The sequence below is a fragment of the Chitinophaga sp. W3I9 genome (assembly GCF_050434025.1).
Classification (GTDB): domain Bacteria; phylum Bacteroidota; class Bacteroidia; order Chitinophagales; family Chitinophagaceae; genus Chitinophaga.
In genome coordinates this window covers 6365834-6481176 of sequence record NZ_JBNPWC010000001.1, presented here as the reverse complement: position 1 = coordinate 6481176, position 115343 = coordinate 6365834, and the positions used below count along the sequence as shown (strand labels likewise).

The 115343-nt window shown below is 46.5% G+C and carries 104 protein-coding genes and 1 tRNA gene (2 of these 105 running past the window's edge); 59 read left to right on the top strand and 46 right to left on the bottom strand.

Annotated features, from left to right (window positions below):
* The 4 genes from QFZ51_RS26375 to QFZ51_RS26360 all read left to right on the top strand — a co-directional run.
* Window positions 1-405 carry the 3' portion of an acyl-CoA dehydrogenase gene (locus tag QFZ51_RS26375; protein WP_370907990.1) on the top strand. 735 nt of this gene lie to the left of the window's left edge, so 405 of the gene's 1140 nt are visible here — the last part of the coding sequence; its start codon lies beyond the left edge, outside the window; its stop codon occupies window positions 403-405.
* Window positions 406-624: 219 nt separating this feature from the next.
* The gene (locus tag QFZ51_RS26370; RefSeq protein WP_429050425.1) at window positions 625-1314 is read left to right on the top strand and encodes a YggS family pyridoxal phosphate-dependent enzyme; all 690 of its coding nucleotides are present in this window, start codon (window positions 625-627) and stop codon (window positions 1312-1314) included.
* A 4-nt stretch (window positions 1315-1318) separates the two neighbouring features.
* The gene (locus QFZ51_RS26365) at window positions 1319-2575 is read left to right on the top strand and encodes a TlpA disulfide reductase family protein (protein ID WP_429050424.1); all 1257 of its coding nucleotides are present in this window, start codon (window positions 1319-1321) and stop codon (window positions 2573-2575) included.
* 648 nt (window positions 2576-3223) lie between these two features.
* Entirely contained in the window at window positions 3224-3526 is a 303-nt protein-coding gene (locus QFZ51_RS26360) for a YtxH domain-containing protein (RefSeq protein WP_429050423.1), read from the top strand.
* A gap of 72 nt (window positions 3527-3598) precedes the next feature.
* On the opposite strand, the gene QFZ51_RS26355 is transcribed toward QFZ51_RS26360, so the two are convergent.
* Window positions 3599-4330: an SRPBCC family protein gene (locus QFZ51_RS26355; RefSeq protein ID WP_370907986.1), complete on the bottom strand. Its 732-nt coding sequence runs from the start codon at window positions 4328-4330 to the stop codon at window positions 3599-3601.
* A gap of 167 nt (window positions 4331-4497) precedes the next feature.
* On the bottom strand, window positions 4498-5136 hold the full coding sequence (locus QFZ51_RS26350) for a hypothetical protein (RefSeq protein ID WP_429050422.1): 639 nt from the start codon (window positions 5134-5136) through the stop codon (window positions 4498-4500).
* Between the two features lie 100 nt (window positions 5137-5236).
* On the opposite strand from QFZ51_RS26350, the gene QFZ51_RS26345 reads away from it, so the two are divergent.
* The gene (locus tag QFZ51_RS26345) at window positions 5237-6091 is read left to right on the top strand and encodes a 3-keto-disaccharide hydrolase (protein WP_370907984.1); all 855 of its coding nucleotides are present in this window, start codon (window positions 5237-5239) and stop codon (window positions 6089-6091) included.
* Between the two features lie 230 nt (window positions 6092-6321).
* Window positions 6322-7542 (top strand): DUF4272 domain-containing protein, encoded by a 1221-nt coding sequence (locus QFZ51_RS26340; protein ID WP_429050421.1) that lies wholly within the window; start codon window positions 6322-6324, stop codon window positions 7540-7542.
* 211 nt (window positions 7543-7753) lie between these two features.
* Here QFZ51_RS26340 and QFZ51_RS26335 read toward each other — a convergent pair whose 3' ends face one another.
* A complete protein-coding gene (locus QFZ51_RS26335; protein ID WP_429050420.1) occupies window positions 7754-9508 on the bottom strand; it encodes a DUF885 domain-containing protein in 1755 nt (584 codons plus the stop codon).
* A gap of 198 nt (window positions 9509-9706) precedes the next feature.
* On the opposite strand from QFZ51_RS26335, the gene QFZ51_RS26330 reads away from it, so the two are divergent.
* The gene (locus QFZ51_RS26330; protein WP_429050419.1) at window positions 9707-10417 is read left to right on the top strand and encodes an RNA ligase family protein; all 711 of its coding nucleotides are present in this window, start codon (window positions 9707-9709) and stop codon (window positions 10415-10417) included.
* Window positions 10386-11510 (top strand): AAA family ATPase, encoded by a 1125-nt coding sequence (locus QFZ51_RS26325; RefSeq protein WP_429050418.1) that lies wholly within the window; start codon window positions 10386-10388, stop codon window positions 11508-11510. The genes QFZ51_RS26330 and QFZ51_RS26325 overlap by 32 nt, the downstream gene beginning before the upstream one ends.
* Before the next feature lie 29 nt (window positions 11511-11539).
* Here QFZ51_RS26325 and dcd read toward each other — a convergent pair whose 3' ends face one another.
* Window positions 11540-12076, bottom strand: coding sequence for a dCTP deaminase (dcd, locus tag QFZ51_RS26320; protein WP_370907979.1), 537 nt, complete (start codon window positions 12074-12076; stop codon window positions 11540-11542).
* A gap of 124 nt (window positions 12077-12200) precedes the next feature.
* Between dcd and QFZ51_RS26315 the strand changes: the two genes are divergently transcribed.
* From QFZ51_RS26315 to lpdA, 7 genes are all read left to right on the top strand, one after another.
* On the top strand, window positions 12201-12821 hold the full coding sequence (locus tag QFZ51_RS26315) for a 4'-phosphopantetheinyl transferase family protein (protein WP_429050417.1): 621 nt from the start codon (window positions 12201-12203) through the stop codon (window positions 12819-12821).
* A gap of 33 nt (window positions 12822-12854) precedes the next feature.
* On the top strand, window positions 12855-13349 hold the full coding sequence (locus QFZ51_RS26310; RefSeq protein ID WP_370907977.1) for a shikimate kinase: 495 nt from the start codon (window positions 12855-12857) through the stop codon (window positions 13347-13349).
* Window position 13350: 1 nt separating this feature from the next.
* Window positions 13351-13743 carry a DUF423 domain-containing protein gene (locus tag QFZ51_RS26305; protein ID WP_429050416.1) on the top strand — a complete coding sequence of 131 codons (393 nt, stop codon included), beginning with the start codon at window positions 13351-13353 and terminating at the stop codon, window positions 13741-13743.
* A 13-nt stretch (window positions 13744-13756) separates the two neighbouring features.
* The gene (locus QFZ51_RS26300) at window positions 13757-15181 is read left to right on the top strand and encodes an alpha/beta hydrolase family protein (protein ID WP_429050415.1); all 1425 of its coding nucleotides are present in this window, start codon (window positions 13757-13759) and stop codon (window positions 15179-15181) included.
* A 21-nt stretch (window positions 15182-15202) separates the two neighbouring features.
* On the top strand, window positions 15203-17836 hold the full coding sequence (locus tag QFZ51_RS26295; RefSeq protein WP_429050414.1) for a DNA translocase FtsK: 2634 nt from the start codon (window positions 15203-15205) through the stop codon (window positions 17834-17836).
* A gap of 132 nt (window positions 17837-17968) precedes the next feature.
* Window positions 17969-18628, top strand: coding sequence for a LolA family protein (locus tag QFZ51_RS26290; RefSeq protein ID WP_429050413.1), 660 nt, complete (start codon window positions 17969-17971; stop codon window positions 18626-18628).
* Window positions 18629-18786: 158 nt separating this feature from the next.
* Window positions 18787-20193 (top strand): dihydrolipoyl dehydrogenase, encoded by a 1407-nt coding sequence (gene lpdA, locus QFZ51_RS26285; protein ID WP_370907972.1) that lies wholly within the window; start codon window positions 18787-18789, stop codon window positions 20191-20193.
* Between the two features lie 98 nt (window positions 20194-20291).
* Here lpdA and QFZ51_RS26280 read toward each other — a convergent pair whose 3' ends face one another.
* The gene (locus QFZ51_RS26280; RefSeq protein WP_429050412.1) at window positions 20292-23069 is read right to left on the bottom strand and encodes a S8 family serine peptidase; all 2778 of its coding nucleotides are present in this window, start codon (window positions 23067-23069) and stop codon (window positions 20292-20294) included.
* Between the two features lie 618 nt (window positions 23070-23687).
* Here QFZ51_RS26280 and QFZ51_RS26275 point away from each other — a divergent pair.
* Window positions 23688-24512, top strand: a complete 825-nt coding sequence (locus tag QFZ51_RS26275; RefSeq protein ID WP_429050411.1) for a M57 family metalloprotease — start codon at window positions 23688-23690, stop codon at window positions 24510-24512.
* A 156-nt stretch (window positions 24513-24668) separates the two neighbouring features.
* Complete coding sequence (locus tag QFZ51_RS26270) at window positions 24669-25136, top strand: hypothetical protein (RefSeq protein ID WP_429050410.1); 468 nt, start codon at window positions 24669-24671, stop codon at window positions 25134-25136.
* Between the two features lie 72 nt (window positions 25137-25208).
* On the opposite strand, the gene QFZ51_RS26265 is transcribed toward QFZ51_RS26270, so the two are convergent.
* Both QFZ51_RS26265 and QFZ51_RS26260 read right to left on the bottom strand, forming a co-directional pair.
* Window positions 25209-25352, bottom strand: a complete 144-nt coding sequence (locus QFZ51_RS26265; protein WP_429050409.1) for a hypothetical protein — start codon at window positions 25350-25352, stop codon at window positions 25209-25211.
* A 3-nt stretch (window positions 25353-25355) separates the two neighbouring features.
* Window positions 25356-26531, bottom strand: coding sequence for a sensor histidine kinase (locus tag QFZ51_RS26260; protein ID WP_429050408.1), 1176 nt, complete (start codon window positions 26529-26531; stop codon window positions 25356-25358).
* A 66-nt stretch (window positions 26532-26597) separates the two neighbouring features.
* Between QFZ51_RS26260 and QFZ51_RS26255 the strand changes: the two genes are divergently transcribed.
* Entirely contained in the window at window positions 26598-28760 is a 2163-nt protein-coding gene (locus tag QFZ51_RS26255) for a S46 family peptidase (protein ID WP_429050407.1), read from the top strand.
* A 196-nt stretch (window positions 28761-28956) separates the two neighbouring features.
* Here QFZ51_RS26255 and QFZ51_RS26250 read toward each other — a convergent pair whose 3' ends face one another.
* Together QFZ51_RS26250 and QFZ51_RS26245 are read right to left on the bottom strand one after the other, a co-directional pair.
* A complete protein-coding gene (locus tag QFZ51_RS26250; protein ID WP_429050406.1) occupies window positions 28957-29850 on the bottom strand; it encodes a class I SAM-dependent methyltransferase in 894 nt (297 codons plus the stop codon).
* Window positions 29851-29875: 25 nt separating this feature from the next.
* Window positions 29876-31423 (bottom strand): acyl-CoA mutase large subunit family protein, encoded by a 1548-nt coding sequence (locus QFZ51_RS26245; protein WP_429050405.1) that lies wholly within the window; start codon window positions 31421-31423, stop codon window positions 29876-29878.
* Between the two features lie 22 nt (window positions 31424-31445).
* On the opposite strand from QFZ51_RS26245, the gene QFZ51_RS26240 reads away from it, so the two are divergent.
* Window positions 31446-32429, top strand: a complete 984-nt coding sequence (locus QFZ51_RS26240) for a M23 family metallopeptidase (protein WP_429050404.1) — start codon at window positions 31446-31448, stop codon at window positions 32427-32429.
* Here the strand turns inward: QFZ51_RS26240 and QFZ51_RS26235 are convergent, their stop codons facing one another.
* The 4 genes from QFZ51_RS26235 to QFZ51_RS26220 all read right to left on the bottom strand — a co-directional run bounded on the left by QFZ51_RS26235 (window position 32430) and on the right by QFZ51_RS26220 (window position 36420).
* Window positions 32430-32963, bottom strand: coding sequence for a hypothetical protein (locus QFZ51_RS26235; protein WP_429050403.1), 534 nt, complete (start codon window positions 32961-32963; stop codon window positions 32430-32432).
* 141 nt (window positions 32964-33104) lie between these two features.
* Window positions 33105-34298, bottom strand: coding sequence for a pyridoxal phosphate-dependent aminotransferase (locus QFZ51_RS26230; protein WP_429050402.1), 1194 nt, complete (start codon window positions 34296-34298; stop codon window positions 33105-33107).
* A gap of 154 nt (window positions 34299-34452) precedes the next feature.
* Window positions 34453-35178 carry a DUF4397 domain-containing protein gene (locus tag QFZ51_RS26225; RefSeq protein ID WP_429050401.1) on the bottom strand — a complete coding sequence of 242 codons (726 nt, stop codon included), beginning with the start codon at window positions 35176-35178 and terminating at the stop codon, window positions 34453-34455.
* 24 nt (window positions 35179-35202) lie between these two features.
* Window positions 35203-36420: a serine hydrolase gene (locus tag QFZ51_RS26220; RefSeq protein ID WP_429050400.1), complete on the bottom strand. Its 1218-nt coding sequence runs from the start codon at window positions 36418-36420 to the stop codon at window positions 35203-35205.
* Between the two features lie 213 nt (window positions 36421-36633).
* On the opposite strand from QFZ51_RS26220, the gene secDF reads away from it, so the two are divergent.
* Window positions 36634-39783 (top strand): protein translocase subunit SecDF, encoded by a 3150-nt coding sequence (gene secDF / locus QFZ51_RS26215; RefSeq protein WP_429050399.1) that lies wholly within the window; start codon window positions 36634-36636, stop codon window positions 39781-39783.
* Between the two features lie 91 nt (window positions 39784-39874).
* Here the strand turns inward: secDF and QFZ51_RS26210 are convergent, their stop codons facing one another.
* The 5 genes from QFZ51_RS26210 to nusB form a co-directional block, all read right to left on the bottom strand.
* Window positions 39875-40177, bottom strand: coding sequence for a HesB/IscA family protein (locus tag QFZ51_RS26210; protein ID WP_429050398.1), 303 nt, complete (start codon window positions 40175-40177; stop codon window positions 39875-39877).
* Window positions 40178-40329: 152 nt separating this feature from the next.
* The gene (gene coaE, locus QFZ51_RS26205; protein ID WP_429050397.1) at window positions 40330-40926 is read right to left on the bottom strand and encodes a dephospho-CoA kinase; all 597 of its coding nucleotides are present in this window, start codon (window positions 40924-40926) and stop codon (window positions 40330-40332) included.
* A 131-nt stretch (window positions 40927-41057) separates the two neighbouring features.
* Window positions 41058-41402, bottom strand: a complete 345-nt coding sequence (gene yajC / locus QFZ51_RS26200) for a preprotein translocase subunit YajC (RefSeq protein WP_079473333.1) — start codon at window positions 41400-41402, stop codon at window positions 41058-41060.
* A gap of 31 nt (window positions 41403-41433) precedes the next feature.
* A complete protein-coding gene (locus tag QFZ51_RS26195) occupies window positions 41434-41877 on the bottom strand; it encodes a DUF1573 domain-containing protein (protein ID WP_429050396.1) in 444 nt (147 codons plus the stop codon).
* Window positions 41878-41914: 37 nt separating this feature from the next.
* Window positions 41915-42844, bottom strand: a complete 930-nt coding sequence (gene nusB, locus QFZ51_RS26190) for a transcription antitermination factor NusB (RefSeq protein WP_370907953.1) — start codon at window positions 42842-42844, stop codon at window positions 41915-41917.
* A gap of 469 nt (window positions 42845-43313) precedes the next feature.
* Here nusB and QFZ51_RS26185 point away from each other — a divergent pair, with 469 nt between their 5' ends.
* The 6 genes from QFZ51_RS26185 to QFZ51_RS26160 all read left to right on the top strand — a co-directional run bounded on the left by QFZ51_RS26185 (window position 43314) and on the right by QFZ51_RS26160 (window position 50905).
* A complete protein-coding gene (locus QFZ51_RS26185; RefSeq protein WP_079473337.1) occupies window positions 43314-43595 on the top strand; it encodes a co-chaperone GroES in 282 nt (93 codons plus the stop codon).
* A gap of 50 nt (window positions 43596-43645) precedes the next feature.
* Window positions 43646-45283, top strand: coding sequence for a chaperonin GroEL (gene groL / locus QFZ51_RS26180; protein ID WP_370907952.1), 1638 nt, complete (start codon window positions 43646-43648; stop codon window positions 45281-45283).
* 126 nt (window positions 45284-45409) lie between these two features.
* On the top strand, window positions 45410-45889 hold the full coding sequence (locus QFZ51_RS26175) for an FKBP-type peptidyl-prolyl cis-trans isomerase (protein ID WP_429050395.1): 480 nt from the start codon (window positions 45410-45412) through the stop codon (window positions 45887-45889).
* A gap of 65 nt (window positions 45890-45954) precedes the next feature.
* On the top strand, window positions 45955-46431 hold the full coding sequence (locus QFZ51_RS26170) for an FKBP-type peptidyl-prolyl cis-trans isomerase (RefSeq protein WP_370907950.1): 477 nt from the start codon (window positions 45955-45957) through the stop codon (window positions 46429-46431).
* A gap of 104 nt (window positions 46432-46535) precedes the next feature.
* On the top strand, window positions 46536-47963 hold the full coding sequence (locus tag QFZ51_RS26165) for an L-serine ammonia-lyase (RefSeq protein WP_429050394.1): 1428 nt from the start codon (window positions 46536-46538) through the stop codon (window positions 47961-47963).
* 131 nt (window positions 47964-48094) lie between these two features.
* Window positions 48095-50905, top strand: a complete 2811-nt coding sequence (locus tag QFZ51_RS26160; RefSeq protein ID WP_429050393.1) for a hypothetical protein — start codon at window positions 48095-48097, stop codon at window positions 50903-50905.
* Window positions 50906-50999: 94 nt separating this feature from the next.
* Here QFZ51_RS26160 and QFZ51_RS26155 read toward each other — a convergent pair whose 3' ends face one another.
* The 3 genes from QFZ51_RS26155 to QFZ51_RS26145 form a co-directional block, all read right to left on the bottom strand.
* Window positions 51000-51383, bottom strand: a complete 384-nt coding sequence (locus QFZ51_RS26155) for a hypothetical protein (RefSeq protein ID WP_429050392.1) — start codon at window positions 51381-51383, stop codon at window positions 51000-51002.
* A 59-nt stretch (window positions 51384-51442) separates the two neighbouring features.
* On the bottom strand, window positions 51443-54094 hold the full coding sequence (locus QFZ51_RS26150; RefSeq protein WP_429050391.1) for a valine--tRNA ligase: 2652 nt from the start codon (window positions 54092-54094) through the stop codon (window positions 51443-51445).
* Window positions 54095-54177: 83 nt separating this feature from the next.
* Window positions 54178-55194, bottom strand: coding sequence for a threonine aldolase family protein (locus QFZ51_RS26145; protein ID WP_429050390.1), 1017 nt, complete (start codon window positions 55192-55194; stop codon window positions 54178-54180).
* A gap of 328 nt (window positions 55195-55522) precedes the next feature.
* Here QFZ51_RS26145 and QFZ51_RS26140 point away from each other — a divergent pair, with 328 nt between their 5' ends.
* The 5 genes from QFZ51_RS26140 to QFZ51_RS26120 all read left to right on the top strand — a co-directional run bounded on the left by QFZ51_RS26140 (window position 55523) and on the right by QFZ51_RS26120 (window position 59635).
* Complete coding sequence (locus tag QFZ51_RS26140; protein WP_012793808.1) at window positions 55523-56380, top strand: sigma-70 family RNA polymerase sigma factor; 858 nt, start codon at window positions 55523-55525, stop codon at window positions 56378-56380.
* 135 nt (window positions 56381-56515) lie between these two features.
* Window positions 56516-57391 carry a DUF4249 domain-containing protein gene (locus QFZ51_RS26135; RefSeq protein ID WP_429050389.1) on the top strand — a complete coding sequence of 292 codons (876 nt, stop codon included), beginning with the start codon at window positions 56516-56518 and terminating at the stop codon, window positions 57389-57391.
* 20 nt (window positions 57392-57411) lie between these two features.
* Complete coding sequence (gene trxB, locus QFZ51_RS26130; RefSeq protein ID WP_370907943.1) at window positions 57412-58362, top strand: thioredoxin-disulfide reductase; 951 nt, start codon at window positions 57412-57414, stop codon at window positions 58360-58362.
* Window positions 58363-58440: 78 nt separating this feature from the next.
* Entirely contained in the window at window positions 58441-58791 is a 351-nt protein-coding gene (gene folB / locus QFZ51_RS26125; RefSeq protein WP_079473347.1) for a dihydroneopterin aldolase, read from the top strand.
* Window positions 58792-58879: 88 nt separating this feature from the next.
* Window positions 58880-59635 carry a hypothetical protein gene (locus QFZ51_RS26120; RefSeq protein WP_429050388.1) on the top strand — a complete coding sequence of 252 codons (756 nt, stop codon included), beginning with the start codon at window positions 58880-58882 and terminating at the stop codon, window positions 59633-59635.
* An 88-nt stretch (window positions 59636-59723) separates the two neighbouring features.
* On the opposite strand, the gene QFZ51_RS26115 is transcribed toward QFZ51_RS26120, so the two are convergent.
* On the bottom strand, window positions 59724-61055 hold the full coding sequence (locus QFZ51_RS26115) for an MATE family efflux transporter (protein ID WP_429050387.1): 1332 nt from the start codon (window positions 61053-61055) through the stop codon (window positions 59724-59726).
* A gap of 140 nt (window positions 61056-61195) precedes the next feature.
* On the opposite strand from QFZ51_RS26115, the gene QFZ51_RS26110 reads away from it, so the two are divergent.
* From QFZ51_RS26110 to QFZ51_RS26095, 4 genes are read left to right on the top strand one after another with little or no spacing between them, the layout of a single operon-like run.
* Window positions 61196-62065: a DUF3822 family protein gene (locus QFZ51_RS26110; RefSeq protein ID WP_429050386.1), complete on the top strand. Its 870-nt coding sequence runs from the start codon at window positions 61196-61198 to the stop codon at window positions 62063-62065.
* Complete coding sequence (locus QFZ51_RS26105) at window positions 62056-62610, top strand: RsmD family RNA methyltransferase (RefSeq protein ID WP_370907939.1); 555 nt, start codon at window positions 62056-62058, stop codon at window positions 62608-62610. The genes QFZ51_RS26110 and QFZ51_RS26105 overlap by 10 nt, the downstream gene beginning before the upstream one ends.
* 29 nt (window positions 62611-62639) lie before the next feature.
* Window positions 62640-63116: a pantetheine-phosphate adenylyltransferase gene (coaD, locus tag QFZ51_RS26100; protein WP_370907938.1), complete on the top strand. Its 477-nt coding sequence runs from the start codon at window positions 62640-62642 to the stop codon at window positions 63114-63116.
* Window positions 63117-63134: 18 nt separating this feature from the next.
* Entirely contained in the window at window positions 63135-63566 is a 432-nt protein-coding gene (locus QFZ51_RS26095) for a hotdog fold thioesterase (protein ID WP_370907937.1), read from the top strand.
* Window positions 63567-63599: 33 nt separating this feature from the next.
* On the opposite strand, the gene QFZ51_RS26090 is transcribed toward QFZ51_RS26095, so the two are convergent.
* On the bottom strand, window positions 63600-64220 hold the full coding sequence (locus QFZ51_RS26090; RefSeq protein ID WP_429050385.1) for an NUDIX hydrolase: 621 nt from the start codon (window positions 64218-64220) through the stop codon (window positions 63600-63602).
* 135 nt (window positions 64221-64355) lie between these two features.
* Here QFZ51_RS26090 and pyrE point away from each other — a divergent pair, with 135 nt between their 5' ends.
* Entirely contained in the window at window positions 64356-64991 is a 636-nt protein-coding gene (pyrE, locus tag QFZ51_RS26085; protein ID WP_429050384.1) for an orotate phosphoribosyltransferase, read from the top strand.
* A gap of 52 nt (window positions 64992-65043) precedes the next feature.
* On the top strand, window positions 65044-65418 hold the full coding sequence (locus tag QFZ51_RS26080; protein WP_429050383.1) for a heavy-metal-associated domain-containing protein: 375 nt from the start codon (window positions 65044-65046) through the stop codon (window positions 65416-65418).
* A gap of 328 nt (window positions 65419-65746) precedes the next feature.
* Here the strand turns inward: QFZ51_RS26080 and QFZ51_RS26075 are convergent, their stop codons facing one another.
* Window positions 65747-66202, bottom strand: a complete 456-nt coding sequence (locus QFZ51_RS26075; RefSeq protein WP_429050382.1) for an LEA type 2 family protein — start codon at window positions 66200-66202, stop codon at window positions 65747-65749.
* 398 nt (window positions 66203-66600) lie between these two features.
* Here QFZ51_RS26075 and QFZ51_RS26070 point away from each other — a divergent pair, with 398 nt between their 5' ends.
* Both QFZ51_RS26070 and QFZ51_RS26065 read left to right on the top strand, forming a co-directional pair.
* Window positions 66601-67245 carry a WbqC family protein gene (locus tag QFZ51_RS26070; RefSeq protein ID WP_429050381.1) on the top strand — a complete coding sequence of 215 codons (645 nt, stop codon included), beginning with the start codon at window positions 66601-66603 and terminating at the stop codon, window positions 67243-67245.
* Window positions 67246-67506: 261 nt separating this feature from the next.
* Window positions 67507-68907 carry an arginine decarboxylase gene (locus QFZ51_RS26065; RefSeq protein WP_370907932.1) on the top strand — a complete coding sequence of 467 codons (1401 nt, stop codon included), beginning with the start codon at window positions 67507-67509 and terminating at the stop codon, window positions 68905-68907.
* A 380-nt stretch (window positions 68908-69287) separates the two neighbouring features.
* On the opposite strand, the gene QFZ51_RS26060 is transcribed toward QFZ51_RS26065, so the two are convergent.
* Together QFZ51_RS26060 and QFZ51_RS26055 are read right to left on the bottom strand one after the other, a co-directional pair.
* On the bottom strand, window positions 69288-70121 hold the full coding sequence (locus QFZ51_RS26060; protein ID WP_429050380.1) for a hypothetical protein: 834 nt from the start codon (window positions 70119-70121) through the stop codon (window positions 69288-69290).
* A 158-nt stretch (window positions 70122-70279) separates the two neighbouring features.
* Window positions 70280-70732, bottom strand: coding sequence for an Hsp20/alpha crystallin family protein (locus QFZ51_RS26055; protein WP_370907930.1), 453 nt, complete (start codon window positions 70730-70732; stop codon window positions 70280-70282).
* 242 nt (window positions 70733-70974) lie between these two features.
* On the opposite strand from QFZ51_RS26055, the gene QFZ51_RS26050 reads away from it, so the two are divergent.
* The 15 genes from QFZ51_RS26050 (at window position 70975) to QFZ51_RS25980 (ending at window position 84943) form a co-directional block, all read left to right on the top strand.
* The gene (locus QFZ51_RS26050) at window positions 70975-71388 is read left to right on the top strand and encodes a BrxA/BrxB family bacilliredoxin (RefSeq protein WP_370907929.1); all 414 of its coding nucleotides are present in this window, start codon (window positions 70975-70977) and stop codon (window positions 71386-71388) included.
* A gap of 216 nt (window positions 71389-71604) precedes the next feature.
* On the top strand, window positions 71605-72819 hold the full coding sequence (locus tag QFZ51_RS26045) for a prolipoprotein diacylglyceryl transferase family protein (RefSeq protein WP_370907928.1): 1215 nt from the start codon (window positions 71605-71607) through the stop codon (window positions 72817-72819).
* Between the two features lie 9 nt (window positions 72820-72828).
* Entirely contained in the window at window positions 72829-73260 is a 432-nt protein-coding gene (locus QFZ51_RS26040) for a hemerythrin domain-containing protein (RefSeq protein ID WP_429050379.1), read from the top strand.
* Between the two features lie 171 nt (window positions 73261-73431).
* The gene (locus tag QFZ51_RS26035) at window positions 73432-74367 is read left to right on the top strand and encodes a DUF2167 domain-containing protein (protein WP_429050378.1); all 936 of its coding nucleotides are present in this window, start codon (window positions 73432-73434) and stop codon (window positions 74365-74367) included.
* 423 nt (window positions 74368-74790) lie between these two features.
* On the top strand, window positions 74791-77235 hold the full coding sequence (locus QFZ51_RS26030; protein WP_429050377.1) for a TonB-dependent receptor domain-containing protein: 2445 nt from the start codon (window positions 74791-74793) through the stop codon (window positions 77233-77235).
* A gap of 337 nt (window positions 77236-77572) precedes the next feature.
* Window positions 77573-78139, top strand: a complete 567-nt coding sequence (locus QFZ51_RS26025; RefSeq protein ID WP_429050376.1) for an RNA polymerase sigma factor — start codon at window positions 77573-77575, stop codon at window positions 78137-78139.
* Entirely contained in the window at window positions 78139-78696 is a 558-nt protein-coding gene (locus QFZ51_RS26020; RefSeq protein WP_370907923.1) for a hypothetical protein, read from the top strand. Before QFZ51_RS26025 ends, QFZ51_RS26020 begins: the two co-directional genes overlap by 1 nt.
* Complete coding sequence (locus QFZ51_RS26015; protein ID WP_429050375.1) at window positions 78680-79762, top strand: hypothetical protein; 1083 nt, start codon at window positions 78680-78682, stop codon at window positions 79760-79762. Before QFZ51_RS26020 ends, QFZ51_RS26015 begins: the two co-directional genes overlap by 17 nt.
* Before the next feature lie 47 nt (window positions 79763-79809).
* Entirely contained in the window at window positions 79810-80544 is a 735-nt protein-coding gene (locus QFZ51_RS26010; RefSeq protein WP_429050374.1) for a head GIN domain-containing protein, read from the top strand.
* Between the two features lie 93 nt (window positions 80545-80637).
* Window positions 80638-81129, top strand: a complete 492-nt coding sequence (locus tag QFZ51_RS26005) for a YajQ family cyclic di-GMP-binding protein (RefSeq protein WP_370907920.1) — start codon at window positions 80638-80640, stop codon at window positions 81127-81129.
* Between the two features lie 74 nt (window positions 81130-81203).
* Complete coding sequence (locus QFZ51_RS26000; RefSeq protein WP_079473370.1) at window positions 81204-81455, top strand: type B 50S ribosomal protein L31; 252 nt, start codon at window positions 81204-81206, stop codon at window positions 81453-81455.
* A gap of 70 nt (window positions 81456-81525) precedes the next feature.
* Window positions 81526-82704 (top strand): putative sugar nucleotidyl transferase, encoded by a 1179-nt coding sequence (locus tag QFZ51_RS25995; RefSeq protein ID WP_429050373.1) that lies wholly within the window; start codon window positions 81526-81528, stop codon window positions 82702-82704.
* A gap of 9 nt (window positions 82705-82713) precedes the next feature.
* Complete coding sequence (gene tpiA, locus QFZ51_RS25990; protein ID WP_370907918.1) at window positions 82714-83475, top strand: triose-phosphate isomerase; 762 nt, start codon at window positions 82714-82716, stop codon at window positions 83473-83475.
* 131 nt (window positions 83476-83606) lie between these two features.
* Window positions 83607-84206 carry a 2'-5' RNA ligase family protein gene (locus QFZ51_RS25985; RefSeq protein ID WP_079473373.1) on the top strand — a complete coding sequence of 200 codons (600 nt, stop codon included), beginning with the start codon at window positions 83607-83609 and terminating at the stop codon, window positions 84204-84206.
* 449 nt (window positions 84207-84655) lie between these two features.
* Complete coding sequence (locus tag QFZ51_RS25980) at window positions 84656-84943, top strand: acylphosphatase (protein WP_370907917.1); 288 nt, start codon at window positions 84656-84658, stop codon at window positions 84941-84943.
* 157 nt (window positions 84944-85100) lie between these two features.
* Here the strand turns inward: QFZ51_RS25980 and QFZ51_RS25975 are convergent, their stop codons facing one another.
* From QFZ51_RS25975 to QFZ51_RS25945, 7 genes are all read right to left on the bottom strand, one after another.
* Entirely contained in the window at window positions 85101-86231 is a 1131-nt protein-coding gene (locus QFZ51_RS25975; protein WP_429050372.1) for a C1 family peptidase, read from the bottom strand.
* 114 nt (window positions 86232-86345) lie between these two features.
* Window positions 86346-88586 (bottom strand): M56 family metallopeptidase, encoded by a 2241-nt coding sequence (locus QFZ51_RS25970; RefSeq protein ID WP_429050371.1) that lies wholly within the window; start codon window positions 88584-88586, stop codon window positions 86346-86348.
* Window positions 88587-88596: 10 nt separating this feature from the next.
* Window positions 88597-88986: a BlaI/MecI/CopY family transcriptional regulator gene (locus QFZ51_RS25965; RefSeq protein WP_370907914.1), complete on the bottom strand. Its 390-nt coding sequence runs from the start codon at window positions 88984-88986 to the stop codon at window positions 88597-88599.
* 309 nt (window positions 88987-89295) lie between these two features.
* On the bottom strand, window positions 89296-90159 hold the full coding sequence (locus tag QFZ51_RS25960) for a sterol desaturase family protein (RefSeq protein WP_429050370.1): 864 nt from the start codon (window positions 90157-90159) through the stop codon (window positions 89296-89298).
* Between the two features lie 119 nt (window positions 90160-90278).
* Entirely contained in the window at window positions 90279-91142 is an 864-nt protein-coding gene (locus tag QFZ51_RS25955; protein ID WP_429050369.1) for a DUF4249 domain-containing protein, read from the bottom strand.
* Between the two features lie 21 nt (window positions 91143-91163).
* Entirely contained in the window at window positions 91164-93545 is a 2382-nt protein-coding gene (locus QFZ51_RS25950) for a TonB-dependent receptor (RefSeq protein ID WP_370907911.1), read from the bottom strand.
* A gap of 183 nt (window positions 93546-93728) precedes the next feature.
* On the bottom strand, window positions 93729-93941 hold the full coding sequence (locus QFZ51_RS25945) for a hypothetical protein (RefSeq protein WP_429050368.1): 213 nt from the start codon (window positions 93939-93941) through the stop codon (window positions 93729-93731).
* A gap of 108 nt (window positions 93942-94049) precedes the next feature.
* Between QFZ51_RS25945 and QFZ51_RS25940 the strand changes: the two genes are divergently transcribed.
* Window positions 94050-95048 carry a helix-turn-helix transcriptional regulator gene (locus tag QFZ51_RS25940; protein WP_429050367.1) on the top strand — a complete coding sequence of 333 codons (999 nt, stop codon included), beginning with the start codon at window positions 94050-94052 and terminating at the stop codon, window positions 95046-95048.
* Between the two features lie 49 nt (window positions 95049-95097).
* Here the strand turns inward: QFZ51_RS25940 and QFZ51_RS25935 are convergent, their stop codons facing one another.
* From QFZ51_RS25935 to QFZ51_RS25900, 8 genes are all read right to left on the bottom strand, one after another.
* Window positions 95098-95727 (bottom strand): NAD(P)-dependent oxidoreductase, encoded by a 630-nt coding sequence (locus tag QFZ51_RS25935; protein ID WP_429050366.1) that lies wholly within the window; start codon window positions 95725-95727, stop codon window positions 95098-95100.
* A 526-nt stretch (window positions 95728-96253) separates the two neighbouring features.
* Window positions 96254-98467, bottom strand: coding sequence for a sodium-translocating pyrophosphatase (locus QFZ51_RS25930; RefSeq protein ID WP_429050365.1), 2214 nt, complete (start codon window positions 98465-98467; stop codon window positions 96254-96256).
* Between the two features lie 180 nt (window positions 98468-98647).
* Window positions 98648-100165, bottom strand: a complete 1518-nt coding sequence (locus QFZ51_RS25925) for an NAD(P)H-hydrate dehydratase (protein ID WP_429050364.1) — start codon at window positions 100163-100165, stop codon at window positions 98648-98650.
* A 99-nt stretch (window positions 100166-100264) separates the two neighbouring features.
* Complete coding sequence (locus tag QFZ51_RS25920; RefSeq protein ID WP_370907906.1) at window positions 100265-100792, bottom strand: hypothetical protein; 528 nt, start codon at window positions 100790-100792, stop codon at window positions 100265-100267.
* Between the two features lie 84 nt (window positions 100793-100876).
* A complete protein-coding gene (gene nhaA / locus QFZ51_RS25915) occupies window positions 100877-102088 on the bottom strand; it encodes a Na+/H+ antiporter NhaA (protein ID WP_429050363.1) in 1212 nt (403 codons plus the stop codon).
* Between the two features lie 96 nt (window positions 102089-102184).
* A complete protein-coding gene (locus tag QFZ51_RS25910; protein ID WP_429050362.1) occupies window positions 102185-104068 on the bottom strand; it encodes an OstA-like protein in 1884 nt (627 codons plus the stop codon).
* Window positions 104069-104077: 9 nt separating this feature from the next.
* Window positions 104078-105076, bottom strand: coding sequence for an MlaD family protein (locus QFZ51_RS25905; RefSeq protein ID WP_429050361.1), 999 nt, complete (start codon window positions 105074-105076; stop codon window positions 104078-104080).
* Window positions 105077-105201: 125 nt separating this feature from the next.
* The gene (locus QFZ51_RS25900) at window positions 105202-106434 is read right to left on the bottom strand and encodes an N-acetylmuramoyl-L-alanine amidase family protein (protein WP_429050360.1); all 1233 of its coding nucleotides are present in this window, start codon (window positions 106432-106434) and stop codon (window positions 105202-105204) included.
* Between the two features lie 248 nt (window positions 106435-106682).
* On the opposite strand from QFZ51_RS25900, the gene QFZ51_RS25895 reads away from it, so the two are divergent.
* A complete protein-coding gene (locus QFZ51_RS25895) occupies window positions 106683-109391 on the top strand; it encodes a putative LPS assembly protein LptD (RefSeq protein WP_370907901.1) in 2709 nt (902 codons plus the stop codon).
* A 42-nt stretch (window positions 109392-109433) separates the two neighbouring features.
* On the opposite strand, the gene QFZ51_RS25890 is transcribed toward QFZ51_RS25895, so the two are convergent.
* Both QFZ51_RS25890 and ung read right to left on the bottom strand, forming a co-directional pair.
* A complete protein-coding gene (locus tag QFZ51_RS25890) occupies window positions 109434-110177 on the bottom strand; it encodes a lysophospholipid acyltransferase family protein (protein ID WP_429050359.1) in 744 nt (247 codons plus the stop codon).
* A gap of 11 nt (window positions 110178-110188) precedes the next feature.
* Window positions 110189-110860 carry a uracil-DNA glycosylase gene (ung, locus tag QFZ51_RS25885; RefSeq protein ID WP_370907899.1) on the bottom strand — a complete coding sequence of 224 codons (672 nt, stop codon included), beginning with the start codon at window positions 110858-110860 and terminating at the stop codon, window positions 110189-110191.
* A gap of 135 nt (window positions 110861-110995) precedes the next feature.
* On the opposite strand from ung, the gene QFZ51_RS25880 reads away from it, so the two are divergent.
* Window positions 110996-111069, top strand: a tRNA-Arg gene (locus tag QFZ51_RS25880).
* 56 nt (window positions 111070-111125) lie between these two features.
* Here the strand turns inward: QFZ51_RS25880 and QFZ51_RS25875 are convergent.
* The 3 genes from QFZ51_RS25875 to QFZ51_RS25865 are packed head-to-tail and all read right to left on the bottom strand — an operon-like array spanning window position 111126 to window position 114395.
* The gene (locus QFZ51_RS25875) at window positions 111126-112199 is read right to left on the bottom strand and encodes a hypothetical protein (RefSeq protein ID WP_429050358.1); all 1074 of its coding nucleotides are present in this window, start codon (window positions 112197-112199) and stop codon (window positions 111126-111128) included.
* A gap of 4 nt (window positions 112200-112203) precedes the next feature.
* Window positions 112204-113301 (bottom strand): S8 family peptidase, encoded by a 1098-nt coding sequence (locus QFZ51_RS25870; RefSeq protein WP_429050357.1) that lies wholly within the window; start codon window positions 113299-113301, stop codon window positions 112204-112206.
* Window positions 113298-114395, bottom strand: a complete 1098-nt coding sequence (locus QFZ51_RS25865) for a hypothetical protein (RefSeq protein WP_429050356.1) — start codon at window positions 114393-114395, stop codon at window positions 113298-113300. Before QFZ51_RS25865 ends, QFZ51_RS25870 begins: the two co-directional genes overlap by 4 nt.
* A 326-nt stretch (window positions 114396-114721) precedes the next feature.
* Between QFZ51_RS25865 and QFZ51_RS25860 the strand changes: the two genes are divergently transcribed.
* Both QFZ51_RS25860 and QFZ51_RS25855 read left to right on the top strand, forming a co-directional pair.
* Window positions 114722-115114, top strand: a complete 393-nt coding sequence (locus tag QFZ51_RS25860; RefSeq protein WP_429050355.1) for a DUF4011 domain-containing protein — start codon at window positions 114722-114724, stop codon at window positions 115112-115114.
* On the top strand, window positions 115038-115343 hold the beginning of the coding sequence (locus QFZ51_RS25855) for a DUF3320 domain-containing protein (protein WP_429050353.1). The gene runs 4011 nt beyond the window's last position; the window shows 306 of its 4317 coding nt (coding positions 1-306); it begins with the start codon at window positions 115038-115040; its stop codon lies off the right edge, out of view. Before QFZ51_RS25860 ends, QFZ51_RS25855 begins: the two co-directional genes overlap by 77 nt.

Sequence of the window (115343 nt, the reverse complement as noted above, 5' to 3'; positions counted from 1 at the left end):
ATCGCCTCCCAGGCGCTCGGCATCGCCAGCGGCGCATATGAACTGGCCCTGAAATATTCCAAAGAAAGAAAAGCATTCGGTAAAGAAATATCCCAGCACCAGGCCATCCAGTTTAAGCTGGCAGACATGGCCACCCGCATAGAAGGCGCCCGCCTGTTATGCCTCAAAGCCGCCTGGGATAAAGACCAGGACCAGGACTATACCCTTAGCAGCTCTATGGCCAAAGTTTTTGCCTCTGAAACCGCCATGTGGGTAACCACCGAAGCCGTACAGGTTCACGGCGGTTACGGCTACGTGAAGGAATACCACGTAGAACGCCTCATGCGCGACGCCAAGATCACCCAGATCTATGAAGGCACCTCAGAAGTACAACGCATCGTTATCAGCCGGAGCATCTTAGCGTAGATTTTCGCGGAGGTTGTCTTTCTCAGGATTACGCTGATTTTACTGATTTTACTTTTTGGATTTTTTGGATTTTAAAAAGATCAGGGAGATATAAGCGGATATATTCGCTCATATCTCCCTAATATTTTAATCAGTTATAAAATCCAAAAAATCCAAAAAGTAAAATCAGTAAAATCAGCGTAATCCTGAGAAAGACAAAATTCGCACTATCTTTGCGCGATGGCAATCAATTTAGCAGCATACCACGAAGTACTCGACCGGCTCCATCCTCATCACGCCCGGCTGGTAGCCGTTTCCAAAACGAAGCCAGTGGAAGATATCGCTGCGTTTTATGCAGCAGGACAAAGGATCTTCGGCGAAAATTACGTACAGGAACTAACAGAAAAACAAACACTTTTACCGGCAGATATAGAATGGCATTTTATTGGTCACCTGCAATCCAATAAAGTGAAATTCATTGCGCCATTTGTGCATACGATTCATGCAGTGGATAGTCTTAAACTATTGCAGGAAATCAATAAACAGGCCGCTAAACATCAGCGTATCATACATTGCCTGTTACAGGTTCACATTGCAGCAGAAGAAACGAAATTTGGTATGGATACGCAGGAATTACAGCAACTGCTGCAAACATACCAGGCCAGTCCATCCGCTTTTTCACAGGTACGCATTGCCGGCATGATGGGCATGGCTACCAATACTTCCAATGAAACACAGATCCGGGAAGAGTTCCACCAGCTCCGCGAGTTATTCGGATCCGTTAAAACCACTTACTTTAACAACGAAGCGTCCTTTAAAGAATTGTCCATTGGCATGAGCGCCGACTATCACCTCGCCCTGCAGGAAGGGAGTACCCTGGTGCGTATTGGCAGCCTGCTCTTTGGCGAAAGGAACTATTCACAAACGTAGTCTTATGAAAAAATTAAGCATCTTCCTGGCAGGTATAAGCCTGGCTTTCACCGCCTGCAATACCGGTCAATCTACTAAAAACCCCGCCAATGGTGTGTGGCAGGCAAAACTGCACCGCACCGACGGGGCAGACATCGTTTTCAACTTTGAAGTAAAAGATACTACCGCTGGTAAAAAGGTGCTGTACGTGCTGAATGCGACAGATAAATTACTGGTAGATGAAGTGTCTGTAACCGGCGACTCCCTGCTGATTAAAATGCCCTTCTTCGACTCGGAATTTAAAGCGAAGCTCACCTCCGACAGCGCAGCAGAAGGACTTTGGATCAGGCACCTCGCCGATAAGGACGTAAGCATTCCTTTCTCTGCCGTCGCAGGCAAAGCAGAACGCTTCGCCGTAAATACACCGGCCACCGCCAATGTATCCGGCCGCTGGGTAACACAGTTCGTATCTGCAAAAGATAAGGACAAAGCCCCTTCCACCGCCATCGGTGAGTTTAAACAATCCGGTAACACCGTGCATGGCACGTTCCTCACCACCACCGGCGACTACCGCTTCCTGGACGGCGTGGTGGATGGCGATACCCTGCGCCTTTCTACCTTCGACGGCTCCCACGCCTACCTGTTTACCGCCCGCGTGGGGAAAGACAGCATCACAAACGGCCGCTTCTTCGCTGGTATCGGCGACGGGCTCGAGTACTGGTCTGCCGTGAAAAATGATACCGCCAAACTCCCCGACGAAAGAACCATCGCCACCATGAAACCTGGTCAGCAACAACTGGATTTCACCTTCCCCGATCTCAACGGCAACAAGGTGAGTATCAAAGACGACCGCTTCAAAAATAAAGTGGTGATCATCACCCTGATGGGTTCCTGGTGCCCTAATTGTATGGACGAAACCGGCTTCCTCAGCAAATGGTATGAGAAAAACAAAGACCGCGGCGTGGAAGTGATCGGGTTGGCCTACGAACGCACCACCGACTTCGAAAAGTCGAAACATGCGCTGGAAGGCTTCCTGAAACGTTTTGATGTGCACTACCCGGTACTGATCACCGGCGTAACGCCCGCTGATCCTGAGAAAGGAGAGAAAACGCTCCCGCAGCTCACCGGCATCAAAGGCTTCCCCACCACTATCTTTATCGATAAAAAAGGGAACGTGCAGGAGGTTCATACCGGCTTTTCCGGCCCCGGAACACGTGAGCATTATGAACAATTCCAGGCCGACTTTAACCGCCTGGTTTCCAATATGCTGGATGCAAAGTAGACCGGATCAAGTCCACCTCACCACCGCATCAAGTCCACATCAATTCAACCTCAAAGGCGTGGATGAAGCGTGTTTAAAGCGTAGTCAAAGTATAATGGAGGTATTCTTAAGGTATACGCAAGGGTTATTTTCCCGTTAACATTCCGTTTTCATACCTGGTGCTTTTCAGATATTCAGGCTAAAAAGGTATTATACCGAAGATATAAGACTATTGTATAATATTGTGCTGGAACACACAAATCCTCTCTGGTATTTACTTTCCGGGGAGGATTTACTTTTTAATAAAATTTATTATTTCATTTCTTTCAAAAAGGTTTGAAAAATACCAGAATGTAATTATTTTACTGCTCCGTTTGACTTTTATAAATTCCATTATCTAATACGCTTATCTTATCCACCTGCCGGGACAATGTCAACTCTGATGTTGTCCTGGATAGCGTTCCCTTCGAATTTTCACGATATTGATACTGGTACATTTACTCTCTCTTAGCAGGTGGTTTTTCTTCCCTTTATTTTACACAATAACATTTCTTTAAGATCGGATCTTCGCTCATTACTTTTACTGGCCTGATATTTGAAAATTTCTGGTTACCGTGTGAATGAACCATGCACACAAATCATTTGTTAAACCATAAAAATCCAGAAATTATGTCTACAACGAAATTTCTTGCAGGTGCTATAGCCGGCCTAACTACCGGTTTAGTAATTGGATTATTAACAGCCCCTGATAGCGGCGATAAAACCCGCAAAAAAATCAAAACAACAGCAGATGATTGGCGCCATAAGATCAATGGCCTGGTAGGAAAAGGCGGAGAAGATCTGTCGGATCTGAAAGAAGTATTCGAACACGAAATAAGCGGCCTGCAGGACGACGCCCGTCAAAGAGTGCTGAAACTGATTAATAAAAGCCAGGGCGTTTACAACAGGTTCAGAAGAGAAGCATTGTCGTAATGATAGTTCACATAAAAAAAGCGGAGATAACAAACAGATGGTTCATTATCTCCGCTTTTTTATTGGGTAAAACTACTTCAGTATCTCGCCGGTTTCCATATAATTTTTGAAACGTTTGATATCTTTTACCAGCATATTTTCAAACGCCGGATTCAGCAACCAGGCCAGCCCGGAGCCTACATATCCGGCCGGTGGCCGGTAGGTGATCATCACATCAATTTCGGTTCCCCCGTTAAAGGTTTCCCGGAAGGTAACCCTGCCCGCAGTAGCAATAGAGGACCCCGGCAAAGATCTCCAGCCAATCAGTTCTCCCGGTACCTCTTTCACAATTTCAGCATCCCACTCCAGCGTACCAATGCCACCAGGCCCCTTTACCACCCAATGCGAGTGGAATGGATCCGTTTCTTCTACCGACTGCAAATGCTTCATAAACACCGGAAGATTGTTCAGCTGCCGCCAGAAATAATACACCTCCTCCTTCGGATTATCAATAGAGATGGTAGTCCTGATATTTACAGACGCAGTATGCTTATCCGGTTTCCGTTTACCCAGAAATCCATTTACCAGGTCATTACCGCTGATACCTCTGTATAACAGGTAACCGGCTCCCAGGAGTTTTAAAAGACTGGATACAGGCGATTTATCTACTTTACTGATGGCGCTGCCGAGCAGCCATGCACCGGAAAAAATAGAGACAATCCGGCCTTCGGGTGTAACATTGATGATATTGGAGCTATCATATATGGACCCTGCTTTTGGTTGTTGTGGATCTTGAAAACTAAGTTGTTGTGTTAAGGAACTCATATATACAGTTTGGGGAACTTACAGCTAAAACCCTGCACTTTTGTGGTAAATGATCTAATTTGTTGATATTTAGCAAGATAAATATGATGGCTTCTCTTATGTTCCTGTGGCACATCCGATACGGTGCGTAATTTCTTACACACTACGCTCACAAGGGGAAAACATGCTTACTGGTAGGAAGCCATCAGCGCATCAAAGATCTGCTGACCCCAGTTAGGCGCCAGCGCATTATCCGGTCTGAATGCGGCGAACTTGGCCGCCACAATATCTACTGTCGGCTTAGCCCGCTGTTTACCGCCGCCAAAAATAGCGGGTGTATAGTAAATATTCAACGCTTTTACCAGCCATGCCCGCGGATTCGAAGAATCAGCCGCAATAGCCTTTTCTGCATAACTCCTGCTCTGGCCGCCCAGGGAAACCCCGCGGGAAGGAGTAGCATTGATCCTGGCAGACAGCCAATACCCCATCAATGTCAGCGTTTCCGTATTACCCGGTTGCATGGAAAGCGCCTTCTTCACAAAAGGTCCTGCCCTTTCACACAACGCGTCGGCAGCCGCTTTATCCGACTTAAACGATAACTGTGTAGCCGACCACCCCGCATAATACTGCAGCAACCATTCCTCCGGATGCGCCTCCGCCAATGCGGTAAGCGTGTCTATCCGCGGTGGCCAGTCCTCCGGCGCCGCAGTAGCCAATACCTGTAATTGCTGCTCCAGCACGTTTTGCCAGTTGCCGTTTTCCTGTCCGTAAGCAACGGAACTAATCAGTACTCCCAAAGGAAGAAGTATACATAACAGTGTTTTCATAAGAAAGTAAATATGATTGTGGCAGCACGAATTATATGCCAACCACATCTTGCATTTCTCTTAGCGATAGGCTATCTTAACCCGGTAAATAAAAGAACACATGAAAAAAGCACTCACCGCGCTATTACTGCTGGCCGGCCTCCATAGCTCAGCGCAGAAGGAAATTGCACCCAATAAATGGTTAAAACTCTTTAATGGCAAGGACCTGAAAGACTGGGACGTTAAAATAACCGGGCATGACCTGAACGATAATTTCGGGAATACCTTCCGGGTAGACAGCGGCATGCTGAAAGTGAGCTACGAAAATTATGACGAGTTCAGGGAACAATATGGACACATCTTCTATAAAAAGAACTTTTCTGCTTACCTGGTGGTAGTAGAATATAAATTTACCGGCGACCAGGTAAAAGGCGGCCCCGGATGGGCTTTCCGCAACAGTGGTATCATGCTGCACGGACAAACTGCCGCCAGCATGACCAAAGACCAGGACTTCCCCATTTCGCTGGAAGAACAATTACTGGGCGGTAATGGCACCGATCCCCGCTCTACGGCCAACCTGTGTACGCCGGGCACCAATGTGGTAATGAATGGAAAACTTATCAAAGACCATTGCATCAGTTCCACCTCCAAAACATACCAGGGCGATGTTTGGGTGCGCGCGGAAGCGCTGGTGCTGCGCGACTCCGTTATTAAACACATTGTAGAAGGCGATACTGTTATTGTATACAATAAACCGCAAATGGGCGGGGGCAATGTTTCCCATCCGCAACCAGGACTGTTAAAAGATGGTAAACTGTTATCCGAAGGCTCTATCTCCCTGCAAAGCGAAAGTCACCCGGTGGCATTCCGGAAAGTAGAACTGTTCGACCTGTCGCCTTACATCAACGACCCGGTTAAGCTGAATAAAATCCTCCACCTGCTGCAGAACCGGCCGGGAGCGAAAAAGGCAAAATAACCTGAACACGGGGGCGGGGTGGTTTAGGCGGCCGGGGACGTCTCGGCGGCACGCAGCTCGCAGCTATAAACAACAGGAAGGCAGCCAGTACAGGCAATGATCGCTTACTCATATGAAAATGTTTATGCTTGGAATAAATATGTGTATGTCGTCCGTTTTCCTGTAACAAGGCAAATCCGGTACCATCTTTAACCGCTTTAAGCTACCTTTGCCCCCTCGAAAGAAATAGCATGGAAAATTGTACGCTCTATACGCATGAGGTGGAAATGGAGAAAGTGTTGACCCGTATGAGGGCGCATTTTGGAGATCAGGCAGTGAAAGTAAACGGACCGGCGAACCGTTGGGAACAACTGACCATCACATCAGGGAAAAAACTGCTGCGAAAAGGTCATACCCTCACCATCAACTACCGGCAACGCGCCACGCCCGGTTACCAGCTGGTACGGAACGACGACCCGGTAACCACCAACCTGCTCGGCATGTACGGCTTTGTACAGCAGCTGCCGGCAGAAAACCCGGCCCTGAAAGAACTGCTGCTCGCAAAAGTAGCGACGCTCAATACGGAAATCGTTATCCTCGCCACACCTTCATTCAACGGCGACCTCCGGGCCGCCATCATGGACCTGGCCGACGAACTGGATGGCATCTTCTTCTGCGAAAATAACTTCATCTTCAACACCGAAGTACAAGGCTTCTGGGATAAAACCGGCGCACTGCTGCTCGATGTAAATGGTCATTCTACCGCTACCAATCTCACCGTAAATATCAACGCACGGTATTTCGATAACCAGGACACACCTTCCTCCTCCGCAACAGAAAGAAAACAACGGAACATACAGCTCCTGCAGGAAATGCAGGTGAAAACAACCGTCAACCTTCCTGTTATCCGCGATGAGCAGGAAGTCGTGCTGCGCTCCGCCGCAGAAACAGCCCAACGGGTAGCCGTACTCGCCGCCGTAAACACCGTGGCCTTCGGATACCTCGAAAGCCCCACCGTTATCAGCTACCTGCAACAACATCAGCTCTGGGATAAAACCACACCCGCCGAAAGAGCCTTCCTGGAAGATCCGCAGGAAGACGCCAAAACACGGGAAACCTGGAAGTGTGAAGACATCTGGGTATTGCTCTGGGCATTGAAAAAAGTACCGTCTCTCGGCGAAATGGACGCCCTCTGCAACCTCGATATGGTGCCGGAAGAAGCCTTTCCCTTCCGCGGCCCTGCCTCCGATCCCGCAGCATTCCTGGCCGGCGCCACAGAATTGCGCAGCGCCACAGAAATTCTCGACGCCAACGACCTCTACTACCGCGCCAACTGGGCCTGTGTAGACGCCCGCTTGAAAGGCGAAAAAGAACCGCTGCATCCCGGCATCGTATACGAACGGCACTACGCCCTCAACTGGCTCACCAACTACAGGAACCAGTTCTGGGACGATGTTACGTGCGACACCTGACGCGGAGGTTGTCTTTCTCACTGATTACGCTGATTATATTGATTTTCTGGATTTTAACTCTTGGGTTTTATAAAGGATTAAGGGAGATAAAAGCGGATATATTCGCTCTTATCTCCCTTAGTTATTATTAATCTAAAAATCAAAAAAAATCCAAAAGTAAAATCAAAGAAATCAGTATAATCAGCGTAATCAGTGAGAAAGACAAAATCCGCTAATGAGCCAGCATCAACTGGCGAATATACTTCACCGGCGCACTGCCATAGCTCAGGAATTTCTCATTAAATGCTTTCAGGCTGTAATCCTTGCCCTGCTGCTGTTTGTAAGCTTCGCGGAGATCAATGATTTCTTTGTAACCGGTGAAATAGCTGGTCAGCTGCACGCTGGATACACTCACCCGCTTCCATTTACCTGCTGCTTCTGCGGCCTGCTGGAACGCTTCTTTGGTCAGCAAATGAATTGCATCTTCCTTGCTCATATCTTTTACATGCACACTGTAATCCAAAATGGTATTACATACGGTGCGCAGGTTCCACTTATACCACATCAGCCACATTTCGGGTTCGTTATTACCATAGCCGTTTTCCAGCATCATCTGCTCAGTATATACGGCCCATCCTTCAATCATGGCGCCATTGCTCATGAGCGATTTAATGAGGCTGGGGGATTGGTTGGCATACACCAGCTGGGTATAATGCCCCGGTATAGCTTCATGAATATCCAGTATCTGGAGGATGTATTGATTGTATTCACGCAAATAACTTTCTGCTTTATCTTTTGGCCATCCTTCCAGGCTGCCAACATTGTAGTAGGTGTTGCCGCCTTTGTCGTAGGGACCGGGCGCACTGATGGAGGCGCCTGCCACGCCTGCCATGTAAGCCGGTTCTTTACGTACCACCAATGGTTTGGACGGATCAATATACAACAGGTCCTTTTCTTTGATAAACGCAATCAGCGAAGGGAGCTGCTTTTCTATGGCCGATTGGAACTCTTCCGGCTTCACATGCTTCACAGAAAGCGTATCGATCATACGGCCGATAAGTTCCAGCGAGTCGGATGGCATTGGTGTATTGCCAAAATATTTCGGCCACAACTGGTGGCTGATCTTTGTCATTTCACCATGCACAAAAGCTTTGCGTGCTATCGCGGAATCATAGATCTGCGCGGCAGTAAAGGACGACTGGATGTCAAATTTAAACTTCTGATCGTACAGCGTTTTGCCTAAACGGAAGCTGCGCGGATGCTCCGGCTTCAATACCTTCAGCCACGCGGCGTAATCACGGATCGCTTTGGTGGCAGTTTGGGCACTGGCCAGCATGGCGGTCTGCTCTGCTGCCGGGATACCCGTTTTCTTCAGCGAATCTGCAAAGTCTTTTTCAAATACCGATATGCCCCCGTTGTTCTGGTCTATTGCCAGCGAAGTAAGTTCCGGTACGGGATCTTTGATCTGTTTTTTAGCGGCTTCGTAATAAGCCGGGATATTTTTCAACCTGCTGCCAAAGCTGCGTAGCCTGGTTTCCAGCGGCGCGTAGTTTTCATTTAAGATAAAGGCAAACGTGTTACTAACGTTATAGGAAGATGGGTCCCATTCATTGCTTTTCTGCTCTTTAATACCCCATTGTACCGATTCCAGGTAGTTCTGTATCAGCTGGTAATCAATTTTATTGGCGTCATTCAACGCAGCGGGATCGTAGGATTTCAGGGAATCCAGTTGTTGCTGCGCAAATGCGAGTCGCGCTGCGGCAGCCGTGCTATCCGGCACTACCAGCACCGAGTCGTATTTATGATAGCCCACACTGGTAGCCCAGTCGGGGTTTTCTTTCCAGAGGGCATCAATAAAATGTGCCTGGTAGGCGCTGAAAGCGTTATTCAGCGTACTGTCGGTACCCTTGGTTTGATTGCTGCTGTTGCCGTTATTACAGGCTGCCAGGGCAGCTGCGGCGGTTGCGCAAAGAAGGAATTTTTTCATTGCAGAAGATGATTGTTGTTGTTTTCAAAAGCCTGTGTAATATACTATTTAATTATTTTCTTTACTTTTGCGGCGTACTAGATTAAAAACTGCAAACACTTGAGCCATGTAATTTCACAGGCATATTAAATCATTCCTTTCGCCGTTCCATCCCGGAACCGGCCTGTGAAACTATTGTTTAACTTAAACCCTGATGACATGGCAATTTCTCAGAAATATGGCCGTACCTGGCATTATCCGTTTTCGCCCGGCACTACGAGCGACGACCGTATCCAATATGAATACTGGCAATCGTTGCAGCAGATACCGGTGCTGATCCATACGGAAAAACTGGACGGAGAAAATAACTGCTTATCCCGGTACGGGGTATTTGCGCGCTCACATGCGGCGCCCACTACTTCGCCGTGGACGGAAAGCATCCGCCGCTACTGGCAAAGCATAAAGAACGACCTGGGTGACCTGGAGATCTTCCTCGAAAATCTTTACGCGGTACATTCTATTGAATACCGCAACCTGGATCATCACTTTTATATATTCGGCATCCGGGAAGGCCAGCAGTGGCTCAGTTGGGAGGAAACCCAATTCTACGCGGCAATGCTCGGCCTGCCGGTGGTGCCGGAAGTAAATCGTATAACGCCGCCGGCTACACGCCAGGAGTTTGAGCGTGATATACTAGGGCTGGTAAACGGTTCCGGCGCCTTTGATCCGCACGACGTGCATACCGGTAAACCCGTTACCATGGAAGGCATTGTATCCCGCAACGCCAACGGATATGCGGTGAGCGATTTTGCAGACAACGTGTTTAAGTATGTCCGCAAAGGACATGTAAAAACAGACCAGCACTGGACCCGCCATTGGCGCCGTGCCAGGTTAAATAATGAAGGAGGTAACTATGTGGCAGCTCAGTGAAAATAAAAACTGGTCGCACCTGGAACATACATTTGAATGGGTGCGCGTGATGCAGGAAGTTCCGCAGGACGCGCGGCACCACGCAGAAGGTAACGTGGCCGTACATACGCAGATGGTACTGGCAGCCTTGCAACAGTTGCCGGGCTACCGGCAATTGCCGGCGGCAGACCAGGAACTGCTGTGGGCAGCCGCACTGCTGCACGACGTGGAAAAATACAGCACTACGGTTATTGAACCGGATGGTCGCATCACTTCTGCGGGTCATGCCCGCAAAGGGGAAGCGCGGGCCCGGCAAATCCTTTACAGGGATGTGCCGGCGCCCTTCCTTGTCCGCGAGCAAATCGCCAAACTGGTGAGGTACCACGGCCTGCCGCTCTGGATCTTTGAAAAGCCGGATCCGCAGAAAGCGCTGATCACCGCCAGCCTGGAAGTGAATACACAGCTGCTGGCATTGCTGGCCCGCGCCGATGCGCTTGGGCGCAACTGTGCCGATCAGGCAGACCTGCTCTACCGGCTGGATTGCTTCGAAGAGTTGTGCCGGGAAAATAACTGCTGGGGACAACCACGCCCGTTTGCCACACCGCAGGCGCGCATGGAATACCTGTTTAAAACCGGCAGCTCACCGGACTATGTGCCCTTTGAAACGCTGCAAACACCGGTCATACTGATGAGCGGATTACCTGGCGCGGGGAAAGACACGTACATACAGCGGCATTATAAACACCTGCCGGTCATCTCCCTGGATCATATCCGGCAAACCATGAAAATAAGTCCTACTGATAAAAGCGGCAATGGTGTAGTGATCCAGGCTGCGAAGGAACAAGCCAGGATCTATCTCCGGGAAAAAAAATCCTTCGTATGGAACGCCACCAACATTACACGGCAGATGAGGGAACAGGTGATCAGTCTTTTTACAACGTATGAAGCAGCAGTAACAATTGTGTATGTGGAAGTGCCGGCAGCGAAGCTGTTACAGCAAAACCGGCAGCGGGAGGAAGTAGTGCCGGCGGCAGCAATGGAACGGTTGGTCAGGAAGCTGGAAGTGCCCACCATTACAGAAGCACATGAGTTGAAAATAGCAGTCAGCAGTTAGCCATTGGCGGCTGCTGACTGCTTCCTTATTTAAAATTCATTCCGCCACATCATGCTCTCCACCGGTTTTATGGTGCGACCATTATATTTGGCATTTCCTTTTTTGTTATAGAGCGTTTCTACTTCGCCTTCTACCATAAAGTAGATCAGCTGGCCAATGGGCATTCCTGCGTATATGCGTACAGGTTGTGCACAGGAAATTTCCAGGGTCCAGGTGTTGCAGAATCCTACATCGCCTTTACCGGCGGTGGCATGGATATCGATCCCGAGGCGGCCGGTGCTGGATTTGCCCTCCAGGAACGGCACATGTGCATGCGTTTCGGTATACTCTTCTGTTACGCCGAGGTAAAGGGTGCCGGGTTGTAACACAAACCCTTCCTCCGGAATTTCAAAATGATCAATTTCATTGTGTTTGCGCGCATCCAGTACACGGTCTTTGTAGGTAGCCAGGTATTTCCCCAGGTGCACGTCATAAGAATTGGTACCCAGAAATTTCCGGTCATAGGGAGCAATAACGATAGTGCCTTTTTCAATTTCCTCCAATATCCGTTTGTCTGACAGAATCATGCTTAGGTTCGTTTAGTTTTAGTGAGCTGTATTGTTAGCTTTTATTTTTCAGCTATTGGCATTTAGTGAAAGACCTGCTGCCAAAAGCTGTTTTTTCTGCTTTTTTGCTTTAATTTGGCAAGATATGCCATTAATACGAACGATACAAATTGATCCGGAAACGAAGCTGGGTGTATGGAAGATAACAGAAACGGAAAATTTTTTCCAGGAAAAGGTAAGCATCAGCCGGGCTATTCACCATCCGCATAAACGCTTACAGCATTTTGCGGGCAGGTATTTACTGGTAACGCTTTTCCCGGAATTCCCCATTCAGGAAATTATGTTTACACATACCCGTAAACCGGTGCTGGCAGGTGATAGCCACCACTTCTCCATTTCACATTGCGGCGATTATGCTGCCGCTATCGTTAGTACTAAAGCAGCGGTGGGCATAGACATTGAAGAGGTAAAACCTAAAATAGAACTGGTGTCTCACAAGTTCCTGTCGCCTTCAGAACGGTCGTTTATCGATCCCAAACAGGAGCTGTCGCATAAAACAATCTGCTGGAGCGCCAAAGAAGCGATGTTTAAATGGTATGGCCGGGGAAGCGTTGATTTTAAGGAGAATATGAAATTGCATCCCTTTGTTTTTCAACAGGCCGGTTTCATCACCGCCGATTTTAACAAACAGGATACAAATACCCGGTTATATTTGCAATATATTATGGAAAATGACCTATGCCTGGCATGGACTCATCCTGCGTGAGGAACGAATTTATTAAGCACTGTCGCGTTATTTATGAAGATTTATTTACTCGGTTTTATGGGTGCCGGAAAATCCTATTGGGGTAAACAACTGGCGGATCACTGGCAACTGCCTTACTACGATCTGGATGAAGTGATTGTGGAAGCGGAGGAGATGACCATTGCTGATATTTTTTCCAGCAAGGGCGAAGATTATTTCCGCGAAAAGGAAAGTCAGCTGCTCCGGGAGTTATCCCAACAGGAAAACTTCCTGATCTCCTGCGGCGGGGGCACGCCCTGTTTCCAGGAGAACATGGATTTTATGAACGAACATGGCACTACCATCTGGATCAACCCTTCTGTAGATGTAATGGTGGAACGCCTGCAACGTAAAAAATTCAAACGGCCGTTGATTGCCGGTCTGGAAGATGAAGACCTGACCGGGTTTGTAGAGAAGAAAATGGCAGAGCGTCTTCCTTTTTACCAGCAATCGAAGCATATAATTACATCTGATAATATTTCATTGGATACCTTTACGCAAAATTTCTAATATGCATAAGAGTTTTTTAGTTTGGGCGGCGGTATTAGGTGCATTGGCAGTAATTTTAGGCGCATTCGGCGCACATAAACTAAAAGAGCTGGTGCCTCCCGAAACCGTATCTACTTTTCAGACAGGGGTTACTTATCAGTTCTATCACGTATTTGCATTAATCGCTACCGGCATCTTATTTGCTCATGTGCCCGGTAACCAGATAATCTGGGCTGGCAGATGCTTCATTATCGGCATCATCCTGTTCTCCGGTTCACTGTATCTGATGACGCTGCTCAAAACTACCGGCAACGTAGGCCTGAAAGGCATCGGCATCATTACGCCTGTTGGCGGCGTGTTTTTTATTGCCGGCTGGATCTGCCTGCTGGCAGGAGTCTTAAAATTAAAAGCATAAAGCATTCTCGTATATGTACAGAGGTTTTTGGGTGTTGATCGTGAGTTTACTGACAGGGTCAGTGGGAATGGCGCAGGATAATGCAAATATTGCCGGTAAATGGTACGGCACCTTTAAACTATATTACGGGGATAAATACCGTATGATCGTAGACCTGGCAAAAGACGGCGAGGGCTATAAAGGAACACTCCAGCTGCCCGAAATGTCGGACGACGACCAGTTTGAGATTGAAACAGTCGTGTATCGCAAGGATACCCTGTTGCTGCGTATAGACGGGATGCGGTTTTCCTTTACCGGTGTATGGGACCCGGCTGCAAAGCAGTTCAGGGGCATTACCGGGTTGGGCGATGATCAAAGTCATGCCGACCTTAGCCGGAAAGAAATTACGGCCGCCGAGATGTACAAAAGACCACAGGAACCAAAGCCGCCTTTCCCGTATTACACGGAACAGGTGAGGTTTAATAACATAAAAGACAGTGTAACACTCGCCGGAACGTTCACCCGCCCGGCAGCTCAGGGCAAGTATCCTGTAGTGTTATTGCTCTCCGGCTCCGGTCCGCAGGACAGGAACGAGGAAATAGCAGGGCATAAACTTTTCCTGGTGCTGGCCGACTATTTTGCCCGTAACGGTATCGCTACCCTGCGATACGACGACAGGGGATTTGGCGCCTCCACCGGCGATTTTTATACATCCGATATCTACGATTTTTCGCACGATGCGCTCACCGCGCTGAAATACCTGAAAGCCAGGAAGGATGTGGATATTTCGCGGATGGGGGTACTCGGACACAGCGAAGGCGCTATTGTGGCGCAAATAGTGGCAGCAAACAATCCGGGAGTGGCCTTTGTAATATCCATGGCAGGAGTGGGCGTAAGCGGCCGGGAACTGATCGACCAGCAAGCTTTCGCCAAAGGGAAAGTGGCCGGCAAACCGGATAGCCTGATCCTGGCAGAACAGGCACGCATGAAGCCCTACTGGGACCTCCTGGCAAGCGACAGCGACATCGTAGCCATAACGCCAAGGGCACAGGAAATTCTCCGGGATATATACCGTAATTCAAGCGAAGACGTTAAGAAGGTACAAACAGAGGATGAATTAATACGGAGAGCCAATATGAGTCCGGAAACTATTTCGTTATTAAGATATAAGCCGCTGACCTACCTGAAACAGATCAAATGTCCGTTTATGGCAATCAACGGCACCGCAGATATACAGGTGGATGCTACCGCCAATCTGAAAGAAATTGAACGCGCATTGAACGAAAATGGTAATCTGCTCACAACAATCCGTAAGTTTGATGGATTAAACCATTTGTTTCAGCGCTGCAAAACATGTGAAGTGAACGAATACGGAGAGCTGGAGCAAACCATTGATCCCCTGGTTCCCGAGTTTATGGCACACTGGATCTTACAGTTGCCGCCGTCGGAGGACAGGTAGTCCCAAATCTGAAATTATAATATGTCCAAGAATAAACTGAAAACCGAAAAACCGGAAAGCAAGAAACCACCGAAAGGCCCCGCACCGAACCCGGATGTATTGAAGAAAGACAAGGAGCCCGAGGTGAAGGTAAAAGAGCTGGTAAAAGATGAGCGCACCCACAAGGTACTGGGCGTGTTCTTTCTTTTATTGTCTGTTTATTGCTTTATTGCTTTCACTTCCTATCTTTTTACCTGGGAAGATGACCAGGATAAAATTTTCCATTATTCTACCCGGGAATTATTTTTTGGAGATGTAAAAGTAGATAACCTGCTCGGCCGCCTGGGTGCTTATGTATCGCATAACTTCTTCTTTTATGGCGTAGGTATTGCCGCTTACCTGTTCTGCTACTTCTTTTTTATCATCGGTGTAAATTTCATCGTTGGCCGCCGGGTATTCCGTATCTGGCGCAGTATAAAATATATCCTGTTTGGTGTGCTCTTTATCAGCATGACAATGGCCTTTGCCATCGGCGGCGGCGATTTCCCCTGGGGCGGCGCCCTGGGCGATGCCCTGAATAAATGGACCACCGGCTTCGTAGGCAAAACAGGAACCGCCCTGCTGTTGCTGGTTGTTGGCTTCTCCTGGCTTATCTGGAAATTCAACTTCGACTTCAAATGGCCGGAGAAAAAAATAAAAGCACCTAAACCCATACCCGCCACAGCACCGGTGGCCCCTGTAATGCAAACCACTGCGGCAACATCCGCCGCCTCGGCGAAAGAAGACGCACGTAAAAACGGTCTCTGCGACGACGGTGGCGTAATGGTAATCCCGCCGCATGCGGAACCGGAAGAAGACGAGGAAGACCTGCCACCTATGCAGTTGGTGGAAAGGGAAGACATCACCGTGATCCCTTCTGCCCATGCAGCTTACCTGCCTGCCGAACCAGCTTACGAAAACGGGCAGCCTGCAGAGGAGGAGGAAGAAGAGGAAGAAGAAGATCCGGGACCATTATTGTATATAGAAGAAACGCCCGAACAACCGCTTGCCCCTGTCAGCAAAAAGAAAGGGGAACCGGTAGAAGTGGCCTTCGAAATAAAACCCACTTACCAGGACGAGGAAGACGAAGTGGAAGAGATTGCGCCTACACGGCCTGTGGAACCGGTAGATCCTTACGATCCGTCCCTGGATCTGAGAGATTATAAGTTCCCGACCCTGGACCTGCTGGAAAATCATAATGCGGATAAAGTGATTGTACAGGATACCGCTGAACTGGAAAAGAATAAGAACCAGATCATTGATACCCTCAAGAACTATGATATTTCCATTCAGAAGATCAGTGCCACAGTAGGACCCACCGTTACCCTGTACGAAATTGTGCCGGCTGCCGGCGTTCGTATCTCCCGTATTAAAAACCTGGAAGATGACATTGCGTTAAGCCTGTCGGCGCTCGGTATCCGTATCATTGCGCCTATTCCGGGAAAGGGTACCATTGGTATTGAAGTACCCAATGTGAAGAAAACCATTGTATCTCTTAAAAATATGCTGGCCTCGGAAAAATTCCAGACCAGCACCATGGATCTGCCCATTGCCATTGGTAAAAAGATCGACAACGAAAACTTTATTGCCGATCTGGCCAAGATGCCCCACCTGCTGATGGCAGGTGCTACGGGTCAGGGTAAATCCGTTGGTATCAACACTTTGCTGGTATCATTGCTGTATAAAAAGCATCCTTCCCAGCTGAAGTTCGTATTGGTAGATCCGAAAAAAGTGGAGTTGTCGTTATACAAGCTCATTGAGAAACACTTCCTGGCCAAATTACCCGGTGAAGATGATGCGATCATTACCGATACCAAAAAGGTGATCCACACGCTCAATGCCCTGTGTATTGAAATGGACCTGCGGTACGACCTGCTGAAAGAAGCCGGTACCCGCAATATCCGTGAGTACAATGGTAAATTTACGCAACGCCGTCTCAATCCGCTGAAAGGCCACCGCTACCTGCCGTTCATCGTGCTGGTGGTAGATGAGTTTGCGGATCTGATCATGACAGCCGGTAAGGAAGTGGAAATGCCGATTGCCCGTTTGGCCCAGCTGGCCCGTGCAGTAGGTATTCACCTGATCATTGCCACCCAGCGCCCTTCTGTAAACATCATTACCGGTACTATTAAAGCTAACTTCCCGGCCCGCGTGGCCTTTAAGGTATCTTCAAAAATAGATTCCCGTACCATCCTGGATATCGGCGGCGCCGAACAGCTGATAGGGCAGGGAGACATGCTGGTTTCCTTCAACGGGGAACTGGTACGCCTGCAATGTGCCTTCGTGGATACGCCGGAAGTGGAAAACGTGGCTGAATTCATTGGTAACCAGAAAGGCTACCCCGATGCTTTCCTGCTGCCTGAGTATGTGGATGACAAGGATCCGGATGGCCGCGAACTGAGTATCGCCGACCGGGATCCGCTGTTTGAAGAGGCCGCCCAGGTGATTGTTACCACCCAACAGGGATCCACCTCCCTCCTGCAACGCAGGATGAAGCTGGGCTACAACCGTGCAGGGCGCTTGATGGACCAGCTGGAAGCTGCCAACATCGTAGGCCCCAATATGGGAAGCAAAGCCAGGGATGTGCTGGTGAAAACAGAAAGCGAGCTGAATGAAATCCTTAATAATTTGTTATAATATGTTAAGGCGGTCGGAATTTATTACCCTTTTTCAGGAAATATAATGAATTTTGCACCCTGTAAAAACCTACACGGCTATACCGGCATGGCATTTGTCTTTGTTGGATAGCACAAACTAAAAAAAACTACGATGAAGAAATTTGTATTAACCGGAATGTTGTTGAGTGGTATCATTTTCAGCGGCATGGCACAATCTAAGGGCGCTTCCGACCCAAAGGCAAAAACCGTTCTGGATGGTGTTAGTAATAAATTTAAGTCATTAAAAACAGTAGTCGCTAATTTTATATTAAAAGTAGAAGGCGCTAATAACAGCGTGTCAGATTCTAAAAAAGGTACTGTTTATCTGAAGGGAGCTAAATATAAAGTAACGCTGCCAGGACAGGAAATCATCAGCGATAACAAAACTTCCTGGACATACGCGAAAGATGTGAATGAAGTAACTATTAATAACGTGGATCAGAGCAGTGGCGCCATGACACCGGCCAAACTGTTCACCAACTTCTACGATAAAGATTACCTGTACAAACTGGAAGCAGAAACGCAGGAAAAAGGTAAGGTGTTCCAGAATGTAGAACTGACGCCTACAGATAAATCTAAGACTATATTTAAGGTGATTGTTTCTGTAGATAAGAAAAACCAGAGCATTGCCAGGATGAAGGTGTTTGAGAAGAATGGTAACCATTATACTTACGAAATCACCAATTTTACACCAAATACCAACCTGAGCGATGCTACCTTTACTTTCGATGCCAAAAATTACCCTGGCGTGGAAGTAGTAGATCTGCGATAGTATAGGATTTTAGTATAACAGCCACCGGAGCGCGGATTACAGCGGTAAATGTTGCAAAACATCCCCGTAATCTCCGCTCCGGTGGCTTTTTGCAATAGGCTTTGTGCTTTCTGCTTATTTATTTACCTTTGGCAAGTTCAATTTAAAAATTAAACAATATGGCATACGACGTAATCGTAATTGGTAGTGGGCCCGGCGGATATGTGGCTGCTATCCGTGCTTCTCAGCTGGGATTTAAAACTGCAGTAGTGGAAAGAGAGAGTCTGGGTGGTATCTGTTTAAACTGGGGCTGTATTCCAACGAAGGCTTTGTTAAAAACTGCACAGGTTTTTGAATATACACAGCATTCAAAAGACTATGGTATCACGATCGGTGATGCAAAAGTGGATTTCGAGGCGGTGATCAAACGTAGTCGCGGTGTTGCTGATAAAATGAGCAGGGGCGTTCAGTTCCTCATGAAGAAAAATAAGATCGACGTGTTAATGGGCAATGGAAAGGTAAAATCCAAAGGCCAGGTGGAAGTAACCGATAAAGACGGTAAAGCCACTGTACACGACGCAAAACATATCATCCTGGCTACCGGCGCACGTGCACGTGAGTTGCCAAACCTGAAGATTGATGGTAAGAATGTAATCGGCTACCGTGAAGCAATGACCCTTCCTCAGCAGCCTAAATCCATGATTGTTGTGGGTTCCGGCGCTATCGGTGTTGAATTTGCCTACTTCTACGCAACCCTGGGTACTAAAGTAACCATCGTTGAGTTCCTCCCGCGCATTGTACCAGTGGAAGATGAAGATATCTCCAAAGAACTGGAAAAAATATACAAAAAGAAAGGCATCGAAATCATGACCAACGCTTCTGTAGAAGCTGTTGAAGCAAGTGGTAACGGTGTGAAAGCAAAAGTGAAAACCCAAACCGGCGAAATCACCCTGGAAGCAGATGTGGTACTGAGCGCGGTAGGTATTGCTGCTAATATCGAAAATCTCGGCCTGGAAGGAATGGGTATCAAAACCGATAAAGGCCGTGTACTGGTTGATAAATATTACCAGACAAATATCCCGGGCGTTTACGCTATCGGCGATATGGTGCCTGGTCAAGCCCTCGCACACGTTGCCTCTAAAGAAGGTATCATCTGCGTGGAAGCTATCGCATACAATGAAAAGAAATATGCGCACAAACCAGAACCAATTGACTACATGAACATCCCGGGCTGTACTTATTGCGCACCTGAAATTGCTTCTGTAGGTTATACTGAAAAGGCAGCAAAAGAAGCCGGTTACGAAGTGAAAGTGGGCAAATTCCCATTCTCTGCGTCCGGTAAAGCTTCTGCAGCCGGTGCCACTGAAGGTTTCGTAAAAGTGATCTTCGACGCCAAGTACGGCGAATGGTTAGGTACCCACATGATCGGCGCCAACGTTACTGAAATCATCGCAGAAACAGTGGTAGCACGTAAACTGGAAACTACTTACCAGGAAGTGCTGGATTCCATCCACCCGCATCCAACTATGAGCGAATCTGTAAAAGACGCCATAGAAGTAGCTTACGGCGAAGCAATTCACCTGTAGTCTTATCTTATTGTAAGTATAATAACAGCTGTTCCGGTTTACCGGAGCAGCTGTTTTGTTTAGCAGGAAGCTCATCATAACCCGGCATTGCGCAGCAATTATTGCTGCTTTACAAACTGTGCGGAGTAGATCCGTTTATTATCTGCATAAATACTACAGTTATAAATCCCATTTGCCAGTCGCTGCACTTCCACCGTTTCCTGGATATCTTCAAGATTCCGCTGCAATACTATCCGTCCGCTCATATCCGTAATTACCAGTTGGCGGCTGCGTGGGGTGCCATCCAAAACGGTGAACTGGCTGCTTACGGGGTTGGGGAAAAGTAAGATATGATTACCTGCAATGATGGTAACGGTAACCGGTTCGGCATAAATATATTGCCCGTTAGAGGTGAGCAACTTCACCCGGTAACGCAGCAGTCCTTCCGGTGCGCTGTCGTCGAGGTAGTTAAAGTTCATGGCATCGCCTACGGGTTGCTGTTGCAGCGTTATCCAGCCTTCCCGTGTAAACCGCTCCCAGTAAACCGTTTGGAGTTGCCAGGTGCTGCCCAGTGTGAGCGACAGTGCTACTTTATTATCGGTAGTAGGATCGGTCAGCAGGTTTTGTACATAGCAGCCTACACCCTGTTGCGTGTAATTAACGGCATAGCTGCGGATGCCCGTCCAGCCACCGGCAGCGACGGGGCTTACTGCAAAATACAACGACGACGCCGTTGCCTTGGGGATAAAAACAAAAGTATCATGGACCTGGCTACACGGAATCAGCGCCGTATTGCTCATGGTGTACAACTGGTATGCAGTGGCGCCCGGTTGTCCGTTCCAGTACAGCAATACCGTATCCGTGCAGTTGAATCCTGCGCGCATGGTGAGTGCCGGCGAAATGTAAAAAGGGTTGCTGATAAACGAGGTATCCGTTAACGTTAGTTTCAGGATCACCGGGCTGAAAATATCCGGTGCGTTCCAGTTATACAGCCTGTTTTCCACCGGGATGTTTTGTGCAATGGGCAGCCAGGTGCGGCCGCTGTCGCTGCTGTAGGAAAGCTCACTGTTACCACTATACGTAGTTTCCCATTGCAGCGGCAATGCCTGTCCTGCGGCTGCCGTAGTGCCTGTGGCGGGGTTTTGCCACTGGAAGGTTTTTACCGGCACCAGTTCATAAGCCAGGTAGAAAGGCTGTGTGCCGGCAGTAACCTGTGCGCCGGATACCTGCACCCGCATATTGCCGGGCACCGGATTTTCAATACTGATCTGTTCTGTATTGTTGAGGCTATCCCTGCCACGTTTTGCGGGTAGCAATAATGAATCAATTAACGGATAGGTGCTCAGCGTCCACGGCAGCCAGGTTTTGCCGTCGGCGGTGGTAGCTGTTATGTCGAGGTCGTTTATAAGCGCTTTAACGGCATTAACAGTGGCCGGAGGATCATTCCAGCACAGGGTTACTTTCACCTCATGTATGCCCTCCGGAACAGCGATGTTGAAGGACGTAGCCGTATGGTTGCCGGCACTGCCCTGGAGGAGGCGGTTGTCCTGTATGGTTTTGATAGCGCCATATGCGTGCAGGTTGCCATATCCGCTGCCAAATGATGGGTGTACGCCTGCGGGCCGGAAGGCGCTGTTAATGATAACGGCTTTGATGAGGGCGGCGGAAACGGGCGTGTTGTGCAGCATACGCCAGGCGTCCTGGAGTAATGCCACCACACCGCTGGTAAGCGCTGCTGCGCCGGAGGTGCCGTCTTCGCCATAAGCGGTTACATGTGGCATAATGCGGCCATCGTAGGCTGGGCCTTTGGAACTGAGTGCGATCAGTTGCGCGGCGCCATCTGTACCACCGCTGACAATAATATTTTTAGCCTGTTTAAAATTGCCGGATAAATTAGCGTACCCTGTAATGCCCTGGTAACGCCCGCCGGAGGCTGGTGATGTACCAATGTTCCCGGAAGAATATACATGCACTAAAGTATCTGCTTCATAAATCTGCTGATCATAGGCCACGGCTTCGGCGCCATAATAATTTTCGATGCCGGTACCATAGGAGTGATTTTGTACCGTGATGCCGGATTGACGATAATAGGCATCATCATCCGGAAGGAGACTGCTGTTGTAGTCTGCAGAACTCAGCTTTACTTCAGGCGCCACGCCTTTGCCACCTGCACCACTGTTGCCCGCGCCGCCAATCAGCGTAGCCATTATTAAAGCATGCGCGGTTTGGAGAGAGGAATTATAGGAAGAAGGAATATATCGTCCCTGTAAATCGATATCAGTGGTATCAAATAAATCTTCTTTAACGGAAACGGTTATACGTTTTCCTGTGATAAGTGGAAATTGCTGTTGGGCGAAAGGGATCCGGTTCACTGCCAGGTTGCCGGTATTGATAATAATTTCAGGGACCGGTCGCCGGATAAGGTCTGCGAACTGTATGGCCACCTGACTAATAAACAGGGGCCAGTCCTGCTTTTTAACCTTTGCCCTGGCTACGTGGTACTGCGTGGAGTACGACTGCACGCGGGCATACATTAATTGCTTTTCTGCCGGGTGGCATGACACCTGTATAGTGATGCTATCCCGCGCGGATGTTTGTTCCAGTTGTTGCAGCAGCGGAATGCTTGCTTTAAAATTATAACCTGCACTGTAACAATATACGAGCGTACTATCTTCCGGTACGTGTTGTAATATGTAATGATAGCGGGAGAGAGGCTGTACAAGTCCCCATTGCTGCAGCTTTGACTCATTTGGCAGTTTTGCAAACTTCACCAGGAAAGGACCACTTTTCCGTTGCAATGAAAACGTATCGGTAGCATACCGTTGCACCAGACTGTCGGGATAGTGTGATTGCTGTGCAGCAGCATAGTAAAAATAACAAAGCTGCAAAAACAGCAAGGGCCATATTTTAGAGGGTATTATCCGCATGCAGGTGTCGGCAACGGGTGAGTGATTTTGGTTTAGTGTTGCTACCTAAAGCTACTGTATTTAGATTTTCAACACAATTTTTTATCAATACTAAAACAAAATATTTTTTTTAAATTAAACGAATGTTGTAATATTGAAAGAGGAAAACCTAATATAAAATTCAACTAAATCTGAACAACGATCTGAATCTGTTACACAGTTTCTTAATTGATAGAGCAAATCTTAGTCACCGGAAATAACCGGCATTACTGAATCACTACCAACCCATTAAAAACTGATGCTATGCCATAGCAGGGCATATTAGCTGTTGTATGTATCCGAAAACGAGAGCACAGTATCACAACTGCAGTTTCCGGAAGATAATCAAAGCTGGGCGATCGCGTTTGCGGCAATAAGAAGAAAAAAACAATGTGCTTTTAGTACGTAATTGTTTTTATTCCACGTCTTATTCAGCCACAGATCAGCGCGGGCATTTAGTGTTGTTAACAGTGGCCTGTTTGAAAAAACAGGCGACAGGGATATCTTTTTTTAAAATCTAAACCAAAAATCTGAACTTTTTTTTCTAAACCAAAACCAAAAATCTGAATTATGAGAACACAATCAATTCCTGTGCTCTGCTGCATGGCAGCGGCTTTCCTCTTTGCGTCCTGTCAGAAGAACGGCGCACAAAAAGAAGCGCAGCCCGATCCCGTGTCAGCAGAAGTGTTAGCCCAGATTAAAGCAAATGGCTTTAGCACAGAGAACGTGGTAAAAACCGAAGATGGCTACCTTGTGGAAGGTGACATCCTGCTTACAGCTGCACAGTTGAAAGAAACCGTTACGAGCCCTGTTTTACGGGTGGCCAAAACAGAACAGTACCGCACTAATTACCTGGTTACAGCATTACCCCGCGTTATCAAAATTAAGGTGACCAGTTTAGGTACTGCCTTTATCGCTGGCACTGATACTGCCATTGCACGTTACAACAGGCTGGGGCTGCGCATGACCTTTCAGCGTGTAACCAGCGGCGCCGCTGACATTACCATCAGAGGATTTAACCAGGGACCAAGCGGTGGTTACATCACACTCGGTTCTTCCGGATTTCCTACCAGCGGTGGTAATCCGTATGGCACCATTAAGATGAACACCAACCAGTACGCCTACGGATCTAATCCCAACGTATTGTATGTAGGTTCTGTTATCCAGCATGAAATTGGTCACTGCATTGGTATGCGTCATACCGATTACATGGACCGTTCCTACAGCTGCGGCGGTACTGCCACCAACGAAGGCGCAAGCAATGTAGGCGCAGTATATATTCCGGGCACTCCTTCTGCACCGGATGCCAACTCCTGGATGCTGGCCTGCTCCAATGGCGGCAACCGTACATTTAATGCCAATGATATCATTGCGCTTAATTATCTGTATCACTAATCGTTGCATGAGCTAATCTGTTAAAACATTTCCGGAGCCGGGATTTTATTTCCGCTCCGGAAATGCTATTCTCCGGTACATAGGGCCGGTTCATCTATCTTTTTTTGTAAATCTGTTATATAATCAAAACCTTTATAGCAGATCAAAAATGATGAGATGGAAAACTCCCGTAAACAATTCCTGAAACAACTGTTTATCAGCGCTACCGCTGTGCCGGTGCTGATTGAAGCCTGTAAAAAAAGTGATGCTGCCGATCCCGGAACAGATAGCAGCAGCGGCGCCTGTACCGTTTCCCCGGAAGAAACAGATGGTCCCTATCCACTCTACAACAGCAGGGGCTCCTCCATTCAGCGCGTGGATATCACCGATGGCAAAACAGGTACCCCGTTGCAAATTACCATTAACATTCTGAACACCAACAACAGCTGCAAGCCGCTTGCCAACGCGAGGGTAGATATCTGGCATTGCGATAAGGATGGTTATTATTCCGGCTACAGCAACCGGGATACCTCGGTACGCAGGATAATACCGCGCTGGTTTTCTGCAGGGGATTGCAGTATTCGGATACAGCCGGGCAGGTTAAATTTACTTCCATTTACCCGGGCTGGTATGAAGGCAGGGTAACGCATATTCATGCACAGGTATACGTGAATGATAAACTGAAAGGAACTACGCAGATGGCATTCCCCGACGATATTAATACTGCCGCAGGTATTCCGCTGCGGAAATGGCATCTGTAAAAGTATGCTGTAATTTCAGCCAGGGAAATTCCTGTGCATAGGTTTTGGTCACCTGTAAGGCGGGCGGTTCGTCGTCTATCACAATAAATTTAATCTCCATCGCTTATACCTGTAATTGTAAGGAAATAGAATATGCGCCGTTATCTTCACTGATTTGCAGTTCGTATTTATCGGGATAGAGGTGTTCCAGTCTTTGCCGTGTGTTGGAAATGCCAATGCCCGTGCGGCTTGTGTCCGGCGCCATTCTGAATAATTTATTACTGCAGTAAAAGTGGATCCTGTTTTCGGACGTTTGCAGCAGGATGGTAATTTCAGACGGTTCGTGATTGCTGACGCCATACTTAAACGCGTTTTCAAGGAAGGGTAGCAGTACCAGCGGGGCAATGCACTTAATGCCCGGGCTGCCGGTAACTGCGAAATTGACTTTCGTTTTAGTGGTGAGCCGGAGTTTCTGGAGATCAATATAATCCCGGAGGCAATCAATTTCGCTTTCCAGCAGTACATAATCATCTCTCGTATCCTCGGTTACATAGCGCAGCATGTTAGAGAGCTTCATGATGCTCATGGCGGTGTTATCGCTGCGTGTGATAGCGAGGGAGTAAATATTGTTAAGGGTATTAAACAGGAAGTGCGGATTGATCTGGGCTTTCAGAAAGGACAATTCTGCCTGGGTTTTGCGGGTTTCTGCGTACAGTGCTCTTTTTTCGGTTTGCCGCCAGCGGCGTGTGGTTTCGATGGCGATACTCAGTGCAATGGTGAGCAGGAAAAGGAAGTCGCTCACAATATCGATGGGCCGGTGTGGTCTGCCGGGTGGCCGCGGGCCTGGTGCTGCCCCGGGCGGCATTTGCTGGCGCCATGGCATTTCTCCACGCGGATGCGACAACGAGAACAGGTGATCATAGGGCCGCATATAGTTGACCATGATCAGCAACAGTAAAACAGACAGGAAGTAAAGAACATATTGTTTCCGGAAGTACAGCCTGGGAAACAGGAAGGTGGTATGAAAATAGAACAGTGCTACATACGTTACCAGGAATACCAGGTAATCTGTTGAGAATAAGATAGAGAGCGCTTTGCGGTCGCCCGTTTGCCCACTGACAAACAGCAGGGGTAAACTCAGGCATATCAGCCACCCTGTAATGTGTGCTATTACTACCGAAGATTTTAACCGGAACATTTGCGACAGATAGATATAGGGCTGAAATTCTGACTTTCCAGCCGGATAATAGCTGTCTTCTCTGTAAATCGCGGGTTTATGTCGATGAATGATCGGAAACATGGGGTTATCTTTTCGCTGCTCCCCGAATTATAGTAAATTGCCTCTTTTATAAAAAGAATATCAGATATGTTGCAACGAATCGTGAAACCGGTGCTGTTATTGGTACTCCTGGTACTTGGCGGGCACACTTATGCCACCGAGGGAATGTGGCTGCCACAGCTGCTTTCCGGTCTTAATGAAAAAGAGATGAAGGGAATGGGCATGAAAATCACTGCCGCGGATATTTACAATATTAACAAAGGCAGCCTGAAAGATGCCATCGTGAGCTTTGGCGGTTTTTGTACGGCAGAAGTGATCTCTGAGCAGGGATTGCTGCTCACCAATCATCACTGCGGTTATGACGCCATTCAGAAGCACTCTTCCTTACAAAATAACTTCCTGGAAAACGGGTTCTGGGCAAAGTCGGCGGCAGAAGAACTGCCTAACCCCGGTTTGTTTGCCACCTTCATTGTACGCATTGATGACGTGACCAAAGCCGCCCTGCAGGATGTAACGCCCGGTATGAGCGAAAGAGAGCGGCAGTCGGCTATCGACAAACGTTTGAACGAAATCCGCCAGAATGCCCGCAGGGAAAGCTGGCAGGAAACCATGATAAAGCCTTTTTATGAGGGCAACCAGTATTTCCTGTTCGTAACGGAAACTTACCGCGACGTACGCCTGGTAGGCGCGCCGCCTTCTTCCATTGGTAAGTTCGGATCAGACACCGACAACTGGGTTTGGCCGCGTCATACAGGCGATTTTTCGATGTTTCGCATCTACGCTGGTAAGGATGGCCGCCCGGCGCCTTATTCAAAGGATAACGTGCCTTTAAAGCCTAAATACGCCCTTACCATTTCCCTGAAGGGAGTGAAACAAAATGATTTCACTATGGTGATGGGTTTTCCCGGCCGCACCACCGAATATCTGCCCTCCGAAGGAGTAAAGCAAACCGTAGAGGTGCTCGATGCCGCCAAAGTGGAAATGCGCGATGCCGCCCTCAAAATTATGGATAGCTACATGCGGAAAGACCCGCAGATAAAAATCCAGTATGCAGCTAAATTCGCCGGCACCGCCAACTACTGGAAGAAATGGATGGGAGAAATGCAGGGCGTAAAGCAAACCAACGGCGTAGGTAAAAAACTACAGTATGAAGATGTTTACCGGCAGCAGCTGGAAAGCAACCCGGTATGGAAGCAAAAGTACAACGGCGTACTGGATTCGCTCAACGGGTACTATCAGCAGGTGCAACCTTATGCACAGGCCCGCGACTATTACAGTGAGCTGGTAAAAAATGTGGAGCTGTTCACTGTCGGCGACCGCCTCATCACCTTCCTCAACGATGTGCATGAAAGGGGAGAAGCGCAGTATGAAACCATGCGGCAGCAGTTCCTCGCATCTATGCAGGGATTTTATCAGAATTACAATGCAAAGGTAGATCATGATGTGGCTGTGAGCCTGATTGCCTTGTATGCCAAAGGCGTTCCTGCGCAATTTGCAGGGGCGGAGTTTGCACAGATCTGGCAGGAAAACAACAAAGACAGCCGCGCATTGACTGACAAACTATATGCGATATCCGGCTTAACCTCTATCGATAAACTAACCGCTTTTGTACAACAACCCTATAATACGGTGGTGGCGCAGATGTGGAAAGATCCGGCTACCCGGCTGGTAATGGCTATGCGCAAAGGTTATGTGGATAATGTAAGCCGCCCGCTGGCGGATCTGCAGTCGAACATCAACAACCTGCAACGCACTTATATGCAGGCGCAAATGGATGTAATGGGCAGTAAAAAAAGCTTCTATCCCGACGCCAACAGCACGCTGCGGGTTACTTACGGAAAAGTAGATGGCTATAATCCCCGCGATGCTATCCACTACGATTTCTATACTTACCTGGATGGCGTGATGGAAAAATATGTTCCCGGAGATTATGAATTTGATGTGCCTGCCCGGTTAATAGAGCTTTATAAGAAGAAAGACTATGGCCGTTACGGTGCCAATGGCAAGATGCCGGTGTGTTTCATTGCCTCCAATCATACCACCGGTGGTAATTCCGGCAGTCCTGCGCTGGATGCATACGGCCACCTGGTGGGGCTGAACTTCGACCGCACCTGGGAAGGTACGATGAGCGATATCAACTTCGACCCTTCCATTTGCCGGAATATCATGGTGGATATCCGCTATGTGCTGTTTATCGTGGACAAATACGCGGGCTGTACGCGGTTGATTGACGAGATGAAATTATTGTAGCGGATTTTGTCTTTCTCGCTGATTACGCTGATTATACTGATTTTGCAGATTTGATCACTTTTGATTTAAATGATTTTGGGGAGATATAAGTGGATGTATCCGCTTATATCTCCCCAAATCTTTTTAAAATCAAAATAAAATCCCAAAAGTAAAATCTGCAAAATCAGCGTAATCAGCGAGAAAGACAAAATCCGCTCTAAACTTTGCATTCGTAAACAATAGAGCTGCACCGGTCCACGGTTTTCAGGCCTTTGCGATAGGAGCGGAAGCCATGGAAGAAGCCTTGCAGGAGCCGGCTTTTGCCGGTTTTGTATTTTTCGCTGAGCAGGCTTACGTAGAAGCCGTCGAATACCATCGGGTGTTTTTTGGCCAGTTTGATATGATGCTGTGCAAGTAATTTTTCCATGGAGCCCGGCGAGAAATGATAGAGATGCCGGGGCACATCGTAGGCGGCCCAGTATTCTTTATAATAGTCGGCGTCGGAGGAGGTGTAGTTGGGAACGGCGATCAGCAGCGCGCCTCCGGGTTTCAGCAGAGTGCGGATGTGATCCAGGTAGCCGTGCAGGTCGTGTACGTGTTCCAGTACATGCCACATGGTAATGGCATCAAATTGCTGCGCAGGTAAAGCATACAGCTGTTCAATGGGCAGTGCCTCCACTTTGTAAATTTCTTTGGCGTTGCGGCGTGCATTTTCATCGGGTTCGAGGCCGGTGACAGTCCAGCCGCCGGTTTGCATATAATGCAGGAATGCCCCGGTGCCGCTGCCTATATCCAGCAGGGTGCCTGTTTTTATACCGCAGGCATTGCGCACCCAGTTTTGTTTGGAGCGCAGCGTAATTTTCCTGACACTGTGATATAAACGGTTAATGAGTCCCTGCTTTGTTTCAGAGTGGGAAATATATTCCTGCGACTGATAGTAGCGGCCTATGTGGGCGCTATCGGGCACATTTTGTGTAAAGCGGCCGCCACAGCCTCCGCAATGGAAGATGTTGAATGTTTCTTTCGATACGGTGTAATCTTTGGCGGTAAGCGCTTCATGTATCTGTGACGAACCACAAAGCGGACAGTTGTTGTAATAGATTAAACTCATTGGACTATTGAATACGCTTATATAATTATTTATACTCTCCCCAAACTTCCCGCAGTACATCTGCAATTTCTCCGAGGGTACATAAGTGTTCCACTGCGGTTACTACAAGGGGCATCAGGTTTTCATCGGTACCGGCAGCCAGCCGGATCTGTGCCAGCGCGTTTTGCACGGCTGCATTATCGCGGCGTTCCCGTAAGGATTTCAGGCGTTCCGACTGTAAGGTACGGATGCTGTCGTCGATGCGGAATACTTCCGGTGTTACCTGGTCTGATGCTGTAAATTTATTGACACCGATGATTATTTTCTCATTATTTTCAATTTCCTGCTGGTACCTGTATGCGCTCTTTGCTATTTCATCCTGGATGAAACCCTGTTCTATGGCGCTTACAGCTCCACCCATTGCATCAATTTTATGAATCAGTTCCCAGGCTTTGGCTTCTACTTCGTTGGTAAGTGCTTCCACATAAAAAGAACCTGCCAGCGGATCTACGGTATCTGCCACGCCGCTTTCGTAGCCAACAATCTGTTGGGTGCGGAGCGCGATGCGTGCCGCTGCTTCGGTGGGTAACGACAGGGCCTCGTCGTAGCCGTTGGTGTGCAGCGACTGTGTACCGCCCATTGTAGCGGCCAGCGTTTGAATGGCTACACGTACAATATTATTCTGTGGCTGTTGTGCGGTGAGGGTGCTGCCGCCTGTTTGCGTATGGAACCGCAGCATCTGTGCTTTCGGATCGGTAGCGCCCAGCGATTGGGTGATATGCGCCCACATGCGGCGTGCTGCGCGGAATTTGGCTACTTCTTCAAAGAGGTGATTATGTGCATTAAAAAAGAAAGACAACCGCTTGGCAAATACATTGATATCCAGTCCTGTGTCCAGTGCTGCTTTCAGATAGGCCTTCCCGTTAGCCAGCGTGAAAGCCAGTTCCTGCACAGCATTGGCGCCGGCTTCCCGGATATGATAACCGGAAATAGAAATGGTATTCCACTTGGGCACTTCTTTGCTGCAATAGGCAAAAATATCGGTAATGAGCCGCATGGAGGGCTTTGGCGGATAAATGAAAGTGCCCCTGGCAGCGTATTCTTTCAGGATATCGTTCTGGATGGTGCCGGAAATCTTTTTCAGGTCGGCGCCCTGCCGCTTGGCGAGCGCGATATAAAAAGCCAGCAGGATAAATCCGGTGGCGTTGATGGTCATAGAGGTGGAGATCTGCTCCAGTGAAATATCTTTGAACAGTATTTCCATATCTTCCAGGGAATCTATGGCTACGCCTACTTTTCCCACTTCACCTTCCGACATCGGATGATCCGAATCGTAACCAATTTGTGTAGGCAGGTCGAAGGCCACGCTCAGTCCCATAACGCCCTGTCCCAGCAGGTAATGATACCTTTTATTCGATTCTTCCGCCGTGCTGAAGCCCGCGTATTGCCGCATGGTCCACAGTTTATCGCGGTACATGGTGGCGTGTATGCCACGGGTGTAAGGAAAATCGCCGGGCTGCTCGTCCATAGGCACCGGCTGTGTGTATACCGGTGCTATTACAATGCCTGAATCGGTTTGAATGGTTTTTTCCATAGTATCTAAAACTAGCGTTGCAATGTTACATAATTATTATGGTACTTCGCCGCTGAGAAAAATATTGATATTTTGTGTGAAAGTTTGGCAGGATACTATGATCATTTACTGTTTATTAGGCGCAACGATCGCGCTGGCGTTGTATAGTTTATATCTTGTCTGGAAAGCAGGAAGCCGCCGGCTGACAGCCACCTACAGCTATTTGCTGCTGGGGCTTTCACTGGGCTGGTTCCTGTATTTATATGGTACCTGGGTGTACCTTTCTATTTATGCCAAGTATTTTTTTGGCGGACTTTTATTGCTGAACATGGCCGCTTATGCAGTGCGTAAGCACGATCATGCGGCTAAACCTACGCCGCGGTGGAAACAGGTCAGCAATGGCATTCTTACCTTTATTTTTGTCGTAATGTCTGTGCTGTACTTTACCGGTACTACCGGTAAACCAGCGCGGGTAGCGCTGGCATTTCCGTTTAAGCCGGGTAAATACTTTGTGTTGCAGGGCGGTAAAGGGTTACCTACCAACGTGTTCCACTTTAGTCTGCGGGGGGCTGTTTATGCGATGGATATCGTGAAACTGAACAACTATGGCGGGCGCGCAGGGAAAATATTTTCCCGTAAGCTGGAAGACTATGTGATTTTCGGCGACACGGTGTATGCGCCTTGCGACGGGCTGGTGATGAGGGCGTACAGCAATAACCCGGATAATATACCACCCGCCATGAACCGCGGGCCTAAAAACACCAACCAGGTATTACTGGAAACGCCCGGGTATTACGTGTTTATGGCGCACCTGAAAATGGGAAGCGTGGTGGTACGGGAAGGGCAGTATGTAAAGCGGGGCGACCCGCTTGGCTGCGTCGGCAATTCAGGCTTTAGCTCAGAACCTCACCTGCATATCCAGGTGCATGCTAAAAAGGCCGGCATTCCCTGGTACCAGGGAATGCCGTTGTATATCTTATTTAATGGAAAAAGTTACCTGTTGAATGAGGTGATTAACGCGAAGTGATTACCGCATCAATCTTTTTGCTTCCGCATTAATGATCTGGGAAGTGAGTTCGGCAGGAGATTCGCCGGCCTGTAAAAATACCTCCAATATCTGTTTGTTCAGTTCCATAGCGGGTGCATCCGGTGGCAGTTGCACGGCTACCTGGTTGATCACGGAGATGGTTTGTTCCTTTAATGTTTTCACCGCTTCCCATGTCATGGCCGACACATAGATCTGCTGGGTAACGTTATGTTCGTATTCTGCCTTGATTTGCTGTACCATCGCGATCTGCATATCCATGGCGGTTAAGCCCGGCTGATAAGTGCGTCCTATCAGGCTTTGCGGCGTGATGCGGTCTACATAAAGCGCCATTCTCTCGTAGGCCTGCAGCTGTAAGGGAAGCACGGCAGCATTTACCGGCTGTTCTTTGCTGTCGGTTGTGGTATCTGCTGTTTTATTCTTCTTAAAAAGATCTCTTACCGTTGGGTATACGATTGCCACTGCTCCAACTGCGAGTGCGATGTATAATAGTGTATTCAAGTCAAGACTGCCCATCATATTACTTTATGTGCACAAATATATATAAAGATATTTATATATTGTAGGGTACCGGTTTAAAATAAAAAGGATTACCGGGAGATGTGTACTTTATAACATCCGCCGGTAATCATATTCATCACAAAGATGATCGTTTTGTTAAGCGAGTTTCCCCAGCCAGGTTTTCATTCTTTCCACTCCTTTCTCCAGTTTGTCCATGCCGGTGGCATAAGACAGGCGGATGCAGTTGGGTTGCTGGAAAGCGCCACCGGTAACAGTAGACACGTGGGCTTTATGCAGGAGGTACATGCAAAGGTCGTCTGCGTTTTTAATGTGCGAGTCTTCAAATGATTTGTTGAAGAATGCGCTTACATCCGGGAACATATAAAATGCGCCTTCCGGGTCATTTACCTTTAAACCGGGGATGGTTTTCAGGGCTTCATGAATGTAGGCGCGGCGTTTTTTGAATTCAGCAACCATTTCCACGGCGGTGGTCAGTTCGCCGGTGAGGGCTGTGATGGCGGCGCGCTGGGTGATAGAGCAGGTAGCCGAAGTGAACTGGCTCTGGATCTTATCACAGGCTTTGGCAATATCCAGCGGTGCGGCGAGGTAGCCCAAACGCCAGCCGGTCATGGCAAAGCCTTTACTCAGGCCGTTGATGATGACCGTGCGGTTGATCAGATCTCCGAACTGCGCAATGCTTTCATGTTTGCCTTCGTAGTTGATGTATTCATATATTTCATCGGAGATGATGAAGATCTGCGGGTGTTTGGCGAATACGGCAGCCAGTCCTTCCAGTTCTTTTTTGGAATATACGGAACCGGTAGGATTACAGGGAGAGGAGAACATGAACAGCTTTGTTTTTGGTGTGATAGCTGCTTCGAGTTGCTCCGGTGTAATTTTATAATTGCTTTCGATACTGCAGGGAACAAATACCACTTCACCCTGGCAAAGGCTCACCTGTTCTGAATAGGTAACCCAGTAAGGGGTGGGGATGATCACTTCATCGCCGGGGTTTACAATGCTGAGCACTGCATTGGCCAGGCATTGCTTGGCGCCTGTGGATACTACAATTTGCTCCGGCGTATAGTCAAGACCGTTATCTCTCTTTAATTTGTGTACTACTGCCTGTCTTACGTCTGCATAGCCAGCCACGGGTGTATAGTGTGTAAACCCTTCATCAATTGCTTTTTTGGCGGCTTCGCGGATGTGTGCCGGGGTGTCAAAGTCCGGTTCTCCGATGCTGAGGTCCACAATATCTATCCCCTGGGCTTTCAACTCGCGGCCGAGTTTAGCCATTTTAATTGTTTGCGGCTCGGAAATCCGTGACAGCCTGTCTGCTAGTTGATTCATATCATTACATTGAATTGACCGGAACAAACGTACAGAAAAAAACCAGATAATACATGGAAAGATCATTCCCGGCTGCTGTACAAACGCAGAACGGGCCGGATAACCGGCCCGTTCTGCGTTTTATGTTACTGCTTTTTACAGCAATGTAATATTGTTAGTATAAACTGAACATAGCGTTGGTAACCAGTTTGTCGGTACCGGTACTGCCTTTAACGCCTACGATGTAAATGGTATAGAAGTTACCTGCGTTGAAACTGCCGACACGAAGATCAGTGCTGCTTGCCGTGGCAAGTACGGTACCAGTGCCAGCTTCCTTGATGGTGATGGCATTGTTTACGCTGAAGCTGTTGAACAGTTTGAAAGCGCTGGCAGAAGATACATCGCCGTTAAAGTAAACGCGGTTGCTGTCGATTTTTTCAGTACCGATGAATACATCTACCGGGCCTGCGTTTGCGCTCAGGTTCAGGAAACGGATACCGATTTTATCGCGGCTGTAGTTGGATTGATCTGTTTTGATAATAGCAGATCTCATGGGGCTTTTATCCCAGATCAGGTAAGTATAGTACTGTGTGGAGTCGAAATTGTAAGTAGTGGTGACCAGCAAGCTGTCGCCTCCTTTCTTCTTCAGGTCAAATTTGTGCAGGCCTCCGTAAACGGCATACCGGGCGTAGAAATTATAAGTGAAATCAGTTTCAGTTACTTTCTGATCATTATCGAAGAAAGTACCTGCGATCATACTGGTGGAACTGTTCAGAATTGAAATCTGTGCCTGTGGCCTTGGTGGTGTGTAATTGTTATCGTTCTTCAGGCAGGAAGATAATCCGATGATTCCTGTCAACAGGGCCACAACTGCCCATACGCGATTTTTCTTGGTTAGCATTTTGCTCTCAGTTTTTAAATTGTGTTATTGATCGGTTGTTTTTTTATCGTTTGGTTCAAAACGGGACAGGTCCGGTAAAATGCTCTTTTTACGTTGGACTTCCGATTCATAAATTATTTCTCCCAGTGCTTTGAGAAAAGGTTTGCCTGTTTTTTCAAAAGCCGGTTGATCATCTCCCAATACACCAGTGGTATTTACAAAAACACTGGCAGACAGCAGAAATTCTGTTTTACTGGTAAAATCAACAATATATGCTGTATCGGTCAGAAATCCGTATGCCCATCCTGGTTTGTTGAAAATCCTGATGTGTTCAGGTATCCGGCTGTTCCGGTCACCTCCAAAAAGCAAAAACCTGGTATATGCCTGATAGTATTGTTCCGGATCATACACCGGATCTGTTGATTCTTCCGGGTGCTGGGACATACATCTGTACAAAAAAAGGTAATCTTTCCCTGTTAAACGGAAACGTTGACGATTTGTTACAGCTTCCGGAAAAATTATGCTGCGCAGGATATTATGCAGGTCGGAGAGGGGCAGTTTATTCCGGTGGGAGAAGTTCATGGGTTGGTGCTCGAGGTGGTCGAGGTGATTGTACCAGGCGTTCCCGGCAAAGTCTTCCCGCGGGGAAAACTCCAGGCTGCTGCAGCATGCGGGTTGCTGGTAAAGGATCCTGTTCCCTTCGCGGAAGCTGACGGCATTGGTACGCCTGTTGGCTTCCTCGTAGAGGGGAAGTCCCACCCGGTGGCGGATCTGGGCCTGGGAATATCCCATTTCCCATAACCGGCGGTTAAAAGGTTCCTGCCCTATAAACTCGTAAAGGCGGTTATAGGCGTCGTTGTCGCTGATAAGGAATATTTTTTTTATATAATGGGCTACAGACGGGAGGCCGGAAGCCGCGGAATGGTCGTGGCGCACGCCGGTATTCACATCCGGGAGCGGCGCTGTAAAAAAAGGCGTATCGCGATCGAGGCCGGGGACCTGCAGATCGTTCAGCTTTTCCAGTGCCAGTGCCACTGCCGGCAGTTTTACCGTGGAGGCGGGATAGAAGTAGGTATCCGGCGACACACCATAATAATAGTCTGTGAAGTGAGGCCGCTGCTGCCCGTCCCGGTCTATGCGGGTAAAAATCACCTGTAAACGGTAAGTGGAAGGATCGCTGAACACAGCGCCTAACCGGCTTTTTTGACTTTTCAGCAAAGCTTCCAGAAAATTATCTGTTGCCGGATAATGTTGGGTTTGCATATATTTGTCGTTGTTATGGATTGTAAAGCAAAGGAATATATTTAAAAAGACCAGAATCCGGGAGCTGCAGATTTAAAAAAAGTGTGCCAACCAACCTGCAAAGGCAAGCGCATATTGATTTTGCGTGTCTTTTAACAAGGACTTTAATATATCGATTTAAATTCTATCTTTGCAACTCTTAAAATTTTTTTTTATAAACCCGAAACAAACAGTATGCAACTTAAAGGACTGGTAAGATTTTTTGCCATCGCACTGATCCTTATCTCTTTGTACCAATTGTCCTTCACGTTTTTGGTGCGGAACTATGAGAAGAAGATAGAGCAGCAGGCCGAGAACGATGTGGCCAAGCAATACCCTACACCTGAAAAGAAATATCCAGGCAGTTCGGAACTGCAGGGCTTCTACTCAGATACCCTCAAAGGGTTTATTAAACAGAGGAGACAAGAGATTGTGGACAGTACCAGCAGCACAAAAATTGCAGGCTTTCCATGGAATGTCACCTATACCAAGGCCAAAGAGAAAGAACTGAATCTCGGTCTGGACCTGGTAGGTGGTATGAACGTAGTACTGGAAGTAAGCGTGGAAGATGTTATCCGCGCATTATCCGGTCAATCCAAGGATGCTGCTTTTAACAAAGCGCTGGAAAGGGCAAATGAGCTGAAGAAAACTAACCAGGCCGATTTTGTTACTTTATTCGGACAAGCATACGCCGAGGTAGCACCACAGGGTAAACTGGCTTCTATTTTTGCAAATGCCTACCAGAAGGACATCACCTTCAATTCCTCCAATCAGCAGGTGCTGGACATGATCCGCAAGGAATCACGTGTTGCCATTAAGAATACCTATATCGTACTGCAAAAACGTATTGATAAATTTGGTGTGGCACAACCTAATATCAGCCTGGATGAAAATAAAGGACTGATCTCCGTGGAACTCGCCGGTGTTGATAACGCCGCCCGTGTACACAAATACCTGCAGGCAACTGCCAACCTGGAATTCAGGGAAGTATACAAGAACTCTCCGGAGTTTATCCAGAATGTATTATCCCCGGTGAACGATGCTGTAAGAAATGCTAAGGCCGCAGTTACCGCTGCTCCTGCCGCTACACCGGATTCAGCTGCTGCTGCTACCACCGCTGCTGCGAAGGATACCGGTAAAGATGCCAGCCTGACAGATTATCTGTCTAAAAAAGATACCAGCAAAAATGCCAGCAAAGAACTGCAGCTGAAAGAACAACAGGCGCAGAACCCGCTGTTCATGGTATTATTCCCTAACGTAGATCCACAATCCGGCTCAGTTTATCCGGGTCCGTCTATTGGAAGGATTTTACCAAAAGATACCGCTACTTTCAACCGTTACATGGAACTGCCGGCTGTAAAGTCGATCCTGCCGAAAGACCTGGTATTTGCGTTTGGTGCTGAAAATAAAGAAGATAAACACGGACCTTTAGCGGTATATGCGCTGAAAGTGAACCCGGCCAGCCCTGAACCTCGTGTTGGTGGCGCAAGCATCGTTGATGCCCGTCAGGACATGGACCAGAACAACCAGCCGGAAATCAGCATGACCATGGATAATGAAGGCGCCCACCAGTGGAAAAAACTGACCGGTGAACTGGCTCCTACTAATCCAAAAGATCCCGCTACCTTTAATTATGTAGCAGTAGTGCTCGATAACATCGTTTACTCTGCCCCTTCTATACAGGGTGAAATTGCCGGTGGCCGTTCCTCTATCAGTGGTAGCTTTACCATTGAAGAAGCGAATGACCTCGCCAACATCCTGAAATCCGGTAAGATGCCGGCTCCTGCACAAATTGTACAGGAACAGATCGTAGGACCAACCCTTGGCGCTGAATCTATTGCCGCCGGTGCGAAATCCTTTATGATCTCCTTCGGAATCATCTTCGTACTCATGCTGGTGTACTACAACTCAGCCGGCTGGGTAGCTAACATTGCACTGGTACTGAACCTGCTGTTTACCTTTGGTATCCTGGCTTCTATGGGTGCTACGTTAACAATGGCCGGTATTGCCGGTATGGTACTCACCATCGGTATGGCGGTAGATACCAACGTAATCATCTTTGAAAGGATCAAGGACGAGCTGACGCATGGTAAATCTTACCACGATGCCGTGGCGGAGGGCTACAAACGCTCTTATGCACCTGTACTCGATGGTCACGTTACCTCCCTGCTCACCGCCTTCATCCTGTTCTACTTCGGTTTAGGTCCGGTACTGGGCTTCGCCACCACACAGATCATAGGTTTGTTCCTGTCCCTGTTCTGCGGTATCCTGGTTTCCCGTATGGTAACTGATTTCTGGATGAAGAGAAAAAGACATTTTGAATACTTCACACCTATTTCCCGTAAGGTATTCAAACATGCCGCTTTTGATTTCGTAGGCAAACGTAAATATGCTTATATCATCTCCGCCTTTGTAATGGTGGCAGGTGTTTCTTCCTTCTTCCATGGCTTCGACCACGGTATCGATTTCTCCGGCGGCCGCAGCTATACTGTTCGCTTTGAGCACCCGATGAACCGCGAAGAAGTGGCAGATGTGCTGAAGAAAGAATTTGACTCAGAAGTATTCGTTAAAACTATCGGCAGCACCAACCAGCTGAGCATCACTACTGCTTACAAAATTGAGCAGCAGAGCCTGGCGGTTGATAAAGAAGTGGCTGATAAGTTATATAATGGCCTGAAGAAGTTCTATGACGCTTCCGTAACGCCTGACGTATTTACCTCCCGTTACATTGTAGGTTCGCAAACAGTATCGCCTACCATTTCCGATGACCTGCGTGCAGGTGCGGTGAAGGCAACGATCCTGTCTATTGTGGTGATCTTCTTGTACATCCTGTTACGTTTCAGCAAGTGGCAGTACTCTATCGGTACTATCTTCTCTTTGCTGCACGACGTACTGGTTACGCTGGCAGTATTCTCCTGGTGCAGATCCTTTGTACCGTTTACACTGGAAATTGACCAGCACTTTATTGCTGCGATCCTGACGGTGATTGGTTTCTCCATGAACGATACCGTGATTGTGTTTGACCGTATCCGTGAGTACTTCAGGACCGGCGCTCATGGCCGCGACAGGGATACCGTGATCAATAAAGCGATCAACGATACCCTGAGCCGTACCATTATGACGTCGCTGACCGTATTCCTGACCATCCTGATCCTGTTTGTATTTGGTGGTGAAGTTACCCGTGGTTTCGCTTTCGCGATGCTGATTGGTGTGATCACCGGTACTTACTCTTCTATCTTCGTTGCGGCACCAGTACTGGTTGACTTCGACAAGAAGAATCAGCTGGCCAATGAAGGTGAGTCAGTGGAAGTGGTGGCCAAGAAAACGGCTCCTGCTGCCAAATAAGTAAGATCTAACTGAAATAATGTTTGATAAATAAAAACCTCCTGGCTTGCCAGGAGGTTTTTTTATGCAGTATCTTTTTGGGAGATATTTATCAGCTGGCCGGCTGCCTGAATACAAACCCGGCGGCTTCGCTTCCCTGCTGGTAGTCTATTTCCATGCCCATGAGGTACATGCCATGTGCTTTTTTCATGATCACAGGGATGCCGGATATCTCAAAGAGGTCGTCGTCTTCCATGCGGGCATCGAAGCCGAGCATATAGGCAACACCGGAACAACCTCCGCCTTTTACGCCTACCCGCAGGTAGGGGGCTTCTGTATTCCCCTGTAACAATTGTTTCACTACTTCAGCAGCACTGGCCGTAAGTTGAATGGGAGACCTGTTCACGTTATCCATTATCCGTATTTTTTTCAAAGTTAGGGAAAACCAGGGGCGGTTTTGCCTGCTGGTATACCCGAGGTAAGTGGTGGGTGTAGTTAACGCAAAGACGCTTTAAACATGGTATAAACCGGGGGTATGTACGCCTTTGAGGTGGACTTGAAGCGCAATTACTTTGCTGTGGCCAGTTCCAGGAACTTTTTATGAAGGTCGAGTACCTGCGGAATCACCATATGCTGCTCATCGTTATAGATCACGTGGTCGCTGAGGCGCATTTTGATGGTTTCGTCAATTTGCTTGTACATACGTGCCAGTACTTCATTGCGGGTTACGTTGTCGCGTTTCATGACGCGGTGTATGCGCAGTGGCTGGGGGGCGAAAACGGCGATTACCTGATCGAGGTGGTGAAAGGATTCTGTTTCAAAGAGGAGAGCGGCCTCTTTCAGTACGTAGGGGGTGTGTTGTTGTTGGGCCCAGTTGTCGGAATCCCGTATGGTGGCCGGGTGTACGAGGGAGTTGAGGAGAGCGAGCTTGTCTTTGTCGTTGAAAACGATATTTCCGAGGAGTTTGCGGTTTAAGGCGCCGCGGGCATCGTACATTTCTTCGCCGAAGTGGTGTTTTACCTGTGCAGCCAGTTCGGGGTCGCGGACCATAATATCTTTGGCCCGGTCGTCCGCGTAGTACACGGGAACGCCCAATAATTCGAATATTCTACTAACGGTGCTTTTGCCGGAGCCAATGCCTCCGGTGATTCCAATCTTTAACATAGCCCCCAATTTATAAAAAAATACGAATTACCCATATGAATTACGGAGTTACGGGCAGATGCCGTGGAATAGATCCGCGAAAATCATCTGCCTGTAACTCCGTAAACAGTAATTACTCTGATTCGTAATGCTTATTTAGTTTCAGCTGCTTTTTGCTGAGCAGTGGTGTATTCCATGCTGATAGCAGAGCGTTCGATAGTGAAGCTGGTGCCTGGGCTAACTTCCATCAGAACGGTGTTGTTGTCGTTCATTTTCTTCACTTTACCGTGGATACCGGCGATAGTGACGATTTTATCACCTTCTTTCAGGTTATCGATAAATTGTTTCTGCAGTTTTGCTTTTTTAGTTTGAGGCCTAATCATGAAAAGCCACATAACGACAATCATACCGCCAAAAAACAGGAAAGAAACCCAGGAGTTACCACCGCCTTGGGCACCGCCCTGAGGCGCCATTAATAAAATGTTCAGGATGTTCATCTCTATAATTGATTTAATAGTTTAGTCCGGACTACTTGGTAATGATATTGCATTGGATCTTAGGTCCTACCACATAACCGTCTTTATTGTTGATTTTAACAGAAATTTCTTTCTCGGTATAGCCTGATTTTCCGTGGCTGTCGAAAATAACCTTCATATAACCGGACTGACCGGGTTTGATGGGTTCTTTTGGCCATTCCGGTACGGTACAACCGCAGCTGGAGATGGCATCTTCGATGAGCAGCGGGCTGGTGCCTGTATTGGTGAATTTAAAGGAGTACTCTACTTTTTCACCTGCTACAATTTCTCCAAAGTTATGCACCTTTTCTTCAAAGGTGAGTGCGGAGGATTGACCAGTTTCGATTTTTTGTCCGTTACCGGCTGCCTCAGCAGCGGTATTATTATTTTTTGCACTATTGTTACAAGCCGCCATCAGCAGGCTTCCACAGGCGAGTAAACAGAACAGTTTTTTCATGGCATTGCTATTTTACGGTAAAAATAACTTTTCCCACTTACTTTTTCGGACGGTCCTGTTTCTGTACCAGCTGTTCTTTTTCCAGGTCTTTCAGAATGTTATCCAGGATACCGTTGATAAACTGGCCGCTCTGAGGTGTGCTATAGGCTTTCGCCAGGTCTATATATTCGTTGATAGTTACTTTGGTAGGAATGGTGGGGAAGTAGAGAAACTCGCATACACCCATTTCCATCAGTAACATATCTACTGCAGCGATACGTTCAGAATCCCAGTTTTGTAATTTGGGCTTGATCAGTTCGAGGCAGTATTCCTTTTTGTCGATTACTGTGAGCAGAAGTTCCTTTGCATAATCCAGTTTTTCTTTACTGATCAGCTGCAGGAAATTGAAGAGATGCGGCTTATTGAAATAGTTATTGATCAGAATGCCCATCATTTCTTCGTCGTCGCCCCAGTGGAGGAAGGTATCTTCCATGTGTTGAAGGAAGGGCTCGCTTTTCGCCAGTATTTCTTTATAGATGAATTCCAGTATTTCCTTTTCACCGGCTTTAGTGCGGCTACCTTCCGCCGCGTAGGCTTTGTAGGTATCTGTGGCTACCAATTGATTATAAAGCTTTCTGAGCAGATCATCATCTGTTTGCAGCTTCATTTTCCATTGGTCCAGGTTTACCTGGAAGCCTTTGTCGCTGGTTATCTGGTAAATAAACTCATTTCCTGCAATTTTGGTGTTCACCTGCAGGTCCTCGGCAGAGGGTAAGTGTTTGGAAGCACGGGCGTGCGCATCAATTTCGGCGTATTGTGCTACCTGTACCACTGAGTTAAGTAAGTAGGTAAAGATCTGACAGGTTTGGTCCAGCTTTTCGTTTAAAAGTCTGGTGGCCGTGCCTGGCTTAATACTGCTTTGCTCCATCGTTTCCAGGGCATAAAGTGTTTGCATTACTTTTACCCGGATATTTCTTCTACTGATCATCTTATAAAAAAGAACTGGTATAAGGGCGCAAAAGTAGAGAAAAATTTCCATATTCGAAGCGGAGTTTGTCGCGGAGCTTGTAGCGGAGGTTGTCTTTCTCACTGATTCCCCTGATTAATTGTTTTTTTGATTTTTTTTAATGATTTTTAGAAAGATGTATTTATGTGCCTTATTATTCCTGGAAAAATACCCTGGTTGGTTAATAATAAATCAAGAGAATCAGGGCAAAAGACAATCTTCGCAAAAAAATAATATCCTTTTAATCAGCATAATCAGGGGAATCAGTGAGAAAGACAAAATCCGCGAAATCCGCCTAGCTGTCATTTTTTCGGGTTGTTTGTCATGATTTGTCAGTATGGAAGCAAGTCGATACCTTCGTGACCTGTAAATTTGACCCGAAAACCGCCTTGGCACAATTCTCGTGGACGGAAGGAACAATCACAAACATCTTTTTTAAATAAAAACTACTATGGCTAAACAATTAAGTATTAAACCTTTAGCTGACAGGGTAATCGTGAAACCTGCAGCAGCAGAAGAGAAGACAGCTGGTGGTATCATTATCCCCGATACTGCAAAAGAAAAACCTGTGAGAGGCACCGTGGTGGCTGCCGGTCCTGGTAAAAAAGATGAACCGATCACTGTAAAGGTAGGTGATACTGTACTCTATGGTAAATACTCTGGTCAGGAACTCCCTATCGAAGGCGAAGATTACTTAATCATGCGTGAATCTGATATCCTGGCGATCGTTTAAGAGCTGTCTGCGATATGAATTAATTCCTAAAAGAAAAATCTCAAAGTATTATGGCAAAACAAATTTTCTTCAATATAGACGCCCGCAACAAGATGAAGAAAGGCGTTGACACCCTGGCTGATGCTGTTAAAGTAACCCTGGGCCCTAAAGGCCGTAACGTAGTGATCGAGAAAAAATTCGGCGCTCCGGGTGTAACTAAAGATGGTGTTACCGTTGCAAAAGAAATTGAACTCGAAGACGCAATCGAAAATATGGGTGCGCAGATGGTGAAGGAAGTAGCTTCCAAAACTGCTGATCTGGCAGGTGATGGTACTACTACTGCTACCGTTCTGGCACAGGCTATCATCGGCGACGGTTTGAAAAACGTAGCTGCCGGTGCTAACCCAATGGATCTGAAACGTGGTATCGACAAAGCTGTGAAAGCGGTTGTTGAAAACCTGAAAAAACAGTCCGAAAAAGTTGGTAACGATACACAGAAGATCGAGCAGGTTGCTTCCATCTCTGCCAACAACGACAGCGAAATTGGTAAACTGATTGCCCAGGCAATGCAGAAAGTAACCAAAGACGGTGTTATCACTGTAGAAGAAGCAAAAGGTACCGACACTACTGTTGAAGTAGTAGAAGGTATGCAGTTCGACCGTGGTTACCTGTCTCCTTACTTCATTACCAACAGCGAAAAAATGCAGGCTGAACTGGCTAACCCTTATATCCTGATCTACGATAAAAAGATCAGCACTATGAAGGATATCCTGCACATCCTGGAAAAAGTTGCTCAGCAGGGCGCTCCGCTGGTAATCATTTCCGAAGATCTGGAAGGTGAAGCACTGGCTACCCTGGTGGTAAACAAACTGCGTGGTACCCTGAAAGTTGCTGCTGTTAAAGCTCCTGGCTTTGGCGACAGAAGAAAGGATATGCTGCAGGACATCGCTACCCTCACCGGTGGTATCGTTATCAGCGAAGAACAAGGTTACAAACTGGAAAATGCTGACCTGACTTACCTCGGTAAAGCAGAATCTATCACTATCGATAAAGACAATACTACTGTTGTAGGTGGTAAAGGCGAAAAAGAAGCGATCCAGTCCCGTATCGGACAGATCAAAGCGCAGATCGAAGTAACTACTTCTGACTACGACCGCGAAAAATTACAGGAACGCTTGGCTAAATTAAGTGGTGGTGTGGCTGTACTGTACGTTGGTGCTGCTACTGAAGTAGAAATGAAAGAAAAGAAAGATCGCGTAGACGACGCATTACACGCTACCCGCGCTGCCGTTGAAGAAGGTATCGTTCCTGGTGGTGGTGTTGCTTACATCCGCGCTATCGAAGCCCTGGATTCACTGAAAGGTGCTAACAACGACGAGCAGACCGGTATTGCCATCGTTAAACGCGCTATCGAAGAACCATTACGTCAGATCACTGCCAACGCAGGTATCGAAGGTTCTATCGTAGTACAGAAAGTGAAAGAAGGTAAAGCTGATTTCGGTTTCAACGCACGTACAGAAGTTTTCGAAAACTTACTGGCTGCCGGTGTTATCGATCCAACTAAAGTTACCCGTATTGCACTGGAAAATGCTGCGTCTATCGCTTCTATGCTGCTGACTACCGAATGTGTAATCGCAGACAAACCGGAACCTAAATCTGCTGCTCCTGCTATGGGCGGTGGTGGCCACGGTATGGGCATGGACTACTAATATCAAGAATAATCATAAAAACTCCTGCAGGCAAGGTCTTGCAGGAGTTTTTTTATGCGGATCACCTTTCCGCTGTAACTTTATCATAAGATTTCCGTTTAATAACGAGATAGTAAACAGCAGCGGATGAATACAGTTGTAAAAATAATTTGCGCAAGCCTGCTTTTGATACTGGGCGCCTGTTCAAAGAACAGCAGCTCGGAGGAACTCAGGATGGGTGGAGTCACAGAAAATGCCATCCAGCAATACCTGCACGAGCATAATGAAACCGCGATCCGGGACGTTTCGGGACTTTATTACCGGGTAGACGCTCCGGGAGACAGTACCCATTTCGTGAAAGCAACCTCCATCCCCACCGTTATTTATACCAATTATTTAATTACGGGCGAAGTAGTAGGTACCTCTGTAGGGCCCACCGATTTCGATCACAGGATGCTTAAGAACCATATTCCTGGCTGGCAGATAGGGCTGCAGAAGATTTCCCAGGGAGGAAAGATCAGGTTGTATATCCCATCCGCCCTCGCCTATGGCTCTGTGGGCGTTAACGGTGTTATCCCGCCCAACGCCATTCTTATTTCTGACCTGGAACTGGTAAGTATCCGGTAGATGTATTATCTTATACCAATTGTATTTTCACCTTTTAATTATACTAAAACTGAAACCGTAACTGTATGAAGAAAGTTTTTCTGTTGGGAGGATTATTCCTGTTAGTGCTTGCCGCCTGTTCAAAAAAAGATGATGCACCTGCCTATAACGCTATTGCACAATATGATGCTGACTCCGCAAAAATTGTAGCGTATATCGCCGCCAATAATCTCACCAATGTGCAACATGATCCCCGTGGCCTTTTTTACCAGATTATAACAAAAGGAACCGGCGATTCTGTTAATGCCGCTGCAAATGTATGGGTATCCTACAAAGGCCAGTTGCTGGATAAAACGGTTTTTGACAGCAGCGACAGCGCCAGGTTTGACCTTGATAAAGTGATCACCGGATGGACGATCGGGATTCCTAAAATCCGGAAGGGTGGAGAAATCAACCTGATTATTCCTTCTATTTATGCTTACGGCCCGACGGCCTATTCTAAAATCCCGGCGAATTCAGTACTGGTATTCAACGTGAAGCTGAAAGATTATGTGAATAAATAATGGAGAAAGAAATAACGTGAAGCGGTACCGGTTCTGCCGGTACCGCTTTTGCATTTGTATTATTCCCCCGCTTTCCGTTAATTTTACAGATAAATAAAAAATTAGTGGCACACGAATGTATTTCCGTATTTGACATTTTTAAGATAGGCGTTGGCCCTTCCAGTTCCCATACCTTAGGCCCGTGGCGCGCAGCATTGCGTTTCCTGGATCAGTTGGAGCAGGCTGGCAAACTGGCGGCCGTTAATAAAGTACAGGTATTATTATATGGCTCTCTTGCCAAAACAGGTCACGGGCATGGCACCGACATTGCGGTACAGCTGGGCCTCTGCGGGGATGATCCGGTAACTTTTGACGTGAACCAGATCAATCCTAAAATGGATGATATCCGCCGCAGCCGCCGGATGAAGATAGCGGGTAAGTATGAAATAGATTTTGATCCCGTTGAAGATATTGACTTCCTCTTTGAAGAATCCCTGCCGTTTCACCCCAATGCCCTTACTTTCCTGGTTACCCTGATGGATGGTGAACAGCTGGCTTCCACCTGGTATTCCATTGGTGGCGGTTTTGTAGTGCAGGAGGGGGATGCAGGCGGTGGCGCCCAGCAGGTGGATCTGCCCTTCCCGATAGATACTGCCCGCCAGCTGCTGCAGTGGTGCATTAAAACCGGGTATAGCATTTCTGAACTGGTGATGGAAAATGAACACGCCTGGCGTTCGGAAGAACAAACCCGGCAAGGGCTGTTGAACATCTGGCGCGTGATGCAGGAATGTACCTTCCGTGGCTGTCATACCGGTGGGGAGTTACCCGGCGGACTGAAAGTTGGCCGCCGTGCGGCAGTACTCAACAAAAAATTATTAAAGGGCCGTACCTATACTGACTATGCCTCCTGGATTGACGCCATCAGGGCGGGTGGAGAGCATTTCAGCTATACGCTCGATTGGGTTAGCTGTTTTGCGCTGGCCGTAAACGAAGAAAATGCATCGTTCGGAAGAGTAGTAACGGCGCCTACCAATGGCGCTGCAGGCGTTATTCCGGCAGTTTTACAATACTTCATTGCTTTCTGTGATGGTTTCCAGGAAGAAAAGATCCAGCAGTTCCTGCTTACGGCTTCTGAAATAGGCAGCATCTTTAAAAAGCGCTCCACCATTTCGGCAGCCATGGGCGGATGCCAGGCAGAGATAGGTGTATCTTCTGCCATGGCGGCGGCAGCGCTTACCGAGTGCATGGGAGGTTCCCAGCGCCAGGTACTGATGGCGGCGGAGATAGCGATGGAACATCACCTGGGCCTCACCTGCGATCCTATTGGCGGATTGGTACAGATACCTTGTATAGAACGGAATACAATGGGCGCCATCAAAGCGATTACGGCATCTCAACTGGCGCTGCAAAGCAATCCTGAGCTGGCAAAGGTTTCCCTTGACGCGGTGGTAAAAACCATGTGGGAAACAGCACAGGATATGAATTCAAAATATAAGGAAACTTCCGACGGAGGACTGGCTGTAAATATTCCTATCAGCCTGCCGGAGTGTTAAAAGATACCAGGTAACGAATTACAGATTTAAAAGCAGATTACGGCGAATATCGGTTATAATATAAGGAAAGAACCATATTTTCGGTTTATACGTTATCATCATCTGCTTAGATCCGTAATTCGTTATTTTTTATGCGTGTTATCCTTGCCATTACTCTTCTTTCCTTTTCCCTTTCTTTATCGGCGCAGCAATTCGGAGGTAATCCGCCTTCGCTGAAATGGCAACAGATCAACACAGATACAGTGCGGGTGATTTTCCCTCATGGGATGACCGGGCAGGGTGAGCGGGTCGCCAACCTGGTTCACTATCTTAACCGTTATACCCGGTCTTCTATTGGCAGTCTTCAAAAAAAAGTAAGTATTGTATTGCAGAATCAAACGCTACAATCTAACGGATATGTACAACTCGGCCCTTTTCGCTCTGAATTTTACCTGACACCACCTCCTAGCTCGCTCGATCTGGGCTCTCTTAACTGGGTAGACCAGCTGGCTGTGCACGAGTACCGGCACGTATTGCAGAACATGAACTTCCGGCAGGGGGTATCCAAAGTGTTTTCTATTCTTGGCGGGCAGCTGGGGCAAGCAGCGGTAACCAATATCGCAGTACCCAACTGGTTCTGGGAAGGCGATGCCGTGGTAATGGAAACTGCGTTAACGCCGCAGGGCAGGGGACGGCTCCCGGGTTTCTTTGACGGCTTCCGTGGCCTTTCGCTGGCGGGTAACCATTACGCCTATATGAAAATCCGTAATGGTTCCTATGTAGATTATGTACCGGATCATTACCCGCTGGGATATATGATGACCAGTTATGGCCGGGAGCATTACGGACACACGTTCTGGAGAAACGTGACCAGTGATGCCGTTCGTTTCCGCGGTGTGTTTTACCCATTGTCGCACAGCCTGAAGAAGAGAACAGGTATGAATGTAACCGGCTTTTATAATGCCGTGCTGAAAGAATACCAGCCGCTGTGGAATAATTATGCCGCCCGGCCGGATACCACGCCGGCGCAGCCTTTGCTGCCGGTTGCCAAACCAGTTACCAACTATAACTATGTATACAGTGCAGGTAATAATGAATGGGTGATATTAAAAAATGCCTGGAATAAAGTGCCCGGTATTTACCGGTTGAATGCTTCCGGCGAAGAACGTTTGCTGGTACGTCCCGGTATTTTATACGATGACTTTTTCAGTTACCGCAATGGCCGCGTGGTATGGGCTGCTGCCCGTTTCGATGCGCGGTGGGGCTGGAAGGATTTTTCCGTGATCCGGGTGTGGGATAACGCTACCGGGCATACGAAAACTGTTTCCCCGAAGGGGAAATTCTTCTCCCCGGATATCAGTGAAAATGGAGAAAAGGTAATAGCAGTGGCTACCACCACTGAAATGAAATACAGCCTGCAGTTGATCAATGCGCGTACAGCATTGGTGGAGAAGCAGTTGCCCAACCCGGAAAACTGGTATTATACCTATCCGCGTTTTGCTGCCGGTGAACAGGCCGTGATCAGTGCGGTAAGAAATAATAAGGGAGAGATGGCGTTGGTTGAGCAGTCGCTCGCTACGGGCGAAAGCACCATGCTTACGCCGTTCAGTTATACTGTAATGGGTATACCGGTTGTGAGCGGGGATACGGTTTATTTCACCAGTGGCCTGAAAGATGTGAACAACGTATATGCGATTACGTTAGCAGATAGAAAAACGTATGAAGTCACCGACAGGGGGAACAGTGCGCTGCATATGGCAGTAGATCCGGCAGGCGACAGTCTCGTTTTTAGTGAATTCACCGTGAAAGGATACAAGCTGTATCACGCTGCGTTGAACAAAGCCGCCTGGGAACTCGCCGACGTAAGTAAAGACGGGCGCAGCGCCTGGCTGCAGCCTCATTTTAAAGAAGGTGGTAATATCCTGGAGCTGGCGCCGCATGATTCCCTGCCGGTGAAGAAGTATCCGCAGTTCACCCGTCCATTTAACTTCCACAGCTGGGTACCATCTTTTAATGACCCGGATTACAGTATTTCACTGATCGGTGAAAATATATTGAGCACTACGTCTACCAGTATCGGCTATACGTACAACCGGAATGAGGGTAGCTCGGATTTCGCGGCAGGCTTTACTTTCGGGGGCTGGTTCCCGGTATTATCAGTAGGAGCCGACTATACCATTAACCGTAATGGGCTGGATCAGAACCGGCAACGGGTGTACTGGAATGAGGCCACTGCGCATGTGGGCTTCAGTATCCCGTTGAACCTGTCGTCGGGACTTTACAGCCGCAGTGTATCTTTCGGCAGTAATTACAATATCCGTCACCGTTACCTGGACAGCAAGTACAAGGGAAACGATCTGCAGTTCCTGACCAACACCATCATCTTTAACAACCAACGGATCAAGGCAGTACAAAACATTTACACACATTTCGGGCAGTATCTCGCGGTGCAGTATAACAGTTCTGTGTCGGGCTTGTATGCCGAACAGCTGTATGCGCGGCTGGATCAGTATTTGCCGGGATTATGGCAGAATCATAACCTGGTATTGCAGGCCGCTTATCAGCAACGCGATAATGCGTTCAATTATACTTTCACGGATAATTTCGTATATGCGAGAGGGTATAATACGCCGTCGTATACGCGTATTTATAAACTGGGAGCAAACTATCATCTGCCGTTGGTATATCCCGACTGGGGCTTTGCGCAGATCCTGTATTTCAACCGTATCCGGGCTAATTTGTTTTACGATTACAGCATGGCTAATTTTTCCCGTAACAATGTGGATATCAATACCCGTTATACTTCTGCCGGTACCGAGTTATTCTTTGATACACGCATAGGTAATGCGCTGCCTTTTACGTTTGGCGTGCGTTTCAGTCACCTGTTTGACCAGGACCCCGTAGACAATGCGCAGAACCGGTTTGATTTTATTATACCGATCCAGCAGTTGTTTAATTATTAGGGAGATGGACTACTTAACGTTGATCTGAAGGGAAGGAGCTTTGTAGAATTTTTCTTCTGCATATTTGATGATGATGTCGTCGAAGTACAAGATATCACCGGTTTGCAGGGTTTCCTTCAGGTTTTTGCTCCACGCGACGGGGGAGGGAAGCTGCTTTGAAATTATCTCCTGTAAAATCTTTGTATATAGCGGGTTGCCCGGTAGTATCGTTCAGATAAGGCTCATGTTTTTCAAAAGTAAAAGCAAATGAGAGCACCGGGTATTTGATATTCTTTTCGTCCCGCACAATTAACGCGGAGTCCAGTAATTTAATGACTTCACTTTTTGGTAGCGTGTCGCTCAGGTAGATGCCCCAGCTGCTGCGGAGTTTCATGGGTCTTTTGCTGGTTACGGCAGTCGCCGGTTTTTTTGCGGATTGTGCAATGACCGGTGTAACAGCAGTGGCTAATAAGAAACTAAGTAACAGATGTTTTTGCATGATAGTACCGGGATATAAAAAAATCGCCCGGTATAGTAACGACCGGGCGATCCTAAAAATTATAAGGACTTTAAACTTTCCTCTATGACTGCAATTTTTGCTTCGGCATCTGCTTTCTTCTGACGTTCTGCGTCTACGGCTTCTGCTTTTGCGTTTTGTACGAAGCGCTCATTGCTGAGTTTCTTTTCAACAGATACCAGGAATCCTTTCAGGTATTCGAGGTCTTTTGTGAGCGCTGCTTTTTGTGCGGTGGTATCCAGTGCAGTTTCTGTACCGAGGTAGAATTTATCTTTCTGGATCACGAGGGTAATGCAGCCTGGCACGGGTTCCTGTACATAGTGAATGGCTTTTGCGTTCACCTGTTTGGCGAGCATGCCTTCAATTTGTTTGAATGCGTTATCGTGTTTGGTTTCTATGTGCAGTACGATCGGATCTTTTGGTTTTATCTGATGTTTGTTACGTGCATCGCGGATGCTGCTGATCACTTCTTTTGCCAGCGAACCTTCCAGCAGGGTAGCGTGTACCGGCGCCTGCGGGGTGATAAACTGTTTTATCATCAGGGAATCATCCGCTGCACGTGCCGCGAGTTGCTGGTATATTTCTTCTGTAATAAAAGGCATATACGGGTGCAGCAGTTGCATCAGTTGTTCGAAGAAGTAAACTGTTTTATGGTAGATGGAAGCAGGGATCGGTTGTTCGAAACCCGGTTTTGCCCATTCGAGGTACCAGCTGCAGAAATCGTCCCATACCAGGCTGTAGATGGCTTTGAGGCCTTCGCTGAGGCGGAAGTCCTTATGCAGGGCGGCTACTTCCAGTTGTACTTCATTCAGCCTGCTTTCAAACCATTCCACGGCGAAGTTAGCTGCTGCGGCGTTGGTGGCGCTGTCATTTTCCTGGCGTTGTTCCCACATTTTCACCAGTTTAAGGGCATTCCATATTTTATTACAGAAGTTACGGCCCTGTTCACAGCTGGAGTCATCGTACAGGAGATCGTTACCAGCGGGTGAAGAAATCATGATACCAAAGCGAACGGCATCGGCGCCAAAGGCATGGATGAGTTCCAGCAGATCGGGGGAGTTGCCCAGTTGCTTACTCATTTTACGGCCTTGTTTGTCGCGTACCATTCCGGTGAAGTATACGTCGCTGAAGGGTTTCACTTCTTTGAACTCCAGTCCGGCCATGATCATACGGGCTACCCAGAAGAAGATGATATCCTGTCCGGTTACCAATACCGAAGTAGGGTAATAGTAATTGATATCCTCGTTATCCGGTTGGGAGATGCCGTTGAATACTTCCATGGGCCAGAGCCAGGAGCTGAACCAGGTATCCAGGCAATCCTGGTCCTGTGTGAGTTCGGCTGCTTTGACGGTAATACTGCGGGCGGCAAACTGCTGCACTGCTTCAGCAGCGGTGGCGGCTACCTCAAAGGAACCGTCCGGCGCGTACCAGGCAGGGATTTGCTGTCCCCACCAGAGTTGGCGGGAGATGCACCAGTCCTTAACATTTTCCATCCAGTATTTGTAAGTCGCCAGGAACCGGTCGCCGGGATGGATTTTTACATCACCGTTCACTACCGCGTCCAGGGCGGGTTTGGCCATTTCTGCCATTTTCACAAACCACTGGGTGGAGATGCGGGGTTCCACTACCGTATCGGGGTTACGCTGACTGTAACCGAGGCGGGTGGTATATTCCTGCTCTTTTACGAGCAGGCCTTCTTCTGCGAGGGCGGCTACTACTTTTTTACGGGCAACGAAGCGGTCTTCTCCTACAAAAACAACGGCGGCGGCGCTGAGCGTGCCATCGTCGTTGAGGGTATCAACGATTTCGAGGTTATGTTTCAGGCCCAGGTTATAGTCGTTGATATCGTGTGCGGGCGTTACTTTCAGGGCGCCGGTACCGAATTCTTTATCTACGTAGGTATCAAATATTACCGGAACACGACGGTTGACCAGTGGTACGGTAGCAAAGTAACCTTTCAGGTGGGCGTATCTTTCATCTTCCGGGTTTACGCAGATGGCGGTATCGCCCATGATGGTTTCCGGGCGCTGTGTGGCGATGGTGATATATTCGCCGGTTGGCGTGCCGGTGGCGTCCGTAATGGCGTATTTCACATGATAGAGCTTACCCTGGAGGTCTTTATATTCAACTTCCTCGTCGCTCAGTGCTGTTTTAGCTTTTGGATCCCAGTTGATCATGCGGGCGCCGCGATAGATCACTCCTTTTTTATAGAGGTCAATGAAAACGGTGATCACTGCTTTGTAGTAGTGGTCGTCCATTGTAAAGGTTACGCGATCCCAGTCGCAGCTGCAGCCGAGTTTTTTTATCTGGTGGTAGATGATATCTCCATATTTATCTTTCCATTCGAAGGCATATTTGAGAAATTCTTCGCGGGTGAGCTGGGATTTTTCGATGCCTTTCTCCTGTTTGAGCATATTTACCACTTTTGCTTCCGTGGCGATGGAGGCGTGGTCGGAGCCTGGAACCCAGCAGGCGTTGAAGCCGCTCATACGAGCCCGGCGTACCAGGATATCCTGTACGGTTTCGTTGAGGGTATGGCCAAGATGGAGGACCCCGGTGACGTTTGGAGGGGGGATGACGACAGTAAAGGGTTGGCGGCCATCCGGTTTAGAGCGGAAGTAGCCTTTATCCATCCATTGTTGGTACCATTTTTCTTCAACCGTTGCAGGCAGGTAATTTTTCGAAAGTTCCATGCTATTCATAATATAAGGTTGCAAAAATAACGGAGATTAAGGAGAGATGGAAATTTAAAGGGCAGTAATAGTTGCCCTTTCCGTTATGCCATCTCTGCGATGATTTCGCAGGTTTGTGCAATCATTTCCGGTGTAACATCGAGGTGGGTGACTATTCTTACCTGCGTTGGTGAGATGGGCATTACGAGGATACCCTGTTTTTTGAGGTAATCGGCGAAGAGCTGCGGAGTCCAGTCGCCTGTTACTTCAAAGATGAGGATATTGGTTTCCACGGGGAGCATGTGACCGGTGAAGGATTTTTCCAGCAGGGCCTGCGCCAGTTGTTTGGCGTGGTGGTGGTCTTCTGCCAGCCGGGTGATATTATTTTCCATGGCATAGATGCCGGTAGCTGCCATAAATCCGGCTTGCCGGAGGCCGCCGCCGAGTTTTTTGCGGACACGCCTGGCGGCTTTGATAAATGTTTCGCTGCCGAGCAGTACGGAGCCCATGGGGCATCCCATTCCTTTATTAAGACAAACGGAGATGCTGTCGAATAGTTGACCGTATGTTTTTGGGTCCTGGCCGGTGGCCACGAGTGCGTTGAAGAGACGGGCGCCGTCGAGGTGCAGTGCGAGGCCATGTTTTTTACACACGTCGCCTATTTTCACCATTTCTTCCCAGTCGTAGCAGCATCCGCCGCCGCGGTTGGAGGTGTTTTCGAGGCAAACGAGGCTGGTGCGGGCTTTATGCACATCGTCGGGGTTGATGGCTGCTTCCACCTGGGTAGCGCGGATCATGCCACGGTCGCCGATGAGGGCATGTACCTGGGCGCCGGAGTTGAAGGCGATGCCGCCTCCTTCATAAATATATACGTGAGCAAGATTACTGCAAACCACTTCATCCCCGGGCAACGTATGTACTTTAATGGCGACCTGGTTACTCATAGTGCCGGAAGGGCAGTACAAGGCTGCCGGTTTGCCAAAACATTCTGCCATCATGGCTTCCAGTTTGTTGATGCTGGGATCTTCACCGAAAACGTCATCACCGGTTTCTGCCTGCAGCATAGCCTGTAACATGCCAGGGCCGGGACGTGTAAAAGTGTCGCTTCTAAAGTCAATCATTTTATTGAAAAATTTGCAACGGCTTAACGAATAAATTAGTTAAGATGTTAATTTAAATATGATTCTTTATCAATTGTTAAAATTTGTATAAACCAACGCTGTACAGGGACTAAAGCACTATAAAATTCCGTTATAAAACTGTACTTTGTTATATGGCTGGCAAATATAAGAAGGATTTGGTAGAGTGGTTGGTTAGCACGATCTTTGCAGACTTATTTTGAAACAAAACAATAAAGCGCGGGAAACTTTGTAAGTTAATAATTTTAAAAGTTTCGAACAAAAAATTTCTTTCGCTGTTATTTATTTATAAACCAATACAATTTTTCATATGAGGCAACTTAAAATTGCCACCCAGATCACCAATCGTGATTCGCAGGCGGTAGAAAAGTACCTGCAGGAAATCTCGAAGATCCCTTTGTTAACACCTGAGGAAGAGACCGTTTTGGCGCAACGCATTAAAATGGGCGATCAAAAGGCTCTTGAAAGATTGACTACAGGAAACTTACGTTTCGTTGTTTCTGTTGCGAAGCAGTATCAGCACCAGGGCCTTAGCCTGAGTGACCTGATTAATGAAGGTAATCTCGGCTTGATCAAGGCGGCACAACGTTTCGATGAAACGAAAGGTTTCAAATTCATCTCTTATGCAGTATGGTGGATTCGCCAATCCATTCTGCAGGCGCTGGCTGAACAGGGTCGTCTTGTTCGTCTTCCGCAAAACAAAATTGGCACCTATAATAAAGCTAACAAAGCTTACATGGCATTTGAGCAGGAAAACGAGCGTGAGCCTTCTACCGAGGAGCTCGCAGAAATCCTGGAGATGTCTGAATCAGAAATTAACAATATCTTCCAAAGCAACACCCGTCACATGTCTCTGGATGCACCCGTGCACGAAGCAGAAGACGTAGCAATGGGCGACCTGCTGGAAGGTGGAGATATTACTGATGATGACGTGATGAGAGATTCACTCCGCGAGGAAATACGCCGGGTATTAAAATCCCTGAGCCCACGCGAAGCTGAAATTGTGAATGCTTATTTTGGTCTGGATGGTGAAAATGGCGCAACAATCGAACAAATCGGTCAGAAATACGATCTGACTAAAGAAAGAATCAGGCAGATTAAAGAACGTGCTATCAAAAGGCTGCAGAAAGCCCGCTATAGTGGCGCCCTGAAATCATACCTGGGATAAAATACCTTTATTCATTAGTTAGTTAACATTAACGAAAGGATAAATCTACTAATCCTCTTTATTCTATAAGAACACCGGCCTTGTAAATACATGGCCGGTGTTCTTATTTAGTGAACACCCCTTATTTTTGCACTCATGCGTATGCCGCTTTTCTTACTTCTGGTTATACTGATCTTTGCCGCCTGCGAGAAAGATATCAGCGTTAACCTGCCACAACAGGAACCACAACTGGTGGTGGAAGGCAGATTTGAAAGCGGCTCCTACCCGTTGGTAATTCTCACACACAGCCTTAACTATTTTTCACAGATAGATCCGGCAGTATTAACGAATGCATTTGTTCATAACGCCACTGTCACCGTTTCCAATGGCAGCAAAACCATGACACTAAAGGAGCGGACAATAGATACCGGCAATATGAAGTTCTTTGTATACCTGCCGGATCTTGCGCAGCCTGCAAACAACTTCACCGGAAATGTGCCGGGCACCTATACTTTACGTATTAACGCTGACAATAAGGCATATGAATCTGTGACAACTATACCGCAGCGCGGCATGAAACTGGACTCGGTCTGGTGGACATTAGTGACGGTGGACGACTCCACGAAAGCCCGCCTTTGGGTGAAGATCACGGATGCTCCTGCGTTTGGGAACTATGCAAGGTACTTTACCCGGCGAAACAGTGAGCCCTATTTACCCGGACTGAATTCTGTGCTGGATGACCAGCTGGTGAACGGCACAACATTTGAAATTCCTGTGGACGCCGGCGTTAATAAGAACCTGGATCCGGATGACAGGCCCGATGAGTTCTTTGAACCGGGGGATACTGTTACCCTGAAGTTTTGTAATATTGACAAAGCAACCTGGGATTTCTGGCGAACGCTTGATTTTGCCTATAACAGTAATGGCAATCCATTTTCATCGCCCACGAAGATACTTGGAAATGTACCCGGCGCATTAGGCTACTGGGGCGGTTATACAGTAACCTATAAAACAATTATTATTAGCAGGTAATTATACATACAGCAAACAAAATGGAAAACAAGCAACAAGAGCATGTACACTTATTGATCATCGGTTCCGGCCCTGCCGGTTATACCGCTGCAATTTATGCTGCAAGAGCCAACCTTAAACCAGTATTATACCAGGGCATTCAGCCCGGCGGACAATTAACCATCACCACTGAAGTTGAAAACTATCCTGGTTATCCGGAAGGTATTCAGGGACCCGAAATGATGGTGGATTTTGAAAAACAGGCAGCCCGCATGGGTGCCGACATCCGTTATGGTTTGGCTACTTCCGTGGATTTCAGTAAACAACCTTATAAAGTAACGATCGACGAAGAGAAGGAAATCACTGCCGATGCGATCATTATCGCCACCGGCGCCTCTGCCAAATGGCTGGGGCTTCCTTCCGAGCAACGTTTGAACGGCAGCGGCGTAAGCGCCTGCGCTGTTTGCGACGGATTCTTCTTCCGTGGTAAAGAAGTGGCTATTGTAGGCGCCGGTGATACCGCTGCTGAAGAAGCGCTTTATCTTTCTAAAATGTGCAGTACCGTGCATATGCTGGTGCGCCGTCATGAAATGCGCGCTTCCAAAGTAATGCAGGACCGCGTACTGAAAACTTCCAATATCATTGTATACTGGAATTCTGAAACAGACGAAGTACTGGGAGATAAGAAAGTAGAAGGACTGCGCATCCTGAATAACAAAACCGGCGAAAAGAAAGAAATACCGGTAAGCGCATTCTTCGTAGCTATTGGTCACCAGCCCAACTCCGGTATCTTCAAAGACTACCTGACACTGGACGACCAGGAATATATTGTTACAGAACCAGGCACCAGCCGTACCAGCGTGGAAGGGGTGTTTGCCTGCGGTGATGTACAGGATAAAATTTACCGCCAGGCGGTAACTGCCGCCGGCAGCGGATGTATGGCCGCCCTGGATGCAGAAAGATATTTATCAGCAAAAGAACACCACCAATAATAAACAGGATAATGAATAATGGATTTACAGGGAGAACATTCCTGTAAATCCGTTATTTGTTGTCCGTAATTTCGGCTTATGCTTACCATCGCCCTCGAACAGGCTACTTTCTACGCTTACCACGGCTTATACCCGGAAGAAACCATCATCGGTAATCATTTTGTACTGGATGTGGCAGTTCGTATACCCGGCACCGTGCCCGTAGATGATTTGTCTGAAACGGTTAACTACCAGGGCATCTATGAAATAGCAAAGGCTGTGATGGCCGTTCCACGGCCATTACTGGAAGAAGTGGTGTATGAATTAACCGATGCACTCAAGCAACGGTATCCCGGTATCCAGCACAGCACCGTTACCCTCCGCAAAATGAATCCGCCCATGGGCGCTACTGTCCGCAACTCCCTGGTTTCCCTGGAGAAGGATTACTAGTTACTATTTTTTGGGATATATATGATGTTTCCGTAAATTTATAGCTATAAGTTAATCAACAAATTCTTACGCTGTAAAAACCTGTCCTATGTTGAAACGGATCATGGCAGTTTGCTTTTTATTATCAGCGGTACTGTTTGTACAGGCCCAGAGTGTCAGTGAAATGGTAGAAGAAGCCAGGCAGCTGGAGAAACAGATGAAAGAAAGCGAAGCATTTGAAAAAGATAAGGACATCCTCAAAATACAACCGTCGGAACTGGACGCATTGAACCAGGCCAGCCAGTTATGTTCCCGCATTGGCAACCGGCAGAAAAGCAAAGACGATAAGATCAGTTATTTTAATCTCGCTAAAAGCTATGCCGAGCAAGCGCTTAAGGTAAATCCCAATAGTCCCGAATCCAATTTATCGATGGCTATTGCAATGGGACGTATGGCGCTGATCTCCGGTGCAAAAGATAAAGTAGCCGCCTCCAAAGAAGTAAAGAAATATGCGGAACTGTCGGTTAAGTTTAACCCTTCACTGGCGCAGGGCTATCACGTTTTAGGTAAATGGAATTATGAAGTAGCCAACCTGAATGCCTTTGAAAGAGGCGCAGCAAAAATGCTTTTTGGCGGATTGCCGGATGGCTCACTGGCCAATGCCATTAGCAACTATGAAAAGTGCCGGCAGCTGGACCCCGCTTTTATCCTCAACTATTATGAACTGGCCCGCGCCTATAAAGCAGATGACCAGCAGGAAAAAGCCATTGAAGTGCTGAAGAAAGCGCTGACCCTGCGCAATATCACCCAGGATGATGCCGGGATCAAAGCGGATTGCAGGAAAATGCTGGATGATTTGCAGTAAGCGAAGGTTGTCTTTCCCAGGATTGATGGTGATTTATTGATTTTGTTGATTGGATGTTGTAATGATGTTATGATTTTTGAATTATCTTTTAGATTTCTTTTCCTTTCCATTTGCCACTGCGCAGATACCGGTAACTTATTCCAAAGATAATGATCCAGTAGATAAAGTCTGCTCCCCAGGCCCAGTGCAGCTCGCTGCGCATTCTTTCAATTACAATATTGCAGTACACCAGGTAGCCGATAACGGCGATAATTTCCGTTACGAGATTAATTCTTGTATTGCCGGTACCCACCACGCCGCTCATTACCACCGCTGCTATCGCCATCAGGATGGTGCTCAGCGTGATAATCCGGATGGAGGGGATGGCCATGGTGATCAGGTCGGCACTGTTGGTATAAATGTGCAGCAACGTATAGGGGAAGAGGTTAACCACCACGCACATGGCAATAGCGCATCCTGCGCTGAGCGCCACAATTTTCCGGATGATGGGGAAAACCTGTTCTGGCCGTCCCTGCCCGATGATGTTGCTTACCATTGTATTACAGGCCGCCGCCAACGCCCAGGTGAAGATGCCAAAGAAGCCAAAAATGCTGCGGAGCATATTGGATACGGCAAGCGGGCGTTCGCCCAGGTGCTCAATGAAAATAAAGAATACGAACCATCCGCCGATGCTGAAAAGGAACTGCACAATCAGGGGGGCGGATACGTTGAGGATGTTGCGGACAATGCTCCAGTTGAGCCGCAAGTAGCTGAACAGGCTGTATTGCAGGTGATAACGCCTCAGGAAGAGGATGCTGAAAGCAACTCCGCAACCGGTAACTTCCGCAATCACGGAAGCCGTGGCGGCGCCATTGAGCCCCATTGCCGGGAATCCCAGCTTACCGAAGATGAGCGTATAATCGAAGAAAATGTTCATCATTTCCTGGAAAAGCGAGGTAACTGCCAGCACCCTGGAGTGGCCGCTGCCAATATAAAATGCGTTGGCCATATTCAGCAGCATGAGAAAAGGAAGGCCCCATATACGGATACGGATAAACGAAACGGCTGCAGCGATGATATGGTGATCGTGCAGGCTTTTGGAAAAGAACCAGGGCGCCGCCAGCAGGGTGAGTAAAATAGCGATTCCAGAGAAAAAGAGTCCAACCTGTATGCCATTGGAGAACAGTTGCCCGATGCCGGAAAACTGCTGCTGGCCCGCTCTGCGGGCAATGAGTACCTGCATGCCGTTGTTAAGGCCATAGGCAATCATGTACATCACCAGGTAGTAGATACCGGCGATCCCGTTGGCCGCCAGTTCAAATTCGCCCAGGCGCCCTACGAAGGCGGTATTAGTGATGTGATTGATCTGCGGAATAATGAGCGCCAGGCAGATGGGTCCTGCTATTTTGATAATTTGCCGGGTGGTGACTTCCAGTTGCATGAATCTTTAGCCGATTATGGGTATAGCAACAAAGATATGGCTATCTGTTGATCATCTCCCTTATATAAAACAACAAAACGCCCTCACCAATTAACTAAAAAGAGTATTATTGTAATTCATTTGAAAGGTTAAATATGCCCGTGGCTTATAACATCCATCCTGCATTTACAGTAGACGATGAAACCCTGCTGGAAACTGATCTCACTGCCTGTAATTTACTGGTACTGGTAGGAAGCGGAACATTCAGCTATGTAGTGTTTGATCCGGTTGCAAAGAAATTCCTGGCGTTGAAGTCCTATCATTTTACTCCCCGGAAGCTGGCCCTGGCCGATCTGGAGATGATAGAACAGGTGTTTGATACCGACAAACTGTTGTTTACTGCCTTTAAATCTATTTTGCTGGCTTTTAATACCGGAGGAGGTGTGCTGGTACCGCATACGTACTATTCGCCCTCGCTGAAGAAGGATTTTCTGCACCTGGGCGCGCCGGAGAAAATACAGGAAGCCATCCTGTCGGATTTGCTGCCGGCCCTGCCAATGGTAAATGTTTACAGCGTGGATAAAGACCTGCTTGGGTTTTTACGCAAGGAGTTTTCTACAGACCTGGTGATACATGCCCATTCGGCACTGCTGCAATCTTACCCGACGGACCTGGATTTCCAGGCAAAGGACGGCGTGGCTTTTATCGAGGTGGATCAGCACCGCTTTACGATGACTGTTTATGCCGGCGGTAAGCTCCTGATTCAACAGGAAAGCGATTACCAAACCGGGTTGGATGTGGTGTATAGTCTGGTGAACGTGCTTCGTCAGCTGGAGCTGAATGAGCAGCTGGTGAAAGTAAAGCTGGGAGGAGTGGTGGCTACGGATGCCGGCGTATACCAGGAGATGTATAAGTTTATACCACACCTGGAATGGATACAACGAATCCCGGGTTTCAGTTACATTACAAAAATGCAGGAAATCCCGGGCTATTATTTTCATAACTTATATGCGTTAGCGTTATGCGTATAATAGGAGGAACGAGTGGGGGACGAAAGATACAACCGCCTGCAAAAATGCCGCATACCCGGCCAACTACAGACATTGCAAAAGGCGGATTGTTTAATATTATCGAAAACAACCTGGATATTCCATCTTTAAAAACACTGGATATTTTTGGCGGCACCGGCAGTATCAGCTTTGAGCTGGCTTCCAGGGGAGCCACTGATATGACTGTGGTGGAGAAAGACCCGGCAATGGCTGCTTTTATCAGTAAAACAGCTTTGTCGTTGGGGATTGAAAACCTGAAAACGGTAAAAATGGACGTTTTCAAATACCTGCAGCAATGCACGGAGAAATTTGATTTCATTTTTGCTGATCCGCCGTATATGATGGCAACACTGGATCAGTTACCGGGACTGATATTTGAAAAGGAGTTACTGAACCCGGAAGGCTGGCTGGTGGTGGAACATACCCAGCATAAGAAGTTCCAGGATTATTCCTGGTACCGTTCTGAAAGGAACTATGGCGCAACGGTGTTCTCCATTTTTATTAACCGGGAGGAATTAAAACGCTGACCGTTTATCTATCAATCAATCGCACCCTTATGAGAACTTGTTTATTCCCAGGTACATTTGACCCTATAACGCTAGGACATACGGACGTCATTAACCGCGGGCTTGATCTGTTTGACCGCCTCGTGATCGGGATCGGGGTAAACAGCAGTAAAACCCCTATGTTTGCACTGGAAGAGCGGATGAGCTGGATCAGGGAGATCTATAAAGATGATCCGCGGGTGGAAGTGGCTTCGTATTCGGGACTCACCATCGACTTCTGTAAGCAACTGGACGCCCGTTTTATTTTGCGCGGTATCCGTTACGTAAGTGATTTTGAATATGAAAAGGCGATCGCTGATGTAAACCGTACTGTGGCGCCGGGTATTGAAACGATCTTTTTAACGACTGTTCCGCAGTACTCCAGTATTGCATCTACCCTGGTGAGGGATATTTACAAATACGGTGGAGATGTGTCACCTTTCCTGCCTCCCGCTGTGCTGGAAGGCATCAAACGCACGAAGAAATAATTTTATAAAGCAGATAATATGAAAACGATCTGGCATAATACTAAGATCTCACTGGACCAGTTGAACGAGATGGGTGGCACTACCATGGCTACCTGTTTAGGGATGGAGTTTACGGAAATAGGTCCGGATTATCTTAAAATGATGATGCCGGTAGATCACAGAACCATACAACCCTATGGGTTACTGCATGGCGGCGCATCTGCGGCGCTGGCAGAAACGGTGGGCAGTATGGCGTCCGGATTGATCATAGACCCGGAGAAGCAGATCTGTGTGGGCATGGAAATCAATGCCAACCATATAAGAGGAGTGAAAGAAGGTTATGTGCATGCCTGCGCCCGGCCCTTGCATATCGGGAGCACCAGCCATGTATGGGACATCCGTATTACCGACGATCATCACAAGCTGGTATGCGTAAGCCGCCTTACGGTGGCGATACTGGCAAAAAGATAGTTCCGCTTAACCGGGATGCGGAACTAAACGTTATCAGATATTCGCGGCCCTGAATACTTCCCTGATATTTTCGTAGGAGTATTTCAGGTATTTTTCCACGTTGCCAGGTTTGATCCATTGCAGGTCCTGGATGTCTTCTTCTATTTGTGGTACCGTTAATTCTGTGCCGGTAAACAACATCCGGTACCAGTAGGTATGTTTTAATACTTTTTTATTTTTCATGGGATAGTAGTGAAACGTTTCTGTGATTTTATGTTCCAGTGAAACGTTGTGCAGGCCGGTTTCTTCCGCTACTTCCCGTAGCGCGCAGGTTTCGAGGTCTTCCCCCGGGTCCTGTTTGCCTTTAGGCAGGTCCCATTTGCCGCGGCGGAACATCATGAGCACTTCACCGTCGGGATTGGTGATTAATCCCCCGGCAGCTACGAGGGTAGTAAAATGCAGCGATACTTTCTTGAAAAGTTGTTTTACATCCGGTGCAATAAACACTGCTGCGTCTTTTTTCCCATCTTCCAGTTTCTGCAATACATTTTCCATCTTTTTTGTATCCGGGTTATCGTATACTTTGGCGCCGTTAAAGTGGGCCGGGATGGTAGTGGTATCGGCACTCAGCAGGAGTGGACGCTCGTTGAGATAGATCGTAATATTTGCTTGCATGCCGCAAATGTAATTATCAATTATGAAATACAAATTGAGAATTTAGGAAGATGGAAACCTATTCCCGGCGCTCTCTGCAAATTCGTTTATTGTAATTCGTAAATTGAATAAAATGATAGTACTTTTGGCGATTGTATGAATAAAGTAAGCGAAAAACAAGTTGCAGAAAAGTTACTGCAGGTGCAGGCCGTGAAGTTAAGCCCTGCACAGCCTTTTACATGGGCTTCCGGCTGGAAATCGCCGATCTATTGCGATAACAGGAAGATCTTATCTTTCCCTTATGTGCGTGACTATATTAAATCAGAGTTGTGCAACCTGGTGTTTGAAACCTTCCCTGATGCAGCCGTGATTGCGGGAGTGGCTACTGCTGGTATTCCACATGGCGCGCTGGTAGCGGATCAGCTGAAGCTGCCGTTTATTTATGTAAGATCCAAGCCGAAAGAGCATGGTATGGGGAACCAGATTGAAGGGGTATTGCAACCCGGACAGCCGGTGGTGGTTATTGAAGACCTGATTTCTACGGGCAAAAGCAGCCTGGAAGCCGTGCAGGCCATTCGTGCAGCTGGTGGGGAAGTGATCGGGATGGTATCTATCTTCAACTATGGTTTTGATATAGCAGTGAAAGCTTTTGAAGCAGCGGGTGTGCCGTTTTATTCATTGAGCAATTATTCCGCTATGATTGCCCTGGCCGAGGAAAAAGGCATTGTATCTGCTGACGAAATAGCTACACTGCAGGCCTGGAGAAGTGCGCCGGACCAGTGGGGTAAGTAGCTGAAAATTGTATATCACTTATTTTGTATATTCGGGTATTAATATTACAACTATGCGTATCCTAAAATTAGTAGTGTTGTTCCTGTTTGCCGGCGTTGGCGTGGCAATGGCACAGCAAAAGCAGAAAGCTGTGGAAACAGCGAAGATCAGCACGCCAACCGTACAGTGTGAGTCGTGCAAAAACCGTATTGAGCGGTATATGTCACATGAAGAGGGCGTACAATCCGTAAAAGTGGATTTCAAAAAACATATTACAACGGTGAAGTACTATACCGACCGTACCAACATTGAGAATATCAAAACGGGTATTGCCAATGCGGGGTATGATGCTGATAACGTAACAGCGAACCCGGAATCTTACGCCAAATTGCCTACCTGCTGCAAGAAGCCGGAAGATGGCGGTGGTATGGACCCGAAAAAACATTAATCAACCTGTTTCAGCCTTTGGTGTCCGGTGGTTGCCGGTTTACTGAAGGCTGAGCTGTTTTCTGGCGTGGCTTTCTGTCAGCCGTATCCGCATTACCTGAAATGCTCCATCCTTTAAAGCTTACCGTTATTCCGATACTGTTTAATCCGCTGAAGCATCATTTTTCTGCATTCCAGCAAACGCTTTCCAATCTGATCCTGCTGAAATAAATATGCGCCTGCTTTCCCTGGGAGGTTCACAGCTTACGGCTGTTTCCGCTCAGAAGCACTGCTGAAAGCGGGCATATTCTGGAAATTATTGCCTTATTGGAACTCCGTTTATAGCCGGGTTAAAAGAAATTCAGCGCTTGTTTGGTTTCGCATTTTATCGGGAAAGGAAGAAAAATACCCGCCTTGCCTACTTTACAATTTCCGGTGGCTTTGATGGTTACTTCTTTATTGGCGAAAGCGCTTAATGCATTTTTGAATACGTTGGCCATGTTCACTTCCAATTTCACGGGGAAGTAAAAAGTGTCCCTTGCCGGAATAGAAATGGTGGTATCCTGGAGGGAGTGACCTACCTGGGTGTCATCAAAAAACAGGTCGAAGTTGGCATCTTTTAACTGGAGGCGATAGTTGTTCGGATTGTAATATGCCAAGGTCATCCGTACAATACTCTTGGACATACCTAGCTCATCCATACTGATACCGGCTACTCTCACAAATTGAATATCCTTGTTTTTTTCGCAGGAGCTTGCTACTCCCCAGATCACAAAAACAGCGGCTAATAATCGGAACACTTTCATCAGTTGACCAGGTATTTGAATTTATGTAAACCTACTGCAAAGCTTTTAGTTATCAAAAAATCGGGTGGGATTTGGGAAACTTTTAACGGGGGAGTTTTTGAAAACGGGGAAGACTGCTTAGATAATTAATGCATAAAACACATATAAATAAAAGATTGTCTTAAAGAAATATGCTATCTTCGTAATCCTTCCTGAGTTCGCTAAAATTGAACAAAAAAGCCACTAATTTCTTTAGTATTTTTGCATTTCAGTAATCATTTGCTGAAAGTAGGCTATGCTAATTTATTTAGCATATGATTAATAATTCTATGAATTGTTTATCATCCACTTAAAGTTAATTGTTAAGTATTTAGGTATAAGTGATTGTCAGGTGAAACGAACGGAATTCCAACATCTGCATGCAAAATTTTGACATTATGACAGAGAATGCAAAAGAAAAGGTATTGTTAATTGAATCTCAATATTTTCCACCAATTGATTCATATAAGACTTTAATAAAGCACGACATATTAAAGATTGAGAAATATGAGCACTATCAAAAGCTCAGTTACAGGAACCGTTGTTACGTTGCCGGGCCAAATGGCCGGATGATTTTAAGTGTGCCGTTGGCGCGGGGGAAGAATCAGCGGACCGTGATGAAGGATGTAAGGATCAGTAATGAGGAAAAATGGCAGGGTTTGCATTGGAAAACGCTCGTGTCTGCTTACAGGCGGTCTCCCTGGTTTGAATATTACGAAGCGGACCTGCAGGTTTTATTTGAAAAGCCTTTTCAATTTTTAATGGATTGGAACCTGGCATGTTTTGAATGGGTGAATAGCAAGCTCGGCATTGAGGTGCCCATCACCTATACCGAAAGTTATGAAAAGGAAGTGTCCGGTATAACAGATGCGCGAGAACGCATATTGCCGGGACCGGTTACAGAAAGCGAGCCCGGCTATACGCAGGTGTTCCAGGAGCGTACCGGCTTCATACCGGGACTGAGTATCCTGGACCTTCTTTTTTGTGAGGGAAAGCAATCATTGGAGATTCTGAAAAAGGGCTGAATGGAATAGCAAATAATATTATTTAACTTGTTGGCTTGTAATTGTTTGTATATTTGCCCGGGTATTTGGGCTTTTCCGAGGAATACCTCCCGAAAAAAATTAAGGTGGCAATCAACAAAATCTTTAGATTTGCAACCTATTTTGCTGGGGTTCGAACTGACGTAGGTGTGTAAACCAGGAGTTTCCCAGTGAGGGAAAAAAGGATTGTTATCCTGTTATTTTTTTCTATTACTAATTCCTAAAATTCATTTGCAGTACTAAATGAACAACACCTACACAGACCTGGTAAAACAGACCTTTGAATTTCCCCAGGAGGGCTTTGAAGTAAAAGATAACTACCTGGAATTTAATGGTTTGGATATAAAGGCATTGATAGACAAATATGGAACACCCTTTAAACTGACCTTCCTGCCTAAAATCGGGATGCAGATTAATAAGGCGAAGAAAATGTTCCATGACGCCATTAAGAAGAACAGGTACGAAGGTGAGTATTTTTACTGCTATTGTACTAAAAGTTCGCATTTCTCCTTTATTATGGAGGAGACCCTGAAGCATGGGGTACATATTGAAACTTCTTTTGCATATGATATTGATATCGTCAATAAATTATATGAGCGCAAGAAGATAAATAAGGAGACCTATGTGATTTGTAATGGTTTTAAGACCAAAGCATATACCAGGGCCATAGCGCGACTGATCAACAGCGGGTTTAAAAATGTGCTGCCAATCCTGGATAATAAGGAAGAGCTGGAAGATTATAAGCGAAATATCAGGAGTAAGGATAAGGTGAAACTGGGATTGAGGGTAGCGGCAGAAGAGGAGCCAAGTTTCGACTTTTATACCTCCAGGCTGGGCATTCCTCCACGTGATATCCTTGAATATTATGTAGATAAAATAAAAGGTAATGAGAAGTTTGAGCTGAAAATGCTGCACTTCTTCATGAATAAAGGGATTAAAGACGATATTTATTACTGGAGCCAGTTTAACCGTGTAATAAATCTCTATTGCCAGCTGAAGAAGATCTGCCCTGAACTGGACAGTATCAATATTGGAGGCGGATTCCCGATCAAGCACTCTTTGGGCTTCGATTATGATTACAACTATATTGTAAACGAGATTGTGGCCAACATTAAGAGTATGTGTAAAAAGAATAAGGTGCCTGTACCGAATATTTACACAGAGTTTGGTTCCTTTACCGTAGGCGAAAGCGGTGCGGTAATCTATAGTGTGATAGGTGAAAAAATGCAGAATGACAGGGAATCCTGGTACATGATCGATAGTTCTTTCATTACTACGTTACCTGATACATGGGGCATTGGAGAAAAGTTCCTGATGTTACCTATTAATAAATGGGACCAGGAATACCAGGAGGTGCATCTCGGTGGACTTACCTGTGACGGCTACGATTTTTATACATCTGAAGAACATATTAACGCCGTATTCCTGCCAAAGCAACAGGCATCCGGAGAGCCGCTGTACATTGGATTTTTCCATACAGGGGCCTACCAGGACCAGCTGAGCGGATACGGAGGCATCAAGCATTGTCTTATTCCTTCACCCAAACATGTGATTGTAGGATATGACAAGAACGGGCAGTTGAAAGATTGGTTATATGCCAAGGAGCAAACCGCCCAGAGCATGCTGAAGATTTTGGGTTATTAAAAAAATGGGTTAGTAATCCTACTGAAAGCCCCCCGATTATTCGGGGGGCTTATTTTTTTCATTTTTTTTTTCTCAGTTTGATAAAAAAAGGCTTTCATTTTACTGAAAGCCCTATCATGGCATAGGTTAGATGATATTCATCCGGCATAAGGAAAATAGGAGATGAATATTTGATCTTACAAAGATAGCGTTATCGGCAGGTATCAGTAAGCCCTAAAAGTTGTAATTTTTTCTAATCTGTTTTTACCCCGAATACAGTAAGAATGATGAATTTATTATCATAATGTTCGAAAACGCTACAAACGGTAATATTTACATATTAGTATAGCAGGAATAATATTAATATGGAAGCATTCTTTTATAACACAGATGTGTAGGTATCATTTCGCCTGAGAATCATTGAGGTAGTCGACAGCGGAGCCGCAATGTTTTTCAATTTCTTCAAAACAACTTTCCAGTAACTCTGTTTCCCCCTTCAAAACGGCTGTTTTCCCTGAGGCCGAAAATCCTTTTACCAGTAAAAACTGCTTGGTCAGGTGTTGATTGATCAGCGATAAATGTTGTTTTTGCTTTTCGGCGGTTCTCATTTGTTCCATGGAAATCAGGTTGCGGTAGTATTGCCCCAGTGCCCTGATGAAGAACAATACATACATGCCTACCGTAAACGGGTTAGCCAGGTATTGGAAAGCGGATGAATAACCAGGTGAAACGAATATCATCACGTTATTGATCTTGATCCAGGCAACGGCTATCAGGTAGGTGCAAAGGATCAGGCTCCAGATGAGGGCGGTGAACAGGTTGACGGTAATATAGCAAACGAGGATACTCATTACCCATATCAGCGTGTATTTGGGGCCGAGGTCCTGGTTGTTCAGCAGGGACGAAAAAATAGGAAGGATGAGTGTGGATAAAGAGGCAAACAGGCCAACTGTTTTAGCGCTTATTCCTTTTTTCAACAGTAAAAGGCAAATGGCCAGATCGAGAATGATTACAGGAATGATGATGATATTCACGGTGTTCTGGCTGAGCATATTTACAAAGAGGAAGCTCAGGAGCAGCATAATATAGAAGAAAGCATAATCAAAGATCAGTTTGATCTTCGCTTGTTCGTATGAATTTTCTGTATGAAGAAGCATGCTGCCTATCACTGCTTTTTCAGTGTTCAGGTAAATGCTTTTTATGAGTAACCAGCCTTTCGGGAAGAGCTTTGCCATGAGTGCGTGCTTAGAGAGGCAAATTATTGCATAATAAACAATAGCAGATTCAACGTTCGTGTGAATTATACACAAAAAAGGGACGCCTTTACAGGCATCCCTTTTAAACCCTCATGTTACTACAGCGGGCCTCCTTTTTACAGGAAGCCCTGCTTCCCTTATTCCACTACTATTTCTTTAGGGGCATCCTGTTTGTTTTCCTTTTTGCCCAAGGTTACTTTCAGGACTCCGTTATCATATTTCGCATTAATCTTACCTGCATCTACCAGTTCGCTGATGGTGAAGGACCGTTTGAAAGATTTGAAGGTGAACTCACGGCGTACCTGTTTGTCGCCTTCGTTCTTTGTTTCTGCTTTCTTTTCCGCGCTGATGGTAATTGCTTTATCATCTGCACTGATTTTGAAATCTTCTTTGGAGAAACCGGGAGCTACTACGTCGAGCAGGAAGGCTTCCGGCGTTTCCACGATGTTTACCGGAGGATGGGTGGTAAAGTAATCGTTGGTCAGAAAATCATCTTTTACATACTTATTTAATCCTCCATTGAGAATGTCTTCTACTAATCCACCAAATGATTTGGGAAGCGGGCTGTGGTTAAATTTAATGTGTGTCATAGTTCCTATAAATTTTTTTAGTGTGAAATCAATTTTTATTGTTTGACAGCTGGTACAGATCAAATGGGATACCATGTCATAAAAACTGCTATTTTGTTAGTAAAAAGATTACAGATTATGACATTGTGTCATTATGATTGTATGTTTTGTGTCAAAAAGTCTATATCGCTATCCATTTTTTTACTTTCTGGGTACATATAACTAACTTTGTAAAAAATATAAACAGAAAAAACTCTTATTATATGTATCCAGCGGAACTAGTAATGCCCATGAAGGCGGAATTAACAGATAACGGATTTGAAGAATTGCTGACACCAGAGAGCGTGGATAATACTTTACAGAAAGAAGGAACTACCCTGGTGGTAATCAATTCTGTATGTGGTTGCTCTGCAGGTACCGCCCGTCCGGGTGTATTGCTGGCAGTAGCGCACAGCGAAAAGAAGCCAGACAGGCTGACTACCAGCTTTGCGGGTTTTGATGGTGAAGCGGTAAGACAAATCCGTTCGCACCTGATGCCTTATCCTCCTTCTTCCCCGGCGATAGCGCTGTTTAAAAATGGTGAGTTGGTGCACTTTATTGAGCGCCACATGATCGAAGGCCGTTCCGCGCAAATGATTGCTGCGAACCTGGCTGACGCATTTGAACAGTATTGCTAAATATTCGATTTTTTCTAAATTCCAATTTAGAAATTCGAAATTGCATCGTACTTTGGTGGTTTGATTTTCCTTTTGATTAAATTCGGCTTTGTTCATAGGAAGATTCAGATCACCAATTTTTTTACGGCTATGTATCCTAATTTATATTACGCGTTCAGAGATCTGCTTGGCTTAGAGATTCCGTTTTTAAAGATTTTTCAGACGTTTGGTTTTTTTGTGGCAATAGCCTTTCTGGCCGGCGCCTATATCTTAACACGTGAACTGAAACGCTATGAAGCACTGGGGTTGCTGAAAGGTATTCCTGAAAAAGTAGTAACCGGGCTTCCGGCTTCGCAGGGTGAATTGATTGGAAATGCCGTAGTAGGATTTATTATAGGATACAAGATCCTGGGGATCTTTTTTCAGTGGGACACCGCTTCACAGGATTTACAGTCGTTTGTATTTTCGGGACAAGGCAGTCTTTTTGCCGGTATCCTGGTAGCCGCAGCCATGGCGGGATATAAATATTACACCAAAAAGAAACAGGCACTCCCTAAGCCAAAAGAAGAAACGGTGCTGGTGATGCCACACCACCGCGTACCGGATATTATTGTAATGGCGGCTATTGCCGGATTACTCGGCGCTAAAATATTTCACAATCTTGAAAACTGGAACGACTTTGTGCAGGACCCCATCGGGGCGCTGTTGTCTTTCAGCGGACTTACCTTTTACGGCGGCCTGATTGTAGCTGCGATTGTGATCATCAGTTATGCCCGTAAAAAACAATTCAATATCCGTGCGTTAATCGACAGCGCTGCACCTGCGTTGATGCTGGCCTATGCTATCGGGAGAATGGGTTGTCATTTTTCCGGAGATGGCGACTGGGGTATTTACAACAGCGCTTATGGAGTGGATACCAATACCGGTCACGCTGTAAAAATGGCGCCTGCCACATTCCAGGACATTGTTCAGAAAAATGCAGGTTTCTTTCAGCAGCAATATTCATCAGTAGAAAAAATACCGCATGCTGCTTTTGAAAAACCGGCGGCACTGGGCTTTTTACCGGATTGGTTGTTTGCCTACGGTTACCCGCACAACGTTATTAAAGAAGGAGTACAGATCGCTGGTTGTGATGGTCCTTATTGTAAAGTATTACCTATTGCCGTATATCCCACACCGTTATATGAAATTATTGTTTGCCTGGTTTTGTTCGGCATCCTCTGGGCGATCCGCAAAAGAATAAAGATCCCGGGTGTAATTTTCGGCATCTACCTGATATTAAATGGGGTGGAAAGATTTTTTATAGAGAAGATCAGGGTAGATACGAGATATGATATTTTTGGCTTTCATCCCACCCAGGCAGAAATCATTTCCACGCTCCTGGTAATTGGTGGTATTATACTGATTGGCATCTATCGTAAAAATAATACTGCTGCAAATAAGCTTTCCTGATTATAGTATATGCAACGTCACTCTTCATTAGTGCCCTTGTCGCACGAGCACAAGCGCCTTTTATTTGTATGCCGCTACCTGAAAAAAGATGCCGCGCCGTACGAGGGTTTCCCATTGGAAACACAGGCAAGATTTGAGTATATCATAAAAATATTCCAGGAGCTGATGGTACCGCATATTCAAAAGGAAGAATATCTTTTTGAGAAATGTGCAGGCCAGCATGAAGCGATTGACAAAATGATCCGGGAGTTGCAGGAAGAACACCTGATCATTTCCCGTATGTATAGCACTCTCACAGACAGCAATGATATGGATGCCGCAATGGATGTGCTGGCGTGCAGCCTGGAAGCGCATATCCGCAGGGAAGAGCGGGAATTCTTTGAGCTGCTGCAACTGGAACTTCCACATATCCTCGATAACCTCAAACTGGAAAATCCATAAATGTATTTAACGTGTTATTGTCAGGTTTTGATTTAAATATTAATTTTTCACTGGAGTTATAGCAGCATTATGTATCTGTAATATTGCCTCAATAATTATCTGTATACCTTATTGCAATTTATCCTTGTTTGTTAGGCTGGTAAATTTTACCCGGGCTATTCAATTAGAGTTATGCGTGCGTTTTTTTACAGTGTAGTTGTGTTTAGTTGCTTAACTGTCAGCCTCAATGTCCTTGGCCTATCCAGGGAAGACAGTCTTAGCAGGTACGACAAGCTGGATTCTTCTGAAATGGTGGCTGCTTCCTTTTATTATAAAGCAGGTGAACAATCGTTGGGTGAGGGTACAATATTAAATGTACCAGAAGGGTACCGCCTGCTCGATGGTGCGCAGAGCCGTGTGCTGGTGGAGCATTTATGGGGCAACCCGGAAAATCCGAATACACTGGGCGTGCTGTTGCCGGCGAGGATGGGACCTATGGATAAAGATTTCCATGGTTTTGTGATTTCTTTTGAGCCTTCGGGTTATATGGAGGAATCAGCGATCCGCCAGATTGATTACACGAAGTTGCTGACGGAGATGAAAGAGGAGTTGAAAAACGATAACCTGCTACGCAGCGGCAAAGGGGTGGGGCAGATCTCCGGTATGGACTGGGCCTTTACTCCTTATTATAATAAAAACAATCATTCCCTGCATTGGGCCCGCGTTTTACATTTTGGTAAAAATGAGCCTTCGATGCTGAATTACGAGTTAAGATTATTAGGAAGAAAGGGGGCACTCTGTTTTACGGCTATCGGTAAAGTAACGGAACTGGAGCAGATTAAGCAGCAATTAGCCATTGTAGCTGCTGCTGCGCGTTTTGCTCCGGGAAACGGTTACGCCGATTATAATCCGCGTACAGATCAATCTTCCCGTTGGGTGCCTGCCTCCGAATCCGTAGCTGGCAGAATGCTATCGATTGATAATCTTTTACTCGGAATCAGAAGCACGCTTTCCATGTTGCTGGTAATACTTTGTATGGTATTGTTTGTTTATGGTATGAATTATTATCACCACCGCCGCAAGTCCGGTTACCGGAAAATCATGAAGGTGGATGAGCGCCTGAATTGAGAAGGGACCATGCCGTTTTTCCATCTCCCTAACATATAACTAGTTACTGTAACCCTGGTTACAAGGCCATGGCCTTATTCCCTGTTTGTAAAAACCAGCCACCGTCCTTATATAATACCGGTCATCCTCCATTAACACCGCTATTTTAAATAGCTGTAACCTACCTGCAACTTTCCTTTGCGCCAGTCGTCTTTTTAATCGTTCTCTGTTTTTTTACCATTCGTCACTGTCTATATGCCGTTTGTGTAATGCTATGTACTGTGTAATACATAATACCTACTTTTACATCGTAGTAGTTAATCTACTGTAGTGGTTTAACTACTGTAGTATACAAACCAAGGAACTAAAAGAAATCTAAATCGACAACGTTTAAACTCTAAATCACCTCATATGAAAGCAAGTTTTAAAGCTATAACATTAACAATGAGTATGTTAGTGACTGCTTTGACCTCGTTTGCGCAGAATGCCCCTAAAGTAGCCGGACAAGTAATCCAGGCAGGTAACCAGCCTGTAGCGTTCGCTACTGTAACCTTATTAAAAGCAAAAGACTCCTCTTTGGTGAAAGGAGCCATTGCAGATATAGATGGTAAATATGAATTTGAGCAGGTAAAACAGGGTAAATACCTGGTTGCCGCGGTTTCAGTTGGCATGACCAAACGTTACAGCCCCGCTTTTGAAGTAGCCGCCAGCTCCATAAAAGCGCCGGCTGTAGCACTGGAAGCCGCCTCCAAAACCTTAAAGGGTGTAGACGTAACTGCCCGCCGGCCATTTGTAGAGCAGAAAGCTGATAAGATGATAGTGAATGTGGAAAGCAGCATCACTGCATCGGGTGGTTCTGCTATGGAAGTATTGGAAAAATCGCCTACGGTAACCGTAGACAAAGACGGTAATATTTCCATGAAAGGCAAGAGCGGTGTACAAATCATGATAGATGGCAAACCAACCAATATGACTTCCCAGGATGTTGCCGAGCTGCTGAAAAGCATGCCAGCCACCAATGTAGATCAGATTGAGCTGATCGCTAATCCTTCCGCCAAATATGACGCAGCCGGCAACGCGGGAATCATTAACCTTAAACTGAAGAAGAACACCAGCTATGGTACGAATGGTAATATAACCGTGGGTGGTGGCTATGGCTTCTGGCCCCGCTGGAACGGCGCACTAAACCTTAACCACCGCAATGAAAAATTCAATATATATGGTTCCGGTAATTACAGTCACCGTGAACAACAGCAGGACCTGGGTTTATACCGCTCCCTCACAGAAAATAATCAGCTGAGTGTGTATGACCAGGTAAACAACATGCACACAAAATCCAATTACAAAGCTGGTAAAATAGGAGCAGATTATTTTATCAGTAAAGGACATACAATTGGTGTAATGGCAGATTTATCCGGCGGCGATCGCAAAATCCCCAGCTATGCCACCACCCGTATTGGCAATGGCAGACAGGTGGACTCTATCCTGAAAACCAATACCAACGACGCTAAAACCTGGACCCGGAATGCATTTAATTTAAACTACCGCGGCATCCTGGATACTACCGGTAAGGAATTGAATATTGACCTGGATTACGCAAAAAACAAAGATGCGCAGCATGCTACTATATATGCAGTATCCCGCGATGGGGCTGAAAAAGGTTTCCTGGGCAGCGATACTTCCCGGAACAATCAGCCTTCCAGCATCGACATCAAAACTGCAAAAATTGATTACATACATCCACTGAAGAACCAGGCAAAATTTGAAGCCGGCGTAAAGGTAAGCTTTGTGAAAACCGATAATGATGCGCGTTTCGACTCCCTGAGAATGGGCAACTGGGTGCTGGATGAAAACCGTTCCAACCACTTTATCTACAAGGAAAATGTGAACGCGGCGTATATCAATTTCAACAAACAATTTAAGAAGGTGAATGTGCAGGTAGGATTACGCGGTGAGCAAACGCATATCACCGGTACATCAGTGTCGATGAAGAACCAGCAGCAGATGGAAGTGAAGAATGATTCTACTTACTTTAACCTGTTTCCCAGCATGGCATTGACATATAAACTGAATAAGGATAATACGCTTGGACTGACCTATAGCCGCCGTATTCAGCGTCCGAGCTATGAAGATCTGAATCCGTTTGAATTTTACCTGGACAGGTATACAAAGGAGTCTGGTAATCCTAACCTGAAGCCACAGTATTCCAACAATTTTGAGATCACGCATACCTTTAAGGATTTCCTGATCACCTCCGTAGGATACGCGCATACAAAAGACCTGATGACCCAGATACTGGAGTCTGATGTGGATAAGGCGACCGGGGATACTTCCATTCTGCGGTACAAATACCTGAACGTGGCTAAGGCCGACAACTTTAACCTGAACGTAACGGTACCGATGCCCATTACCAAGTGGTGGATGAGCCTTACCACGGTGTCAGTATCTTATGCGATGTTTGAAACCGTGGTAAACGATCACCAGGTGAAACTGTCGTCTGCCGGATTCTTCGGACGCACCCAGCAAACATTCACCCTGAGCAAGGACTTGTCTGCAGAAGCAGTGTTCTTTTACGTATCTCCGCAGGTGACCGAAGATGGGCTGTTCAAGATGAAATCTATGTGTTCCCTGGATCTGGGTGTTTCCCAGAAAGTACTGAAAGGGAAAGGATCTGTGAAACTCAATGTAACGGATGTGTTTAAAACTAATTATTTCCGCGGGGACTTTGATAATGCAGGCAGATATACTGCTGTTTCCAGCAAATGGGATGCACAACAGTTTCGCCTGACCTTCAACTACCGTTTTGGGAATACTAATGTAAAAGCAGCCCGCAGCCGTCAAACCGGACTGGAAGCGGAACAAAATCGTGTAAAACAGGGTGGTAACTAGGCCAGCCTGTTGGGAAGATGGTTTTTTAGGTATATAAGGATGGAAAAACGTGGCCCTTTACCGGGCTGCGTTTTCCTTACCAATTTCGCCGGTATACAGATGTGCCGGTTTCATCACAGGAAACGGCAGTTTGGTATAATTTGACATAGAAGCGAGGGTGTTTACAATAATTTTGAAGAAATTTTTTACCGGATATCACTTTCATCCATTCTCTATAAATAATTAATAATTAATCAGATAACAAATTTTTGCTGGTAATTAAACGGACAAAGTCTCACCAAACCGGAAATTTCCCCGTCAGCATCATGCAACCTTTTTTACAATTACTGTCTTTATAATGAAAGCATCAGCCACTAACTTGAATCAGACGCCACTCGCAGCATATATAGTAGAACGCTGCAAAAAAGGAGATGTCCGTGCATTTCGTGAATTGTACGAAGCCTATTCGGCTGCGATGTACAACATTTGCCTGCGTATGACCAATAACGTGAGTGATGCGGAAGACACTTTGCAGGAGGCTTTCATCCAGGTGCATAAAAGCATTCATAAGCTGGAGCGTGAGGCCAGTATCAGTGCCTGGATCAAGCGGATTGTGGTAAATCATTGTTTGAATACACTACGTAAAAAGAAGGTGTATTTTGAAGATGTGGATGAAGTGGAAGTATTGGCTGAAGAGGGGATTGATGAGGCCCAGTTTACCTGGACCGTAGCCGCAGTAAAGTCTGCCATTCATAGTTTACCGCAGGGATACCGTACCGTATTGAATCTCTATCTTTTTGAAGAGTATTCGCACCGGGAAATAGCAGAGATGCTGGGTATCACCGAATCCACTGTGAAAACGCAGTATATGCGTGCAAAGGAGAAAGTAAGACAAATTGTAAAACAGCAAAATGTAACTCGTTAATGCCAGACAATTTTGAAGGTTTTATCCGCCAGCACCGGGACGAATTTGAGGAACAGGGCCCTTCACCGAGGGTTTGGAGCGCACTGGAGCAGGAGCTGACGGGCAGGCGCAAAGGAAAGGTGATTTCCCTTTTACAGAAAAACTGGTTTAAAGCAGCCGTGATCGCAGTTTTGCTGGCCAATGCCGGCGCGCTGTTTTACTTCACCAAAAACCGTCAGCCGCAGCAGCAGGAACTTGCCGTGTTAGCGCCTGACATCCAGGAAGCGGGCGTTTACTATACGTCGCGTATAAACGAAAAATTGCAGTTGATTGATGCTTATCCCGATTCAGCGCTGGGGCTGGATAGCGCTGCCCGTAAGGAACTGGAACTTCGCAATGATACTTATAAAGCACTGGAGAAGGAATTAAAAAATAATCCGGGCAATGAAAGAATCCGCGCTGCTATGGTCCGCTATTACCAGCTGAAGCTGGATCTGTTGGATAAAATTTTGGAAGAGTTGCACAATAAACATGTAGCTCCCGGTCAAACAAAAAAACATTATGAAGCTGAAATTTAAATGCTTGTTATTTCTGCTGCTGCCATTAATGGCGCAGGCCCACAATGGAGCTACGGCTTATAAAAGAACTATTGTAAAGGAGTTTACTGTAAATGATAACGCCACGTTGAACCTTTCCAATAAGTATGGCAAAATCATTTTTCACACATCGAACAAAAATGAAATCAAAGCCACCATCACCGTTACAGGTTTTGGTAAGAATGATGAACAGGCCAAAGCCATTGCAGAAATGGTGGAAGTGAACACCAACCAGAGTAATAATGGGGTATCGCTGAGCACTTATTACAGCCCGTCGAAAAACAATTCCGGTTGGTTTTCATGGGGAGGAAAAATGGATTCCAAAGACTACGTGAACATTGACTACGATATTTATATTCCGCAAAGCCTGCAGAATTTACTGGTGAAGAACCAGTTTGGCGATGTGATTGCGGATAAATTTAGTTTTCCTGTGACGCTGGAAATGAACTATTGCACTTTTGATATCCGCGAGGCGCAGGACCTTCTCTTCAAAATAAATTATTGTGATAAGGGGAAGGTGGGCAAAGCAGGTAATGTAACGGTGAAGGGGAATTATTCCGCCATCCGGGGCGGGCAACTGGAATCACTGAATGCCAATTCCAATTACAGTGAGTATGTGTTCGGCCGGGTGGGCAACCTGAAAATTTCTTCCAACTACGATGATTATAAAATAGATGCAGTGGGTACAGTGTCTGGCCGGGGTACTTATTCAGATGTGCGGTTAAAGGAATTGCAGCAGTCTGTTGATTTAAACATGACTTATGGAGATGTGAAGATAGAAAAAGTGAGCAGTGGATTCAAGCAGGCAGATTTTCAACTCACCTATTCGGATCTGGATATCCGATTCGGAGCGAGGCAACCATTGTCGATAGAAGCAAACCTGGTAAACGGGGATCTGGATACCGGCGGGCTGGAGCTGAAGAATGTGGTGTCCAATAAAACGAATTCGACCCTGCGTTATTCTGCACATGCGGGGGGAGGAAGTGATTCATCTCCCTATATAAAAATACGCGGTGTAAACACCGATGTAAACCTGGGTACGTATTAAACAGATCAGAACGCCATTCTAAAATCTTTTTAAAATAATACTACACTATGAAACGAATTGCTGCTTACTTCCTGGTTGCTTTGCCATTGTTGCTCACTGCCAGTGTACTTGTTTCCTTTTCGCATCAGAGCGATCAAAGAATAACGGGAAACGGGAATGTGAAAGAAGAATCCCGGAATGCGTCTGCGTTTACAGATATCAGCACTTCCGGTGTGTATAAGGTGATTATAGAACAGGGGAATACCCACAGTATCCGGGTAGAGGCAGAAGATAACCTGCTGCCTTATATCCAGACAGATATCGCCGGCGACGAGTTAACGATCCATACCAAGAAGGGGTATAACATTCAGCCTACCAAAGAAATCAAAGTATACATCACGCTGCAGAAGGTAGATAAGTTGTCGGCCAGCGGCGCCGGTGGTTTTACGAGCAAGGGAAAGCTTACCAGCGACCGCATCCAGCTGAGGTTTAGTGGCGCAGCTGGTGCCGATCTGGACATCCGTACCCATGAACTGAAGGTAGGTGTTTCCGGGGCCAGTAATATTGTCCTGAAAGGCAATACAGACAAGGCTGATTATGGTATTTCAGGGTCCGCTGATATTTCAGCGCTGGATCTGGCTACTGATGATGCAAAGATTGGTATTTCCGGTACCGGTAAGGCAGATGTATTTGTGCAGAAGAAACTGGAGATAGGTATTTCCGGGATGGGAAAGGTAAAATATAAAGGAGAACCGAATGTTACCCAGTCTGTATCCGGAATGGGTAAGATCAGCAAGATATAATAACAAGTTAGATTTAGAGTATATAACGAGCAGGTAGTTCTCTACCTGCTTTTTCTTTTTTATATTTGTTGTTCGAATATAAAATTTTAAGTTATGCCATCCTTTGATATTGTTAGCAAAGTAGATTTACAGACACTGGATAATGCTATTAACACGGTGAAGAAAGAGATCACCAACAGGTTTGATTTCAAGGGTTCACATGTGGAGATTGAGCTGAATAAGAAAGAACTGGTGCTGAATATAGAGGTAGAAAGCGATATGAAGCTGGGCCAGGTACTGGATGTGCTGGTAAGCAGGACCATGCGCCAGGGGCTGGACGCCAGTATTTACGACCTGAGCAAGGAGCCTTACCAGAGCGGGAAGGTATTTAAGAAAGAAATACCTGTACGCAATGGTATTAAGCAGGAAGATGCCAAGAAGATAGTGAAGATGATCAAGGACGCCGGTTTAAAGGTGCAGGCAGCCATTATGGATGATATTATACGGGTAACCGGGAAGAAGATTGATGACTTACAGGAGGTTATACAAAAGGCGAAGGAATCCAACCTGGGTATACCTTTGCAGTATATTAACATGAAATCCTGATTTTTTTACGAATAATCTTTGGGTGTTAAAGAAATTTAGTTAACTTTGCACCCTGTATTTACAATAATTTTGATATGAAACAGGGAATCCATCCAGAAAGTTACAGATTTGTGATATTTAAAGATATGTCAAACGGCGAGAGCTTTTTAAGCCGCTCTACCGCTCCTTCCAAAGAAACTGCAAAGTGGGAAGATGGTAATGAGTATCCGTTGATTAAGTTGGAAATTTCCAATACTTCTCACCCTTTTTATACTGGTAAGAATGTGTTGGTGGATACTGCAGGACGTATTGACAAATTCAACAAGCGCTACGCTAAGAAAGCATAGTTTCTAAGTAAAATATTTTTTTAGAAGAATCCCATCGATAAGCCGATGGGATTTTCTATTTTAGCCCCCTATGGAGCGTAACTATATTCTTTTTGACACGCCCGTACGTGAACTGTTATACCCCTTTACGCATACAAGACCCATTGCAGCCTGCAGAGTAGGGATACTCACTATACAGGAGAAGTGGGAGCACTGGCTGGGTACGGGTACTAGTCATTTCACTGTACCGCACCTGCAGGACAAATTCCCCCTGTTGTACAAAGACAACCAAACCGTTAACATCTTACTGAGTGGACATATACTGCCGGACGCCGGGCTGGTAGCTGCTATTCTTGAGTTACAGCCGGAAGAGGAGTTGTATAAAGACAACCAGTTACTGGCTAAAGTGGTACAGGGGGATGGCGCCTCCCTGCTGGCTCCGGGCGCCAGGAAAAATTATCCGGCGGAAGTACTGGGAATTTATAAGCCTTGGGATATCTTTGCGCTCAACGATAAAGCAATCAGGGCAGATTATCAACTGCTTACAGCAGGCAGGAAATCTGTCATCTTATCACACACCAATCAACAGATCAATCATACGGACATTTTCGTGGAGCCAGGCGCGAAGGTAGAGTACAGTATACTGAACGCTGCTACCGGCCCGATTTATATAGGGAAGGATGCGGAAGTGATGGAAGGCTGTATGATCAGGGGACCCTTTGCAATGGGAGAGGGAGCTGTATTGAAAATGGGAAGTAAAATATATGGCGCTACAACATTAGGGCCGTACTGTACGGGTGGAGGCGAGATCAAGAACAGTGTGATGTTTGGTTATTCCAACAAAGGCCATGACGGTTACCTGGGCGATGCGGTGATAGGGGAATGGTGTAACCTGGGAGCCAATACATCCGGTTCCAACCTGAAGAATAATGTATCTGAGGTGAAAGTATGGATGGAGGCGCAGGGTGAGGCGGTATCTGCAGGTATAAAATGTGGATTGCTGATGGGTGATTACAGCAGGTGCGGTATTAATACCATGCTGAATACCGGTACTGTGATCGGCGTGTCGTGCAACGTGTTTGGCGGGCATTTTCCGCCCAAATTTGTGGGTTCATACAGTTGGGGAGACCAGGGCGCCTACCGTTTGGCAGAAGCCCTGAAGGATGCCGGTAACTGGATGGCTTTGAAGGGGAAGGAGCTTACGGAAAAGGATAAGCAGGTATTGGAAGCATTATATGCACAAATAAATCAGAAAGACCTTAAAACTTAATATCATAGTATGAGAAAGAAAATTGTTGCAGGTAACTGGAAAATGAACCTTACGCTGGCACAGGGTGAGCAGCTGATCAACGATATCCTGCAGGCAGGACTGAAGCTGAAAGAGGGACAGGAAGTAATTGTGGCTACACCGTTTCCTTATTTGCAGAAAGCGAAATCGTTACTGAAAAGCTATCCTGGTTTTTATGTGGCGGCACAGAACTGTTACAGTGAAAAATCCGGTGCTTATACCGGTGAGGTATCTGCGGAAATGCTGCAATCAATAGGTGTTGATTATGTTATTCTGGGTCACTCTGAAAGAAGGGAATATTTCCAGGAAAGCAATGCTATGCTGGCAAAGAAGATAGACCAGGTGCTGGCTAACGGTTTGAAGCCTATTTTCTGCTGTGGCGAACCGCTGGAAATAAGACAGGCAGAAACGCAGAATGCCTATGTGGCCAAGCAGCTGGAAGAAAGTTTGTTTCATCTTACAGAAGAGCAGCTGAAGAATGTGGTGATTGCTTACGAGCCTATCTGGGCCATCGGTACCGGTTTAACAGCCAGTTCTGCACAGGCGCAGGACATGCATGCTTTTATCCGTTCGCAGATTGCTAATAAATTTGGCCGTGAGGCAGCCTTGCATACTTCTATTTTATATGGTGGTAGCGCGAAGCCGGGAAATGCGGCAGAACTGTTTGCCAGCCCGGATGTAGACGGTGGTTTGATTGGCGGCGCTTCCCTGGTGGCAGCCGACTTTGTGGCGATTATTGAAAAGTTATCTTAAGTAATTGAGAAATACGCAGTTATAAAGGCTGCGTATTTTTTTAGTAAATAATGCTAAAAATATTAGTATTTCTGAAAAAAGGTTGTATATTCGTATTGTCATTCTAACAGGGAGAATTAAAATATCAGGTTATGAATACGAATTATGAAATTTCGGAAGAGGTATTTGATTATTTAGTGGTAGTGAATCCGGATGCATTGGTTGCGAAAGATGTGACCCGTATCCGTCAGTTTGTAGCAACTGAGTTAAGCGATACGATGATGTCTGCCGCACCGGTTCATGTGGCCTTGTTCAGGTCTGCTTTTCCTGAACGTTTCCAGGACGACTTTGTCGATATGCTGGAAGAGGTAGCACGTAAACAGGCTGGGTTTGCCATCTATACGGCAAAGATTGATGCCTTGAGGCATGCGGACGGGCACAACAGTGTTTTCATTAATGTCGCTAACCCCAAGCCATTGATCGATTTGCACCGCAGTATTATGCAAACTTTTGAGTTGAAGCCACAAACATTCAAGCCGCATATTATGTTGGCGAGAGGCTTGCAGGATGCGGAGGTAAATATGATTATGCCATTGCTGGCGCAGCAGATTTTTGTACGCAGCTTTAACTGTCATTGTTTTAGCCTGCTGAAAAGGCCAGCGTCCGGTGGTAAGTATGAGCGGGTGAAAGACTTTGTCTTTGGAGATATTGAGCACATGGTAGGTTCATTGTTTAATTATGCTGCTGCGTAAGCAGTACACTATAATCTGATGCAGGAATTACCGGATGGTAGATTCGCAGGATTGGTGAAGATGTTACGGATAAAATAATTTGTTATCCCCTATATCAATTTTCATCAATGTTTGTTACCCTCAAGTTAACCATCCTTTCGTACTGTTGCTATTGCAGTTTTTCGCCTGCTGTCACAGGTTGGCTGTGGAATTGCGGTAGTTATTTGATCCGTAGGCACACATTTTCATAGGTTGCTGCGTATCCATAAATCCGGTAAATCCTGGTTCAGATAGTTGTTTGTATAACCAATTCTTCTTTTTCTGGTATGCCCTGAAGGTCCCTGCCTGTAATTAGTTTTCCGGTTGTTTGTATCTTTGACGAATATTTAGTATGTTTTGAGTGGGAGCTGTATTCATGTGATATAACCCCATCCGAAGAAGACCATTACAGGGTAAATCGTTATAAATTTATGGCAACCAGAACAGTTGTACACAAAGAAATTATTGTGAAGGGCCGTGTGCAGGGAGTAGGATTCAGAGCTAATGCAAAGCGTGTAGCCGATTCAATGCATATACATGGGCAAGTTAAAAATCTGCTGGACGGAAGTGTGTGGATACTGGCAGAGGGAACGGCAGAAGAAATGGAAGACTTTATTGCATGGTGCAGGTCTGGGCCTGCTATGGCTGCAGTGAAGGAACTGGAAATCACCGACGGTGATGTACAACATATCAAAGGGTTTACTATCCTTTATTCATAAATCCCTGGTCCGGTAACAGCAGGTGCTTCGTTACCTATGCCAATCAATCGCAGATAAAGCTATCCGTGACCGGCAGACAACAGGCGCAAAGAAATTTTACGGGGCAACGCAACTGAATACAACTGTGAAAATTTCTTTGCGCTTTTGTCATGCATATTTAGTTGGTACTGGTGTATTTCTTTTGGAAAGATTTATCCAGTGCGGCTTTTGGAACAACGATGGTGATGGTATTTACAGCGAAGTAAGCCTCGGATACATTTACATAGCCACCAAACGGACTGGAGTTTTTACCCCATGAATTTTTTACCAGGAAGAACGTTTTACCCTTTGGCGATTTTTCGATCCCCGTAATGTGCATCAGGTGATCATCCTGTGTAATCAGCTCTTCATATAGCTTTTGACGTGAGTCCTGTGTATAAGCGGGTTCAGTCATATCCGGATCGATACTATCTTTTTTCAGCGTGATTTCCGGTGAGGTGAGCAGCGCAAAGCCTTTGCTACTGGCGAACCCGCGGTTACTTACATCTGCATCCCATAACACGGTGTAGCCTTTTTGAAGGGCAGCTTCGGTAATACCGGTCAGTTCTTTTACGGGCACATTATAATAAGCTCCATTGGAGAAGTTGTCTGGTACTTCAATGATGAAAGGTTTGTAAAAAGGGTGGTGCGTAAAGGAAGTCAGGAAAACATAGTCGTCTTCATTGAATTTTACCACTTCCTTCGCAAAACTCTGCGGGGTATATGTTTTACCATTATAGTCAAAGGTGGCCGGCGGCGCTCCCATATACTGATCGAGGATACCGGTGAATTGTGATATCCAGTTATCCGGCACAGGGGATACTTTGATGATACTGTCGAGGTATTTTTTCATGGTTACCACCATTTCTGAGTGGTTGTGAACGGTGGCATTGCTTTTTAAACCGCTGTAAACGCTTTCCGGTTCTATGCCATAAGCGGCAATGGAATGGATTACATCGTGGGCCAGTCCGCCTTCATCGAAACGGGCAAAGCCCTGTCGGCGCACATAGTTTTTGGCTTTTTCGATATAAATATTGCGGGCGGTAAACATTTCAGAGAGATCCAGTTCAGGCAGTCCTTTGCGTAAACACTCCGATTCTACCATGGAAGTAGAAGAGAATGACCAGCAGGTGCCAGTCATGCCCTGATTTTTAACCGGGGTGGCTGCATTGATTTTACCATTTTCCAGATTGCTGATTACAACGCCCTTTTCCTGTGCACCCGCTGCGAAGGCGGTGAACAGGGCAAGGGTTAAACAAAATGCTTTCATATACGATCTCATTAAATTATTAACCTAAAGATAAGTGAACCCGTATAATAAAAAATACCATTACCGTATGAACGGTAATGGTACGGATGCAATCTGCAATAGAATGGCAGTAAATCAGTTTTGTATATCGGAATGATATGAGTTTGCAGAACCTTTTATGGTAAGCCGTTTTGTTTGCAGGTATTTCTGGTATTTGGCGGCCACATTGTCGGGTTGTTTAACATCATTGATGAATAGCCCGTTTTCATTTTTTTCAATCTTGTAGCCTTTTTGGGCATCGAGCAGCTTGTCAGCCTCCATTTGGGAGATCATTTCTTTATAAAAGGCGGCTCTTTTTTCTCCTTCCTTCGCTCTTTCTGCACCTTCTTTTGCTCTTCTTTCACCTTCTCTGGCTCTTTCAGCGCCTTCTTTCGCTCTCATTTCCCCTTCCAGGGTTCTTTTGGCATTTTCTCTGTCACGGGCGATATTTTCCCGCACCCTGGCAGCATTAGCGAGTGCTTCTGCCCTGTTTCTGCGGACTTCTTCCAGAGAGGAGGTAGCATTTTGTGTTGCCAGGCTGGCTGCTTTAAGACCAGCCTTTGTTTCCTTGCTTATCTTATCATAAAATTCCTTTGTGTTTACGCTGGCGTATGCAGCTTGCAGATTTTTGTTGAGTGCTGCAAAATCAATGCTGTTCAGGGCTTCAGCGGCTTCTTTCTGGGCCGCGCTGATTTTGCTCCAATCGATATTTTTCAGGGCTTTTACGCTTTCTTCCTGGGCTTTACGGGCTTCAGCAGATACTTCGTCCCATTTGATATTTTTGGTGGCTTCGGCTATATCTGCCTGTACTTTTTTCATATCCACCTGGTTCAGCTGCTGCATGGCCTGCTGGACGCTTTTTTGCGCTTCTTTAATTTGCTGGCGCACTTCGTCTTTGTTGAACTGGTAGTCGAATTTATAATTGTAATTAAATGCCTGCGCTTTGTTGGTTGTTGCAGTGTGTTTATTATTCTTATTTACGTTTACCTGTGTATTTACATTGGTGGAAACGTTGCTCTGGTCTGTTACCTGAATATCTGAAACATCTACCGACAGATCGCCTTTTAATGGCGCCAGTGGTGCTACAGGTGGTAGTGGCGCCGGCACAGGAGCAGTTACTGGTTCAGGAGCCGGAGCAGGTGTTGGTGGTGGGGGCGCCGGCAGAACGGTGTCGGTGGTAGCAGATTCCAGTTGTTCACGGAATTTGCGGGTCGTTTCATCCGGTTCAAGGGCAGCCAGTTTTTTCTGCGGGGTGCTGTCTTTTACGGTCTTTACTTTTGCCGGTTGTTGCTGGTCGTTCTGATCTTTTCCTTTAGCAGGGTTGAGCCATGCGATGGATATAAGACCGGTAGCGATGATGAGTACGGCTAAAAATTTCTGGCTATAATTAAGATGTTTAGTTTTCATTTCCATGATGCGTTTAATGCGGTGAAACAGATGTTGTTTACTGTCTGCAGCAGCCATGGTAAGCCGGTTGGCGGTAAGGCGGTATTCCTCCAACGCTACCAGTGCGTGCGCATATTGCAGTGGTTGGGCGGTGCTGGCTATTACCAGGTCATCGCAGCAATGTTCCCTTTCCATACGGATGATTTTTGAAATCAGCCATACAAAAGGATTAAAGAAGAGAATTGTTTCAACAATTGATTGGAAGATATTCAACAGATAATCATTGCGTTTGATATGGGCCAGCTCGTGCAGCAGCACTGCTTCCAGCTGGGCTTCCGTAAGGTTATTCACCATTGCCACCGGTAAGAGGATGAGCGGCTTTATAAATCCCAGCATCACAGGCACCTGTACATGCCTGGAGATAAGCAGTTTCACCTTACGGGGAATCTGCAATCTTGCGGCGAGTTTATCCAGGTGTTTGTCCCACGCATCGCCCATTGGCTCTATGCGGGTTGTGCGGATTTTACGGAGTTGAAACAGATCGGACAGCAGTTTAATGATCATGCCGGTCATGCCCGCAATATATAGTGTTACCACAAAAGGAAAACAAAGCTCAAGGTTGGGAAACAGCCATATCAGCGGGTCCTGGCTGGGATATACGGCGGTAAGATGAACCGGCTCGTGTAAGGTAAGGGTGCCACTGAAGTGTTGTACTGCTTCTCTTGCTTCCTGCAGCCGTTGTACATGCATATACAGCGTTGCGAGAAACCAGGTAAAAATGCCCGAGAGGGAGAGCAGTGACAGGTTGTATTTTATCCGTGCGCCGGCCTGGGGCCAGAGTTTTAATACTATCCGTAAACATGCGTAAATGAAGAACGCCTGCCACATGGAATGAAGGATTGTCCAACCCAGGGCGCGTACAAAGTCGCCCGTAATAGGTAATACATTCATAGTACTAGATTTACCTGTTTTCCTTTTGTTGTTTTTCTATTGTAGTAAGATATTGCCGGATCTTTTCCAGTTCTTCTCCAGACGACTGATGGTGGCCGAGGGCCTGCATTACCAGTTGTGAAGCGGAACCGCCAAAAACGGTATCTATCATTTTGTCCAGTAATTGTTGCTGTGTTTTCTGCTGTGAAATGGCGGCAGTGTATACATGAGTTTTGCTGCTGGTATCGCGCTGCAACAGCTCTTTTTCATGCATAATCTGCATCAGTTTGAGGGTAGTGGTGTAGCCGGCATCTTTCGTTTGAGATAAGATCTCATGTATCTCACGAACGGTGCTGGGGCCTTTCTCCCAAAGAACGCCCAAAATTTCCAATTCACTTTCTGTAGGCCGGATCTGTTTCAAAGCAATGATTTATGGATGATGATGATTGTTGTACGAATGTCTTCGTAAACAAATGTACGATAGTTTTCGTAATTGCAAAATATCGGGCGGAATTTTTTTTCGCGGAGGTTGTCGCGGAGGTTGTCTTTTTCGCTGATTACGCTGATTATACTGATTTTAAGGATTTGATCACTTTTTGATTTTAAAGGATTTGGGAAGAGATCAGCGAATATATCCGCTTTTATCTCCCTAAATCCTTTAAAAAATCCTAAAAGTAAAATCAAGCAAATCAGTGTAATCAGCGTAATCAGCGAGAAAGACAACCTCCGCTCAGGTCTCCCCGCGTCGCAGCTGCCGCGTGGTTTTCCGGCTGCCATCCGCGCTCCAGCCAGGTGCGTCAAAAATATAATGCACTGCTTCGCGTAAGGAGCGGGCATGCCGCACATCCCGCCAGATATCCAGCCATTCATGAGTGGCAATACGGAAGGGATTATAGGTGTGTATATTTTTGGTGAGTCCATATACCGGTCGCCGCTTTTCCGGGGTGAAGGTGCCAAACATGCGATCCCAGATAATGAGGATGCCTGCATGGTTCCGGTCCAGGTAATCGATGTCGGAGCCATGATGCACGCGGTGATGAGAGGGGGTATTGAATATATACTCTATAGGCGCCGGTAATTTATGGATCACCTCTGTATGAATCCAGAACTGGTAGATCAGGCTGATCGCCTGCATACTCATTATCATTACCGGATGGAACCCAAGGAGCGGCATCCAGAGCCAGAAAGTAAAGGTGCCGGTTAAGTTGCCGGTCCATGTTTGGCGCACGGCCGTGGCGAGGTTGTATTTTTCAGACGAATGATGGATGACATGTGAGGCCCAGAAAAAACGGATATTATGACTGCTCCGATGAAACCAGTAGTAACTGAAATCATCTGCAAAAAAACATAATACCCATGCCCACCAGGTAAAGCCCAGGGTAAACAGCCGGAACTGGTAAAGAAAAAGATAGATGCCGAAAATAACGGCTTTGGTGAAGATCCCGATAAACACATTACCGAGGCCCATCGCAATGCTGCTGAGTGCATCTTTCGGTTCGTACATGTTCTTTTTGTCGATCGCTGTGAAAATGATTTCCAGCAGTATCAGCAGCACAAATCCGGGAATGGCATATGTTATCAGGTCGGGAGGCATATGTGGTAACTTTCTGTTACGGAAGTTAACGAATTTTTGCGGGGCTTCCCGGTAACTAAAGCAAAAATGCAGCGGAGAAAAAGCTTCCCCGCTGCATTATAATATTTAAAAAACAGGCACTATTTAAATGTTCTCTCTGCGCGGCTTACAGCAGATGTACCAAACCAGCCCAGGATCCTCGTTTTACCGGAAGGGGTGGTGTTATGTACATTGCTTTTTACGTTTTCCAATACTTTGGCAAACAATCCGCCGGAATTTACCTGGTTATTTACCTGGGTAAGGAAATCGTAGCTGGGGTGGGTAAGGGAAAGCATTCTTACAATGGCCTTTTCATTTGCCTGGAAAGGTTTATCGTAATCTGTAATACCTTCTCTTATCGGTAAAATGAAAGTGTTGCCATCGGAAACGCCTTCATCATAGGAACCATCAATGGAGAAGTTATCCTCCAGGCGCTTCAGTGTATCATTGCGGTAAGAGCGGATCCAGTAATAGTCTGTTGCACCAGACAGGTCCCTGGCGTGGAACTTGGCATAGTAGCCTTCTTTGCCGCTGATAGATTCTTCTTTTGTTTTGAATTCATAAGAGATGGAATCTACCGTGGTAACTCTTTTGATACTGTCGAACGCTTCAAATATTTCACCTTTCAGCTCCACATGCAGCTTGTATCCATGGCCTATAATGCCGATAGCTTTGGTAGAGGCATCGTAGGTGTATTTGTTGTCTTTGAACAGGAATGGATAAGACTCGCCGCTGGTCAGGTCAAACAGGGTGATCTTTGCATCGTCGATGATGGGCGCCGGGCTGTTATCTGTATAAGGTACCGACATGGTGAACTTAATGGTTTGTATACCGGTTTCATTGGTAATCCATGCATCCAGTACCGGATAGGATTTTCCTTTCGCAATGTCCAGGTCGATCTTGTCTTCGCAGGCCGTAAAACCCGCAGCAACAGCAAACAATATGAGGAATAATGACTTTTTCATCTGATCTTGAATTTTGGACAATTAGAACTTGAAGTTATATGTGATACCAGGAATGATAGAGCCTATGATAGACATGCGTACTGCTTCCCGTTTGGTAGGATCATCGTCGTTTTGCTTAAAGTAAATGGTGTAAGCATTTCTGCGGGCATATACATTATACAGTGAGAACACCCATTCTCCTTTCCAGCGTTTCAGCTGTTTGCCTTTCAGTGTCATAGACAAATCCAGTCTGTGATACGCTGGCAGGCGGTAGTTATTGCGTTTCTCTGTACTGTTGTAAGGAATGTCCCAGTCCTGGAATTCCAGCCTGTTGTCTGCGAAGGTGCCTGGTGTGCCGGAGGCGAACACCCAGTTGGCCGACAGGGAAGTACGTTTGGTGAAAGTATGCGTTAACACCAGGTTAAGGTTGTGGGTGCGGTCGTAGCGGTTCAGGAACCATTCATCCATACTGATGCCGATGGTTTTCCTTTCTGTGCGTGACAGGGTGTAGCTTACCCAACCGGTAGTTTTGCCGATATCTTTTTTCACGTAAAGTTCCAGTCCGTATGCGCGTCCCTGCGAAGGCAACAGATCTGCTTCGATGAGCGGGTTCAGCTGCAGGTTAGCATTGTCGATATAATCCAGCTGGTTGTCGGTTGTTTTATAAAACACTTCGGCAGACAGTTCGTAGGCGTCGTTAGGCGCATTGTAGAAGTAGCCCGCGGTGTACTGGTCAGACACCATTGGTTTAATATTGTTGGTGCTGGGCGTCCAGATATCCAGGGGAGTAGGGGATGCGGTATTAGACAGTTGGTGCATGAACTGTGTAGTTCTGCTATAGGCCAGCTTCACAGCGTGTTGGTCTGTGAACGCGTACCGGGCGCTGATCCTGGGTTCAAAGTAATAGTAGCCTTTGATCCGGTCATTGGCGTCGAAGTCTTTGCTGCTGATCAATCTTTTGCGTATGCCAGGTGTTGTATCTGCAAAATAATAAGCAGTTCCTTTACCGATGAATTGATAGGCTGATAAGCGGCCACCGTACTGGATACCAAATTTCTTTGTGGGTTTAAACTCGTGATCCAGGTATACGGCTGATTCCAGTGCGTGCTGATCGTTAATTTGTTTAACGTGTTGCAGTGCACCTTCTGTGCTGGTACCTGTGCCTGGTTTAAAGGTATAATAGATCCCCTGTACCCCGAAGTGCAGGCTGTTAGCGGCATTGATGTAGTAGGTAAAGGAAGGTTTTACGCCGTAGTTAATGATGTTGGATGTCCAGTCGTAACCCTGTGATTCTTCCCCGTTTGCTTTCTTTGAGTCGTTGCTGAACTTCAGGCTATAATCATACTTACTATAATAAGTAGTAAAGTTCATGAACAGGCGGTTGGTGAATACATGGTTCCATCTTACGGTGGCGGTACTGTTGCCCCAGTTCATGTTGATGTCTTTTCCAAAACCAAAAACGTCCCTGCCGAAATAACCGCTTACAAACAGGGAGTTATTTTTATTGAACTTGTAGTTGGCTTTAGCGGTGAGATCGTAGAAATTGAGCTTGGTATCTTTCATATCACCTTTTACAAAAGGCTTCATCAGGATATCTATATAAGATCTTCTGGCAGCCACTATAAAGGAAGATTTATCCTTTACCAGCGGGCCTTCTACCGACAAACGGCTGAAAATGTTACCAATACCGCCGTTTACGTTGAAGTCCTGGTTGTTACCGTCTTTCATACGGATATCCAGTACAGAAGAGGTTCTGCCACCGTATTCAGCGGGAAAACCGCCTTTGATCAGGTTGAGACTTTTAACGGCGTCGGGGTTAAATACAGAGAAGAAGCCGAGCATGTGGGTGGAGTTGTATACAGGTGCTTCATCCAGGAGAATGAGGTTTTCGTCGCTGTTACCACCGCGTACGTTAAAGCCGGAAGCGCCTTCACCCACGGTGTTCACACCGGGGAGGGTTTGAATGGCCCGCAGCACATCTACCTCACCCATGAAGGTGGGCATCTTTTTCATTTGCTGTATATCCAGTTTATTGATGCTGGTATTCAGGGTATTGACGGTCCTTTCCTGTTTCTGGCCGTTAACGGTAACTACGTTCAGCTGGCTGCTGGTGGCTTCCATGCTTACGTCGAGCGTTACGTTCTTTTTCAGGTTAACAGTTGTTTTATAGGTACCGTAGCCCATGTAGGAGAACTGCAGTTCATGTTCTCCGGCCGGAAGCGTGAGGGAGTAAAATCCGTATTGGTTGCTCACCGTACCCAGACTGGTGCCGCTTTTACCAATAGAGATGCCTACCAGGCTTTCCCCGTTCTTCTTATCTTTTACATAGCCGCTCACGGTATATCGTTGCTGCTGTGCGGTTGTTGATTGTCCTGCGAGGATTAAAATGAGCAGAGACAGCAACATGGTTACCTTAGTTTTCATAAAAGTCAGATGCAGTTTTATATAATGTCTGTTGCATTTTTGTAGCATGCATATAAGACGTCGCAAAAATATGATACCCCTACGGCGATAAATTATTTTTTTAAATCATAATTGTGTTACAACATGATTTAACGAAAAAAGGAAGGCCCCGGCCTTCCTTTTTCAATAAAATACGAAGCCCTGTCAGTCCAGGATGGCACAGTTAAACCCCAGCCGGGTTACAAAATCTATAATTGTTTGTTCTGCTAGTGATTGAGGGCTTACAATACGTAATACTTTGTCACAGTCTTCCAGGTCTACGCTACAGGAATTTACGGTAAATTGTGCTGAAATGGCGTCAATAACATTGTTTCTATCCTGAACAGTTGTAATATTGGTACGGAATATTCCCAACATAGATGATAATTTTTTTTGATTCGGAATATTTTTATGCAAATTTGCTACTGTTATCCCATATAGCTGTTACACGAGACGGATTATCAATTATACGAAACGGATTTTTTTATGGGCGTAGTTATTACAGATGATGCCAACCAGGTATTGCTAGTGGAAGAAATTCCTTACGATTACCATAAGATCCGTTCCAGGGGAATGATTGAAGAAACCCAGGAACTGCATAAGGATTTTGGCTCCGCAACAGTGCACGAATATAATTTCGAGGGCACCAGTATTGCCTGTTGCAAGGCGGAGGTGTACGAAAATATCCATGTTTCTTCAGATTTTATGGAGCCCCGTGTCATGATGTTATTCATGGAGCAGGGAGACATTACTACTACCCTTGGGGGGATTTCGGACAATTTCAGGTTTTCCACACAGGAACATAATCTCATGTTTAGTCCCGAGCAACTGGAGACTGTGGGCGTAAAGAAGCAGCGGGACATTCTCTTTTTGGGTATGAGCTTTACGCCGGCGCGGTTCCTGGAGCTGGCGGAAAACAATGGGCGCGTGCTGGATCAGCTGGCCAATAATGTGGCAGGGAATAAATCCGTGACGCTGGCCGATAAGTATAATCCCCGGATTACCCCGCGTATGCGCATGGCAATGGAGGAAGTGCGGCAGTGTAAGTTCCAGGGAGGTTTGAAAAAGCTGTTCTTGCAGTCGAAAGCCATGGAGCTGCTTGCCCTGCAATGTGAGCAGATGGAAGTGGCGCAATCGTCCGGTACGCCTTTGCGTAATAAAATCACTTCACAGGATGTAGAGAAGCTGTATTATGCGAGGGACCTGGTATTGCAGCATATCCAGGAGCCGTTGAGCCTGGAGGAGTTATCGCGCAAAGCAGGGTTGAATGAGTTTAAGTTGAAATCAGGCTTTAAAGCCATTTTTGATAATACGGTATTTGGTTATTTGAACGACCACCGCCTGGAGCTGGCCAGGAAGCTGATATTGGGCGGAGATTTGCCCATGGCGCTCATCGCAGAGCAGGCCGGATATTCGTCTCCCCAGCACTTCAGTACTGCTTTCCGTAAGAAATTCGGGGTGAGTCCCGGGAAAGTCAGGGGTTAAATAAAAAAGGACAGGAGCAACCAACGGTTGCTCCTGTCCTTTTTTAGTATTAATACGCCAGTGTAAAGCGTTGTTTGATATGTTTTGGTTGTTCCAGTTCATCCAGCAAGGCTACTGCGTAGTCGGCTGAAGAAATTTTACTCTCTCCTTTGTCGTTGAACACTACCTGGTTGGTACCCAAACGAAATTTACCGGTACGTTCACCTGGTTCTATCATCATAGCCGGGCTTATTACGGTCCAGTCGAGGTCTGTGGACTGTTTAATCACATTGAATGCGTCGCGGGTGGCAGTGGCGCCGCCTTTCCACTCTGCGGGGAATTCGGGGGTATCCAGCAATTGTACACCAGGGGCTATTTCCAGGCTGCCTGCACCACTAACAGCGATCAGTCTTTTGATACCCGATTCTTTGGTAGCATTAATAATGGCATTGATAGCCTTTACGTAAGTAGCGGAGTCGTGGGCGCTGTAAGCGCTGATCACAGCTTCATTGCCGGCCAGCAGCGGAGTGATTTCTGCTTCGTTGGTGGCGTCTCCTTTCTTTACAGTAAGATGTGCGTTGGTAACGGTTATCTTTTCCGGGTGACGAACGATGGCCGTTACTTCATGTCCTCTGTTCAGCGCTTCATTTAAAATGGCTGATCCTATAAATCCGGATGCTCCGATGATGGCAACTTTCATGATGTTAATTTTTTGTAGTGACTAAATAATACAGCCTGCCCGTGCTGATTGTTCTAATTGTTAGAAAAAATATTACAGTTTAGAGGATAAAAAAACAGATCCTCTGATCTGTAATAAAAATAATTACAGTACAAAGATAGGGAAGATATTTTAATTACCAAGCGGATTTTGTCTTTCTCACTGATTACACTGATTATATTGATTTAGGGGATTTGACCGTGTTGGATTTTAAAGGATTTGGGGAGATGTAAGCGGATGTTGTCTTTCTCACTGATTACGCTGATTATATTGATTTAGGGGATTTTACTTTTTGGATTTTAAAGGATTTGGGGAGATGTAAGCGGATGTTGTCTTTCCCGCTGATTATACTGATTTCTTTGATTTCATTTTCAGATAGTTTTATAAATAATTGGGGGAGATACAAGCGAAAATATCCGCTTAGATCTCCCCAAATCCTTTAAAATCCAAAAAGTAAAATCCCCTAAATCAATATAATCAGCGTAATCAGTGAGAAAGACAACATCCGCTATTTCTTTTCCAAGAGGTAGGCCGTCGCTTTACTGCTCACCTTTTTTGCTGCCGGCTGCACGGTTTCTGTTTTAACAGTAGGGGGAACCGGTGGTTGCTTGGTATGAAACATTTCGGCCAGCGTGGGCGCAATCACCAATGATACGATAGACATCAGTTTGATGAGGATGTTCATACTTGGGCCGGAAGTATCTTTGAACGGATCACCTACGGTATCACCGGTTACGGATGCTTTATGTGGCTCAGACTTTTTGTAATAGGTTTCGCCATTGATTTCAACGCCTTTCTCGAAAGATTTTTTTGCATTGTCCCAGGCGCCACCGGCGTTGTTCTGGAAAATTCCCATCAGCACGCCGCTAACTGTAGCGCCGGCGAGGAATCCGCCCAATACTTCCGGACCGGCTATAAAGCCTACCAGTAAAGGTGAAATCAGAGCGATCGCGCCAGGCAGCATCATTTCACGGATGGATGCCTGCGTGGAAATAGCCACACATTTATCGTATTCCGGTTTGCCGGTACCTTCCATGATGCCGGGGATTTCGCGGAACTGGCGGCGTACTTCTTCCACCATCGCCATAGCTGCACGACCTACCGCCGCAATAGCCAGGGAGGAGAAGATGAACGGGATCATCCCACCCACAAACAAACCTGCCAATACATTCGCTTTATAAATGTCGATACCCTGGATACCGGCTACACCAACAAAGGCTGCAAACAGCGCCAGTGCGGTTAAGGCAGCAGAGGCGATGGCAAAACCCTTACCGGTAGCGGCGGTGGTGTTACCTACTGCATCGAGGATATCTGTTTTTTCTCTTACTTCTTTTGGAAGCTCGCTCATTTCAGCAATACCACCGGCATTATCGGCAATAGGGCCGAAAGCGTCGATAGCCAGCTGCATGGCCGTTGTAGCCATCATACCGGCTGCGGCAATGGCCACACCGTATAATCCCGCCAGGTGGAAGGAACCGGCAATACCGGCAGCCAGCACCAGGATGGGCAGGGTAGTGGATTCCATGCCAACAGACAAACCACCGATAATATTGGTGGCGGCGCCGGTAGCAGATTGACGGATAATTGATTTTACCGGACGTTTACCCATCGCGGTATAATATTCTGTGATGATGCTGATCAGTGTACCTACGGCCAGTCCTACCATGATGGCGCCAAATACCTGTCCGCGGGTGAATTCATGACCGCGTAAGGTCATGGCACTTTCCGGAAGGATCCAGTTTACCAGGAAGTAGGAAACAATGGCTGTTAATATAATAGAACCCCAGTTTCCCATGTTCAGCGCTTTTTGCACCACGCCGGTATTCAGGCCGGAGCCTTCGCCGATGCGTACAAACAGGGTACCGATCATGGAGAAAATGATACCTGCACCGGCTATGATCATTGGCAGCAGGATAGGAGCGATGCCGCCGAATGCATCATGGGAAACGGTTTCAGAACCCAGTACCATGGTGGCTAATACGGTGGCTACATAAGAACCGAACAGGTCGGCGCCCATACCGGCTACGTCGCCTACGTTGTCGCCTACGTTATCCGCAATGGTGGCAGGGTTCCGGGGATCGTCTTCCGGGATGCCGGCTTCCACTTTACCTACCAGGTCGGCGCCCACATCAGCCGCTTTGGTGTAAATACCGCCACCCACACGGGCAAACAGGGCAATACTTTCTGCGCCTAATGAAAAACCAGTGAGCACTTCAATGGTTTTGATCATTTCAGCAGTATTCGCTTCCGCCCCGAAATATGATTTCAGTATAATAAATAAGGAGCCCAATCCGAGAACAGCCAAACCGGCAACACCCATTCCCATTACCGAACCGCCGGTAAAAGACACCTGCAGCGCTTTAGCAAGACTGGTACGTGCCGCATGCGCAGTGCGCACATTGGCTTTGGTGGCTATCTTCATACCTATGAACCCTGCGGTAGCAGAGAACACTGCGCCAATCACGAAAGCCAGCGCGATGGACCAGTGGGAGTTTTCATGTGTTGCTCCCATGTATCCCAATAGCAGGGCGGCAATAATCACAAAATAAATAAGGACTTTATACTCAGCTTTCAGAAATGCCATAGCGCCTTCAGCGATATGCTGGGCTATCTCTTTCATTTTGTCGTTTCCTGCATCCTGGCGTGTCACCCAGGAGCTTTTAACAGCCGTATACAACAAAGCCAATAATCCAAAACATGGAACGAGGTAAACTATATTCATGTAAGCGAAATTTACAAATACGTGGTTGACAAAAAAGTTTAGTAATTAAAAAAAATAGGATTCCAAAAAAAAATATTCAAATGAATATAAAACATAAATTATTAATTGTGTACCCGGTAAATAAAATTATTGTACACATGGGCCATGGGTAAGTATTTCAGGCGAAAAAAAATAAAGCGCTCAGATGCCTTCCCGGAAGGCATTGCCCAGTGAGGCGATAATATCGGAGGCGGTCATGGCTTCCTGCGAGAGCTGCGCCGCTGCCAGATCGCCGGCATAACCGTGCAGCCACACGCCCAGCAACATAGCGGCTTTCTGGGTATAGTCCTGCGCCAGCAAACCGGTTAAGATCCCCGTGAGCACATCCCCGCTGCCACCGGTAGCCATACCGGGGTTGCCGGTGTGGTTAAAATATACGGCGCCATCAGGACAGGCAATCGCGGTATACCGTCCTTTCAATAAAATATACAGCTGCAGGTCCACCGCTTTTTTTGATAATAATTCCAGCCGCGCCACATCATTGGCAGTTTTGCCGAATAACCGCTCAAATTCTTTCGGATGTGGGGTGAGCAGGGATCCTTTGGGCACTTTGTATAACAGGTAGGAATATACGGAAAGCAGGTTGAGGGCGTCAGCGTCTATCACCATCGGGCGTTGCCAGGCATCCATCAGCGCTTCGAGCGATTTGGCGGTTCCGGGCTGTTTATCGATACCGGGACCAATACCGATGGCTTTGTAACCGGCGGAACTGATTCCTTTATGAAAATGGGTGCTGTAGTGGGCGTCTTCATCAGTGATGCACATAGCCGCCGGTTCGCTGATCTGCATGATCTGGGTGCCGCACTGGGGAACATGACAGGTAAGCAGTCCCACTCCGGCGCGTAAACAGGCGCGGGCACTTAATACTGCTGCGCCCATTTTCCCATAGCTGCCGGCAATGAGTAATGCGTGGCCGTAGGTGCCTTTATGTGCGAAGGGATCACGCGGCCGGTAAATAGTGCGCATCATTTCGCGATCGGACAGGTGATATCGTGCAGGCGTTTGCGTTATATACTCCGGGTGCAGCCCGATCGGCAGAATATGTACATCTCCTGCGTAGGGTGCATTTTCGGGTAACAGGAAAGCCAGTTTATAAAATTCGAAGCTCAGGGTGGTATGCGCCTGTACAACGGGATTATGCACACTGCTTTCGTCGGCCATCAGCCCAGAGGGCATATCTATGGCTATAATGGGATGTTTGTGGCGCTGGTCGTTGATAAGGTGTATAATACCTGCTACCCATCCGTCAACCGGCCGGCTCATACCGGTACCAAAAATAGCGTCAATGATAATAGCGTTGGGAGGAAGTTCCGGGAAGTCGGATATATCGCCGATGGTATAAGTTCCGGCAGGGTATTGTTGTTGCAGGATATGCAGCTGATGTTCGTGGTCGGGGCTTGCCTTGCTGCTATGCTGCAATATGCCGGTATGTACTTCGTAGCCATGCCCGAGCATTAAACGGGCAATGACCAGTCCATCTCCCCCGTTATTTCCTTTTCCGCAAAAAATATAAACAGGATGGGAGGGAGAATAATGATCTTCCAACCAGGCTGCACATTGTCCGGCCGCCCTTTCCATCAGGTGTGTACTGCTGATGGGTTCATGAGCGATGGTGAAGGCATCTGCCTCCCTGATCTGTGCAGCGGAGAAGATTTTCATGTCGGAAAGTTGAACATTAAAATTACTCCAAAATAAGGAACATAAAAAAACGGACCATGCTTGCCTCATGATCCGTTTGTAATGAAGTGGTCGCCGGGATTAAAAAGTATATCTGGCAGACACACCGCCGATCTCCTCACCAAGATAGTTGGTGGGTCCAACAAACTGTACGTAAGGTTTCAGATCAGCACTGATGTTCAAAGGAATTTTCTTGAAAGTATATTCGATACCAATGATGGCATCCAGACCGGGAGACACATAAGTACCCTTGCCTTTTTCCACATAACGGTCCCAGTCGTAATCGCGACGGTCGTAGAAACCTACGTGCGCGCCACCACCGGCATACATGTTCAGTTCAGGCATACCTATGTTCCAGTTGTATTCATACAATCCGGTAAAAGTAACATTTGTTTTGTGTGAGTGATTGGTGGTTACCAGTCCTTCGATGGCGTGCGGACCTGTAATAAAGTGCTTAATGGTAAAGCCCACTACCCACGGATTGAGGCGGATACCCAGTGCAGTTTCGTAGTTGGATGGATCGCTGCTCTGATAGCTTTTTTTCTTCTGCGCGTTTGCCTGGATCGCAATTACAGCAATAAGGCTGAAAAGTAACACGACTTTTTTCATAGATGTGTTGTTTGAATGAAACTTAAAAATATACGTTCAGAAACGTTGGCTTGTTCTCTAAAGTATATACACGACGAAATTAATTCACGGTTGCTTTGCAAGAACAGTGCCAACCGGTTTGATCAGGCGTAGAAAAATGAATCCTGCGATACCTGCTGCAAGAGAGGCAACAATCACTGACATGATGGCTATAATCTGCATTTCCCTCTCTTGATAAGCCAGTGAAGAAATGAAAATAGACATGGTAAAACCAATACCGGCAATAAGTCCGACGCCGGCAAGCTGTAACCAGCCCGATTTTGAAGGCAGGGTAGCCAGTTTGAGTTTTACGGCAACAAAGGAAAGTGTAAATATACCCAGTGGTTTTCCCAATACCAGCCCGGCAATGATGCCGTAACTGATGTTATTATGCAGCGCACCGCTGATATCTGCCGGTAAAAGGATAGCGGTATTGGCAAGCGCAAATACAGGCATGATAATAAAATTCACCGGGTCATGTAAACTATGTACCAGTGCGGCTATACGGTCCTGTGGAATACAAAATGCCAGCAATACGCCTGCAATAGTGGCATGCACGCCTGAATTGAAAAGGCAATACCAGAGCACAATACCAGGAATGTAATAAAAGATCAGGCGTTGTACTTTCAGGAAGTTCAGCAACAGTGGTATGAGTAAAACGCCGCCACCGATCAGTAAATATTTTACATCGAGGTGCGGAGTGTAGAAGATGGCAATGGTTAATATGGCGCCCAGGTCATCGATGATGGCCAGCGCCATCAGGAAGATCTTGAGTGCTACCGGTACGCGTCTGCCCAGCAGGGATAAAATGCCCAGTGAAAAAGCAATGTCGGTGGCCATCGGAATACCCCAGCCATGCGCATAGGCGGTATTTTTATTAAAGAGGACGAAGATCAGTGCGGGAAACAGCATTCCGCCGATGGCAGCCAGTACGGGCAAAATGGATTTGCGTACAGAAGATAGTTCTCCTACGGTGAGTTCTCTTTTTATTTCCATGCCTACCAGGAAAAAGAACAGCACCATCATGCCGTCGTTTATCCATAACAGCCAGGAATTGGGCAGGTGCAACGACCCGTATTGATAATGGTGGCCGCCTGCGGGATCAAATAATGTATTCCAGAATCCTATATAATCTTCATGGGCGCCAGTGTTAGCCAGTACCATTGATATGATGGTGCATACAATGAGTACAATTCCTACCGCGCGACTATCTTTCAGGAAAGTGTGGATAGGGGATATCAGTGTTTTCCGGATGATGTTAATAGAGTTCTTAATCACAGCATTCTTTTTAGTGAAAAATATTTCCGGGAGATGTGATACTGGAAATGGCTGCGGTGAAGCAGCCATTTCCAGGTATTGTTCTAACGAAAATTATTATTGCATTAGCTCGTACTTCGTTTTCGGCTGCCGTTTGATATCCCACTTAAAGTTTTCCAGCAGGAGCTGTTCTTTAGGACGTTGTGTAAACGGATACACAGTTCCTTCCGGATCTTTGATCAGTACCACTTTATCTACTTCTCCTTTCTTGAAAAAGATATTGATAATGGCGCACTGGGCTTTGTTGACGCTCATATAGGCGCCGGCCTTGTCTTTAATATAATTGATCGTTTCCGCATTCCCCTCCACATGCATCCAGTCGAGGGTTTCACCCAGTACATAACCGGTAATCACATTGCCTTTAATCTGGTTAAACATGCCCGGTCCGGCTTCATTAATAATAAAGCCGTTGTTTTTGAGCAGCATTTTATCTGCTGTCTGGTTTTTGGTGAACATGAGGATGGTATCGCCGCTCAGCTGGGTGGTATTATTAGACCAGAGCACCGGGGTGCCATAGAAGCGGAAGATAGAATCCTTCGAGGAATAGTATACGCTGTCTGCTACGCCCTGGAGGGAGTCGGAGAATATTTTCACGTGATGGTAGGCGAGGATATAACGTTGCTCGCTGGTGTCTTTAGGTGCGGTGAGCGCCATACTGTCTGCATGGTGCTTGATACCCGGCAGGGAATCGTGCAGGACCACGTCCGGTATGGGCGCCACTTTGATGTTTGTCACGGCCGAATCCAGTTTCTGCCTGGTTTTGGTGAGGGTACTGTCGGCGATGAACATCATAACGTTTGCGGCTACACTATCCTGTTGTCGCCGGGCGATGGAATCACCCCGGGTGATGGGGGATATGGTAGCGGTAAATTTCTCCGGCGGTCGTATATTCCGGATGCTTTTCAGGTTTTTGGTGGGAGAATCCGGGATGCGTTTCAGTCCGGCTACAGAGGGAATAGATAAGCTGTCGTCTGGTCTGATCACGCCTGAAAACAGGGTATCAGCGGCCATATACAGGGTATCTTTATTTTTTTCCATGATGAGCAGCGGCTTCTGGGTGGCGAGGATCGTTTTTTCGCGTTGGTTTACGATGCCCCTGTTGGCCAGCAGCGACATTTTGCGGGCGGTATCCTTATATACCATGTTACCGGTGGCATAGGCCATACCGGAAAGTTTATCCATTTCTATGTTATCGGCGGTGATGGTGCCGGTACTGTCTTCGATGGTAGGCCGGTTACCAAAATTGCCATAGCCTTTTTCCGTGTCATAATAACCGCTGGTGGCGTACATCACGCTTTTGTCGTTATTGTTGATGGTGGTAGGCGCAACGATGGTGGCTATTTTGGTACCGGTATTATACAGCAGTTCATCTGTGCTGAGGGTGTATTCCGGATCTACCAGTAATACATTCCGCATGAAGTGCATTTCTTTGGTGTCGGTGTAATAGTATCCTTCATCGCTGGTGAGTACGCTTTTACCATTTACGAGTTTACCAGTTTTGACATAGGAGCCTATTTTGGCGTTCATGTCATATTGTAGTTCGGGGCCGGTGATGGTTACTTTACCGTCTGTCAATTTTGCATCTTCCCTGAGGAGAGCAAGGCGGGTATTGGCATCGTAGTTCAGGTAATTACCGTAGATATGAACGCTGTCGGCCTGGTTAATATGTATATGGCCGTATGCGTCGATGATATTGGTTTTATTATCTTTCACGGCACTGTCGCAGTTAAACAGGGTGGTACCTTGTTTAAAGAGGGCGTTGCCGATGAAGCGGGTAACGCTGACAGAATCTTTGTCATTCATGATCAGTGAGTCCGCGTGAATAATTTCAATTACCGACCCGGCTTTCGGCGCTTGTTGGGCCGGAAACTGGGCGTTGGCCGTAGCTGCCAGCAGGCAGATGACGGCCAGAAAAATCCCTGATTTTATGTATCGATGCATTGATTCTTTTTATTGTACCGCTATTGTGTCAGAAGGTAACGGTTTCGTTTTATCTTTTTTGCCAAACAGGGAGAAGTGTACATAGCGTTTTGGATTGACGCGGAGGTCTTCCAGCAGCTTATTCAGGTTACCCAATGAGTACTGAAGGTTGTTGTACACTTTTTTATCGTTCAGCAGCATGCCTGCAGTGCCATCGGTGGTATTCAGTTTATTGATGGTCTGGTTAAGGCTGGTCACGGTTTGTTGTAATTGCGCCAGTGTTTTATCGATGTTGCCGTTAGCCAGTGCACCGGTGGCTTTCTGGGCATTATCGAGGATACCGGTAATTTTACTGTTATTCTCTTTCAGGTTACCGGTAACGGCGGCCAGGTTATCGAATGTTTTCTGGATGTTACCGTTGTTGGGATCCAGCATACTGTTGAGGGATGCGGAGGTATGCGTAAAGTTACGCATGGTGGTATTGAGGTTGCGGATGGCGTCCTGGAGGTTACCTTTTGCGGTGGTATCGAGAATGGCATTTACCGACATCAGTACGGAATCGATATTAGACAGGGTGCCTTCCAGTTTTTTTACCAGCGGGTTAAGCTGTTCTTTCAGGGCGTCTGTCATGGAGCCGTCTACGGCTGCGTAGATGGTATCGCCGCTTTTCAGATATTCGCCGGCGTTACCCAGGTCGAGCTGTACTGTTTTGGTACCCAGCAGGTCGCTGCTGATACGGGCCACAGAGTTACGGGGGATTTCAATTTTTTTGGTAATGGTGATGGCTACCAGGATACGGGAGGCATCTTTATCCATTACTTCCAGGTTAGCTACATTACCGACTACCAGGCCATTTACCTGTACCGCGTTGGCTGGTTGTAAACCGTTTACCTGGTGGTACACGGCATAAATGGTTTTATTATGAGAAAACAGGCTTTTTCCTTTCAGCAGATTAAAGCCCAGCACAAGTAAGGTTATACCCAGCACAGTTAATACACCTACTTTGGTTTCGTTAGATAATTTGAGCATGAGATTCGTATACGTTCACGCAAAAATAATCAAAAAGCATGCACGGAAGTGGTCGTACGAAAATGTTAGTAATAAAAAAGAGGAAAGCGGGGTAATAAGAAGGGGGGAGGGAGGAGGCAGTGTGATTAGCAGGAAGTTACGAAAGCATCTTTGAAACCCAGTTTGCGGGCTTTGCGCATCTCGCCGGAGGCTTGTTCATCGGTCCTGAACCGGCCCAGGATATATTTGTTCAGTTTTTTTTTATTCATCACGATGCGTTGGCGGTTCACGTCACCGTGGAGCTTCCTGAAAATGGAAGCTCCCGGTTTATAAAATTTGTCGGTGATCATGAGTTGTACGCAGTAGCTGTCGCCGGGTGCGGGGGCAGACTTATTGTTGCTGCTCCTGTTGCTGGTGTTTAGCGATGCGGTAGTGTTATTGCTTTTAGCCGATACTTTGGTGGTAGCTGGCTGGGTGTTGCGGTTATTGGTAAACCTGTCGAGTTCCTCACGGTAACGCTTAATGGCTTTATAAATGCAATTGGCCAGTTCCTGTTGTCCGTTGTTGGAGTTGAGATAGTCTTCTTCTTCCGGGTTGCTGATAAAGCCCAGTTCCACGAGCACGCTTGGCATGGCGGTGGCAGACAGTACCCAGATACCTTTTTCATTTCTTTGCCTGGCGCCGCGGCTGATACGTCCTACCCGGGTAAATTCATCCTCGATGAGGGTAGAGAGGCGGAGGCTCTGGTCGAAATAGGCATTTCTCAGGGTGTTGAGCAGGATGAAGGTTTCAGGATCGTCGCTCATCAGCTGCTGGGTTTCTTCTGAGTTGGCATCGAGTACGATAACGGAGTTTTGTTTCAGGGACTCCATTTTAGCGTTGTTTTTGCTGGTCGCCCATATATACGTTTCTGTGCCCTTGGCATTGCTCGGGTAGTAAGCGTATACGGGTTGTTTAACGGCAATTTTCTTTTTCCCTTTTTTACGGTAAACGGTTTTATAGTCCACCACCTTGCGGATTTTGCCGGTAGAATTGCAGTGGATGGATACAAAAAGTTCCCCTTTATTGTCGTTGGCAATCTGGGCTTTTTTGCGGGGATCGTCGAAGCGGTCACTTTTTCGTGTATACACTACCTTTACATCGGGCATGTTTTCTTCCAGGATCTTTCCCAGTTTCAGTGCCACTTCCAGAGTTACCTGTTTCTCCGTGGAATAGCTGCCTTTTGCGCCGGGATCTTCACCGCCGTGGCCGGCATCAATAACAATAGTTCGTATAGGCTTGTCCTGTTTATCGGAAACGGGATTTGTTTTGGCCTGAATAAATAGGGTACAGGTGAGTAGTGTTCCCAGTCCTAAAATCCAAAATCGGTTCCAGCGCATGATTCTCATTTTAATGGGTGCTGTTTTTCACAAAAAATAAAAAAATAAGTTTATCTGTTAAATTAATAATCCGCTTGTTCCACGCGAGTTTCCGCTACCTTTCGTTATATTACCTTACAAACATTACAAGTTACCATTTGTAATAAATTGTATAAAATCTTGTAGGTTTGCCGCCATAACACATGAACGCTAGCTACAAAAATAATTATAAAAAGTTTTTTCGGCATACATACCTGGTTTTTGCCGGTATGTTCGTCGCCATTCCCTTTATTATAGATGCAGTTGCGGGTGAAAGGCCACAAGTTGTTACTTATTTTAACAAAAGTTTGGCAGATACCACTCCGCTGATACGGAAAGATACCGGCAAATTACCAAAACCGGTACCTGTTTCCCCTGTCACAGCCGATTCCACCCAATTAACCAAGGGTGTGGACACCAGCGGTGAAACGACCGTAGATACCTTGTTCGTACCAAAGATATCAAAAGACACGCTGGATGCGCCGGTAAATTATAAAGCAAAGGATTCAATCATCCTGATGGTACCCGATAAACGCTTCTATTTATATGGTACCGCCAACACAAAGTACAAAACGATTGACCTTTCTGCCGAAAAAATGAATTTCGACCAGGAAACCGGCATCCTCGAGGCTACCAACGCCAAAGATACAGCCGGTAAGCTGTTTGGCGGCCCGGTGATGAACGACGGCGGACAAAGCTTTGAATCGGATACCCTCAAATATAACTTTACCTCCCAGAAAGCGAAGATTTATAATACCCGCTCCCAGTACGGGGAAGGCTACATTCACAGCCAGCAAACCAAAAAGGCGGCGGATAATACCATTTTCGGCTTTAAAAACGGGTACACTACCTGTAACCTGGATACACCGCACTTTAGCTTCCGGGCCCGTAAAATAAAGGTGATCCCCGATAAACTGGTGATCTCCGGCCCGGCTAACCTGGAAATAGAAGGCATTCCCACACCACTGTATATACCTTTTGCCATTTTCCCCATCACCCAGGGCCAGCGCTCCGGGATACTGCCGCCACAGTACGTAGTGAACCAGCAGAAAGGGATAGGCCTGGAAAACGGCGGGTACTATATCGGTTTAGGCGACCATTTCGACCTGACCATGCGGGGGGATGTGTATTCCTATGGCAGCTGGAGCCTCACAGCCAGTCCCACTTACCGGAAACGCTATAAGTACAACGGCGGGCTTAACCTGAGCTTTGCCAATACCCGCTTCGGGGATCCGGCTGTAAAATCAGAGTTCAGCACCTCAAAGGATTTCAGGGTCACCTGGAACCATAGCATGGACAGCAAGGCGCGCCCCGGCGTGAACTTTGGCGCTGCCGTGAACTTTGGAACCTCTTCCTATAACAAGTACAACGTGTATGACTACAATACACGTGTAAATAATAACATCGGATCGTCTATCACGTTCTCCAAAACCTGGCAGGGGAAGCCCTACAACCTCACCATGGGGTTGAACCACTCGCAGAACCTGAGCACCCGTGATGTGTCTATCTCCTTCCCGGACGCCACTTTCACGGTAAATACGATCTATCCTTTCCAGCCAAAGGAAATGGTGGGCACGCCAAAATGGTACGAAAAGATTGGGGTTTCCTACAATACTATCCTGCGCAACCAGGCTAACTTCAAGGATTCCCTGTTTGGTAAACAGGCGATGTTTGACGCCATGCAAACCGGCATGCAGCATAATATCCCGATCTCGTTTTCTATCCCGGTGTTTAAAACCTTTACGTTATCCCCAGGGATCAACTATACCGAATACTGGTATACGAAGAAATTTGCCCGTAAATGGGATCCGAACAAATGGAACCCGGGGCTGGATACGCTTGGTGCCATCGATACCACCTACATTCCCGGATTTTACAGTGCCCGCGATATCAGCGCCAGCATGTCGTTGTCTACCGCCATATACGGTATGTACACGTTTAAAAAAGATTCAAAGATCAAAGCCATCCGCCATGTGATGCGCCCCACGCTGAGTGCCAGTTACCGCCCCGATCTGTCCAGCAAATATTATCATGAGCTGCAATACAACAAGGAGGGCGATAAACAAATGGTATCCGACTTTGACGGAGCCATCATCGGCGTGCCTTCCCCTGGCGCGTTTGGAGGCCTGAACTTCGGGCTGGACAATAACCTGGAGATGAAGGTGTTTTCTAAGAAGGATACCACAGGCAATCACGAAAAGAAAATAAAGCTGCTGGATGGTTTTGGGATCAACGGCAGCTACAACCTGGTGGCCGACTCCTTTAAGTTGTCTACTTTCAGCTTATACGCCCGTACCAACCTGTTCGATAAACTGAACATCTCCGCCAGTGGTAACATCGATCCCTACCAGGTAGATGCCCGCGGCCACCGCCTTGATAAATACGTATGGCAGCAGGGAAAAATCAGCCTGGGTCGTTTAACCAACGCCAGCATTTCCATGAGTACCTCGTTCCAGTCGAAGGATAAAAAGAGCCAGGAGAAAGAACAGAAGATCGATTCCATGGAGAATGTACAGGGCGCTGACGCCGCTTTTGCCGCGCAGCAGCGGCAGCTGCAGATGGTGCGTAATAATCCTGGTGAGTACGTGGATTTCGATATTCCGTGGCGTGTGGATCTTTCCTATAGCTTATCTTATACCAATACCGTTATTCCCGATTCCGGGGGCGTAGTGAAACGTATTACCCAATATGTAAGTTTTAACGGCGACTTCAGTCTCACGCCAAAATGGAAGATTGGTTTGAACAGTGGTTTCGACTTTACCAATATGCAGGTGGCCTATACGAATATGTATATCTCGCGCGACCTGCACTGCTGGCAGATGTCGATCAACCTGATTCCGTTTGGTACGTTCCGGCAGTTTAGTATTACCATTAATCCGAAAGCCGGTATTTTGCGTGATCTGCGGATAAACCGATCGAGACAGTTCCAGGATTTATAACGAAAGCGGGGATTGCCATTGGCAATCCCCGCTTTCGTTATATTACTCTGTATTATTGGCCAGGTAATAATCCCACATCAGGCGGAATACTTTTTCTTTAAAAGCGGGGAGGTCATCTCTTGTTAGTCCTGTAGTAGGCAGGGGAGGCAGGAAATGATAATCGATGCGATGCGGCCATGCGAAGAATTTCTTTCCTACCGGTAATATTTTTTTAGTGTGAAACAGTAACGACGGCATCAATGGCACCTGGGTGTCTATCGCTAATGCAAAGGCGCCGTCATAAAAATCCTTTAAAGGCTGATCTGTGCGGTTGCGTGTGCCTTCTGGGTAAAGCAGGATGTGTATGCCTAAACTGAGGGCATGTTTCATTTCAACGATGCTTTGTTTGCGGCTCGCTTCACTGCTGCGGTCTACCAGGATACCACCTATACGGTACAGCACACCAAACAGCGGCACTTTGCCGAGAGATGCTTTTGCGAGTGTTTTATTGATGCCGGGAATTTCTGCAGATGTTACCGGCACATCGATCAGCGAGTTGTGATTACATACTACGACATAGGTTTGTCCGGGTGCAAAATATTCCAGTCCTTTTTTGCGTACAGGGCAGCCGATCAGTGGCTGATACACTTTCATCCATATCCTGCCAAAGAACAGAAATCCTTTTGTTCTACGTGGTTCCGGCAGGTAAGAAATGATCCATACCGGGATGAATATTACCAGCATTGTTAGTGCGAACATCACTAACATCCATGCCGCGAATATTCTGCCGAAGATATTTTTAAACATAAGGTTGTTTTTTACAGTCTCCAGTCTACCGGTGCTATTCCTGCCTTTCCGAGTATTTCATTTGTTCTTGAAAAGTGCCTGCATCCAAAAAATCCTTTATCAGCGCTGAAAGGAGAGGGGTGTGCGGCCTGCAATATATGATGTCTGGTAGCGTCTATCAGGTATTGTTTATCCTGTGCAAAGCGGCCCCAGAGCAGGAATACCACATCGCTCCGCTGATCGGAAATTTTGCGGATCACGGCATCAGTAAAATCGCCCCAACCTATTTTACTATGGGACGCGGGTTCACCGGCCCTTACAGTAAGAAAGGCGTTTAATAACAGTACACCGTGTTCCGCCCATTTGGTAAGATTGCCGCTGGTAGGTATTTCCAGCCCGAGATCTGTTTTCATTTCCTTGTAAATATTCACAAGCGAAGGAGGAGGTTTTACGCCATCCGGTACGGAGAAGCTGAGTCCATGCGCCTGTCCTGCACCGTGATAAGGATCCTGACCAAGAATCACTACTTTTACTTTATCTATCGGTGTTTTATCAAAGGCATTAAAGATCAGGTTTCCGGCAGGATAAATTACTTTACCCAATGCCTTTTCATGTTTAAGAAACATGACGATCTGATCGAAATAAGACTTATGAAATTCATCTTTCAGCGCTTCCTTCCAGCTTGATTCTATTTGTACATCCATAGTGTTCACGTCAATATTTAAAGAAAAATAAATTAAATTTGATTTATTGGGAGAAATTTACATAAATTTGCACTCCCAAAATGCGAGTTAAATATAGTAATTTATTTCACATTTCAAGGGAAAACAAACACATAAGTCTTGGTAGCTCAGCTGGATAGAGCAACTGCCTTCTAAGCAGTAGGCCATTGGTTCGAATCCAATCCAGGACACAGAAAAGGACAAACCGGTTTATATCGATTTGTCCTTTTTTATTTCTTTCCCGAAATTATTTGCCTCCTATTTTTTCTACCGCCTTCGAGAGTTCATCTTTAGAGAGACGGAAGCTAAAGGACAACAGTATATTTGGACGGATACCTCTGTCGTGTAACTGATCAAAGTCGAGACTTTGCATTAAGCCCTGCCCTTCTTCATACTCACCTTTCAACTTATAAGCATAGCTTACGCCACCGGCCAGGCTCACCGCAAAGAAATCGGACACCAACAGGGTCGGACCTGTAAACACCGTAAAACGGGCATCTCCCCCTACACCAAAACCGGCAGACCAGGCGAAGTTGAACATATTAGGCTGCTCCTGTTTACGATTGAATTTTACCGGCATAATAAAGTTAGCGGTGATGGATAAGTCCTTCCAGAAATCAGTGCCATTATTACTTTTCCTTTTAATGGTGAAGGAATCGGTGGTTGGACTTAATATACTTTTACCGGATGCTTTGCTAAAGAACTGATCAGGCCCTTTAATGAGATTAGGAGAAAACGTGAAACCGAAATGAGTGAGATAGCTTACGCTGCGTGGCGTGCGGAGGATGAACTGCCAGGCTTTATCAGCCTTGGTACCATCAGCGCTGTATGCTTCTATTGTAACAATGATATCCTGGTTATTCTTTAATGTAAAGTTAGCCGTCAATGATTCAAAGGAATATTCACGTTTTGTTTTTTCAATTACCGCATCAGCCTCTTTCTGTAATGTATTTTTACAATCACTTGTTTTAAGATCTTTCAGTACCTTATTTACTGAATCAATCAGGTCTTTTACTTTTGCCTCATCTTTTTCATTTTGCAAAGATACCAGGAAGCCAACGAACTTCGGATTAGCCTCATGGCAGGCGTCGCTGCCCATTTCACCACCGTTCTGCGAAGCATTATCTGCTTCTTCTCTTACGGTAATTTTGATTTTGTAATTGTATTGCAACGACATGTTCAAGAGCTTGACGCCGGTGGTTTTCAGTCCTATGGTTTTATCACTTCCTATTTTATTGCTTAAGTCAAGTTCAACCGGCTTTTGCCCATAGGTAAGGCAGCCTGCAAGCAGCAGGGAGATAAACAGTACTAAATGTTTCATAATGCTATTTTAAGAGTGAGAAAAACATTTCTTTATTAATCGTATTTGACTGGAATGGGCTATCCGGCCGATCAGGTCTGTGTACCGATGTTTGTGTTAAGTATTTATCCTGCAAATCTTTATTGGTAAAGGGCAGGTTTCTTTGGTTATGATAAGATTTGATCAACGCAATAATGCCAGCGGTAAATGCAGTTGCGGAGGAGGTTCCATTGATTTTGTTAGTATTAAAATATTTGCCGAACCTGTCGGCATCTACCTTGTCGAAATAGCCGCGATAAGGTGCAACTAATTGTACACCTGGCCAGATATTACTTAAACCGGCCAAAATATTATCCGTAGCATCTGTGCCGGCGACGGCGTTTACCTGGTTATAGGCCGCGGGATAATATTTGATGGCGGTAAGTGCTTCGTTGCCGGCGGCAGCAATACAAATGGTTTTGCCATTAGTCACCAGTTCATTGGTAATGCTATTGAACCTGGTAATGGTATTCGCAGTCTCGTTTAAACCGCCGGTAAAGGCAAAGCTCATAGAGATGACATCAAAATCATGTAGCGTTTCCAGCAGGTCCATCAGTGCAGACATGCGAAATGAATTACTGGTGATGTTTAATTCTTTTATAACGATCTCCGCCTCCGGAGCAATGCCGAGGAAACCATTTTTGGCATCATTACCACCAATGATGGATGACATATAAGTACCATGGCCTGTATCCGGGAATTGCATTTGTGTGCTGTTATGCTGCCCAAAGAGATGCGCGACGGCATTATTCTTTGGATTAAAGCCCATATCGATGATAGCTACTTTTGTATTCTTGCCTGTTATCCCTTTTTTCCAAAAGTCTGTTATCCGCCATTCATCAAACAATGTGGATTGCTGTGTAACAGGTAACGCTAATGCTTCCGGTGTTGTATGAAAACCACCGCTCCAATAGTATTCATCGATGATGGTCTGATACCACTCATTGTTGCCTTCAAGGGTTTCGCCATATACTTTAGCAACGATATCGAGCTCATGGCCGTCTTCGATATAAGTTGGATTGGTGGCGGAAGTATGCGGAAATCCCAGGCGTGTATTAACGGCTTTATTGGCGATGACTATCATCCTACACGCAATTTTTTATTTTCAACAATAGTGGATGCTGTTGATTTGCCCTCGTTCTTAGCTTGCTTCTCTTCCGGTTTTACACCTGCCTGCCGGATACTGATTAATTTTTGTAATAAATCAAACCAGAAAGTAGCGCCCAGCGAGATAGCGAAAGCCGTGATGAGCCAGCCGATGATGGACAGATAATTGGGCAAAGTGATGCCCCAACCGAAAATATGTATGTTAACCAGGTTTTCTTCCGCCATCTTCTTTGAGCCTAGTATGTTGTTGAGTGAAGTGATCTGACCGGATATATTTTTCAGATCATCCTGGGTATAGGGCGAAGAAGTGTCTTTTCCGACCAGTTGCTTAACTTTATCAAAGTTCGCTACTGTAGTATTTACCACGTTATCACGCACCTGCTTATTGTCGATTAAAACTTTTGTAATCTGAATGGTATCTACATTAAAAGAGGCCGCCAATACAAAGCCAATGATAGATAACAGCAGCCTGGTCTGCTTTTTATACCAGCCTTCCGCGCGTTCCATCATCTCGTTAAATGAAACCACCAGCTTGGATTTGAACTTATCAATATCGTTACTGCTCTCGTACATCATTTGTACGAACATGGTATGTGTTTCTGTATCTATTTTAAGGTGCTTGTTGCTATTATCGTTATCCTTGACAGGCACCCCTGTGTCTGCAGCCAGGTTGTCTTTAATCAGTTGCATCTGGTTTTCAAGCCCGGTATAGTTGGCCCCACGGAGTATGCGGACCAGCACCTCCGCATATGTTTCGGGTTTGATATAGGCGGGCCTTCGAAAGAAGGAGCCTTCTCCCAGGTATTTGATGGTAGGATATTCCAGGAAATGATGTACGAAATCTTCTTTCTCTTTTAATGTTTTTTTGCCGGCCAGCAGGCGCATGGCGAGGTTCCGCTTATCCGTAAACTCACTATCCTGCAAGAGCCGCCGGAGCGCCTTTCGGAGCATTAATGCACGCAGTTGTAAGTATTTTGCTATTATTTCCTGTAAAATGGAGGCGAACAAGCTGTATAACAGGAATACAAATGTTAGTCCAATGACTACGTCAAGGGCAATACTATTAAACATAGCACGGGGGTTATAGGGATTACAAAAAAAGCATAACAATTCCTTTAGAAAAATATCTTCTGTGACTGAGGTTATATCTATAAAATATCCAGAAAACTATTGGGGCATTTACACAATCCGGGGTACTTCTGATTACTATTTATTACAAATAATAGCTAGGTGAACCGAAGTTATAAAACTTTCGGGATAAAAAAATTATTTTTTTCGGTGAGATCGTTGAGGCTGAAGGCATTTAGGTGATAGCGCAGGATTTTCTCTTTTTGTATACTTCTTCTCCTTCTTCACCGTTTATTAAAATTATATTTGTAGCGTTTTATTTTGCCATTATGATCGCATCCATATTAACCAGGCTTGAATCTTCCAGGAAAGAGTTACTGGATTTAGGTCTCAGAAATCCATTGTTGAATTACAAGTTGCCAGCCGGCAAAGGTTTACATATTGTAGAAGAACAATCTGCTGCCATTTATGATATATTGGTGCGGGAAGGTAAAACCATGTCGTTCCTCGGCCGGCCCGAAAAAAAGCAGGAAGAAGAAGCCGTGCAGTATAATGAACCGGTATCGAAAGATGCGTTAACCGATACCCGTTTACAAACCAATGAAAACCAGGTAACCCTGCATTCCCGGCTGCTCAACACCTACTATGCCGCCCGCGATGAGCATGGAAGAGCAGGGGGTGAACATTCTTTATATTTCCCTGGGGATGTTGCAGTGGTATGAGGCCGCCGGCAGCGAAGAAGCGCGGTTTGCACCGCTGATCATGGTGCCGGTGCTGCTGGACAGGTCCAGCGCGCGAGAACGTTTCCGGTTGAAATACTCCCTTGAGGAAGTAGGCGCCAACATTTCCCTGCAGGCAAAAATGAAGGCCGACTTTAATATACATATCCCTGATTTGCCGGATGCGGAAGACTTTGATGTAAATGCCTACCTGGCGGAAGTGGCTGCCGCA

Excerpts from the sequence above, each read along its gene's own strand:
- QFZ51_RS26140 (WP_012793808.1), top strand. The coding sequence starts at position 55,523 with ATGAGGCAACTTAAAATTGCCACCCAGATCACCAATCGTGATTCGCAG.
- QFZ51_RS26040 (WP_429050379.1), top strand. The coding sequence starts at position 72,829 with ATGCAACGTCACTCTTCATTAGTGCCCTTGTCGCACGAGCACAAGCGC.
- QFZ51_RS26300 (WP_429050415.1), top strand. The coding sequence starts at position 13,757 with ATGTACAGAGGTTTTTGGGTGTTGATCGTGAGTTTACTGACAGGGTCA.
- QFZ51_RS26275 (WP_429050411.1), top strand. The coding sequence starts at position 23,688 with ATGAGAACACAATCAATTCCTGTGCTCTGCTGCATGGCAGCGGCTTTC.
- QFZ51_RS26355 (WP_370907986.1), bottom strand. The coding sequence starts at position 4,330 with ATGAGTTCCTTAACACAACAACTTAGTTTTCAAGATCCACAACAACCA.
- QFZ51_RS26195 (WP_429050396.1), bottom strand. The coding sequence starts at position 41,877 with ATGAAAAAACTGTTCTGTTTACTCGCCTGTGGAAGCCTGCTGATGGCG.
- QFZ51_RS26270 (WP_429050410.1), top strand. The coding sequence starts at position 24,669 with ATGGAAAACTCCCGTAAACAATTCCTGAAACAACTGTTTATCAGCGCT.
- QFZ51_RS26005 (WP_370907920.1), top strand. The coding sequence starts at position 80,638 with ATGCCATCCTTTGATATTGTTAGCAAAGTAGATTTACAGACACTGGAT.
- QFZ51_RS26265 (WP_429050409.1), bottom strand. The coding sequence starts at position 25,352 with ATGGAGATTAAATTTATTGTGATAGACGACGAACCGCCCGCCTTACAG.
- coaE (WP_429050397.1), bottom strand. The coding sequence starts at position 40,926 with ATGTTAAAGATTGGAATCACCGGAGGCATTGGCTCCGGCAAAAGCACC.
- QFZ51_RS26030 (WP_429050377.1), top strand. The coding sequence starts at position 74,791 with ATGAGTATGTTAGTGACTGCTTTGACCTCGTTTGCGCAGAATGCCCCT.
- QFZ51_RS25910 (WP_429050362.1), bottom strand. The coding sequence starts at position 104,068 with ATGCATCGATACATAAAATCAGGGATTTTTCTGGCCGTCATCTGCCTG.
- QFZ51_RS26055 (WP_370907930.1), bottom strand. The coding sequence starts at position 70,732 with ATGACACACATTAAATTTAACCACAGCCCGCTTCCCAAATCATTTGGT.
- dcd (WP_370907979.1), bottom strand. The coding sequence starts at position 12,076 with ATGATTCTGTCAGACAAACGGATATTGGAGGAAATTGAAAAAGGCACT.
- secDF (WP_429050399.1), top strand. The coding sequence starts at position 36,634 with ATGCAACTTAAAGGACTGGTAAGATTTTTTGCCATCGCACTGATCCTT.
- QFZ51_RS26365 (WP_429050424.1), top strand. The coding sequence starts at position 1,319 with ATGAAAAAATTAAGCATCTTCCTGGCAGGTATAAGCCTGGCTTTCACC.
- QFZ51_RS26145 (WP_429050390.1), bottom strand. The coding sequence starts at position 55,194 with ATGATTGACTTTAGAAGCGACACTTTTACACGTCCCGGCCCTGGCATG.
- QFZ51_RS25950 (WP_370907911.1), bottom strand. The coding sequence starts at position 93,545 with ATGAAAACTAAGGTAACCATGTTGCTGTCTCTGCTCATTTTAATCCTC.
- QFZ51_RS25940 (WP_429050367.1), top strand. The coding sequence starts at position 94,050 with ATGGGCGTAGTTATTACAGATGATGCCAACCAGGTATTGCTAGTGGAA.
- folB (WP_079473347.1), top strand. The coding sequence starts at position 58,441 with ATGCTTACCATCGCCCTCGAACAGGCTACTTTCTACGCTTACCACGGC.
- QFZ51_RS25960 (WP_429050370.1), bottom strand. The coding sequence starts at position 90,159 with ATGCCTCCCGACCTGATAACATATGCCATTCCCGGATTTGTGCTGCTG.
- QFZ51_RS25945 (WP_429050368.1), bottom strand. The coding sequence starts at position 93,941 with ATGTTGGGAATATTCCGTACCAATATTACAACTGTTCAGGATAGAAAC.
- QFZ51_RS26210 (WP_429050398.1), bottom strand. The coding sequence starts at position 40,177 with ATGGATAACGTGAACAGGTCTCCCATTCAACTTACGGCCAGTGCTGCT.
- groL (WP_370907952.1), top strand. The coding sequence starts at position 43,646 with ATGGCAAAACAAATTTTCTTCAATATAGACGCCCGCAACAAGATGAAG.
- QFZ51_RS26020 (WP_370907923.1), top strand. The coding sequence starts at position 78,139 with ATGCCAGACAATTTTGAAGGTTTTATCCGCCAGCACCGGGACGAATTT.
- QFZ51_RS25980 (WP_370907917.1), top strand. The coding sequence starts at position 84,656 with ATGGCAACCAGAACAGTTGTACACAAAGAAATTATTGTGAAGGGCCGT.
- QFZ51_RS26050 (WP_370907929.1), top strand. The coding sequence starts at position 70,975 with ATGTATCCAGCGGAACTAGTAATGCCCATGAAGGCGGAATTAACAGAT.
- QFZ51_RS26175 (WP_429050395.1), top strand. The coding sequence starts at position 45,410 with ATGAATACAGTTGTAAAAATAATTTGCGCAAGCCTGCTTTTGATACTG.
- QFZ51_RS26310 (WP_370907977.1), top strand. The coding sequence starts at position 12,855 with ATGAAGATTTATTTACTCGGTTTTATGGGTGCCGGAAAATCCTATTGG.
- QFZ51_RS26305 (WP_429050416.1), top strand. The coding sequence starts at position 13,351 with ATGCATAAGAGTTTTTTAGTTTGGGCGGCGGTATTAGGTGCATTGGCA.
- QFZ51_RS26345 (WP_370907984.1), top strand. The coding sequence starts at position 5,237 with ATGAAAAAAGCACTCACCGCGCTATTACTGCTGGCCGGCCTCCATAGC.
- QFZ51_RS26000 (WP_079473370.1), top strand. The coding sequence starts at position 81,204 with ATGAAACAGGGAATCCATCCAGAAAGTTACAGATTTGTGATATTTAAA.
- QFZ51_RS26135 (WP_429050389.1), top strand. The coding sequence starts at position 56,516 with ATGCGTATGCCGCTTTTCTTACTTCTGGTTATACTGATCTTTGCCGCC.
- QFZ51_RS25860 (WP_429050355.1), top strand. The coding sequence starts at position 114,722 with ATGATCGCATCCATATTAACCAGGCTTGAATCTTCCAGGAAAGAGTTA.
- QFZ51_RS26095 (WP_370907937.1), top strand. The coding sequence starts at position 63,135 with ATGAAAACGATCTGGCATAATACTAAGATCTCACTGGACCAGTTGAAC.
- QFZ51_RS25970 (WP_429050371.1), bottom strand. The coding sequence starts at position 88,586 with ATGAATGTATTACCTATTACGGGCGACTTTGTACGCGCCCTGGGTTGG.
- QFZ51_RS26105 (WP_370907939.1), top strand. The coding sequence starts at position 62,056 with ATGCGTATAATAGGAGGAACGAGTGGGGGACGAAAGATACAACCGCCT.
- QFZ51_RS26325 (WP_429050418.1), top strand. The coding sequence starts at position 10,386 with ATGAAGGAGGTAACTATGTGGCAGCTCAGTGAAAATAAAAACTGGTCG.
- QFZ51_RS26255 (WP_429050407.1), top strand. The coding sequence starts at position 26,598 with ATGTTGCAACGAATCGTGAAACCGGTGCTGTTATTGGTACTCCTGGTA.
- nusB (WP_370907953.1), bottom strand. The coding sequence starts at position 42,844 with ATGATCAGTAGAAGAAATATCCGGGTAAAAGTAATGCAAACACTTTAT.
- QFZ51_RS26075 (WP_429050382.1), bottom strand. The coding sequence starts at position 66,202 with ATGAAAGTGTTCCGATTATTAGCCGCTGTTTTTGTGATCTGGGGAGTA.
- QFZ51_RS26070 (WP_429050381.1), top strand. The coding sequence starts at position 66,601 with ATGCAAAATTTTGACATTATGACAGAGAATGCAAAAGAAAAGGTATTG.
- QFZ51_RS25905 (WP_429050361.1), bottom strand. The coding sequence starts at position 105,076 with ATGCTCAAATTATCTAACGAAACCAAAGTAGGTGTATTAACTGTGCTG.
- QFZ51_RS26225 (WP_429050401.1), bottom strand. The coding sequence starts at position 35,178 with ATGCTAACCAAGAAAAATCGCGTATGGGCAGTTGTGGCCCTGTTGACA.
- QFZ51_RS26185 (WP_079473337.1), top strand. The coding sequence starts at position 43,314 with ATGGCTAAACAATTAAGTATTAAACCTTTAGCTGACAGGGTAATCGTG.
- QFZ51_RS26015 (WP_429050375.1), top strand. The coding sequence starts at position 78,680 with ATGAAGCTGAAATTTAAATGCTTGTTATTTCTGCTGCTGCCATTAATG.
- QFZ51_RS26150 (WP_429050391.1), bottom strand. The coding sequence starts at position 54,094 with ATGGAACTTTCGAAAAATTACCTGCCTGCAACGGTTGAAGAAAAATGG.
- QFZ51_RS26240 (WP_429050404.1), top strand. The coding sequence starts at position 31,446 with ATGTTACATAATTATTATGGTACTTCGCCGCTGAGAAAAATATTGATA.
- lpdA (WP_370907972.1), top strand. The coding sequence starts at position 18,787 with ATGGCATACGACGTAATCGTAATTGGTAGTGGGCCCGGCGGATATGTG.
- QFZ51_RS26155 (WP_429050392.1), bottom strand. The coding sequence starts at position 51,383 with ATGCAAAAACATCTGTTACTTAGTTTCTTATTAGCCACTGCTGTTACA.
- QFZ51_RS25865 (WP_429050356.1), bottom strand. The coding sequence starts at position 114,395 with ATGTTTAATAGTATTGCCCTTGACGTAGTCATTGGACTAACATTTGTA.
- QFZ51_RS26115 (WP_429050387.1), bottom strand. The coding sequence starts at position 61,055 with ATGCAACTGGAAGTCACCACCCGGCAAATTATCAAAATAGCAGGACCC.
- QFZ51_RS25930 (WP_429050365.1), bottom strand. The coding sequence starts at position 98,467 with ATGAATATAGTTTACCTCGTTCCATGTTTTGGATTATTGGCTTTGTTG.
- QFZ51_RS25900 (WP_429050360.1), bottom strand. The coding sequence starts at position 106,434 with ATGCGCTGGAACCGATTTTGGATTTTAGGACTGGGAACACTACTCACC.
- QFZ51_RS26035 (WP_429050378.1), top strand. The coding sequence starts at position 73,432 with ATGCGTGCGTTTTTTTACAGTGTAGTTGTGTTTAGTTGCTTAACTGTC.
- QFZ51_RS25875 (WP_429050358.1), bottom strand. The coding sequence starts at position 112,199 with ATGAAACATTTAGTACTGTTTATCTCCCTGCTGCTTGCAGGCTGCCTT.
- QFZ51_RS25890 (WP_429050359.1), bottom strand. The coding sequence starts at position 110,177 with ATGTTTAAAAATATCTTCGGCAGAATATTCGCGGCATGGATGTTAGTG.
- QFZ51_RS25870 (WP_429050357.1), bottom strand. The coding sequence starts at position 113,301 with ATGATAGTCATCGCCAATAAAGCCGTTAATACACGCCTGGGATTTCCG.
- QFZ51_RS26160 (WP_429050393.1), top strand. The coding sequence starts at position 48,095 with ATGCGTGTTATCCTTGCCATTACTCTTCTTTCCTTTTCCCTTTCTTTA.
- QFZ51_RS26080 (WP_429050383.1), top strand. The coding sequence starts at position 65,044 with ATGCGTATCCTAAAATTAGTAGTGTTGTTCCTGTTTGCCGGCGTTGGC.
- QFZ51_RS26120 (WP_429050388.1), top strand. The coding sequence starts at position 58,880 with ATGTTGAAACGGATCATGGCAGTTTGCTTTTTATTATCAGCGGTACTG.
- QFZ51_RS26250 (WP_429050406.1), bottom strand. The coding sequence starts at position 29,850 with ATGAGTTTAATCTATTACAACAACTGTCCGCTTTGTGGTTCGTCACAG.
- QFZ51_RS25895 (WP_370907901.1), top strand. The coding sequence starts at position 106,683 with ATGTTCGTCGCCATTCCCTTTATTATAGATGCAGTTGCGGGTGAAAGG.
- QFZ51_RS26260 (WP_429050408.1), bottom strand. The coding sequence starts at position 26,531 with ATGTTTCCGATCATTCATCGACATAAACCCGCGATTTACAGAGAAGAC.
- QFZ51_RS26065 (WP_370907932.1), top strand. The coding sequence starts at position 67,507 with ATGAACAACACCTACACAGACCTGGTAAAACAGACCTTTGAATTTCCC.
- QFZ51_RS26170 (WP_370907950.1), top strand. The coding sequence starts at position 45,955 with ATGAAGAAAGTTTTTCTGTTGGGAGGATTATTCCTGTTAGTGCTTGCC.
- QFZ51_RS26230 (WP_429050402.1), bottom strand. The coding sequence starts at position 34,298 with ATGAATCAACTAGCAGACAGGCTGTCACGGATTTCCGAGCCGCAAACA.
- QFZ51_RS26350 (WP_429050422.1), bottom strand. The coding sequence starts at position 5,136 with ATGAAAACACTGTTATGTATACTTCTTCCTTTGGGAGTACTGATTAGT.
- pyrE (WP_429050384.1), top strand. The coding sequence starts at position 64,356 with ATGAATAAAGTAAGCGAAAAACAAGTTGCAGAAAAGTTACTGCAGGTG.
- QFZ51_RS26335 (WP_429050420.1), bottom strand. The coding sequence starts at position 9,508 with ATGAAAAAATTCCTTCTTTGCGCAACCGCCGCAGCTGCCCTGGCAGCC.
- QFZ51_RS26340 (WP_429050421.1), top strand. The coding sequence starts at position 6,322 with ATGGAAAATTGTACGCTCTATACGCATGAGGTGGAAATGGAGAAAGTG.
- QFZ51_RS26025 (WP_429050376.1), top strand. The coding sequence starts at position 77,573 with ATGAAAGCATCAGCCACTAACTTGAATCAGACGCCACTCGCAGCATAT.
- QFZ51_RS26295 (WP_429050414.1), top strand. The coding sequence starts at position 15,203 with ATGTCCAAGAATAAACTGAAAACCGAAAAACCGGAAAGCAAGAAACCA.
- QFZ51_RS26245 (WP_429050405.1), bottom strand. The coding sequence starts at position 31,423 with ATGGAAAAAACCATTCAAACCGATTCAGGCATTGTAATAGCACCGGTA.
- coaD (WP_370907938.1), top strand. The coding sequence starts at position 62,640 with ATGAGAACTTGTTTATTCCCAGGTACATTTGACCCTATAACGCTAGGA.
- QFZ51_RS26360 (WP_429050423.1), top strand. The coding sequence starts at position 3,224 with ATGTCTACAACGAAATTTCTTGCAGGTGCTATAGCCGGCCTAACTACC.
- QFZ51_RS26090 (WP_429050385.1), bottom strand. The coding sequence starts at position 64,220 with ATGCAAGCAAATATTACGATCTATCTCAACGAGCGTCCACTCCTGCTG.
- QFZ51_RS25975 (WP_429050372.1), bottom strand. The coding sequence starts at position 86,231 with ATGAAAGCATTTTGTTTAACCCTTGCCCTGTTCACCGCCTTCGCAGCG.
- QFZ51_RS26010 (WP_429050374.1), top strand. The coding sequence starts at position 79,810 with ATGAAACGAATTGCTGCTTACTTCCTGGTTGCTTTGCCATTGTTGCTC.
- QFZ51_RS26315 (WP_429050417.1), top strand. The coding sequence starts at position 12,201 with ATGCCATTAATACGAACGATACAAATTGATCCGGAAACGAAGCTGGGT.
- QFZ51_RS26370 (WP_429050425.1), top strand. The coding sequence starts at position 625 with ATGGCAATCAATTTAGCAGCATACCACGAAGTACTCGACCGGCTCCAT.
- QFZ51_RS26290 (WP_429050413.1), top strand. The coding sequence starts at position 17,969 with ATGAAGAAATTTGTATTAACCGGAATGTTGTTGAGTGGTATCATTTTC.
- QFZ51_RS25935 (WP_429050366.1), bottom strand. The coding sequence starts at position 95,727 with ATGAAAGTTGCCATCATCGGAGCATCCGGATTTATAGGATCAGCCATT.
- QFZ51_RS26220 (WP_429050400.1), bottom strand. The coding sequence starts at position 36,420 with ATGCAAACCCAACATTATCCGGCAACAGATAATTTTCTGGAAGCTTTG.
- QFZ51_RS25985 (WP_079473373.1), top strand. The coding sequence starts at position 83,607 with ATGAATACGAATTATGAAATTTCGGAAGAGGTATTTGATTATTTAGTG.
- QFZ51_RS26330 (WP_429050419.1), top strand. The coding sequence starts at position 9,707 with ATGGCAATTTCTCAGAAATATGGCCGTACCTGGCATTATCCGTTTTCG.
- QFZ51_RS25955 (WP_429050369.1), bottom strand. The coding sequence starts at position 91,142 with ATGAAAAAGTCATTATTCCTCATATTGTTTGCTGTTGCTGCGGGTTTT.
- QFZ51_RS25920 (WP_370907906.1), bottom strand. The coding sequence starts at position 100,792 with ATGAAAAAAGTCGTGTTACTTTTCAGCCTTATTGCTGTAATTGCGATC.
- QFZ51_RS25925 (WP_429050364.1), bottom strand. The coding sequence starts at position 100,165 with ATGAAAATCTTCTCCGCTGCACAGATCAGGGAGGCAGATGCCTTCACC.
- ung (WP_370907899.1), bottom strand. The coding sequence starts at position 110,860 with ATGGATGTACAAATAGAATCAAGCTGGAAGGAAGCGCTGAAAGATGAA.
- QFZ51_RS26235 (WP_429050403.1), bottom strand. The coding sequence starts at position 32,963 with ATGGGCAGTCTTGACTTGAATACACTATTATACATCGCACTCGCAGTT.
- tpiA (WP_370907918.1), top strand. The coding sequence starts at position 82,714 with ATGAGAAAGAAAATTGTTGCAGGTAACTGGAAAATGAACCTTACGCTG.
- yajC (WP_079473333.1), bottom strand. The coding sequence starts at position 41,402 with ATGAACATCCTGAACATTTTATTAATGGCGCCTCAGGGCGGTGCCCAA.
- QFZ51_RS25995 (WP_429050373.1), top strand. The coding sequence starts at position 81,526 with ATGGAGCGTAACTATATTCTTTTTGACACGCCCGTACGTGAACTGTTA.
- QFZ51_RS26060 (WP_429050380.1), bottom strand. The coding sequence starts at position 70,121 with ATGGCAAAGCTCTTCCCGAAAGGCTGGTTACTCATAAAAAGCATTTAC.
- trxB (WP_370907943.1), top strand. The coding sequence starts at position 57,412 with ATGGAAAACAAGCAACAAGAGCATGTACACTTATTGATCATCGGTTCC.